General features: G+C 65.4%; 109 protein-coding genes, 1 tRNA gene and 1 other RNA gene (1 of these 111 running past the window's edge). 47 read left to right on the forward strand and 64 right to left on the reverse strand.

The genetic code is table 11. The features are described from left to right. Positions 1–97: 97 nt before the first annotated feature. From trmB to tviB, 3 genes are all read left to right on the forward strand, one after another. The gene (gene trmB, locus EAH75_RS11080) at positions 98–826 is read left to right on the forward strand and encodes a tRNA (guanosine(46)-N7)-methyltransferase TrmB (RefSeq protein WP_140649355.1); all 729 of its coding nucleotides are present in this window, start codon (positions 98–100) and stop codon (positions 824–826) included. A 354-nt stretch (positions 827–1,180) separates the two neighbouring features. After that, positions 1,181–2,998 carry an SLC13 family permease gene (locus tag EAH75_RS11085; protein WP_140649690.1) on the forward strand — a complete coding sequence of 606 codons (1,818 nt, stop codon included), beginning with the start codon at positions 1,181–1,183 and terminating at the stop codon, positions 2,996–2,998. Positions 2,999–3,072: 74 nt separating this feature from the next. Beyond that, positions 3,073–4,356, forward strand: coding sequence for a Vi polysaccharide biosynthesis UDP-N-acetylglucosamine C-6 dehydrogenase TviB (gene tviB, locus EAH75_RS11090; RefSeq protein ID WP_170212212.1), 1,284 nt, complete (start codon positions 3,073–3,075; stop codon positions 4,354–4,356). 6 nt (positions 4,357–4,362) lie between these two features. Here the strand turns inward: tviB and EAH75_RS11095 are convergent, their stop codons facing one another. After that, positions 4,363–4,728 (reverse strand): Rieske (2Fe-2S) protein, encoded by a 366-nt coding sequence (locus tag EAH75_RS11095; protein ID WP_140649353.1) that lies wholly within the window; start codon positions 4,726–4,728, stop codon positions 4,363–4,365. Between the two features lie 77 nt (positions 4,729–4,805). Between EAH75_RS11095 and EAH75_RS11100 the strand changes: the two genes are divergently transcribed. From EAH75_RS11100 to EAH75_RS11110, 3 genes are all read left to right on the forward strand, one after another. Continuing rightward, positions 4,806–5,081: a hypothetical protein gene (locus EAH75_RS11100; protein WP_140649351.1), complete on the forward strand. Its 276-nt coding sequence runs from the start codon at positions 4,806–4,808 to the stop codon at positions 5,079–5,081. Positions 5,082–5,188: 107 nt separating this feature from the next. Continuing rightward, positions 5,189–6,109, forward strand: a complete 921-nt coding sequence (gene yedA, locus EAH75_RS11105; RefSeq protein WP_140649348.1) for a drug/metabolite exporter YedA — start codon at positions 5,189–5,191, stop codon at positions 6,107–6,109. 209 nt (positions 6,110–6,318) lie between these two features. Then, positions 6,319–7,707: a short-chain fatty acid transporter gene (locus tag EAH75_RS11110; RefSeq protein WP_140805876.1), complete on the forward strand. Its 1,389-nt coding sequence runs from the start codon at positions 6,319–6,321 to the stop codon at positions 7,705–7,707. Between the two features lie 43 nt (positions 7,708–7,750). Here the strand turns inward: EAH75_RS11110 and EAH75_RS11115 are convergent, their stop codons facing one another. The 4 genes from EAH75_RS11115 to EAH75_RS11130 all read right to left on the reverse strand — a co-directional run bounded on the left by EAH75_RS11115 (position 7,751) and on the right by EAH75_RS11130 (position 12,204). Then, positions 7,751–9,025: an ABC transporter permease gene (locus tag EAH75_RS11115; RefSeq protein ID WP_140649346.1), complete on the reverse strand. Its 1,275-nt coding sequence runs from the start codon at positions 9,023–9,025 to the stop codon at positions 7,751–7,753. Between the two features lie 11 nt (positions 9,026–9,036). Further along, the gene (locus EAH75_RS11120) at positions 9,037–10,203 is read right to left on the reverse strand and encodes an ABC transporter permease (protein ID WP_140805468.1); all 1,167 of its coding nucleotides are present in this window, start codon (positions 10,201–10,203) and stop codon (positions 9,037–9,039) included. A gap of 10 nt (positions 10,204–10,213) precedes the next feature. Next, entirely contained in the window at positions 10,214–10,900 is a 687-nt protein-coding gene (locus EAH75_RS11125; RefSeq protein ID WP_140649342.1) for an ABC transporter ATP-binding protein, read from the reverse strand. Between the two features lie 62 nt (positions 10,901–10,962). Beyond that, entirely contained in the window at positions 10,963–12,204 is a 1,242-nt protein-coding gene (locus EAH75_RS11130) for an efflux RND transporter periplasmic adaptor subunit (protein WP_240046139.1), read from the reverse strand. A 246-nt stretch (positions 12,205–12,450) separates the two neighbouring features. Here EAH75_RS11130 and EAH75_RS11135 point away from each other — a divergent pair, with 246 nt between their 5' ends. The 4 genes from EAH75_RS11135 (at position 12,451) to EAH75_RS11150 (ending at position 15,791) form a co-directional block, all read left to right on the forward strand. After that, positions 12,451–12,981 carry a hypothetical protein gene (locus EAH75_RS11135; RefSeq protein ID WP_140649338.1) on the forward strand — a complete coding sequence of 177 codons (531 nt, stop codon included), beginning with the start codon at positions 12,451–12,453 and terminating at the stop codon, positions 12,979–12,981. Positions 12,982–13,016: 35 nt separating this feature from the next. Next, positions 13,017–13,703, forward strand: coding sequence for a fumarylacetoacetate hydrolase family protein (locus EAH75_RS11140; RefSeq protein WP_140649682.1), 687 nt, complete (start codon positions 13,017–13,019; stop codon positions 13,701–13,703). Positions 13,704–13,793: 90 nt separating this feature from the next. Then, positions 13,794–14,207 carry a large-conductance mechanosensitive channel protein MscL gene (gene mscL, locus EAH75_RS11145; RefSeq protein WP_140649336.1) on the forward strand — a complete coding sequence of 138 codons (414 nt, stop codon included), beginning with the start codon at positions 13,794–13,796 and terminating at the stop codon, positions 14,205–14,207. 144 nt (positions 14,208–14,351) lie between these two features. Next, positions 14,352–15,791 carry a M20/M25/M40 family metallo-hydrolase gene (locus EAH75_RS11150; protein WP_140649334.1) on the forward strand — a complete coding sequence of 480 codons (1,440 nt, stop codon included), beginning with the start codon at positions 14,352–14,354 and terminating at the stop codon, positions 15,789–15,791. Positions 15,792–15,855: 64 nt separating this feature from the next. On the opposite strand, the gene EAH75_RS11155 is transcribed toward EAH75_RS11150, so the two are convergent. The 4 genes from EAH75_RS11155 to EAH75_RS11170 all read right to left on the reverse strand — a co-directional run bounded on the left by EAH75_RS11155 (position 15,856) and on the right by EAH75_RS11170 (position 21,210). Then, positions 15,856–16,269 carry a hypothetical protein gene (locus EAH75_RS11155; RefSeq protein ID WP_140649332.1) on the reverse strand — a complete coding sequence of 138 codons (414 nt, stop codon included), beginning with the start codon at positions 16,267–16,269 and terminating at the stop codon, positions 15,856–15,858. A 58-nt stretch (positions 16,270–16,327) separates the two neighbouring features. Next, complete coding sequence (locus EAH75_RS11160) at positions 16,328–19,420, reverse strand: efflux RND transporter permease subunit (protein ID WP_140805470.1); 3,093 nt, start codon at positions 19,418–19,420, stop codon at positions 16,328–16,330. 4 nt (positions 19,421–19,424) lie between these two features. Further along, positions 19,425–20,537, reverse strand: a complete 1,113-nt coding sequence (locus EAH75_RS11165; RefSeq protein WP_140649328.1) for an efflux RND transporter periplasmic adaptor subunit — start codon at positions 20,535–20,537, stop codon at positions 19,425–19,427. A 220-nt stretch (positions 20,538–20,757) separates the two neighbouring features. Next, positions 20,758–21,210 carry a MarR family winged helix-turn-helix transcriptional regulator gene (locus EAH75_RS11170; protein WP_140649326.1) on the reverse strand — a complete coding sequence of 151 codons (453 nt, stop codon included), beginning with the start codon at positions 21,208–21,210 and terminating at the stop codon, positions 20,758–20,760. A 67-nt stretch (positions 21,211–21,277) separates the two neighbouring features. Between EAH75_RS11170 and EAH75_RS11175 the strand changes: the two genes are divergently transcribed. After that, positions 21,278–21,799, forward strand: coding sequence for an O-acetyl-ADP-ribose deacetylase (locus tag EAH75_RS11175; RefSeq protein ID WP_140649323.1), 522 nt, complete (start codon positions 21,278–21,280; stop codon positions 21,797–21,799). On the opposite strand, the gene EAH75_RS11180 is transcribed toward EAH75_RS11175, so the two are convergent. From EAH75_RS11180 to EAH75_RS11230, 11 genes are all read right to left on the reverse strand, one after another. Then, positions 21,786–23,471, reverse strand: coding sequence for a BatD family protein (locus tag EAH75_RS11180; protein ID WP_343182732.1), 1,686 nt, complete (start codon positions 23,469–23,471; stop codon positions 21,786–21,788). The two genes, EAH75_RS11175 and EAH75_RS11180, sit on opposite strands and share 14 nt — an antisense overlap. Next, positions 23,468–25,351 (reverse strand): tetratricopeptide repeat protein, encoded by a 1,884-nt coding sequence (locus tag EAH75_RS11185; protein WP_140805472.1) that lies wholly within the window; start codon positions 25,349–25,351, stop codon positions 23,468–23,470. The genes EAH75_RS11180 and EAH75_RS11185 overlap by 4 nt, the downstream gene beginning before the upstream one ends. Then, positions 25,348–26,334 (reverse strand): VWA domain-containing protein, encoded by a 987-nt coding sequence (locus EAH75_RS11190; protein WP_140649319.1) that lies wholly within the window; start codon positions 26,332–26,334, stop codon positions 25,348–25,350. Before EAH75_RS11190 ends, EAH75_RS11185 begins: the two co-directional genes overlap by 4 nt. Further along, the gene (locus tag EAH75_RS11195) at positions 26,327–26,860 is read right to left on the reverse strand and encodes a DUF4381 domain-containing protein (protein WP_140649317.1); all 534 of its coding nucleotides are present in this window, start codon (positions 26,858–26,860) and stop codon (positions 26,327–26,329) included. The genes EAH75_RS11190 and EAH75_RS11195 overlap by 8 nt, the downstream gene beginning before the upstream one ends. Beyond that, entirely contained in the window at positions 26,857–27,792 is a 936-nt protein-coding gene (locus tag EAH75_RS11200; protein WP_140649314.1) for a DUF58 domain-containing protein, read from the reverse strand. The genes EAH75_RS11195 and EAH75_RS11200 overlap by 4 nt, the downstream gene beginning before the upstream one ends. Continuing rightward, on the reverse strand, positions 27,789–28,784 hold the full coding sequence (locus EAH75_RS11205) for an AAA family ATPase (protein WP_140649312.1): 996 nt from the start codon (positions 28,782–28,784) through the stop codon (positions 27,789–27,791). Before EAH75_RS11205 ends, EAH75_RS11200 begins: the two co-directional genes overlap by 4 nt. A gap of 180 nt (positions 28,785–28,964) precedes the next feature. After that, positions 28,965–31,082: a type IV pilus secretin PilQ gene (gene pilQ / locus EAH75_RS11210; protein ID WP_241668933.1), complete on the reverse strand. Its 2,118-nt coding sequence runs from the start codon at positions 31,080–31,082 to the stop codon at positions 28,965–28,967. Between the two features lie 76 nt (positions 31,083–31,158). Continuing rightward, entirely contained in the window at positions 31,159–31,698 is a 540-nt protein-coding gene (locus tag EAH75_RS11215; protein WP_140649307.1) for a pilus assembly protein PilP, read from the reverse strand. Next, entirely contained in the window at positions 31,698–32,348 is a 651-nt protein-coding gene (locus EAH75_RS11220; protein WP_140649304.1) for a type 4a pilus biogenesis protein PilO, read from the reverse strand. Before EAH75_RS11220 ends, EAH75_RS11215 begins: the two co-directional genes overlap by 1 nt. Next, positions 32,345–33,094 (reverse strand): PilN domain-containing protein, encoded by a 750-nt coding sequence (locus EAH75_RS11225; protein ID WP_140805474.1) that lies wholly within the window; start codon positions 33,092–33,094, stop codon positions 32,345–32,347. The genes EAH75_RS11220 and EAH75_RS11225 overlap by 4 nt, the downstream gene beginning before the upstream one ends. Next, positions 33,094–34,152 carry a pilus assembly protein PilM gene (locus EAH75_RS11230; protein ID WP_140649300.1) on the reverse strand — a complete coding sequence of 353 codons (1,059 nt, stop codon included), beginning with the start codon at positions 34,150–34,152 and terminating at the stop codon, positions 33,094–33,096. Before EAH75_RS11230 ends, EAH75_RS11225 begins: the two co-directional genes overlap by 1 nt. A 252-nt stretch (positions 34,153–34,404) precedes the next feature. Here EAH75_RS11230 and EAH75_RS11235 point away from each other — a divergent pair, with 252 nt between their 5' ends. Together EAH75_RS11235 and EAH75_RS11240 are read left to right on the forward strand one after the other, a co-directional pair. Continuing rightward, on the forward strand, positions 34,405–36,930 hold the full coding sequence (locus tag EAH75_RS11235) for a penicillin-binding protein 1A (RefSeq protein ID WP_140805476.1): 2,526 nt from the start codon (positions 34,405–34,407) through the stop codon (positions 36,928–36,930). A 70-nt stretch (positions 36,931–37,000) separates the two neighbouring features. Next, positions 37,001–37,672: a hypothetical protein gene (locus tag EAH75_RS11240; RefSeq protein WP_140649296.1), complete on the forward strand. Its 672-nt coding sequence runs from the start codon at positions 37,001–37,003 to the stop codon at positions 37,670–37,672. Between the two features lie 94 nt (positions 37,673–37,766). Here the strand turns inward: EAH75_RS11240 and EAH75_RS11245 are convergent, their stop codons facing one another. The 7 genes from EAH75_RS11245 to rpoZ form a co-directional block, all read right to left on the reverse strand. Then, complete coding sequence (locus EAH75_RS11245) at positions 37,767–39,062, reverse strand: citrate synthase (RefSeq protein ID WP_140805478.1); 1,296 nt, start codon at positions 39,060–39,062, stop codon at positions 37,767–37,769. Positions 39,063–39,333: 271 nt separating this feature from the next. Beyond that, positions 39,334–39,588, reverse strand: coding sequence for a type B 50S ribosomal protein L31 (locus tag EAH75_RS11250; protein ID WP_113723472.1), 255 nt, complete (start codon positions 39,586–39,588; stop codon positions 39,334–39,336). 97 nt (positions 39,589–39,685) lie between these two features. Continuing rightward, positions 39,686–40,621 (reverse strand): nucleoside hydrolase, encoded by a 936-nt coding sequence (locus EAH75_RS11255; RefSeq protein ID WP_140805480.1) that lies wholly within the window; start codon positions 40,619–40,621, stop codon positions 39,686–39,688. A gap of 135 nt (positions 40,622–40,756) precedes the next feature. Further along, positions 40,757–42,871 (reverse strand): ATP-dependent DNA helicase RecG, encoded by a 2,115-nt coding sequence (recG, locus tag EAH75_RS11260; protein ID WP_140805482.1) that lies wholly within the window; start codon positions 42,869–42,871, stop codon positions 40,757–40,759. A gap of 96 nt (positions 42,872–42,967) precedes the next feature. Further along, positions 42,968–43,351 (reverse strand): RidA family protein, encoded by a 384-nt coding sequence (locus EAH75_RS11265; RefSeq protein WP_140649288.1) that lies wholly within the window; start codon positions 43,349–43,351, stop codon positions 42,968–42,970. Positions 43,352–43,477: 126 nt separating this feature from the next. Next, complete coding sequence (locus EAH75_RS11270; RefSeq protein WP_140649286.1) at positions 43,478–45,646, reverse strand: RelA/SpoT family protein; 2,169 nt, start codon at positions 45,644–45,646, stop codon at positions 43,478–43,480. A gap of 126 nt (positions 45,647–45,772) precedes the next feature. After that, a complete protein-coding gene (gene rpoZ, locus EAH75_RS11275; RefSeq protein ID WP_007509529.1) occupies positions 45,773–46,063 on the reverse strand; it encodes a DNA-directed RNA polymerase subunit omega in 291 nt (96 codons plus the stop codon). A 199-nt stretch (positions 46,064–46,262) separates the two neighbouring features. Here rpoZ and EAH75_RS11280 point away from each other — a divergent pair, with 199 nt between their 5' ends. Further along, positions 46,263–47,093, forward strand: a complete 831-nt coding sequence (locus EAH75_RS11280) for an MlaA family lipoprotein (RefSeq protein ID WP_140649284.1) — start codon at positions 46,263–46,265, stop codon at positions 47,091–47,093. 73 nt (positions 47,094–47,166) lie between these two features. On the opposite strand, the gene EAH75_RS11285 is transcribed toward EAH75_RS11280, so the two are convergent. The 7 genes from EAH75_RS11285 to EAH75_RS11315 form a co-directional block, all read right to left on the reverse strand. Next, positions 47,167–47,475 (reverse strand): STAS domain-containing protein, encoded by a 309-nt coding sequence (locus EAH75_RS11285; RefSeq protein ID WP_140649282.1) that lies wholly within the window; start codon positions 47,473–47,475, stop codon positions 47,167–47,169. Next, complete coding sequence (locus EAH75_RS11290) at positions 47,472–48,146, reverse strand: MlaC/ttg2D family ABC transporter substrate-binding protein (protein ID WP_140805484.1); 675 nt, start codon at positions 48,144–48,146, stop codon at positions 47,472–47,474. The genes EAH75_RS11285 and EAH75_RS11290 overlap by 4 nt, the downstream gene beginning before the upstream one ends. 25 nt (positions 48,147–48,171) lie before the next feature. Further along, positions 48,172–49,044, reverse strand: a complete 873-nt coding sequence (mlaD, locus tag EAH75_RS11295; RefSeq protein ID WP_140805486.1) for an outer membrane lipid asymmetry maintenance protein MlaD — start codon at positions 49,042–49,044, stop codon at positions 48,172–48,174. Positions 49,045–49,108: 64 nt separating this feature from the next. Then, positions 49,109–49,885 (reverse strand): lipid asymmetry maintenance ABC transporter permease subunit MlaE, encoded by a 777-nt coding sequence (gene mlaE / locus EAH75_RS11300; RefSeq protein WP_140805488.1) that lies wholly within the window; start codon positions 49,883–49,885, stop codon positions 49,109–49,111. Then, positions 49,882–50,718, reverse strand: a complete 837-nt coding sequence (locus EAH75_RS11305; RefSeq protein WP_140805490.1) for an ABC transporter ATP-binding protein — start codon at positions 50,716–50,718, stop codon at positions 49,882–49,884. The genes mlaE and EAH75_RS11305 overlap by 4 nt, the downstream gene beginning before the upstream one ends. Positions 50,719–50,797: 79 nt before the next feature. Next, entirely contained in the window at positions 50,798–51,448 is a 651-nt protein-coding gene (gene gmk, locus EAH75_RS11310) for a guanylate kinase (protein ID WP_140805491.1), read from the reverse strand. Next, positions 51,445–52,308 carry a YicC/YloC family endoribonuclease gene (locus EAH75_RS11315; protein ID WP_140649268.1) on the reverse strand — a complete coding sequence of 288 codons (864 nt, stop codon included), beginning with the start codon at positions 52,306–52,308 and terminating at the stop codon, positions 51,445–51,447. Before EAH75_RS11315 ends, gmk begins: the two co-directional genes overlap by 4 nt. Positions 52,309–52,401: 93 nt before the next feature. On the opposite strand from EAH75_RS11315, the gene rph reads away from it, so the two are divergent. The 10 genes from rph to cydX all read left to right on the forward strand — a co-directional run bounded on the left by rph (position 52,402) and on the right by cydX (position 62,430). Beyond that, positions 52,402–53,133 carry a ribonuclease PH gene (gene rph, locus EAH75_RS11320; protein WP_140649265.1) on the forward strand — a complete coding sequence of 244 codons (732 nt, stop codon included), beginning with the start codon at positions 52,402–52,404 and terminating at the stop codon, positions 53,131–53,133. A gap of 5 nt (positions 53,134–53,138) precedes the next feature. Continuing rightward, positions 53,139–53,738 carry an RdgB/HAM1 family non-canonical purine NTP pyrophosphatase gene (gene rdgB, locus EAH75_RS11325; protein WP_140805492.1) on the forward strand — a complete coding sequence of 200 codons (600 nt, stop codon included), beginning with the start codon at positions 53,139–53,141 and terminating at the stop codon, positions 53,736–53,738. Next, positions 53,735–54,901, forward strand: coding sequence for a radical SAM family heme chaperone HemW (gene hemW, locus EAH75_RS11330; protein WP_140805493.1), 1,167 nt, complete (start codon positions 53,735–53,737; stop codon positions 54,899–54,901). The genes rdgB and hemW overlap by 4 nt, the downstream gene beginning before the upstream one ends. A 76-nt stretch (positions 54,902–54,977) precedes the next feature. Then, on the forward strand, positions 54,978–57,254 hold the full coding sequence (locus tag EAH75_RS11335; RefSeq protein ID WP_140649258.1) for a DUF1631 family protein: 2,277 nt from the start codon (positions 54,978–54,980) through the stop codon (positions 57,252–57,254). After that, positions 57,251–57,598 (forward strand): PilZ domain-containing protein, encoded by a 348-nt coding sequence (locus EAH75_RS11340; RefSeq protein ID WP_140649256.1) that lies wholly within the window; start codon positions 57,251–57,253, stop codon positions 57,596–57,598. Before EAH75_RS11335 ends, EAH75_RS11340 begins: the two co-directional genes overlap by 4 nt. A 169-nt stretch (positions 57,599–57,767) precedes the next feature. Further along, positions 57,768–59,084, forward strand: coding sequence for a Xaa-Pro dipeptidase (gene pepQ / locus EAH75_RS11345; protein WP_140805494.1), 1,317 nt, complete (start codon positions 57,768–57,770; stop codon positions 59,082–59,084). A gap of 250 nt (positions 59,085–59,334) precedes the next feature. Then, positions 59,335–59,565, forward strand: a complete 231-nt coding sequence (gene cydP / locus EAH75_RS11350; RefSeq protein ID WP_140805495.1) for a cytochrome oxidase putative small subunit CydP — start codon at positions 59,335–59,337, stop codon at positions 59,563–59,565. Next, complete coding sequence (locus EAH75_RS11355; protein ID WP_140805496.1) at positions 59,562–61,133, forward strand: cytochrome ubiquinol oxidase subunit I; 1,572 nt, start codon at positions 59,562–59,564, stop codon at positions 61,131–61,133. The genes cydP and EAH75_RS11355 overlap by 4 nt, the downstream gene beginning before the upstream one ends. A 10-nt stretch (positions 61,134–61,143) precedes the next feature. Then, complete coding sequence (gene cydB / locus EAH75_RS11360; protein ID WP_140649248.1) at positions 61,144–62,274, forward strand: cytochrome d ubiquinol oxidase subunit II; 1,131 nt, start codon at positions 61,144–61,146, stop codon at positions 62,272–62,274. A gap of 15 nt (positions 62,275–62,289) precedes the next feature. Beyond that, complete coding sequence (gene cydX / locus EAH75_RS11365) at positions 62,290–62,430, forward strand: cytochrome bd-I oxidase subunit CydX (protein ID WP_140649245.1); 141 nt, start codon at positions 62,290–62,292, stop codon at positions 62,428–62,430. Here cydX and EAH75_RS11370 read toward each other — a convergent pair. Together EAH75_RS11370 and EAH75_RS11375 are read right to left on the reverse strand one after the other, a co-directional pair. Continuing rightward, complete coding sequence (locus EAH75_RS11370; protein WP_140805497.1) at positions 62,427–63,770, reverse strand: aminopeptidase P N-terminal domain-containing protein; 1,344 nt, start codon at positions 63,768–63,770, stop codon at positions 62,427–62,429. The genes cydX and EAH75_RS11370 overlap by 4 nt on opposite strands. Continuing rightward, positions 63,767–64,330 (reverse strand): UPF0149 family protein, encoded by a 564-nt coding sequence (locus EAH75_RS11375; protein ID WP_140649241.1) that lies wholly within the window; start codon positions 64,328–64,330, stop codon positions 63,767–63,769. Before EAH75_RS11375 ends, EAH75_RS11370 begins: the two co-directional genes overlap by 4 nt. A 111-nt stretch (positions 64,331–64,441) precedes the next feature. Between EAH75_RS11375 and EAH75_RS11380 the strand changes: the two genes are divergently transcribed. From EAH75_RS11380 to rpiA, 6 genes are all read left to right on the forward strand, one after another. Beyond that, entirely contained in the window at positions 64,442–64,681 is a 240-nt protein-coding gene (locus EAH75_RS11380; protein WP_140649238.1) for a TIGR02449 family protein, read from the forward strand. 8 nt (positions 64,682–64,689) lie between these two features. Next, positions 64,690–64,998: a cell division protein ZapA gene (locus EAH75_RS11385; RefSeq protein WP_140649235.1), complete on the forward strand. Its 309-nt coding sequence runs from the start codon at positions 64,690–64,692 to the stop codon at positions 64,996–64,998. Between the two features lie 86 nt (positions 64,999–65,084). Next, a non-coding RNA gene (ssrS, locus tag EAH75_RS11390) (6S RNA) lies at positions 65,085–65,271 on the forward strand. Positions 65,272–65,336: 65 nt separating this feature from the next. Then, entirely contained in the window at positions 65,337–65,942 is a 606-nt protein-coding gene (locus tag EAH75_RS11395) for a 5-formyltetrahydrofolate cyclo-ligase (RefSeq protein WP_140805498.1), read from the forward strand. Beyond that, positions 65,939–66,406 (forward strand): EVE domain-containing protein, encoded by a 468-nt coding sequence (locus tag EAH75_RS11400; protein ID WP_193557770.1) that lies wholly within the window; start codon positions 65,939–65,941, stop codon positions 66,404–66,406. The genes EAH75_RS11395 and EAH75_RS11400 overlap by 4 nt, the downstream gene beginning before the upstream one ends. 63 nt (positions 66,407–66,469) lie before the next feature. Continuing rightward, positions 66,470–67,111, forward strand: a complete 642-nt coding sequence (gene rpiA, locus EAH75_RS11405) for a ribose-5-phosphate isomerase RpiA (protein ID WP_140649231.1) — start codon at positions 66,470–66,472, stop codon at positions 67,109–67,111. 39 nt (positions 67,112–67,150) lie between these two features. Here rpiA and EAH75_RS11410 read toward each other — a convergent pair whose 3' ends face one another. From EAH75_RS11410 to rplM, 4 genes are all read right to left on the reverse strand, one after another. Next, positions 67,151–69,058: a chloride channel protein gene (locus EAH75_RS11410; protein WP_140805499.1), complete on the reverse strand. Its 1,908-nt coding sequence runs from the start codon at positions 69,056–69,058 to the stop codon at positions 67,151–67,153. Positions 69,059–69,364: 306 nt separating this feature from the next. Next, positions 69,365–69,438, reverse strand: a tRNA-Gln gene (locus EAH75_RS11415). 67 nt (positions 69,439–69,505) lie between these two features. Continuing rightward, a complete protein-coding gene (gene rpsI / locus EAH75_RS11420) occupies positions 69,506–69,898 on the reverse strand; it encodes a 30S ribosomal protein S9 (RefSeq protein WP_140649226.1) in 393 nt (130 codons plus the stop codon). Between the two features lie 9 nt (positions 69,899–69,907). Then, positions 69,908–70,336 (reverse strand): 50S ribosomal protein L13, encoded by a 429-nt coding sequence (rplM, locus tag EAH75_RS11425; protein WP_140649224.1) that lies wholly within the window; start codon positions 70,334–70,336, stop codon positions 69,908–69,910. A gap of 160 nt (positions 70,337–70,496) precedes the next feature. Here rplM and EAH75_RS11430 point away from each other — a divergent pair, with 160 nt between their 5' ends. Both EAH75_RS11430 and coq7 read left to right on the forward strand, forming a co-directional pair. Continuing rightward, positions 70,497–71,687, forward strand: coding sequence for a (Fe-S)-binding protein (locus tag EAH75_RS11430; protein WP_241668934.1), 1,191 nt, complete (start codon positions 70,497–70,499; stop codon positions 71,685–71,687). Between the two features lie 13 nt (positions 71,688–71,700). After that, complete coding sequence (coq7, locus tag EAH75_RS11435) at positions 71,701–72,342, forward strand: 2-polyprenyl-3-methyl-6-methoxy-1,4-benzoquinone monooxygenase (protein ID WP_140805501.1); 642 nt, start codon at positions 71,701–71,703, stop codon at positions 72,340–72,342. A gap of 49 nt (positions 72,343–72,391) precedes the next feature. Here the strand turns inward: coq7 and speD are convergent, their stop codons facing one another. Next, a complete protein-coding gene (gene speD / locus EAH75_RS11440) occupies positions 72,392–73,177 on the reverse strand; it encodes an adenosylmethionine decarboxylase (protein ID WP_140649218.1) in 786 nt (261 codons plus the stop codon). A 291-nt stretch (positions 73,178–73,468) separates the two neighbouring features. Between speD and crp the strand changes: the two genes are divergently transcribed. Both crp and EAH75_RS11450 read left to right on the forward strand, forming a co-directional pair. Continuing rightward, complete coding sequence (crp, locus tag EAH75_RS11445; protein WP_140649678.1) at positions 73,469–74,164, forward strand: cAMP-activated global transcriptional regulator CRP; 696 nt, start codon at positions 73,469–73,471, stop codon at positions 74,162–74,164. A 90-nt stretch (positions 74,165–74,254) separates the two neighbouring features. Next, positions 74,255–74,998 (forward strand): sulfite exporter TauE/SafE family protein, encoded by a 744-nt coding sequence (locus tag EAH75_RS11450; protein ID WP_140805502.1) that lies wholly within the window; start codon positions 74,255–74,257, stop codon positions 74,996–74,998. A 63-nt stretch (positions 74,999–75,061) separates the two neighbouring features. Here the strand turns inward: EAH75_RS11450 and EAH75_RS11455 are convergent, their stop codons facing one another. The 7 genes from EAH75_RS11455 to EAH75_RS11485 form a co-directional block, all read right to left on the reverse strand. After that, positions 75,062–75,769 (reverse strand): haloacid dehalogenase-like hydrolase, encoded by a 708-nt coding sequence (locus EAH75_RS11455; RefSeq protein WP_428993512.1) that lies wholly within the window; start codon positions 75,767–75,769, stop codon positions 75,062–75,064. A gap of 2 nt (positions 75,770–75,771) precedes the next feature. Beyond that, complete coding sequence (gene trpC, locus EAH75_RS11460; protein WP_140649214.1) at positions 75,772–76,566, reverse strand: indole-3-glycerol phosphate synthase TrpC; 795 nt, start codon at positions 76,564–76,566, stop codon at positions 75,772–75,774. Positions 76,567–76,657: 91 nt separating this feature from the next. Beyond that, on the reverse strand, positions 76,658–77,731 hold the full coding sequence (trpD, locus tag EAH75_RS11465) for an anthranilate phosphoribosyltransferase (protein ID WP_140805503.1): 1,074 nt from the start codon (positions 77,729–77,731) through the stop codon (positions 76,658–76,660). After that, positions 77,728–78,324 carry an anthranilate synthase component II gene (locus EAH75_RS11470; protein ID WP_140649212.1) on the reverse strand — a complete coding sequence of 199 codons (597 nt, stop codon included), beginning with the start codon at positions 78,322–78,324 and terminating at the stop codon, positions 77,728–77,730. The genes trpD and EAH75_RS11470 overlap by 4 nt, the downstream gene beginning before the upstream one ends. A gap of 495 nt (positions 78,325–78,819) precedes the next feature. Continuing rightward, entirely contained in the window at positions 78,820–79,695 is an 876-nt protein-coding gene (locus EAH75_RS11475; RefSeq protein ID WP_241668935.1) for a DUF2182 domain-containing protein, read from the reverse strand. 8 nt (positions 79,696–79,703) lie between these two features. Next, a complete protein-coding gene (locus EAH75_RS11480) occupies positions 79,704–80,471 on the reverse strand; it encodes a DUF899 domain-containing protein (RefSeq protein WP_140649210.1) in 768 nt (255 codons plus the stop codon). 20 nt (positions 80,472–80,491) lie between these two features. After that, positions 80,492–81,145, reverse strand: a complete 654-nt coding sequence (locus tag EAH75_RS11485; protein WP_140805505.1) for a glutathione S-transferase family protein — start codon at positions 81,143–81,145, stop codon at positions 80,492–80,494. A gap of 167 nt (positions 81,146–81,312) precedes the next feature. Between EAH75_RS11485 and EAH75_RS11490 the strand changes: the two genes are divergently transcribed. Beyond that, on the forward strand, positions 81,313–82,533 hold the full coding sequence (locus tag EAH75_RS11490) for a helix-turn-helix domain-containing protein (RefSeq protein ID WP_140805506.1): 1,221 nt from the start codon (positions 81,313–81,315) through the stop codon (positions 82,531–82,533). A 9-nt stretch (positions 82,534–82,542) separates the two neighbouring features. Then, a complete protein-coding gene (locus tag EAH75_RS11495) occupies positions 82,543–83,232 on the forward strand; it encodes a PQQ-binding-like beta-propeller repeat protein (protein ID WP_140805508.1) in 690 nt (229 codons plus the stop codon). 43 nt (positions 83,233–83,275) lie between these two features. On the opposite strand, the gene EAH75_RS11500 is transcribed toward EAH75_RS11495, so the two are convergent. The 7 genes from EAH75_RS11500 to EAH75_RS11530 are packed head-to-tail and all read right to left on the reverse strand — an operon-like array spanning position 83,276 to position 91,083. Then, complete coding sequence (locus EAH75_RS11500) at positions 83,276–84,415, reverse strand: NAD(P)/FAD-dependent oxidoreductase (protein WP_140805509.1); 1,140 nt, start codon at positions 84,413–84,415, stop codon at positions 83,276–83,278. Positions 84,416–84,423: 8 nt separating this feature from the next. Continuing rightward, complete coding sequence (locus EAH75_RS11505; protein ID WP_140649199.1) at positions 84,424–85,662, reverse strand: dicarboxylate/amino acid:cation symporter; 1,239 nt, start codon at positions 85,660–85,662, stop codon at positions 84,424–84,426. After that, positions 85,659–86,459 (reverse strand): L,D-transpeptidase family protein, encoded by an 801-nt coding sequence (locus EAH75_RS11510; protein ID WP_241668936.1) that lies wholly within the window; start codon positions 86,457–86,459, stop codon positions 85,659–85,661. Before EAH75_RS11510 ends, EAH75_RS11505 begins: the two co-directional genes overlap by 4 nt. A 24-nt stretch (positions 86,460–86,483) precedes the next feature. Next, positions 86,484–87,341: a MurR/RpiR family transcriptional regulator gene (locus EAH75_RS11515; RefSeq protein WP_140649197.1), complete on the reverse strand. Its 858-nt coding sequence runs from the start codon at positions 87,339–87,341 to the stop codon at positions 86,484–86,486. After that, positions 87,341–88,438, reverse strand: coding sequence for a dipeptide epimerase (locus tag EAH75_RS11520; protein WP_140649195.1), 1,098 nt, complete (start codon positions 88,436–88,438; stop codon positions 87,341–87,343). The genes EAH75_RS11515 and EAH75_RS11520 overlap by 1 nt, the downstream gene beginning before the upstream one ends. Before the next feature lie 57 nt (positions 88,439–88,495). Then, positions 88,496–89,905, reverse strand: a complete 1,410-nt coding sequence (locus EAH75_RS11525) for an SH3 domain-containing protein (RefSeq protein WP_140805511.1) — start codon at positions 89,903–89,905, stop codon at positions 88,496–88,498. Positions 89,906–89,931: 26 nt separating this feature from the next. After that, positions 89,932–91,083, reverse strand: a complete 1,152-nt coding sequence (locus EAH75_RS11530; protein ID WP_140805513.1) for a DUF819 domain-containing protein — start codon at positions 91,081–91,083, stop codon at positions 89,932–89,934. 165 nt (positions 91,084–91,248) lie between these two features. Between EAH75_RS11530 and EAH75_RS11535 the strand changes: the two genes are divergently transcribed. The 8 genes from EAH75_RS11535 to EAH75_RS11570 all read left to right on the forward strand — a co-directional run bounded on the left by EAH75_RS11535 (position 91,249) and on the right by EAH75_RS11570 (position 102,781). Beyond that, complete coding sequence (locus EAH75_RS11535) at positions 91,249–92,781, forward strand: transglutaminase-like domain-containing protein (RefSeq protein WP_140805515.1); 1,533 nt, start codon at positions 91,249–91,251, stop codon at positions 92,779–92,781. Positions 92,782–92,834: 53 nt separating this feature from the next. Beyond that, positions 92,835–95,834: a TonB-dependent receptor gene (locus tag EAH75_RS11540; protein WP_140649188.1), complete on the forward strand. Its 3,000-nt coding sequence runs from the start codon at positions 92,835–92,837 to the stop codon at positions 95,832–95,834. Positions 95,835–95,913: 79 nt separating this feature from the next. After that, positions 95,914–97,215 carry a diaminopimelate decarboxylase gene (gene lysA, locus EAH75_RS11545; protein WP_140805517.1) on the forward strand — a complete coding sequence of 434 codons (1,302 nt, stop codon included), beginning with the start codon at positions 95,914–95,916 and terminating at the stop codon, positions 97,213–97,215. Continuing rightward, positions 97,212–98,441, forward strand: a complete 1,230-nt coding sequence (locus EAH75_RS11550; protein WP_140805519.1) for a dipeptidase — start codon at positions 97,212–97,214, stop codon at positions 98,439–98,441. The genes lysA and EAH75_RS11550 overlap by 4 nt, the downstream gene beginning before the upstream one ends. Further along, positions 98,425–100,002 (forward strand): serine hydrolase domain-containing protein, encoded by a 1,578-nt coding sequence (locus EAH75_RS11555; RefSeq protein WP_140805521.1) that lies wholly within the window; start codon positions 98,425–98,427, stop codon positions 100,000–100,002. The genes EAH75_RS11550 and EAH75_RS11555 overlap by 17 nt, the downstream gene beginning before the upstream one ends. Further along, a complete protein-coding gene (locus EAH75_RS11560) occupies positions 100,002–100,721 on the forward strand; it encodes a M15 family metallopeptidase (RefSeq protein WP_140805523.1) in 720 nt (239 codons plus the stop codon). Before EAH75_RS11555 ends, EAH75_RS11560 begins: the two co-directional genes overlap by 1 nt. 175 nt (positions 100,722–100,896) lie before the next feature. Then, positions 100,897–101,952, forward strand: coding sequence for a serine hydrolase domain-containing protein (locus tag EAH75_RS11565; protein ID WP_140649179.1), 1,056 nt, complete (start codon positions 100,897–100,899; stop codon positions 101,950–101,952). 43 nt (positions 101,953–101,995) lie between these two features. After that, positions 101,996–102,781: an N-acetylmuramoyl-L-alanine amidase gene (locus tag EAH75_RS11570; protein ID WP_428993507.1), complete on the forward strand. Its 786-nt coding sequence runs from the start codon at positions 101,996–101,998 to the stop codon at positions 102,779–102,781. Here the strand turns inward: EAH75_RS11570 and EAH75_RS11575 are convergent. From EAH75_RS11575 to EAH75_RS11615, 9 genes are all read right to left on the reverse strand, one after another. Next, a complete protein-coding gene (locus tag EAH75_RS11575) occupies positions 102,778–103,446 on the reverse strand; it encodes a hypothetical protein (RefSeq protein WP_240046135.1) in 669 nt (222 codons plus the stop codon). The two genes, EAH75_RS11570 and EAH75_RS11575, sit on opposite strands and share 4 nt — an antisense overlap. After that, on the reverse strand, positions 103,443–104,933 hold the full coding sequence (gene trpE / locus EAH75_RS11580) for an anthranilate synthase component I (RefSeq protein WP_428993508.1): 1,491 nt from the start codon (positions 104,931–104,933) through the stop codon (positions 103,443–103,445). The genes EAH75_RS11575 and trpE overlap by 4 nt, the downstream gene beginning before the upstream one ends. 41 nt (positions 104,934–104,974) lie before the next feature. Next, entirely contained in the window at positions 104,975–106,990 is a 2,016-nt protein-coding gene (locus EAH75_RS11585; RefSeq protein WP_140805527.1) for an ATP-binding protein, read from the reverse strand. Between the two features lie 12 nt (positions 106,991–107,002). Further along, entirely contained in the window at positions 107,003–107,581 is a 579-nt protein-coding gene (locus EAH75_RS11590) for a hypothetical protein (protein ID WP_140649664.1), read from the reverse strand. Between the two features lie 14 nt (positions 107,582–107,595). Further along, on the reverse strand, positions 107,596–108,285 hold the full coding sequence (pdsR, locus tag EAH75_RS11595; RefSeq protein WP_140649173.1) for a proteobacterial dedicated sortase system response regulator: 690 nt from the start codon (positions 108,283–108,285) through the stop codon (positions 107,596–107,598). A gap of 118 nt (positions 108,286–108,403) precedes the next feature. Next, a complete protein-coding gene (locus EAH75_RS11600; RefSeq protein ID WP_140649171.1) occupies positions 108,404–109,195 on the reverse strand; it encodes a hypothetical protein in 792 nt (263 codons plus the stop codon). A gap of 857 nt (positions 109,196–110,052) precedes the next feature. Next, positions 110,053–110,721 (reverse strand): ribulose-phosphate 3-epimerase, encoded by a 669-nt coding sequence (rpe, locus tag EAH75_RS11605; RefSeq protein WP_140649169.1) that lies wholly within the window; start codon positions 110,719–110,721, stop codon positions 110,053–110,055. A 150-nt stretch (positions 110,722–110,871) separates the two neighbouring features. Further along, a complete protein-coding gene (djlA, locus tag EAH75_RS11610; protein WP_140649167.1) occupies positions 110,872–111,690 on the reverse strand; it encodes a co-chaperone DjlA in 819 nt (272 codons plus the stop codon). Beyond that, entirely contained in the window at positions 111,687–112,001 is a 315-nt protein-coding gene (locus EAH75_RS11615) for a c-type cytochrome (protein WP_140649165.1), read from the reverse strand. Before EAH75_RS11615 ends, djlA begins: the two co-directional genes overlap by 4 nt. A 129-nt stretch (positions 112,002–112,130) precedes the next feature. On the opposite strand from EAH75_RS11615, the gene EAH75_RS11620 reads away from it, so the two are divergent. The 3 genes in view from EAH75_RS11620 to EAH75_RS11630 are tightly spaced (at most 31 nt apart) and all read left to right on the forward strand, a layout consistent with a single transcriptional unit that may run on beyond the window. Then, entirely contained in the window at positions 112,131–113,027 is an 897-nt protein-coding gene (locus EAH75_RS11620) for a phosphoribosylaminoimidazolesuccinocarboxamide synthase (protein ID WP_140649163.1), read from the forward strand. A gap of 31 nt (positions 113,028–113,058) precedes the next feature. Continuing rightward, the gene (locus EAH75_RS11625; RefSeq protein ID WP_140649160.1) at positions 113,059–113,529 is read left to right on the forward strand and encodes a DUF962 domain-containing protein; all 471 of its coding nucleotides are present in this window, start codon (positions 113,059–113,061) and stop codon (positions 113,527–113,529) included. Continuing rightward, positions 113,526–113,755 carry the 5' portion of a hypothetical protein gene (locus EAH75_RS11630; RefSeq protein ID WP_140649157.1) on the forward strand. 178 nt of this gene lie beyond the right edge of the window, so the window shows 230 of its 408 coding nt (coding positions 1–230); its start codon is at positions 113,526–113,528; its stop codon lies beyond the right edge, outside the window. The genes EAH75_RS11625 and EAH75_RS11630 overlap by 4 nt, the downstream gene beginning before the upstream one ends.

Raw genomic sequence — 113,755 nt, forward strand, 5'->3', positions numbered from 1 at the left:
CAATCCACCGCGACCATCCCCTGCGTGCAGTGGAAAGTCGCGGTGGATTGCAGCTCCTCGCATCGGCACTGTCGATGCCAGCCGCTACAATGCGCGCATGCCCAAGACCGACGCCCCCGACCACGACGACACCGCACCGGAATACATGCGCCGTATCCGCAGCTTCGTGCTGCGCGAGGGTCGCTTGACGCCGGCGCAGCAGCGCGCGTTCGACACGTTGTGGTCGCGCTTCGGCATCGACTTCGTCAGCAGCCCTGGCGGCATGCCGCATGACTTCGCCGCGAACTTCGGTCGTCGGGCGCCGCTGGTGCTGGAGGTCGGTTTCGGCAACGGCGAGGCACTGGCCTGGGCAAGTGAGCACGACCTGGCGCGCGACTTCATCGGCGTCGAAGTGCACGGTCCCGGCGTGGGACGCCTGATGAACACGCTGGCCGCGCGCGATGCCGGCAACGTGCGGCTGTACAAGCACGATGCCGTGGAAGTGCTCGAACACGAAATTGCCCCCGGCTCGCTGGCGGAAGTGCGCATCTGGTTCCCCGATCCGTGGCACAAGAAACGCCACAACAAGCGCCGGCTGATCCAGCCCGCATTTGTCGCCCTGCTGGCGTCGCGCATGGCGCCCAACGGCCTGCTGCATCTGGCCACCGACTGGCAGGCGTACGCCGAGCACATGCTCGAGGTGATGGAGGCCGCACCCGACTGGCGCAACCAGCTCGGCCCCGGCCAGTACGCCGAGAAACCCGAGTGGCGCATCGAGACCCATTTCGAACGGCGCGGGTTGAAGCTGGGTCATGGGGTGTGGGACCTGCTGTACCGCAAGGCTTGAGCGCGTTGATATCCCTTCGCTCCTCTGGGAAAAGGCAACTGGGGAGTGGGTACTCGCGGGATGTCATGCACGCGCGCCTGGAACGAGCCAGTGCAAGTAGAAATACTGCGGCCAGCATGCCGCTCATACCGCCGCTCTCTCCACAGGGAGATGGAGTCAGGGCAAGCTCAAACCTCGCAGTAGTTCACTGCAATAGCGCCGCGGTTCACCAGCCCTTGGGCCGGGCCGCTTATACTCAGACCATCCACCAGGGACGAATCGACGCAGCGTGAAGCTTCCACTGCCCCGCCGTATCCACCATTGCCAGTTGCCCTTGCGGGACGTCAGCTAGTGGGACTCTCGCTCACCCCCGAAATGATCCTGGTACTCGGGCTGGTGGGCTTCACCATGCTGATGCTGGTGCTGGAGTGGATCCGCGCCGACATGGTTGCGCTGCTGGTGGTGGTGGTGATCGGCCTGACCGGGCTGATTCCGTCCGAGCGCGTGTTCAACGGCTTCGCCGGCAACGCGGTGATCGCGATCATCGCGATCATGATCATGGGCGAGGGGCTCGACCGCGCCGGCGTGCTCAACCTCACCGCGCACTTCGTGATGCGCATGGCGCGCGGCATGGAGTCGCGCCTGGGCGTGGTGATCAACCTGGTCGCCAGCCTGTTCAGTGCGGTGATCCCGAGTCAGGCGCTGGCTGCGCTGATGATTCCGGTCAGCAGCCGCCTGTCCGCGCGCACCGGCGTGCCGCTGTCGCGGTTGCTGCTGCCGATGGCGTTCTGCATTCTCACCGCGACCAACACCACGCTGATCGCGAACTCACCGCTGATCGTGCTGAACGATCTGATCGCCAGCGCCAACGTGAACCTGCCGCCGGGCGCGCATACGATCCCGAAGTTCGGACTGTTCAGCGTGACCCCGGTCGGCCTGACGCTGGCGCTGGTGGGCGTGCTGTATTTCTACCTGTTCGGCCGCAAGCTGCTGCCCGGTCACGAGGACGAACGGCTGAAGGTCACGCCCGGCCGCACCGAGAGCTACTTCGCCGAAACCTATGGCATCGGCGGCGAGACCGCCGAGCTCACCGTCACCGCGGAAAGCCCGCTGGTCGGCATGAGCATCGGCGAGGTGGAGCAGCTGCACGACGCGCCGCTGATCCTGGCGATCAAGAGTGGCAGCGATGCGCGCATGGCGCCGCCGGCCGATCACGTGATCTGGGTCGGCTCGATCCTGGGCGTGCTTGGCCCGCGCGAGCAGTTGGCCCAGTTCGCCAACAACCAGTTGTGCCGGCTGTCGCCGCGCATGCGCCAGCTCGGCGAACTGTTCAACCCGACCCGGGCCGGCATTTCCGAAGTGGTGATTCCGCCCAGCTCGCGCTTCATCAAGCAGACCGTGGGCGAGCTGCGCCTGCGCAAGCGCTTCGGCATCTCGGTGCTGGCGGTAACCCGTGGCGAACAGGTATTTCGCGACGATGTACGCGGGGTCAGCCTGCGCGCTGGCGATACCGTGGTACTGCACAGCAACTGGCGTGATCTGGCACTGGCCTCGGAAGACAAGGATCTCGTCGTCGTCACCGACATCCCGAAAGAAGAGCAGCGCCCCGGCAAGATCTGGCAGGCGGTCGGCTTCTTCGTGCTGGCGAAGTGCCTGGCGCTGTTTACCAACCTCGATCTGTCGGTAGCAATGATGACCGGCGCGATCGGCATGCTGCTGTCCGGCGTGCTGAACATGGACGAGGCGTACAAGGCGATCAACTGGAAGACGATCTTCGTGACCGCCTGCCTGATCCCGCTGGGCTGGTCGATGGACGCCACCGGCACCGCCGCATGGATCGCTCAGATCGTGCTGCAGCATCTGGGTGGCGCATCGCCGTGGGTACTGCAAGCGTCCCTGGCCATCCTCACCCTGCTGTTCTCGCAGGTGATGTCCAACGTCGGCGCCACCGTGATGATGGTGCCGATCGCCATCAGCGTCGCCGTCGCCACCGGCGGCAACCCGTCGGCCTACGCGCTGATCGTCGCGGTGTCGTCATCCAACACCTTCCTGCTCAGTTCCGGCCACCCGGCGCTGATGATGGTCACCGGCCCCGGCGGCTACAAGGGCAAGGATTTTCTGCGCGTCGGCGCCCCGCTCACCGTGCTGGTACTGGTGGTGACCCTGATCGCGATCAATCTGATGTTCCATTGAGCCGATACACGATTCGCGCAGGCCTTTAGACTGGCGCCCGCTCCATTCGCGGCAGCAAGTTCCGGAACCGACCCATGCAGAACCCCACGTTGTCCTCCACGAAAATCGCGATCGTCGGCCTCGGCTACGTCGGCCTGCCGCTGGCGGTGGAATTCGGCAGGCACTTCGACACCGTCGGTTTCGACATCCATGCCACCCGCGTCGATGAGCTGCGCGCGGGTCGCGATCACACCATGGAAACGCCGCCCGAAGAACTTGCCGCTGCCAGCCACCTGCGCTTCAGCACCGACATCGGCGACCTCGCCGGCTGCAACGTCTTCATCGTCACCGTGCCCACGCCCGTCGACGAGGCCAACCGGCCCGACCTGAGTCCGCTGGAGAGCGCCAGCACCAGCATCGGCACGGTGCTCAAGCGCGGCGACATCGTGATTTACGAGTCCACGGTGTATCCCGGCACCACCGAGGAAATCTGCGTACCGGTGCTGGAACAGGTTTCCGGGTTGCGCTTCAACCACGACTTCTATTGCGGCTACAGCCCCGAACGCATCAACCCCGGCGACCGCCAGCACCGGCTGCCGACGATCACCAAGATCACCTCTGGCTCCACGCCCGAGGCGGCCGACTTCATCGATGCGCTGTACCGGCGCATCATCACCGCCGGCACCCACAAGGCCTCCAGCATCAAGGTGGCCGAGGCGGCCAAGGTCATCGAGAACACCCAGCGCGACGTCAACATCGCGCTCGTCAACGAGCTGGCGATGATCTTCAACGCGATGGGCATCGACACCCACGACGTGCTGGCCGCCGCCGGCACCAAGTGGAACTTCCTGCCATTCAAGCCGGGCCTGGTCGGTGGTCATTGCATCGGAGTCGATCCGTACTACCTCACGCACAAGGCCACCGTGCTGGGCTATCACCCGGAACTGATCCTCGCCGCACGTCGCATCAACAGCCGCATGGGTCTGTACGTTGCCCACCAGGTGATCCGGCTGATGGCGAACAAGCGCATCCACGTGGTCGGCTCGCGCATCCTCGTGCTGGGCCTTACCTTCAAGGAGGATTGCCCCGATCTGCGCAACACGCGCGTGGTGGAGATCGTGCGCGAACTGCAGGCCGCGCACGCCGAAGTCGACGTCCACGATCCGTGGGCCGATGCCGACGAAGCCACCCATAAGCTCGGCATCACGCCCATTGCGCAGGTCGAGCAAGGCGTCTACGACGCTGTCGTGCTCGCTGTGGCACACGAGAGGTTTACCCAGCTGGGCAGCGAGGCAATCCGCCAGTTCGGCCGCGAGTCCTGCGCCATCTTCGACATCAAGAACATGCTGCAGCGGGATGTCGCCGACGGCCGCCTGTGAGTCGGCTCAGGCATCGTCCGCGAGATGGATCGCACTGCCTTGCACGCGCACCGCCACCGGGCTCAGGTGCTCGCCGCGGCACGGCCCGGCGACGCACAGACCGTCGGTCCGGTTGAAGGTGGCGCCATGCACGGCGCAGATCAGGGTGCCGTTCTTCAGCAGGAACTTGCCGGGCGCATAGTCCAGCCGTCGGCCGGCGTGCGGACAGACGTTGAGGTAGCCATCCACCTGCTCGCCATGCCGCAACAGGATCACGCTCTCCACTCCATCGGCAAGCATTGCGTCGACCGCAGTGGCGCCGCCATCGGGAATCTCGTCCAGCCGGCATAGCGCCTGTTCGTCCAGAGGTTCGACCGGGGTAACTGTATCCATCGGCACTTGCCTCGGGGGCTGGACAGCCCCATGGTTGCGGCGTAAGTCGTTGATTTTACCACACGGATTTTTAACACATGTACTTCTCCATGCTCTCCATGCGTCGTTCCCGTCATCCGCTGGCCCGTGCCCTGTCGCTGCTGCTGGGCGTGGCGCTGATCGGCGTGCTGCTGATATTCGGACTGGTGGTGGCAGGTGTGCTGCTGGTTGGCGGCGGCATCGTGCTGGCCGTGCGTCAGTGGAAGCACAGCCGCGCGCCGGCGGCGTCCGCCGTGCCGAACGCCGCCCATCAGCCGACCGTGCTGGAAGGCGAGTTCGTGGTGATCCAGCAGGGTCGCCCTGTTCCACACTGATCGCAGGATAGCGGCACATCCATCGGTGCGTTCATGACGCGCTCATTCATCGGGACAAGCCAGGCCGCCTTGCGGATAATGCGCAATCCCCCATCTGATCTGCCCCCATGTCCGATATCTCTCCCGTTGCCGCGGCTGCATCGCCGCGCAGCCTGACCGATCCCCGCTTGCTGATTCCGCTGGCGCTGCTCGCGTTGTACGTGATCTGGGGCTCGACCTATTTGGGCATCCGCTATGCGCTGGAAAGCTACCCGCCGTTCCTGCTGGCCGGCGTGCGCTTCCTGTGCGCCGGCGTGGTGTTGTACGGCTTCCTGCGCTGGCGCGGGATGGCCTCGCCGACCCCGCTGCAATGGCGCAATGCCGCCTTCACAGGCTTGCTGTTGCTTGGCTTCGGCAACGGGCTGGTGTGTTTCGCCGAAGAGCGGGTGAGTTCCGGCATCGCCGCCGTGGCGGTGGCCAGCATGCCGCTGTTCGCCGCGCTGTTCTCCGGCATGTACGGCGAGTGGCCGAACCGGCGCGAGAGCATCGGCCTGGCCATCGGCTTTGCCGGCGTGATCGTGCTCAACCTGGGCAGCAGCCTGTCCGGTTCGCGCCTCGGTGCGCTGGCGCTGCTGGTCGCGGCGATGTGCTGGGCCTTCGGCTCGGCATGGAGCCGGCGTCGGGAAATGCCGCCGGGGCCGATGAACACGGCCGCGCAGATGCTCTGCGCCAGCGTCGCCCTGCTGCTGGTCGGCTTTGCCACGGGCGAGCACCTGCCCTCGCATCCCACGATTCGCGCCACGCTGGCGGTGGTCTACCTGGCCGTGTTCGGTTCGATCATTGCGTTCAGCGCGTACCTGTATGTGCTCAAGCACGCCCGTCCTGCGCTGGCGACCAGCTACGCCTACGTGAACCCGCCGGTGGCCGTGCTGTTCGGCGTGTTGCTGGCCGGCGAACATGTCGGCCCATACGATCTCACCGGCATGGCGATCATCCTGTTCGGCGTGGCGGTGATCACGCTGGCGAAGCTGAAGCGGAAAGTTTCATAGCGCTGCTCTTGCCCACAGGGGGACCTCCTACGGTCGTGGGAGCGACTTCAGTCGCGATGTCTTGATCAAGAGCATCGCGGCTGAAGCCCCCCAGAGAGGCGACCCCTCGCCCGGATCGACCTTGGTCGGCTTGCTCGTGCGGCCGGTGGGGCGCGACGATGTCGCGATCACCGGTGGAGAGCAGCATGAACGCATCGCGGGACGGATGGATGGCACGCGCGGCACTGCGCAGCGCGGCATGGTCGGAACGCTGGTTTCCCGATGCCTGGGTCTTTGCCGCGCTCGGCGTGATCATCGTGGCATTGGCCGCACTCGCGTTCGGCGCCACGCCCACGGCAGCGGTGAACGCATTCGGTGACGGCTTCTGGAGCCTGATCCCGTTCACCATGCAGATGGCGTTCGTGGTGATCGGCGGTTACGTGCTGGCGACTGCACCAGTAGTCGCGCGCTTCATCGACGTGCTGGCGCACGCGCCGCGCACGGGCCGCGGCGCGATCGTCTACGTGGCGCTGGTCAGCATGCTGGCATCGCTGCTGAGCTGGGGCTTCTCGCTGGTGTTCGGTGGGTTGCTGGTGCGCGCGCTGGCACGGCGCAGCGACCTGCGCATGGATTACCGCGCTGCCGGTGCTGCGGCCTATCTCGGCCTTGGCGCCATCTGGGCGATGGGGCTGTCGTCATCGGCGGCGCAGTTGCAGGCAAATCCGGCCAGCATGCCGCCGGGCCTGCTGGCGATCACCGGCGTGCTGCCTTTCAGCGAGACGATCTTCCTGTGGCAGTCGTTCGTGCTGACCGCGGTGCTGATCGCGGTGTCGCTGCTGATCTGCTGGACCACCGCGCCGTCGGATGCTCGCGCACGCACCGCGCAGGATTTCGATGTGGGCGAGACCTCGACGCCGGCGCTGCCGCCGCGCACGCGCCCCGGCGAATGGCTGGAATACAGCCCGCTGCTGTCGCTGGCGATCGGCCTGCTGGGCCTGGGCTGGCTCGGCCACGAGTTCGCCAGCAAGCCGGCGATCAGTGCGATCGCCAACCTCAATACCTACAACTTCCTGTTTCTCACGCTGGGCATCCTGCTGCATTGGCGTCCACGCAGCTTCCTCGATGCAGTGAGTCGCGCGGTGCCCAGCACGTCCGGCGTGCTGATCCAGTTTCCGCTGTACGGCGGCATCGCCGCCCTGCTCACGCAAGTACCCGGCAGCGGCGGCGTGACGCTGGCGCACCGGCTGTCGAACCTGTTCGTGCATGTCGCCACCACCGACAGTTTCCCGGCCGTGATGGGCGCGTACTCGGCCGTGCTCGGTTTCTTCGTGCCGTCCGGTGGCGGCAAGTGGCTGGTCGAGGCACCGTACGTGATGCAGGCCGCAAACGACCTGCACGTGCATCTGGGCTGGGCGGTGCAGGTGTACAACGCAGCCGAGGCGTTGCCGAACCTGATCAACCCGTTCTGGATGCTGCCGCTGCTGGGCGTGCTGGGACTGAAGGCGCGCGACGTGGTCGGCTACACCTTCATGCAGCTGGTGGTGCACGTGCCGCTGGTGCTGGGCATGCTGTGGCTGCTCGGGATGACGCTGGATTACGTGCCGCCGGTGATGCCGTAGATGACACGGCGGGAGCGCACGCATGCGCTCCCGCCGATCGACGCTACAGTTCGCGCAACGCCGTGGTCACCGGCAGCCGCGCCGCGCGAACCGCGGGAAACAGCCCGCCGATGAAGCCGATGGTGAGCGCCCACAGCAGTCCGACCCACAGCAGCTGGGCGGAAACCCGCAGCTCGAAGCTGAGCTTGCCAACCGAGCCGGCGGCCAGCGTGGACGCGCTGTAACCGTTGAACACCAGCCACGCCAGCAAGCCACCGATCAGGCCGCCGAGCAGGGCCAGCAGCATGGTTTCCAGCATCACCGCCACCACCACCGGCAGTCCGCGGAAACCGATCGCCCGCAACGTGGCAATCTCGCGCGCCCGTGCCGCGACTGCGGCGAACATGCAGTTGAGCGCGCCGAAGATCGCACCGATCGCCATGATCGAGCCGACCACGATGCCGATGATGGTGAGGAAGCTGCTCATGCCTTCGGACTGCTTGCTGAAATAGTCGAGCGTGGTGCTGACGTCGACCTTCAGTTGCGGATTCGCTTCCAGCGTCGCCTTGAACGCATCGAACGCGGCGGGGTCGGCCAGCTTCACGGTGACCGACGCGCGGCTGCTGCCGCGACGGTAAGTGTCGGCCACCACGCCGGCATCGCCCCACACTTCCGAATCCATCGAGTCGCCGGAGGCGAACACGCCCACCACCGTCCACAGCTGGCTGCCGAGACGGATCTCGTGGCCCGGTTCCAGCCCGGCGAACTGCCGCGCCGCGCCCTTGCCGACGATCAGCTCGCGCATGCCGGGAGTGAACTTGCGGCCGTCGACGATCTTCAGGTTCGGTCGCACCGCCCAGGCCTGATCGCTGACGCCACGCAATTGCACGCTGCCCTCTTCGTCGGGCTGGCCGCCCTTGATCGGCAGGTTCGCGGCCACCACCAGCTCGGGCGAGGCAATCGGCTGGCCCTTCGCGTCCTTGGCGATGCCGGCGGTCTGCGGGATCAAGGTCACGCTGTCATGGTCGAGCACCGACATCACCTCGGAGGCGGACGCACCACGCATCACGATGGCGGTGTCGGCGCTGCCGGTCTTGCTCAGCGTCTCGCGGTAGCCATCGCTCATCGCCAGAAGCGCCACCAGCACCGCCACCACGCCGGCGATGCCGATCACGATCACGGAGGACATGCCAAGCCGCTGCCGCAGCGTGCTGATGCCGACCGCGGTGACCGACACGGCCTGCCGACCCTGGCGGGTGAGCAGCATCCAGATCGCGAGCAGCACCACCGACAGCACCGTGAGTGCAGAGAAAAACAACATCAGGGAATGCAGGAACATGGTCGTTCTCCTCAGCGCCCAGCCAGTGCGTCGACGATGTTCAGACGCATCGCGCGCATGGCAGGCAAAGCACCGACCAGCAGGCCGGCGGCGATCATCAACAGCACACCATGCAGCCAGATACCGGCATCCACCGGCGCCATGGGTATCGCACCACCCATCGCCGAATGCACGCCACCGACCACCAGCATCGCCAGCGCGAGACCCAGCACGCCGCCGAGCAGCAACAGCAGCACCGACTCGGCCAGCACCATCGCCAGCACGCTGCGGCTGGAGAAGCCGATCGTCTTCAGCACCGCCAGTTCGGAGGTGCGCTCGCGCACGGCCTGCATCATCGTGTTGCCCGACAGCAGCAGCAGGGTGAAGAACACCGCGCCCATGATCGAGGTGACGATCAGGCCGATATCGGCCAGCTGCTTCATCCAGCTGGCGGTGGCCGCGGCCTCGGTCTGCGTGCGGGTCTCGTGGTCCGAATTGGCCGAGATGGCATCGATCGCCTTGGCCACCCGATCGGCCTGGTTCACGTCGGTGACGCGCGTGACGTACCAGCCGACCTGGCCGCGGTTGTACGGCGTGGTCTCGTCGAAGTACTTCCAGTTGAGCAGGAACATCTGGTCGTAGAAACCGCCGGACTTCTTGTCCTTCGAGTGCAGGATGCCGACGATGTCGAACGTCCAGTTCTTGCTGCCTTCACGGTTGGGAAAGATCGTCGACTGCATCGGAATCTTGTCGCCCACCTTCCAGTGGAACCGCTGGGCCAGTTTCTCGCCGACCAGCGCGCCCGTTCGGGTGGTGTCGAACGCCTTGCGCTCCGCCGCGCTCACTTCCATCTCCGGGTAGAGATCGAGGTAATTCGGCTCGACCGCGAAGCTGAAGACCTGGTTGTGCGGATCCTGGTAGGCGCCGCCGAACCAGTTGGCGTAGGTGACCATCTTCACGCCGGGCACCTGCGCGATCTGCGCCTCCAGCGATTGCGGCAGGGTCTGGATGAAGGAAAGCCGGGAACCGGTCTGCAGCCGCTCGGCGCCGTTGGCGCTGTTTCCGGCCTGGTCGAAGCCGGTGCGTACCGCATCGAGCATGCCGAACAGCAGGAACGCGGCAATGATCGACACCAGCGTGAGTATTGTGCGGGTCTTGCGCCGGAACAGCGCCGCCCAGATCAGATGAAGGTATTTCATCGTTGTGTCCTCACGCCGTTGCCTGTTCGACCAGGGTGCCCTTGTCCAGATGCAGCGTGTGGCGGGCGTATTCGGCCGCCTTCGGATCATGCGTGACCATCACGATGGTCTTGCCGTGCTCGCGATTGAGCTGCTGCAACAGCCCGAGCACATCCTCCGCGGACTGGCGATCGAGATCGCCGGTCGGCTCGTCGCAGACCAGCAGCGTGGGATCGGAAACGATGGCGCGGGCAATCGCCACGCGCTGCTGCTGGCCGCCGGACAACTCGCTCGGCTTGTGGCTGGCGCGATCGGAAAGGCCGACCAGTTGCAACGCGATGGCCGCATTTTTCCTGCGTTGTGCTGCCGACAGCTTCGTCAGCAGCAGCGGCAGTTCCACGTTGCGCTGGGCCGACAGCATCGGCATCAGGTTGTAGAACTGGAAGATGAAGCCGACATTCGACGCCCGCCACTTCGCCAGTGCACCACCACCGAGCTGGTCGATGCGCTGGCCACCTACGGTGATGCTGCCGGCCGTCGGCGTATCCAGGCCACCAATCAGATTCAGCAAGGTGGTCTTGCCGGAGCCGGACGGCCCCATCAACGCCAGGAAGTCGCCCTGGGCGATCGCCAGGTTGACGTGATGCAGCACCTCGACCTTCTGCTTGCCGCGCTCGTAGGTCTTGGCGAGATTCTGGATATCGATCAGTGTGCCCATGCTGTTTCTCCGAATGCTTCATGGCGGTCGCGGCCGATGCCGCTGCTACAAAAGAATCTTTCTTACGGCGTTGCGGTTTTCATCTGGACGGCCGAACCATCATGCAGATCAGCCGATGGCGAAATCACCACGCTGTCACCCGGCTTCACCGCGGCCGGCAACAGGCGCAGTTCACCGTAGGCCTGCGTCGCCGGATTGACCGTGCGCTGACGCACCTGGCTGCCGTCGATCACGAACACCACGCTGTGGCCTTCACGCTGCACGATTGCCGTCGCCGGCACCAGCACGCCTTGCGGGAGTGGCGCGGTGGCGCTCTGCTTCTCTTCCAGGAACGATACTCGCGCGCCCATGTCGGGCACCACGCGCGCATCCTTCTTTTCAAGCGCCACGCGCACCTTGATCGTCGCCTTGCCGCGATCGGCGGTGGGCACGATGGCGACCACGTGGGCGGGAATCTTCCAGTCGGGATACGCGTCCAGCACGGCCTCGGCCGGCATGCCCGGCTTGACCCGTCCGATGTAGGCCTCGTTGACGTCGACGTCGATCTCCAGCGAATCCATGTCGACGATGGTGCCCACGCCGGTGCGGGTAAAGCCGCCGCCGGCGGACAGCGGCGAGATGATCTCGCCGACCTGGGCATCCTTGGTGGTGACCACGCCGCCGAACGGCGCGCGCACTACGGTGTAGTCGAAATTCACTTTCGCCACGTTGGCCTGGGCGTCGGCGGACTTGGCTTGTTGCAGCTGTGAGCCGAGTTGGGCGCGCAGGCTGTTGACCTGGGTCTGCGCCTGTTCGGCACTCTGTTTCGACACCAGCCCGCGGGCGACCAGCGACTGCAGTCGCGCGGCATCGTGGATGCTCTGCGCCAGCTGTGCCCGGTTCTGTGCCAGCAAGGCATGGGCCGCGTCGGCTTGCGCCTGCGCCGCCGCCAGGTTGGCCTTGTAGCCGCTGTCGTCCAGCCGCGCCAACACCTGACCCTGCTTGACGTGATCGCCCTCCTCGATCAGCACCGCAGTCAGCGTGCCGGTGATCTGCGCCGATACCGTGGCCTGCCGCCGCGCGGTGACATAACCGGTCGCCTGCAGCACTGCGCCGGCTTCGCTGCTGGAAGTCGGCGCAACGGCGGTCGCCGTCTGCACCGCCACCGCACGATGGCCAAGCAGCATCCAGCCAGCCACACCGAGCAGCGCCAGCACCACGATCACCCCTCCCGCGATCCAGGGCCAGCGGACCGGACCACCGCCGTGATCCTCGCGCTGGTGGCGCTCGATGCGCAGTTCCTTCAACAGTTCGGCGTTGTCCACTCGTGTTCCCCGCCCGGCATGCCGGCTTCTCGATAGGTGCAAGATTGACGGATCGGCCGCAGCGCGATCAGGGTTATGCATCAGCCATCGTCGATGACAAGTGTCATCCGGACCGCTTTTCTGTACCTCTCGCGGCGCCGCGCAGAGAGTAACCTTCCGCGTACCGCAGTGACCACCTCGGCTTGGATCGGGTATGGCTGTCGTCACGGCCCTGCTCGGACAACGCCCGTCTTCAGAGGAATGCCGATGTTCCAACTACCTCGTTTTGCCCTGTTCGCGATCATCGTCGGCAGCACCTTCGCGGGCCTGCCGCACAAGGCGGTCGCTGCGACTCGACCTGCCTCCTGCCAGGCGCCGGTCCACCGCCAGTTCGATTTCTGGATCGGCGACTGGGACACCTTCGACATCGGTGCATTGAACAAGCCCCCGGTGGCGCGCAATCACGTCGACGCGATCCTGGGCGGCTGCGTGTTGCGCGAGGTCTACGAACAATCCGATGGACTGGTTGGACAGAGCTTCACCATCTACGACACCGACCGCCATCTGTGGCACCAGAGCTGGGTCACCAACCGCGGCCAGCTGCTGGTGCTGGAAGGTGCGCAGGAAGGCGGGCGCATCGTGCTGAACGGCGTCGATCACGGCGACGAGGGCGCCAAGATCCGGGTCAGCTGGGAGCCGCAGGCCAACGGCGTGCACGAGATCGCCAGCAAGTCGCACGATGGCGGCCGCAGCTGGCAGCCACTGTTCGACATCCTGTTCCGCCCGCATCGGAGCTGAGCGCGGACATGCCGGGCTTTGCTACGCTTGCCGGCATGACCTATGCCATCGCACCGCCTGTCTTGCCCAGCCTGCCGATCATCGGCAGCGACCTGCGTTTCCCGATCCGCCGGGTGTTCTGCATCGGCCGCAACTACGCCGAGCATGCCCGCGAGATGGGCGCCAGCGTGGACACGGCCGCACCGATGTTCTTCTGCAAGCCGGCCGATGCTGTCGTCAGCGACGGCGCCGACGTGCCGTACCCGCAAGCTACCAGCGACCTGCACCATGAAGTGGAGATGGTGGTGGCGCTGGGCGCCGGTGGCCACGATCTCACACCGGAGCAGGGCGCCGCGCTGGTCTGGGGCTACGGCGTGGGGCTGGACCTTACCCGGCGCGATCTGCAGGCACAGGCCAAGGCCAAGGGACATCCGTGGGACGTGGCCAAGGGATTCGACCATTCCGCGCCGGTCTCCGCGTTGCGTCCGGCCAGCGAGGTGACTCTGACCGCAGACAGCGTGCTGCGACTGAGCGTCAACAGCGAGCTGCGCCAGCAGACCACGCTGGGCGAAATGGTGCACGGCGTGCCGCAGATCATTGCGGCGCTGTCCACGCTGTTCGAGCTGAAAGCCGGCGACCTGATCTTCACCGGCACGCCGGCCGGAGTGGCCGCCCTGCAGCGCGGGGACCGCTTTCACGCCGAGCTGGTCGGCGTTGCCGAACTGGATGGCCACATCGCCTGAGTTGCTGCGAGGCGCTGCGGTGGCTCCCTCTGTGCGGCCGCGCGGCCACGCGGTACAGTCATCCGGCCCAACTGAAGGAGTACCAGCAGCATGAGCATGCTCAGCGAATTCAAGGCCTTCGCGATGCGCGGCAATGTCATCGATCTGGCTGTCGGTGTCGTCATCGGTGGCGCGTTCGGCAAGATCGTCACCTCGCTGGTCGACCAGATCATCATGCCGCCGATCGGCTGGCTCACCGGCGGCATCGACTTCAGCGAACTGAAGTGGGTGCTGCGGCCGGCCGACAGCACCAATCCGGCCCACAAGATCGCGGAAGTGGCGATCCAGTACGGCGCCTTCATCAACACGCTGATCCAGTTCATCATCATCGCGTTCGCGATCTTCATGGTGATCAAGGGGATCAACCGGCTCAGCCGCAAGCAGGAAGAAGCGCCCGCCGCACCGCCGGCCGACGTGGCCCTGCTGACCGAGATTCGTGACCTGCTGAAGAACAGGCAGCCCTGATCGGACGGGAAACGGGGAACGGAAAGAGCCCAAGCCTTCCGCGCTGGCCAGCTGCGTTCCCTGTTTTCTGCCATTCGTGACTTCTGGCCTAAGCGCTCTCTCGTAGCCGCGCCATAATCGAGGCTTCCCCCGTGGAGTCTCCCGATGCGCCGTCTTCCGCTCACCCTGCTCGCTGCCAGCCTGCTACTGGCCACTGGCATCGCCAGTGCCGCCACTCCTACCACGATTCCCGCAACAGCCGTAAAGACGGCTGAACGATTGCGCGACAAGGCGATGCACGACGATACCGGCTACCGCATCGTCGAATCGCTGACCACCGAAGTCGGCCCGCGCATGGCCGGCAGCGATGCCGATCAACGCGCCCGCGACTGGGCGGTGGCGAAATTCAAGGCGCTCGGCTACGACAAGGTCTACACCGAGGCGGTGACCTACCCGCTGTGGGAGCGCCGCAGCGAGCATGCGGCCATCGTCGGTCCGTTTGCGCAGCCGCTGGTGCTGAGCGCGCTGGGCTATTCGCCGGGCACGCCGAAGGGCGGGCTTACCGCGCAGGTGGTGAAGTTCGACAGCCTGGACGCGCTCAAGGCCGCCGATCCGGCCAGTGTGAAAGGCAAGATCGTCTACATCGGCTACCGCATGCAGCGCGCGAAGGACGGCCATGACTATGGCATGGGCTCGGCCGTGCGCACGGCCGGCCCGCCGATCGCCGCCGCCAAGGGTGCGGCGGGTTATCTGCTGCGCTCCGCCGGCACCGACGCGCACGATCGCATCGCTCACACCGGGGTCACCGGCTTCCGCGATCCGGCCAAGGCGATCCCCGCCGCGGCACTGTCCAACCTCGACGCCGACCAACTCGAGCGGGTGCTGGCCTATGGCAAGCCGGTCACCCTGAAACTGGATCTGGACTGCGGCGTGGTCGGCGAATACACCGGCGCCAACGTGATCGGCGAGATCACCGGCCGCAAGCATCCCGACCAGGTGGTGGCGATCGGCGGTCACCTGGATTCATGGGATCCGGGCACCGGCGCGATCGACGACGGCGCCGGCGTGGCGATCGCGATGGCGGCTGGCAAGCTGATCCGCGACCTGCCACAGCGGCCCGACCGCACGATCCGGGTGATCGCGTTCGCCAACGAGGAGATGGGCTTGTGGGGCGGTCGCGCCTACGCCGACAAGCACGCCGGCGAGGTGGCGAAGTTTCAGCTCGGCACCGAATCGGATTTCGGCGCCGGCCCGGTCTGGCGCATGAGCGCCAGCGTCAAGCCCGAAGCGCGCAAGGCGATCGCGCAGATCGCCAAGGTGCTGGCACCGATCGGCGTGACGTATGACGCCAAGAAGCCCGGTGGCGGCGGTTCGGATCTGTCGCAGATGCACGGCAAGGGCATGGCCGCGTTGTCGCTGACCCAGGACGGCACGCATTACTTCGACTGGCACCACACCGCTAACGACACGCTGGACAAGATCGACCCGAAGGAACTGGCGCAGAACGTGGCGGTATATGCCGCGTTCTCGTACATGGCCGCCCAGGCGGACGGCGATTTCGGTTCGGCGCCCGGCGCGTTCGCAAACGATGGTGCCGGCGAGTAACGCTTTCCCACCCTCGAAATGAAGAAGGCGGCCGAATGGCCGCCTTCTTCATTTCGAGGCAGCCTCAACGCGCGTAGTACTGCCCCGATGCCACCAGTGGTTCGGGGATGCAGAACATTTTCGGCAGCACGGTGATCGCCACCGGTACCAGCACGCGCTTCTCGATGCCGCCGACACTGGCGCAACTGGTGTCCGCCGGCAGGCGGTAATGGATGATGCGCACGGTGTAGTTCGGACAGACATCCGAACACGGGAACTCGGCAACCACCGGCACGCCGCGGTAGCGGCCCAGTTCGACCGTGGTGTTCATCAGCGCCGCCTTGTCCCATGGCTTGCCGGCGTAGGTCTGCAGCGCTGCCGCGTCCATCTGTGCAGGTGCGGTGGGTGCGGTTGCAGGTGCAGTCGCGCAGGCAGTGGCGCCGATGGCCACGCCCACGACAGCCATGAGGACGCTCATGATCGATGTCAGCTTGCGCATGTCCGCTCCTTCGATGATGAAGGAGCCAGCCTAGCCGCCTCACGTTGAACACCGCAAGCTACTGCACCGGCACCGTCTTGCCGGCGCGGTCAAAACGCTGCTGCAGCTGATCCATGTAAATGTAGATCACCGGCGTCAGATACAGCGTGAGGATCTGCGAGAAGATCAGCCCGCCAACCACCGCCAGGCCGAGCGAACGGCGCACTTCCGCACCGGCACCGATGCTCAGCGCGATCGGCAATGTGCCGGCCATCGCCGCCATGCTGGTCATCATGATTGGACGGAAACGCACGCGGCAGGCTTCGAAGATCGCCTGTGCCGGCGGCATGCCTTCCTCGCGCTGACGCTCCAGCGCAAAGTCGATCAGCATGATCGCGTTCTTCTTGACGATGCCGATCAGCATCACGATGCCGACGAACGCGAACAGATCCAGCGAGGCGTGGAAGATCACCAGGGTCAGCAGCGCGCCGACCGCCGCCGCCGGCAGACCGGAAAGGATCGTCAGCGGGTGGATGAAACTCTCGTACAGGATGCCCAGCACCAGGTAGATCACGAACACCGCCAGCAACAACAACATGCCCATGCCCTGCATGGATTGCTGGAACGCCTGCGCGGTGCCCTGCACGCTGCCGCTGATCGTCGCCGGCAGGCCTGCCGTGTCCATCGCATGGTTGATGCTGGTCACCGCGTCGCTCAACGATACCCCCGGCGCCAGGTTGAACGACACCGTGACCGCCGGCAGCTGGCCCTGGTGGTTCACCGTCAGCGCCTGCGGCTCGCGGCTGAAGCTGGCCACCGCGCTCAGCGGCACCGGCGTACCGTTGCTTGAGGTGACGTACAACTGCGACAGCACCGCCGGGTCGTTCTGCAATGCGCGCTCGACCTGCAGGATCACCCAATACTGGGTCGACGAACCGTAGATGGTGGAGATCTGGTTTTCGCCGAAGCCGATGCCCAGCGCGGTCTGCACCTGCGCCATGGTGAGGCCGAGCGGTGCCAGCTTGTCCCGGTCGACCTTGACCACGATCGAGGGGCTGTTGAGATCCAGATCGTTGGTGACGTCCTCGAACCCCGGCAGCGCGGCGAACGCGCGCGTCACCCTGCCGCTCCAGTCGTACAGCGCGGGAATATCGATGGACTGCAGCGTGTATTGATATTGCGCCTTGGACTGGCGGCCACCGATCTGGATCGCCGGCGAGTTCTGGATATAGGCGCGGATGCCGGCGACCTTGGCCAGCTTCGGCCGCAGCTCCTTGATGATGCCGTCCGCGTCAAGCTTGCGTTGGCTGGTCGGTTTCAGCATCAGCAGGATCGAGCCGTTGTTGACCGTGCTGCGTGAGCCGCCTGCGCCGATGCTGGACATGTAGCCGGCGATGTTGGGATCCTTCGCCACGATGTCGACCAGCTTCTGCTGCTGCACCACCATGCCGTCGAAGGAGATATCCTCCGGCCCTTCCGTGTTGACGTGCAGCGTGCCGTTGTCGCCGGCGGGAATGAAATCCTTCGGTACCACGTAGAACAGCAGTGCGGTGGCCAGCAGGCTCAGGCCGAACGAAGCCAGCACCAGGCGCGGCCGATCCATGCACCAGCGCAGGCTGCTGGCGTAACCGCGCTGCACGGCGCCGAAGCCGCGATCGAAACCGCCAACCAGCCAATTTTTCTTCTCATGATCGTGGGCCTTGACGAAGCGGCTGCACAGCATCGGCGTCAGCGTGATCGCCACCACGCCGGAGATCAGGATCGCCACGCTGATCACCACGGCGAACTCGTGGAACAGCCGGCCGACGATGCCGCCCATGAACATCACCGGGATGAACACCGCGATCAGCGACAGCGTCATCGAGAAGATGGTGAAACCGATCTCGCCGGCGCCCTTCAAGGCCGCCTCGTACGGCGGCACGCCCGCCTCCATGTGGCGCACGATGTTTTCCAGCATCACGATCGCATCGTCGACCACGAAGCCGACCGCCAGCGTCAGCGCCAGCAGCGAGAGGTTGTCGAGACTGTAGCCGAGCGCATACATCACACCGAACGTACCCAGCATCGAGATCGGCAACGCCACCGCCGGAATCAGCGTGGCGGAAAGGTTGCCGAGGAACAGGTAGATCACGAACACCACCAGCGCGCCGGCCAGCAGCAGGGTGAACTGCACGTCGTCGACCGAGGCGCGGATCGACTGCGACCGGTCATACAGCGTTTCCAGCTTCACCGACGGCGGCAACCCGGCGCGGAAGCTCGGCAACACGGCCTTGATCCGGTCCACCGTGGCCACCGTGTTCGCTCCCGGCTGGCGCTGGATCGCCAGCACGATGGCGCGCGTGCCGCTGTACCAGCTGGCCTTCTGGTCGTCCTGCACGCTGTCGCGCGCCACGCCGATATCGCCCACGTGCACGGGCGCACCGTTGCGGTACGCCACCACCACGTCGTTGTACGCCGCCGCCCGCTGCAGCTGACCGTCACTGCGTATCGGCAACTGCTGACGCGTGCCATACAACGAACCGGTGGACTGGTTGACGTTGGCGTCGGCAATCGCGTTCTGCACCTGGTCGATGCCAATGCCGCTGGCGGCCAGCCGGTCCGGATCCACACTGATGCGCACCGCGTATTTCTGCGAGCCGTACACGCTCACCTGCGCCACGCCATCGACCATCGACAGCTGCTGCGCCAGTTCAGTCTCCGCGTATTCGTCGACCCTGGTCAACGGCAGCGTGGACGAACTCATCGCCAGGTACAGGATCGCCGCGTCAGCCGGATTGACCTTGCGGAACGTGGGCGGCGTGGTCATCTCCTTCGGCAGCTGGCGCAGCGCCGAGGAAATCGCCGACTGCACATCCTGCGCCGCCGCGTCGATGTTGCGATCCAGCTCGAAAGTCAGCGTGATCGAGGTGGAGCCGAGCGCGCTGGTCGAGCTCATCGCGCTGATCCCGGCGATGGTCGACAGCTTGCCTTCCAGCGGTGTCGCCACCGCCGATGCCATCGTCTCCGGTGACGCACCCGGCAGGCTGGCACTGATGCTGATGGTCGGGAAATCGACGTTCGGCAGTTCGTTCACCGGCAGCTGCGGATAGGCGACGATGCCGAACACCAGCAACGCCGTCATCAGCAGCGTGGTCATCACCGGGCGACGGATGCACAGCTCCGGGATATTCATCGGCTCAGCCCTGCTTGACGATGGCTGCGCTGCCGTCCACCAGCAGCATCTGGCCCTCGGTCACCACCTGCTCGCCGGGCTTCAGACCCTTGTCGATCACGGTGCGACCGGCTGTGCTCGGTCCGGTCGTCACTGGGCGCTGCTGCACCTTGCCGTTGGCGCCCAGCACGAACACGAAGCTACCATCGGTCGAGCTCTGCAGCGCATGCACCGGCACGCTCACCACATTGACGAGCCGCGTGGTCGGCAACGTCACCTGCACGAACTGGCCTGGCGTGAGGCGATGATCGGCATTGTCGAACCGCGCCTTCAGCACGATGGTGCCGGTGCTGGCGTCGACCGCGTTGTCGATGAACTCGAGCGCGCCGCTCAGCGGTGCCGCGTGATCGCCGGAGATCGTCACCTGCACGCTGAGCACACCCTGTTGCTGCGCGGCACGCACCGCGGGCAGGCTGTCTTCGGGAATATTGAACGCCACCCGCATTGGCTCGACCTGGTTGAGCACCACGATGTCGGTGCTGTCGGCGCTGATCTGCGCGCCAGGCCACACCAGCGGCGCGCCGGTGACGCCATCGAACGGGGCAACTATCTGCGCGTAATCAAGCTGCGTCTGCGCCAGCTCCTGCGCAGCCTGATCGCTCTGCAAGGCAGCCCTGGCCACCGCAAGGTTCGCCTTGTACAGGTCGTAGTCCGATTTGGAGACGAAGCCCTTGGTCAGCATGTCGGCATAACGCTGCTGATCGGCCTGTGCCTTCTGCAACTGCGCCTGGTCGCGTGCCACGCTGCCGCGCGCCTGATCAAGCTGCGCCCTCAACAGGCGCGGGTCGATCTGCGCCAGCACACTGCCCTTGCGCACCAGCGTGCCGGGTTTGAACGACAACGATTCAAGCTGGCCGGAGACTCGCGCGCGCAATGTCACCGTTGACCATGCCTCGGCCCGGCCGACCAGCTTCAGCGAAAGTTCGACGTCGCCCAGGGTGGCGCTGGCTACTTCGACCGGGACCGGTGCAGCTGCCTTGGACACCGCTGCCTCGCCGCCGGCACGGCGACCGAAGTGCAGGGCCAGAGCAACCGCCAGCAGGACGGCCACGACAAGGACGATCTTTTTCCAGGACATGCGTAGGGGATTCTCGATCGTCGCGCCGCGCCTGGCGGCAGCTGGTGGGTTCCTGCGCGGCTGGGGAACCGCCATGCCGATGACAGTGCATCAAGCTGATTACAACGCGGATACCGGAATCAGGTTGACCCGTCCACGGAGCGCTCTCGCCACTATGCCGCTAATGCCGGTCCTGATGACCACGACCAACGGCACTGGTCAGATGTGCGTGGCGCGAAACTCAGGGCGTGCCGTCGTCCTGTTCAAGCGCGAGCAGGTTGTCCTTGATCCGGCTGATCACCGCCATCGCCTGCTGCAGTTCGTCGTGATCGATGCCGCGCGTGGCGTCCTTGCGCAGGTCGCGCGCGATGATCTCCATGTCACCCACGATCACTCGCGCCTGCTCGGTGGTGTGCAACCGCCATGCACGGCGATCCTTCGGGTCTGGTCGGCGCTCGACGAACCCCGCCGCCTGCAACCGGTCGATTACCCGGCCCACCGCGATCGGTTCCATTTCCAGAAACTCGGCCAGCTCGGTTTGCCGCAAGCCTTCGCGGTGGTACAACACCTTGGTCGCGCGCCATTGCGCGCGGGTCAACCCGAATTTCACCGCGCGCCGGTCGAAGTGCTTGCGGAACAGCAAGGTCACATCGCTGAGCAGGTAGCCGAAGGAAATGTCTTCCGTTTTCGCCATGACCCGTTGCCACCTCATCGCAGCTGAATGCCTGCCCGAAGCATAAGGCGCCACTCTTCGCGAAGCCATGCCCTTGAAGATCATCGCTGCCGACATCACCACCCTGCACGTGGACGCGATCGTCAACGCGGCCAACCCAAGCCTGCTCGGTGGCGGCGGCGTGGATGGCGCCATCCATCGTGCAGCCGGGCCTGGTCTGCTGGACGCTTGCCGGGCGCTCCCCGAATCCGCACCCGACGTGCGCTGCCCGACCGGTGACGCGCGCATCACTCCCGGCTTTGCGCTACCCGCACGATACGTGATCCACACGGTGGGACCGGTCTGGCACAGCGGCATGGCAGGCGAAGCGCGGCTGCTGGCATGTTGTTATCGCAACACGCTGCGCCTGCTGCGCGAGCAGCGACTGCGCACGATCGCGTTTCCGGCGATCAGCTGCGGTGTCTACGGCTATCCCGCGGCCCAGGCGGCTGCCGTGGCTATTGCCACGCTGCGCGACGAACTTGCCGGCGATGATTCCACCGAAGTGATCCTTTGCTGTTTCAGCGATGACATGCGTGCGATTTTCCAGCACGCACTCAATGCAGCTTGAACGGATACAGCGGCGGCAGCGCCGAGGCTTCGTCACCGGCATCGGCGGCGCGCCAGACGAAACCGCGTTTGAACGCCGCCACCAGCCCCGTGCCGTCGCCGGCCATTGGCGCACCACCGTAACACCGGCGTTGCAAGGCGGCGATCGCTTCACGCTGCGCCGCATCGTCCAGCGCCGCCGCCAGCTCGCCCAGATGCTGGATCGCCGGCCGTTCCGCGCGCGCCCATTTCAACAGGCTGTGCGCCAGTGCCATCGCGTCGTTACCGCGCGCGGCGGCGAGGAAACTCAGCTGGCATTGCCGTGGGGATATGGTCGCGGTCACCTGCACCGTCGTCGACGGTACGCGTCGACGACGCCGCCACCACCACACCAGCACACTGAGCAGCCACAGGCCGACACTGCCCAGCGCGATCCAGCGCCATGGCGTGCCTGATGGCGGTGCGTTGCTGGCTGGGGCCGCGTTGCCGGTGGATGCGGTATCTGGGATGGACGTCTGGACGGCCGCAGCCCCGACAGCAGGCAGCACGGTCACGTCGTGCGCCGGAATCTGCGCCACTTCCACGCGATCGGTCAGCACGTTCCACCATTTCAGGGTGGTCGCCGGGATGGTCAGCGTGCCGGCTCGCTCGGGCACGATCGCAAAGGTCTGCTGCCGACGGCCGACCAGCCACTGCCCATCCTGGCGCGTGCCGGTAACCGGTTTGTCCGGATATGTCTTGGCGCCGTCCAGCGGCGGCAGGCTCAGTGCAGGCAGGGACTCGAACGCCAGGCCCGTCGCCTGCAGTGTCATGGTTAGATTCAAAGGTTGTCCGACGCGCACCTGATCCTGTGCACCCGGCCAGCCGTCCATGTCCAGGCTCAGTTGACGCGCCGGCAGCCACGCGCTCTTGCCCCAGTCAGCAGGTGTCGCCTGCACGTCAATCGACACGGCTGGCGCGCTGGCCGCAACCGGCGTGCTGGAACCGAAGAAGCTGTTGGGGTCGTTCGGATCGATCGCCTCGCCCTGGAAATCCGCGGCGGGAATCTCGATGCGTCCGGCGCGCTGCGGGATCAACGCATAGCGCCGCTCCAGCACGTGATAGGTCCGCCCGCCCCGCTCGGCGTCGTAGTTCAGGTCGTCACCCATCCGGCTCACTTCCACCCCATCGAGTTGGGGCGCACTCAGCGCACCGTTGCTGATGCTGGTGGCGTAGTAGAGCCGTACCACGTAACTCAGTTGCTGGCCGACGTAGCCGCGCTGCGGGTCCACCTGCGCTTCCATGAAGACGTTCTGGTTGGTGGCCGCCGCCGCAGTCGGATCCGGCGCGCTCACCTGCAACTGAAGCGGTTGCGTCAGGCCACCCGCTACGCCCAGTGGGGGAATCTGCAGTGTGCCGACATGCTTCGGACGCAGCGCCACGCCAAACGTCAGGGTCGACGTGGCCGCGCCGTTGACGACGCTGAGGCTGCTGTTCTGCGAGGTACCGAGAATGCTGAAGTCCTGGCTCAACGCGCTCAGGTCCGGCATGGCCATGCCGCCGCCCGCATTCTGCACGCGCAGGTTGAGAGTCACCGTTTCACCCAGCTGCACGCTGTTGCGGTCCAGCGTCGCCTGTACGTCGGTTGCCTGCGCCAGGGCTGGAGCCATCAGCAACAGCAGCCACCATCCGATGATCAGTCGTCGAACCGTCACGGTTGTTCATCCTCGCTCGGCGCGCCGCCGTGGCGCTGTTGATATTCCAGCTCGAACTTGCGCCGCAACAGTGCGCCCGGATCATCCGGCACCCGCTGCAGTGCATGCTGCAGATCCGCCGGCAGTTTCGCCTGCGGGTCGTCCTTCGCCAGCGCGCCAAGCTGATGCGTCTTCGGCTTGTCCGCAGAGTTGGCCAACGCCTGATCCATCTGCTGTTTCAGCGCCTGCTGCGCCTGTTCCGCCTTCGCCTTCTGCTCGGCCTGTGGCTGCGCGTTCTGTGGCGGGGACTGATCGCCGGCCTGCTGCTTGCCGGAACGATCCTGCCCTGACGGACTCTGCTCGGACTGATCCTGCGGTTTGCCATCCTGACCGGGCTGTTCGGACGGCTTGGCGCCATCCTGTGCGGACTGTTGATCCTTTGAATCCGACTTGCCGCTCTTGCCCGGATCACCGGCCGAGGATTGTCCCTGGCTGCCGTTGTGGCCCTCATGTTTCTTCTGATCGGATGGCTGCTGCCGCTGCTGGCTCAGCCAGTCTTCGACCGCCTTGCGATTGGCCTTGGCGTCGGCGTTGTTCGGATCGAGTTTCAGCGCACGATCGTAAGCCGCGATCGCCTGCTGGTACTCGCCTTGCTCGGCCAGCGTGTTGCCGAGGTTGTACGTCGCATCGCCACCAGGCGCCTGCTGCAACGCCTGCTTCGCGGCGGCATAGTCGCCCGCGCGATAGGCTGCTGCGCCACGCCAGGCCGGGTCGCGCGCCAGCTGTTGCGCCTGCTTCGCGCGGCCTTCGCGCAAGGCCTGTGCAGCCTGCTGATCGGGTCGTTGCCACAGGTCATGCCATGTCGTCGCCTGGGCCGGGGTCGGCAACAGCGGCAGCATGACCAGCGGCATCAACAGCAGCCAGCCGCGACGAAATGCCAGTGCAACGATCAACAGCAGCGGAAGCAGCAGCCACGGGCCGCGATCCTGCCATTCATCGCCCACCTGCCCGCCGGCCACCGCTGCGGGTGCAACGCGAAGTTGCGTATGCAGCGTGTCGATATCCCGGTGATCCGCTGTCATCGCCACATAGCGGCCACCGCCAGCGGAAGCGAGCGCAGCGAGTGCCGCATCATCGCGGCGGGCCAGCGCGATGCCGCCTTGTGCATCGCGCAGAAAGCCGCCCTCGGGCAGCGGCACGGGGCCGCCCTGCGGCGTGCCCACGCCCAGTACCGATATCTGCACGCCGGCGGCGTTGGCGCTGCGTGCAGCCGCGTCGGCGGGCGCATCGGCATGGTCGGTGATCAGCACCAGCGAGCCGCCGCTGGCCTTGGCATCGTGGATCAAGGCCACGCCACGTTCGATCGCCAGCGCGGCGTTGTCCCCATCGACCGGCATGGTGTCGGGCGCCAGCGCGTCAAGCAGGTCGTCGAGGCTGCCCGCATCAGAGGTCAGCGGCGCCACCACGAATGTTTCGCCGGCATAAGCGATCAGTGCATTGAGCCCGTCACGATTGCTGGCCAGGAGATCGCGCGCCTTGTAGCGCGCGCGATCGAGCCGGCTCGGCGCCACGTCGCGCGCCAGCATGTGCCGAGAGAGCGAAATCGCCACCACCTGCGCCGCGCGACTTGCGTACAACGGCTGGTTGATCCGACTCCAGCTCGGGCCAGCCAGCGCCAGCGCGCACAGCGTCCAGCCCAGCGCAAACAGCCACACCGGCAGTTGGCGATTGCCCGCACGACCGCGCAACAGGTGCGGCAACAACTGCGCATCGACCAGCCGCGACAGCTCCAGCATCGCCGCATGGCGACGCGCGCCCAGCCAGTACAGCCATGGCAACGGCGCGAGTGCGAGCAGCCACCACGGCCGCAGGAAATGAAACTGCTGCAGCATCTCGCTCATGCGGGTCGCTCCGGCGCACGGGCAAGGTGACGCGGTGCGATCACCAGCAACAGCAGCACCATCGCTGCCAGCAGCGGCCAACGGAACAACTCATGCCGCGGGCGCAGAGTCGGACCGGTTTGCGGCATCGGCTCCAGCGCATCGATCGCGCGGTAGGCATCGGCCAGTTCACCGCTGTCGGTGGCGCGAAAAAAGCGCCCGCCGGTCTGTGTGGCGATGCTTCTCAACATGTCGGCATCCAAATCCGCCGAAGGATTTACCAGCTGACTGCCGAAGAATCCCGGTATGCGCATCCGCGTGGCGCCGATGCCGATGGTGTAGATGCGCACACCGGCCGCCTTGGCTGCGCGCGCCGCCTCGCGTGGCGCGATGCTGCCGGCGTTGTTGACGCCGTCGGTGAGCAGAACCAGCACTCGTGCCTGCTCGGGCAGTGTCGCCAGGCGCTTCACCGCCACCGCAATCGCATCGCCGATCGCCGTCTCGGTTCCTGCCAGACCCACGGCCGCGCCCTGCAACTGCGCGCGCACCGCGGACAAATCGTAGGTCAACGGTGTCACCAGGAACGCCTGGCTGCCGAACAGGATCAGCCCCATTTCGTCGCCGCTGCGACGAGCGATGAAATCACCGGCAATCGCTTCCACCGCGCCGAAACGGCTGACCGACTGGCCAGCCAGCTGCATGTCGTCGGTGCGCATGCTGCCGGACAAATCCACCGCCAGCATCAGTGCACGGCCGCTGCGCTGCTGCGCTTGCGGTGGCCCGACCCATTGCGGCCGCGCCGCTGCCGCAAGCAGGCACAGCCAGGCCAATGTCAGCAACCACGGCACGATGCCGTGCGTGGCGTTGCCTCTCGCCGTGGCCAATTGCAGACCTGGCTGCGGCAGATGCAGGGCCTGCTCCGGCGCAGCCGGACGCAGCCAGCGGCGCAGCAGCCACGGCAGCGGCAAAAGCACGATGACCCAAGGCCAGGCGAACTCAGGCATCGGTGCGCACCACGGTTGTCCGCTTCCACGTCGCCGGCTTCAGGGCCCATCGCAACCACTGCCGCACGGCCGCGACGGCAGCCGCGTGGTCGAATGAAACAGGCGGACGATAGATCTGCTGATCCAGGGCCAGCAGGATATCCAGTGTGGCTGCATCGACCGGCATCCGCGCCAGAGTTTGTCGCCATGCGTCGCCGCGCTGTTTCGTGGCCAGCGCGTCATGTCGGCGCGCCACCCGACGCAGCAACTGATGCAATCCGCTCGCCAGCGCGACCGAATCGCCGTCCCGCCGACACCGCAACTCGAGTTGATCAAGTTCGAGCAACACCTGCTGCCGCTGATGCTGTGCGCGGCGATACCGCCGCCACCGCCATGTACCGACCAGCAGCGCCAGCAGCATCAATGCCGCGAGCATCCACCAGCCCGGCGCCGGCGGCCACCATGCCGGATCGCGCGGGAGGTGGATATCGCGCAGGCTGGGACCGGACGGCGGCGCGGCGGCGGGCTGGACAGCAGACTGCATCATCGGCCGGGCCTCGCGCCGCCGAACAGAGCGGTGACGGCATCGAGCGGATCGATGGCCGTATCGATACTGTTGCAGCGCAGACCCAGCGACTTCGCCAGTTCACCGAGCCGCGCCGGGCCGGCGCCCAGCGCGCTCTGGAACTCACTCCGCTGGCGCTCGGACTGCAGCAGTACTTCGCTGCGCTCGCCAGCATGTTCCAGCGGATAGCGCCCCGGCGGCGCCAGCGACAGCTCCAGTGCATCGGCCACCACCAGCACGCTGACCCCGGCGTGACGGGTCAGATCGAGCAGACGCTGACGGGCCGGCGTGTCGCAACTGAAACCATCACTGATCAGCAATACGCGACTGGCACCGTGCAGCACACGGCTGGCACGGGTCAGCGCATCGGACAGCGGCTCGACCTTGCCGGATGTGGCCTGTGCGTCCCATGCGGCCAGGGCACCGCAGACCGCGAGCGCACCGCGCGATCCTGCTTGCGGACGCAGCAGCTGCTCGGCGTGGCCGAACGCCATCACTCCGACCCGTTCGCCGGCGCGCACCGCGTACCATGCAGCTACGGCTGCCGAACGCGCCGCCTGCACCGACTTGAACCGCACCCGCGTACCGAATCGCATGCTTGCGTGGGTATCCAGCAGGATCAGCAGGCAGCCTTCGCGATCCTCCTGAAACAATTTGGTATGCAGTTTCCCGCTGCGTGCGGTGAGACGCCAGTCGAGCCGGCGCACGTCATCGCCAGCCTGATAGATGCGCGACTCGGCGTAGTCCATGCCGCGGCCGTATAGACGGCTGGACTGCTGGCCGCTGCGCGCAGCACGGCTAAGCAGAGGCGCTGCGCGCGTGCGGGCAATCCGCTCCCGCAACGCAATCAGTTCGGCCAGCGAAACCTGGCTGCAGCCATCGCCATCCGTTCGATGTGGCAGAGCGACACTCACGGCAGCGGCACGAGATCCAGCAGACGATCGATCACCCGATCCGGCCGTACGCCCTCGGCTTCTGCCTCGTAGCTGAGCAGTACCCGATGACGCAGCACTTCATGGGCGATCTCGTGCACGTCCTCGGGCAACACGTAATCGCGCCCAGCCAGCCACGCTTTCGCGCGCGAGCAGCGATCCAGCGCGATGGTGGCGCGCGGACTGCCGCCCCACGCGATCCAGCGCTTCAGCTCCGCGCCATAGCGACCGGCATCGCGGGTGGCCAGCACCAGCTGGGTCAGATACTCCTCCAGCGCCGGCGCCATGTGCACCGCCATCGCCGCATCGCGCGCGGCGAACACATCCGCCTGGCTCAACAGTGCTGGCGACGTGGCTACCGGATGCGCGCGGCGACTGGCCTGCTCACGGGCCAGCTTGAGGATGGCCAGTTCGGCCACCGCGTCCGGATATCCAATCGTCACATGCATCAGGAAGCGGTCCAGTTGGGCTTCCGGCAGGGTGAACGTGCCTTCCTGCTCGATCGGATTCTGTGTCGCCATCACCATGAACAGCTCGGGCAGCTGCCATGTACTGCGGCCCACCGTGATCTGCTGCTCGGCCATCGCCTCCAGCAGTGCCGACTGCACCTTGGCCGGCGCGCGATTGATCTCGTCGGCCAGCACGATGTTGTGGAACAGCGGACCGCGCTCGAATTCGAAACTGCCGGACTGCGGGCGAAACACATCGGTACCGGTAAGGTCCGCCGGCAACAGGTCGGGAGTGAACTGCACCCGATGGAAATCCGCCTCGATACGTGCCGCCAGCGCCTTCACCGCCGTGGTCTTCGCCAACCCGGGCGCACCCTCCACCAGCAGGTGACCGTCGGCCAGCAAGGCCACCAGCAGGCAGTCGATCAGATGGGGCTGGCCGATGATGCAGCGTTGCAGGTCGTCGCGCAGTTGCGCAAAGGAGCGCTGCAGGCTGCTCAACGATGGGGTTTCTGGCATATCCATGATCGGTTCCGTTCTCGACGTGGCGCAAGCCGCTCTCAGCCGCGCGATGACGCGCTGACGAATCAGGCAGCGTGCTACAGACCATAAACGGCGCCGGAAGTTTAATCCGGCATGTATGCCGTGCGAACTGAAAAAAAAGAGGCGGCCGAAGCCGCCTCTTTCATTGCTGCATTGAGAACCTTACTGCAACGTGTCGCTGAGGATGCGTGGCGTCACGAAGATCAGCAGCTCGGCCTTGGTGTTCACACGCGACGTATTGCGGAACAGCATGCCGATGCCGGGGATGTCGCCCAGGCCGGGCACCTTGGAGATCGTGTTGGCCTTGTTGACCTCATAGATACCGCCGAGCACCACGGTCTGTCCGTTGTCCACCAGTACCGAGGTATTGATCTCGCGGGTGTCGATGGTCGGGATCTTGCCGCTACCCGGAGCATCCACGTAACCGGCCAGCGCGTCTTTCTTGACGTTGATCATCAGGTAGACACGGTTGTCGGCGGTAATCGTCGGGGTCACCTTCAGCTCCAGCACGGCGTCCTTGAACTGCACCGTGGCGGTGCCCGTACCAGCACTGGAACCGCTGTTCTGGAACGTGACGTAGCCGATTTCCTGACCCTGGCGGATGACTGCCTCCTGCTGGTTGGCGGTAATCACACGCGGACTGGAGATCACTTCGCCCCGGCCTTCAGTCTGCGCGGCGGAGAGTTCCAGATCGATCGCGTAGTTCGCGCCGAGGATGGCCAGACCGAAGCTTCCGGTCGGAGTACTCGCCGGCAAACTCACATTGAGACCACCGCCAGCGGTGCCATTGCCCAGGTCGTGACCACCAACGGTAATGAGATTGTGGTTGCCATCGTTATTCTGGGTGTAGTGCTTGCCCGAGATGCCAAACTTGGCACCCAGTTCGCGGGTGAAGTCATCCGTGGCGACCACGATGCGCGACTCGATCAGCACCTGCTGCACCGGCTTGTCCAGCACTGCGATCAGATCACGCAGTTGCTTGATCTTTTCCGGCGTGTCGTTGAGGAGCAGGGTATTGGTTCGCTCATCGAACGAGACGCTGCCACGTGGCGAGAGGAAGCCGCGCTGGGTGTTGGCGCCGCCACCGCCACCGCCACCGCCCTGCATGCTGCCGCTGGTCAGCAGCTTGGCGATGTCCGCCGCCTTGCCATAGCTGATCGGCACGTAGTCGGTGACCAGCTCGGCGGTGTCCAGCGCCTTCAGCTTGGCATCGGCCAGGTCCTGCTCGTACTTGGCCAGTTCCGCCTGCGGGGCAACCCACACCACGTTGCCATTGCGACGCATGTCGAGACTCTTGGCGCGCAGGATCACATCCAGTGCCTGATCCCACGGCACGTTGACCAGGCGCAGCGTGACACTGCCACCGACGCTATCCGATGCAACCAGATTGAGGCCGGAGATGTCAGCAATCAGCTGCAGTGCCGAGCGCACCGGGATGTCCTGGAAATTGAAGGTGACGCGCTTGCCGTTGTAGCTCGGCTCCTTGCCCAGCTTGGCCAGCTTGTCATCCTTGGCATCGGCTTTCTTCGGCGCCACCTCCACCACGTACTGGTCCGCAGTCTGGTAAGCCGAGGTATCGACATTACCCTTGACGGCAATTTCCACGCGGGCACCACCGCCGGCACCGGAGCGGGTGACGATGGACTGTACCGGTGTGGCGAAGTCCAGTGTGTCCAGACGCTGGGCAAGGTTGGCCGGTAGGTTGGCATGATCGATGGTGACCAGCACCTTGTCACCCTGACGGGTCATCTCGGCATTCGCACCGCTGCCGCTAAAGCTGATCAACACGCGGCCTTCGCCATTCGGACCGCGGCGAAAATCGATGTTGGAGATCGCTGGGCCACTCGATGACGACGGCAATGCCTTGGTCGGGTCGATGGTGGAGGCGGTGGTCACGGACTGATCCGTGCTGCCGTTGTTGACGGTAAGCACCAGGCTGTGTCCCTCGACCCGCGTGCGATAGCTCGACTCGCGCATCAACTCGATGACCACCCGGGTACGACCGCCGGCTGCCACCGCGGACACCCCGGAAGTCGAGCCCTTGCCGATGTCCAGGTGGCGCGCGGCCGCATTGTCGGTGTCGGCAAAGTCGACCGCAATGCGTGGCGGATTGCCCGTGGTGAATATTTTTGGCTGCGGTACCGGGCCACTGCCGAAGTCCATGTGCAGCTCGACGCTGCCACCAGGCAGCGCGTCATAGCTGATGTTCTTCAGCGTGGTGGTTGCTGCCATCGCAGTGCTGGCCCAGGTGGCGCCGGCGATCAGCAGGCCCAACAACATGTAACGGCTCGCATGGCGCATGACACGGCCCCGGACGGATTGGATTTGGTTGGTCATTGCATCAGCCCCTGTCTACCTATTTCGCGTCGAGCGCGATGCTGGCCGGACGTTCCATCCAGCCACCATTACCGTTGGATACCAGCTCGACCAAGTCGATATGGTCTTCGCTGATCGCCGTGATGTGCCCGTAGTTCTGACCCATGTATTCGTTGGCATGGACGCGATGGATCACACCACCCGGATCCTTGATCAACACTTCCATGTTCGCTCCGACTCCAACCGTGCCGACCATCTTGAGGCTGTCCAGCGCGAACATCTCCAGTGGCTGCTTGGCGCGATTGGCGTCCGGCCGTGGGCCGCTGGTGGCGGCATTGGTCTGCAGCTCGGCCGTACTTGGGCTGAACGGATCGCGCCGGTCCTGATCGTCGTACTTGAACGTCTCGAACGTCTTGATCACCGGCAGCGGCTGGATCGGTGCGCCCTTCTTGGCTTTCTCCTGCGCTACCCAGCCGCGCAGGTCGGACATGCCGCGTGTGCAGCCGCCGAGTACCAGCACAGTGCCAAGCATTAGCAGGAGCCGTGCCGCATGCGTGGATTTGATGGCGAACTTGTTCATCATTTCGCACCCCCCGCCTTTTTGTTGCTTGCGGCGGCGCTCTCTTCGTCATCCAGATAGCGGTAGGTCTTCACCGTGCCCTGCAGGACGAGTTGACCACCTGAGGCACCGCCCTTGCCCGGTGCTTTCGGAGTCAACGAGACATCATGCAAGGTGAGGATCACCACCCGTGGCAGCGAGGCCACACCGCTGATGAAGGTACCGAACTGGTGATAGGTACCGCTCATACGCAGCGTGATCGGCCTCTCCGCGTAGAAATCCTTCGGGGTTTCCGGGCCGGGCTGGAACAGGTCGCTCTCCAGGCCTGCCGACTGCGCGGTCTGCGAGATATCGATCAGCAGCTCGGGCATTTCGGTCTTGCTGGGCAGCTGGCGCAGCAGCTGGCGCAGCATGTCCTGCATCTCGTCGAGCTGCTGTTGCAGCGCTTCCAGGTTGACAGACTTGGCTTGTTTGGTCGCGAACTCCTGCTTGAGTTGATCTTCCTTGCCGGCCAGCGTCTGCAGGCTGTCCTGCTGGTCGCCGACGAAGAAATACCAGCCGATCAACAGGACGAAGGCACACAGCAGCACGGTGAAGAACATCTTGACCGATTGCGGCCAGCCACCGACGTTGTTGCGGTCGAGGTTGCGGATGTCGTCGAGGAACTTCATGGCTTGGTCCCTCCCGTGGCAGCCGCGGCATCCGCCGGCTTGGGTCCAGCAGCGGCCGCCGTGGCGGCAACGGCAGGCTTGGCCGGCGTCGACGTGATCGCTTTCGCAGCCGCACCGAGCGCTACCGAGACGGCTGCAGGAGCAGCACTGGAGCTGGCCTCCGCCGGCTGCGACGGGGTTTTCCCGGGCTCAGTCTCGTCGGTCTTGGGGCGACTCAGCGTCACATCCAGGCCGAACGCATACGGCATGCGGGTGGCGTCATGGGTATTTTCGGTCTTGCGCAGATCGGCATGACCCATCCACGGCGAGCTTTCGACATTGCGCATGTATTCGGCGACGCTGGCGTTGGACTGCGCCACGCCATCGAGCGACATGGACTGGCCACTCTGTTTCAGCCCGCTAAGGCGCGCACTGGAAGGAATCGTCTTCACCAGTTCGTCGAACAGATGCACCATCTGGGAACGGTCCGCCTGCAGTTGCTCGATGATCTGCTTGCGTGCCAGCAGATGCTCACGCACCTTTTCCAGATCCTTGATCTTTGCGATGCGCACGTCGAGCTGCTTGATCTCGGTTTGCAGATACGCGTTGCGCTCGTTCTGGTTGTCGATGCGCTGGTCCATCCAGAATATCCATAACAGCAGCACGCCCAGCGCCACCACGAAGGCGGCGACGAGCTGCATGTAGAACTCGCGTTCACGCTGCTTGCGCCGCTCGGCGCGCCACGGAAGTAGATTGACATGTGCCATCAGTCGAAGCTCCTCAAGGCGAGGCCGACCGCGATCATCAGCGCGGGGGCGTCCTGTGCCAGCGACTGAGCCTGCACGCGTGGCGACAGTGACATGCGCGCCAGCGGATTGGCGACGATGCAGGACACCCCGAGTTGCTCTTCCAGCATCGGGCCAAGCCCCTCGATCGAGGCACAGCCACCGGCCAGCACCACCTGATCGACCTTGCTGTATTCACTGCCTGCAAAGAAGAACTGCAGCAATCGGCTGATCTGCTGGATCAACGATTCCTTGAACGGCTCCAGCGCCTCGGTCTCATACGATTCGGGCAAGCCGCCCTTGCGCTTGGCGCGTCCGGCTTCCTCATAGGAGAGCCCGAAGCGGCGCATGATCTCATCGGTCAGCTGCTTGCCGCCGAAGACCTGCTCGCGCGAGTAGATCGTGCGCTGGTTGCGCAGCACCGACAGCGTGGTCATGGTGGCACCGATGTCGACCACCGCCACCAGCGCGTCCCGGCCCACGTTGAGCTGGTCGGCAACCATCGCGAAGGCGTTCTCCATCGCGAACGCCTCGACGTCGATCACGCCGGCAGTGAGCCCGCCCAGATCGAGCGCAGCCACCCGCATGTCGACGTTCTCGGTACGCGAGGCGGCCAGCAGGACGTTGTTCATGTCGGGGTTGTCGCGTACCGGACCGAGTACCTCGTAGTCGAGGCTGACTTCATCGATCGGATAGGGAATGTACTGGTTGGCTTCGACCTGGATCTGACCCTCCAGATCATCGTCGGACAGGTCACTGGTCATCGGGATGATGCGGGTGATTACCGCCGACCCGGCCACCGCTGCGGACGCGTGCTTCAGCTTGGAGCCCGAGCGGGCCAGCGCTCGACGAATCGCGTCGCCCACCGCCTCGACCTCGACGATGTTCTTTTCGACCACGGCATTGGGCGGCAGCGGCTCGACCGCGTAATGCTCCACGCGATAGCGACCGCCCACTTGACTTAACTGCAGCAGCTTGACGGCAGTCGAACTGATGTCGACACCAATCAGCGCCGGCTTCTTGGGTGTAAAGAGCCCCACGGTGTTTCCCCCTTGCCGCTGACGCCCGTAGCCAGAGTCCTGGCGAGGTGCGCAGTGGCATTAAATCGAAAAATTAACGCAATGGCAACGGCCTACGGCAACTTTCTCAAGTAATTGACGTGATGCCCACCACATTTGCAGGATCCCCCTCGCTGGCGCAACCCTTGCTTTGGCGGACCACGCCTCATGCCGCAAATACTGCTACATCTATACTCTGCCATGTTTTGACTCAGGTCTCGCTATCTCCACACCATGCTAATTTTCAAACGTTTGCTGCGCTGGGCTTTGCTCCTGGCTTTTTCCGGTTTGCTTCTGGCAGTTATTGCGGTTGGCGTGGCGTACTGGCTGATAGCTCCGAGACTGCCATCGGTGGCCGACCTCAAGGATTACCACATGCAGGTGCCGCTGCGCGTACTCAGCGCGGACGGCAAGCTGATTGCCAGTTTCGGCGAAACCCGGCGCATTCCGGTTGACATCGAAAACGTGCCTGATCGACTCAAGCACGCGGTGCTGTCGGCCGAAGACGCGGACTTCTATCACCATCCCGGCGTGGACTGGCGTGGCATTGCACGCGCCGGCTGGCACGTCATCGTGACAGGCGGCGACAAGGGTTCCGGTGGCTCGACCATCACCCAGCAGGTCGCCCGCAACTTCTTCCTGAGCCCGGAAAAGCTCTATTCGCGCAAGCTCACCGAAATCTTCATTGCCCTGCGCATCGAGCATGAACTGAGCAAGGATCAGATCCTCGAGCTGTATCTCAACAAGATGTTCCTGGGTCACCGCTCGTACGGCGTGGGCGCCGCGACGGAGTATTACTACGGGAAGACGCTGGATCAGTTGACCGTGGCCGAATGCGCGCTGATCGCCTCGACCTTCCAGCTGCCATCGGCGGTCAATCCGATCAACAATCCCAAGCGTGCGATCGCCAGGCGCAACTGGGTGCTGGGCGAGATGCTCCGGCATGACTACATCACCAAGCCGGTCTACGAGCAGGCGATTGCCGAGCCTAATCACGCCTACCCGCATGAGCAGCCGATCGAGGTGGATGCGCCTTACCTGGCGGAAATGGTGCGCCGGCAGGTGCTGGACCGGTTCGGCAACGATGCGCTCACAAATGGCTATGTGGTTCGGACGACATTGCAGAGCAATCGCCAGCAGACGGCCGTGGAGGCCCTGCGCAATGGCCTGATCGCCTACGACCACCGACACGGCTGGCGCGGAGCCGAAGCCCACCAGGACCTGCCCGCCAGCGCCGGTGAGGCGGAATACGACGCCCTGCTCTCCAGCTATACCGGTGTCTCGGGGCTGCAACCGGGCCTGGTGACGGCCAGCGATGCGAAGCAGGCAACGGTCTATCTGCCCACCCATGAGAACGTGATTCTCGATCTTGCCGCCATGAGCTGGGCGCGCCCGCATATCAATGACGATCGCGTTGGCGCCGCGCCGGTGAGTGTCGACAGCGTGCTCAAGCGCGGCGACATCATCCGGCTTGCGCGCGACGACAAGGGCGAGTGGCAGCTTGCGCAGATTCCTGCCGCCCAGGCGGCGTTGACCTCGATCAATCCGGAGGACGGCTCGATCCAGGCACTGGTCGGCGGTTTCAATTTCGTGCGCAGCAAATTCAATCGCGCGGTGACGGCGGCGCGCCAGCCTGGTTCAAGCTTCAAGCCCTACCTGTATTCGGGCGCATTCGATCGCGGCTTCACCCCATCGTCGATCATCAACGACGCACCGCTGGCCCTGCCCGATCCGTCGAAGCCGAACGGTATCTGGACGCCATCCAACGACGACGACAAGTTCGCCGGTCCGATGCGCTTGCGCGAAGCGCTGGTGCAGTCGAAGAACCTGGTTTCGGTGCGCCTGCTCGATGCGATCGGCGTGCGCTACATGCGCGAGTACGCCACCCGGTTCGGCTTTTCGCTCGATGCGATTCCGGCCAACCTGTCGATGGCGCTGGGTACCGCGTCGGTGTCGCCGATGAGTATGGCTCGCGGCTATGCCGTGTTCGCCAATGGCGGCTATCTGGTCACGCCGTACTTCATCCATGAGATCGACGACCGCGACGGCAAGCCGCTATACGTGGCCAACCCCGCACGCGCCTGCCGCAGCTGTCAGGAGCGCCTGCTCGATACGCGCCCGCCCGGACCGCCGCCAGCCGACATGAATCCGACCCCCGCCAACAACCTGGCCAGCACCGACGGCACACCCGCGGAGTCGAGCAGCGTCGATGGTGTCGGTGAGGCCGTTCTGCCCGCCGACGTACATGGCGATAACGCGCATCCGCCGGTGCTCGCACCGCAGGTCATCGAGGTCCGCAACGACTACCTCACCACTTCGTTGATGAAGGACGTGATCTTGCGCGGTACCGGCTCGGCCGCGCGCGCGCTGGACCGGGCGGACCTGGCCGGCAAGACCGGCTCCACCAACGATCATCGCGATGCCTGGTTCGTCGGGTTCAACGGCGACCTGTCCACCGCGGTGTGGGTCGGCTTCGACGACTACTCATCGCTGGGCCACGGCGAGTTCGGCGCCAAGGCGGCGCTGCCGATTTGGATGGATTACATGGGCAGCGCGCTGAAGGATCAACCGCTGAGCACGTTGCCGATGCCACCGGGAATCAGTACGGTATTGATCAATCGCCAGAACGGGCTCCCCACTTCCGCGGACGATCCGAATGGCATGAACGAGATGTTCAAGGTGGAAGACATCGATCGCCTGCGCAACCAGGCCGCCCAGCAGAAGGACCAGGATCAACAGCACGCCTACGACATCTTCTGAACCACCGGGCAGTTCGAGACCATGCCGGTTTCGTCCCTGCTGCCATTTGCCGATTGACGAGGAGTGAGCCATGTCCCGAGGCGAACACCACCGAATCCACGCACATGACCGGCTGCAGCGCAATCGTCTGCGCATCGCCCAGGAAGCAGCCCGCCTGATGAGCGAGCACGGCATCCGCGATTTTCATCACGCCAAGTTGAAGGCGGCCGAACGGCTGGGCATCCTCGAAACGCAGGCGTTGCCGCGCAACCTGGAGATTGAGCAGGCATTGCGCGAACACCAGCGCCTGTTCCTCGCCGACAGTCAGCCGCAACTGTTGCGACAGCGGCGCGAAGCCGCGGTCGAAGCCATGCGTTTCCTTGCCGCGTTCGAGCCGCGACTGGTCGGCGCCGTACTAGAGGGCACCGCTGATGCGCACTCGGCGGTTTGCCTGCACGTATTCAGCGATGACCCCGAAGCGGTCGGCTTGTATCTGCGCGAACACGGCGTGCCGATCGAGACGCAGACCCGACGGCTGCGCAACAGTCGCGATGACCAGCCCGAATACCCGGTGCTCCTGTTTGCCGCCGACGACCTTCCGTTCGATCTCACCGTGCTGCCGCGCGATGCGCTACGCCAGGCTCCGCTGGATCGAACCGATGATCGACCGATGCGCCGCGCCGCACTAGCCCAGGTGGAAATGCTGCTGGGCGAAGACTCCGACCACGGTTTCGAGCAACGATTGACCGCCGTATTGCGCTGAGCCGGCTTGGCGCTGCCGCAAACACAAACGCCCCGGTCAAGGCAGGGGCGTTTGCTGTCTGGTTCGCTGGCACTCGATCAACGAAAACCGCCGATCACCGCCTGGCTGTCGGCATGTAGTCGCGCACATCGGAGCCGGTGTAGATCTGGCGTGGACGACCGATTCGCGATCCGGGTGTTTCGTGCTGCTCGATCCAGTGCGCGATCCAGCCGGCAGTGCGCGCGATGGCGAACATCACGGTGAACATCTCGGTGGGAATGCCCAGCGCCTTGTAGATGATGCCCGAGTAGAAGTCGACGTTCGGATACAGCTTGCGCTCGACGAAGTAGTCGTCCTTCAGTGCCGCCTCTTCCAGCTTCATCGCCACATCCAGCAGCGGGTCGTTGACGCCCAGCTCGGCCAACACCTTGTGGCACATCTCGCGAATGATCTTCGCGCGCGGGTCGAAGTTCTTGTACACGCGGTGACCGAAGCCCATCAGGCGGAAGCTGTCGTTCTTGTCCTTGGCGCGCAGGATCGCCGATTCGACGTTGTCCGGTGTGCCGATCTCTTCCAGCTGCTTGAGCACCGCCTCGTTGGCGCCGCCATGCGCCGGACCCCACAGCGCGGTGATGCCCGCTGCGATCGACGCGTACGGATTGGCACCGGTCGAACCGACCAGGCGCACCGTGGAGGTGGACGCATTCTGTTCGTGGTCGGCATGCAGGATGAACAGCAGGTCCAGTGCTTTGGCGGCCACCGGGTTCATCTGCAACGGCTCGCTCGGCACTTCGAACATCATATGCAGGAAGCGATCGACGTATTCCAGGTTGTTGCGCGGATAACGCAGCGGCCAGCCCACCGAGTAGCGGTAGCAGGCGGCGGCGATCGTCGGCATCTTGGCGATCAGGCGGATCGCGGCGAGCTTGCGATCGGCCGGGTCGTCCACGCTCAGGTCGTCGTGGTAGAACGCCGACAGCGAGGCAACCGCTGCAGCGAGCATCGCCATCGGATGCGCGTCATGATGGAAGCCCTGGAAGAAATTCTTCAGCGACTCGTGCAGCATCGTGTGATGCGAGACGTCGTGCTCGAACGCGGCGAACTCAGCCGGCTTCGGCAGCTCGCCGTTCAGCAGCAGATACGCCACTTCGAGAAAGCTGGAATTCGTCGCCAGCTGCTCGATCGGGTAACCGCGATACAGCAGCACGCCCTGATCGCCATCGATATAGGTGATCGCGCTCTTGGTGCTGGCGGTGCTGCCATAGCCGGGATCGTAGGTGAAGTGGCCGGTGTCCTTGTACAGCGTGCCGATGTCGATGCACGCCGGGCCGAGCGTGCCGCTGATCAGTGGCAGTTCACTGCTGCGGTTGCTCGACTCATCCAGCAGCTTGACGATCTTGGGATCAGACACGGAAACCTCCTTCATGTGGGTCACCACCGGCAGCAACCGCAATGACGGTGCCGTCCGGCGAGGGAATGCTGGCATCGCATGCCGGGGAAAGCATGCGACGCAATGGACGTCATGGCGCCAGCTCACCGACCATTATCGCACAAGGCCCCGCCTGCATTCGATGGCGAATGGTCGAAGCCCAGACACGAAAAAACACGGGGCAAGCCTGCGCTCGCCCCGTGTCCGGAATCGGATCTGTTTGACCATCGCGATGCGATGGTCGCTTCCGTCATTACTCTTTGACGGAACCCGCATAGCGGCGACGGAACTTGTCGACGCGGCCGCCGACATCCAGCGACTTCTGCTTGCCGGTGTAGAACGGGTGCGAATGGCTGGAGATATCCACCTTGATCAGCGGGTACTCACTGCCGTCTTCCCACTTGATGGTTTCCTTGCTGGACATGGTCGACTTGGTCAGGAACGCGAAGTCGGACGACAGGTCCTGGAACACCACCGGGTTGTAGTTCGGATGGATATCAGGCTTCATGACAGGCTCTAAAGCGGTGGTGAAAAGAGCGGCATTGTAACGAGGAAGCGGCCAACCACGCAAGTCCGGGGCCAACTTGACTCCGGAGCGGCTCGGGTCAGTCTGGTGCGCCCAAGGCACGCCGCACCATCGCAGCGAAGCGGGCCTGATCCACTTCCAGCACGATATTCGCCTGGGCCGGCTGACCCAGCCGCGCGACCCAGTCGACCACGGTGGCACCGCGGGTCAGGCGACCATCCAGCTCCACCGCGACGGCGCGGATCTCGCTGCGGGTGACGATGCCCGGATCAAGCGCCACCGCCATCGCCAGCGCATCGGCAGCGATCACCCCGCTGCGATCGTGCTTCGCGTTGTAACCACGCGCCGCGCCCACGATCTGCCCGAAGAAATCGGCACGCTGATCGCCGGCCGCCAGCCAGCCATCGAACTCGGCATCACCGAATGCGTGCCGCAAGGTGGCTTCCCAGTCGACCAGGTCGAACGAGGGAAACGCTTCGAACACCACATGCGCCGCCTCGGGATCGAAGCCGATATTGAATTCGGCAGGCACCTTGCCGGTATTGCCATGCCCGGTCACCGCGCCGCCCATCACCACCAGCCGAGCCACCCGCAGTGGCAGCGTCGGGTCCAGCCGCAAGGCCAGGGCCAGGTTGGTCAGCGGCCCCAGTGCCACCAGGATCAATTCGCCCGGCCGCTCGCGAGTCAGGCGCAGCAACGCCAGCGCGGCCGGTTCGTCGGAGAGCGCCGCGACCGGCTCGGGGAAGCCGATATCGCCGAAGCCGTCCTGCCCGTGCACAAAGGCGGCGTCCTCTTCCGGCGCACGCACCAGCGGCATGGCGCAACCGGCAAACACCGGCGTGTCGCCGCCGAGCAGATCGACCAGCGTGCGCGCATTGCGCACGGTGTGGCCGAGGCCGACATTGCCGGCCGCGATGCTCAGGCCGGCGATGTCGGCATGCGCATGGGCCATCATTATCGCCAGCGCGTCGTCGACGCCCGGGTCGGTATCAATCAGCAGTTGCGGTCTGGTCATGGTGCGTTGTCGTGGGTTAGCTGGTCAGTGTATTCGATGGGAATGGATGAGCGGGAACGTGGATCCGCGAGCGGATTTGACGCCACGCTTCGCGGCTCTGCCATTCCTGGCTTTCCGCTTCTGACACCTCGCAGCTCATGCATGCACGTAACGTGCGGCACCGCCGATCCAGCGCTCGATGAGCTGTTCGGTCTGTCGCGGATACTCCGCCAACATGTGCTCGCCGACCTGTTGCACCGCCGGCAACAGGTGCGCGTCGCGGGTCAGGTCGGCGATGCGGAAGCTGAGCTGACCAGTCTGGCGGGTGCCCAGCACTTCGCCCGGTCCGCGCAACTCCAGGTCCTTCTCGGCGATGCGGAAGCCATCGCTGGTGTCGCGCATCACCTGCAGCCGCTCGCGCGCCAACTGGCCCAACGGCGGCTGATACAGCAGCACGCAATTGGACGCCACCGCGCCGCGCCCCACCCGACCGCGCAACTGGTGCAGCTGGGCCAGGCCCAAACGCTCGCTGTTCTCGATCACCATCAGGCTCGCGTTCGGCACGTCCACGCCGACTTCGATCACGGTAGTGGCGACCAGCACCGCCAGCTCACCGGCCTTGAACGCATCCATCACCGCTTGCTTCTCCTTCGGCTTCATGCGGCCGTGAATCAGGCCGACCTTGAAGCCGGTCAGCGCGGCGGACAGTTCGCCGTGTGCCACTTCGGCGGCCTGCGCGCGCAGCTGCTCGGATTCCTCGATCAGCGTGCACACCCAGTACACCTGCCGGCCCTCCGCACAGGCGGCGTGGATGCGCGCGATCACCTCGATCCGTCGCGCATTCGAGATCGCGATGGTCTGCACCGGCGTGCGGCCGGGCGGCAGCTCGTCGATCGACGACACGTCCAGATCGGCATAAGCGCTCATCGCCAGCGTGCGCGGGATCGGCGTGGCTGTCAGCACCAGTTGGTGCGGCACCAGCTCGCCCTCCTTGCCTTTGTCGCGCAGCGCCAGGCGCTGCTGCACGCCGAAGCGGTGCTGTTCGTCGACGATAACCAGGCCTAGCCGCGCGAACGTCACGCCCTCCTGCATCAACGCGTGCGTGCCGATCACCACTGGCGCGCCGGCAGCGACGCGCTCCAATGCCAGCTTGCGTGGCTTGCCGGTCACCTTGCCGGCCAGCCACTCAACCTCGATGCCGAGCGGCCGCAGCCAGTGCCGGAAATTGTGCAGGTGCTGTTCGGCCAGCAGCTCGGTCGGTGCCATCAGTGCAATCTGCTGACCCGACTCCACTGCCATCAGCGCCGCCAGCGCCGCGACTACCGTCTTGCCGCTGCCGACATCGCCCTGCACCAGCCGCAGCATCGGCCGCGGCCGGCCCAGGTCCCGGGCAATTTCCGTGCTGACGCGGTGCTGCGCCGCGGTGAGCTGGAACGGCAGTCCGGCGAGCAGTTGCCGGCGCAACTCGCCGTCGCCACCCAGCCTGGGCGCATGCCGGCTGCGCACGGCGGCACGCATGCGCTTCAGGCTCAGGTGCTGGGTCAGCAATTCCTCGAATGCCAGCCGCTGTTGCGCCGGATGCTGGCCCAGCGTCAGCTGGCCGAGATGGGCGTCCGGCGGCGGTCGATGCACATACAGCAGCGCCTCTCGCAGGGAGGTGAGCCCGTACTCGGCGCACAGTCCGGGCGGGATCAGTTCCAGTTGCTCCGCCGGTGGCAGCAGCGCCAGCGCCTTGCCGATCACGCCAGCCAGCCGCTTCGGGCCCAGGCCCTCGGTGGTCGGGTACACCGGGCTCAGCAACTCGTCGACGGTGGCTGACTCGTCCCCGCTCAGGCGCTGGTAGTTGGGATGCACCATCTCCAGGCCCTGTGCGCCGTGGCGCACTTCGCCGTAGCAGAGCAGTCGCGTGCCCGGCAACAATTGTTCGGCCTGCGCGCGGTTGAAATGGAAGAAGCGCAACAGCAAAGTCTGACCGCCGGCATCACCGATCGCCACCTTCAGCTGCGGACGGTAGCGAAACCCACGCTCGACCGCCTCGACCACACCTTCGACCTGCGCCCGCTCACCCACGCGCAGATTGGCGATCGCGGTGACCCGGGTCTTGTCCTCGTAGCGCAGGGGCAGGTGGAACCACAGGTCCTGCACCCGCTCCAGCCCAAGCCGGACCAGCGACGCGACCAGCGCCGGGCCAACGCCAGCCAGCGCACCGACCGGCGTGATGCCGGGGTCGGTGCCGATGACGGGAGCAGGACGGGCGATGCGGGTAGCCATGACCTGCAAGCCTAACCGAGCACCACCTGCTGCCGTAAGCCAGCCACCGACGCGAGTTGTCGGCGCTGGCCGCGGCCTGGAATCAGGCCATCCTCATCACGCCAGCACCATCACCGCATCGACCTCGACCTGTGCAGCCTTAGGCAGGGCGGACACTTCGATGGTGGAGCGCGCCGGATACGGCTGCAGGAAATACTCGGCCATCACGGCGTTGACCGCGGCAAAGTTCGCCAGATCGGTGACGTAGATGCCGACACGGACGATCTGCGCCAGCGAACCGCCGGCCGCCTGCGCCACCGCGGCGAGGTTGTCGAATACACGTCGCGTTTGCGCGGCAATGTCACCGTCGACCAGCGCGCCAGTGGCCGGATCCAGCGGAATCTGGCCGGAGAAATACACGGTGCTGCCCGCGCGCACAGCCTGCGAATACGGGCCGATCGCAGCCGGAGCCTGATCGGTGGAGATGATGGAGAGGGACATCGGCGAAACCTCGCGTGATCGAAAACGCGAGTGTATGACGGGAAGCACGGGACGACGAACAAGTGGCAACAGCGTCGCTTCATGTTCCCGGGTTTGCATCCTCGCTACGCGGCCCTCGTCCCTGCCCTACAGCGGATACCGATACGCTCCGCTGACCACGCCGGTGCGGCGCACGCGACGAATCACGTCAGCCAGGTGCTTGCGGTTCTTCACTTCCATCGCGAAGAGCAAGGTCGCGGCGGCAGCATCGCGTTCCACATACTCCACGTTCTCGATGTTGGAGTCGGCGGCAGCGATCGCGGCGGCCACCGTGGCCAGCACGCCGGGGCGATTGATCACTTCGATGCGCAATTCAGCGCGGTAGTCACCCTGCACGTCGCGATCCCATTCGATCGCCACGGATCGCTCGGGCGACTTGCGCAGCTCGACCACGTTCGGGCATTCCTCGCGATGCACCACGATGCCCTTGCCGGATGACAGGTAACCAATGATGTCGTCGCCGGGCAGTGGATGACAGCAGTTGGCGAAGCTGAGCACGCCGCGTTCGGCCCCGGTGATGCGGATCTTCTCGGACGCCTGCGGCGACGCCTGCGGAGCCTTGCCGCTACGCTTGCCGCGTGAGGCGAGCAACTGGCTGGCGACCATGTCGGGCATGCGATTGCCCAACGCGATGTCGGACAGCAGCTCCTCCAGCCGCTTGAGCTTGGAGGCTTCGAGGAAGCGATCCAGCACCGCCGCCGGAATGGCGTCCAGGCTGCTGCCCTGCGCGTCGAGTGCGCGATCGAGCATGCGGTGGCCGAAGTCGACCGCGTCCTCGTGCTGCAGATGTTTCAGGTATTGCCGGATCGCGGTACGTGCCTTGCCGGTGACCACCACCTCAAGCCACGCCGGATTCGGCACCGCCGACGGCGCGGTGATGATTTCTACCAGTTGCCCCGACTCCAGCCGGGTGCGCAGCGGCAGCAGCTTCTTGTCGACCCGCGCGGCCACGGCGTGATCGCCCACATCGGTATGCACCGCGTAGGCGAAGTCCAGCGCAGTCGCATTGCGTGGCAGCGAAAGAATGTGGCCACGCGGAGTGAACAGGTAGACCTCGTCGGGGAACAGGTCGATCTTGACGTTTTCGATGAATTCCGCGGACGAAACGGTATGCGCCGAACTGTCCGCCAACGACGACAGCCACTCGCGCGCGCGCGCCTGCGCACTGTTGGCCGGGCCACTTTCGGTCTTGTACGCCCAGTGCGCGGCAACGCCGCTCTCGGCCACTGACTCCATCTCGGCGGTGCGGATCTGAACCTCGATCGGCGCCCCGAATGGCCCCAGCAGCACGGTGTGCAGCGACTGGTAACCGTTCGCCTTGGGGATCGCGATGAAATCCTTGAAGCGCTTGTCCACCGGCTTGTACAGCGCATGCACCACGCCCAGCGCCATATAGCAGCTCATCGCGCTGTCGACGACCACGCGAAAGCCGTAGACGTCCATCAGCTGGGCAAAACTCTTGTGCTCGCCGCGCATCTTCGAATAGATGCTCCACGGCGACTTGATCCGGCCCACCACGCGACTCTGCAGGTGATCGGCGCTGAGCCGCGTCGACAAGGCCGCTTCGATCTTGCCCATCGCCTCGCGACGGTTGCCGATGGCGGCACGGATGCGTTCGCTGATCACGCGGTAGCGATCCGGATAAAGCGCGCGGAAGCCCAGATCCTGCAGCTCGGCCTTGAACTTGTTCATGCCCAAGCGCTGCGCGATCGGGGCGAAGATTTCCAGCGTTTCGCGCGCAATACGGCGGCGCGAGTCGGAGTCCTTGGCACCCAGCGTGCGCATGTTGTGCAGGCGATCGGCCAGCTTGATCAGGATGACCCGGATGTCGCGCGCCATCGCCAGCAGCATCTTGCGGAAACTTTCCGCATCGGCCTCCTGGCGGCTGCCGAAACGCATCTTGTCCAGCTTGGTGACGCCGTCGACCAGTTCGGCCACGACGTCGCCGAACTCGGCGGCCAGCGCTTCACGACTGAGCTCGGTGTCTTCCAGGGTGTCGTGCAGGATCGCCGCGATGATTGTCTCGGCGTCCAGCCCCAGTTCGGCGAGGATGCCGGCAACAGCCACCGGGTGGGTGATGTACGGCTCACCGCTCTTGCGCTCCTGCCCGGCATGCGCCTGCGCGCCGATCTGGAACGCGCGCAGCACGCGCTCGACCTGTGCGTTGGACAGGTAGGCGATGCGCTCTTTCAATGCCAGCACGTAAGGTGGCAACGCGGACAGGTCGACCGAAGCGGGATGGGCAGCCGCAGTCATCGGTACTGGCGCCAGCTCAGGCGCGCATCTCGCGACAGGAAAAACCAACGGCTGCCGGGCGCGCGCATCCCATCACACCGGACCTGCCGGTGTGGCGGACGCGCGTTCTACAGCAGCCGCCATCCATCAGTCGTCGCCGCCCTTGGACAGGTCGTCGTCAACTTCCGCTGCGGCCCACTCCAGCGCTTCACGCTCGGCGCGCTCGCGCTCGGCCTTGTCGATCTGGTCGATCGTGGCCTGATCGATGCGGCGGGCGGCAATCTCGCGCAGGGCCAGCACGGTCGGCTTGTCGTGGTCGGGATTGACGGCCGGTTCGGCGCCCTTTTCCAGCTGGCGTGCGCGCTTGGTTGCCATCAGCACCAGCTCGAAACGGTTGTCGACCACCTCGAGGCAGTCTTCAACGGTAATACGTGCCATGCGAAATCCTCAAAGAATAAATGACTTATACGGTCGGACAGTGTAGCCAGCGGGTGCTTTGCTGGCAATGCGGGTGGCGCGTATCATGGCGGGCTGGCCACGGAACGGCGCGTCTCTGCGAAAGCACACCGAAAGCCGTGCACGATATAAAACCAGACAGTACACTTATGCTGTCTCCCAGACGCGAATCCCCGCACCAATGCCCTCTCCGCATCGATTCACCTCTTTGAACCGCTGGTTGCCCGTGCTTGCGATAGCGTTGCTGGCCGGCTGCACGATTGCCAAGCCGCGCACCGACGATCCGCTGGAGAAGTACAACCGCGGCGCGTACAAATTCAACGATGCGCTGGATAAGGCGGTGATCCGTCCGGTTGCGCTGGGTTACCGCAAGGTCACCAACCCGCCCGTGCGCCGCTCATTCAGCGACTTCTTCACCAATATCCGCATGCCGGTCACAGTGGCCAATGATCTGCTGCAGGCACGCCCGAAGCAGGCGCTGCAGAGTACCGGCCGGTTCCTGGTCAACCTGACTCTGGGCATCGGCGGATTCTTCGACCCGGCCAGTCAGCTCGGGTTGCCGCTGGAAGACAACGATTTCGGCATCACCCTGGCGCGCTGGGGCGCTCCGGAAGGCGACTACCTAATGTTGCCATTCCTGGGGCCGAGTACCGCCCGCGACATCTGGCAGCGGCCGGTCGACAGTTACTTCTTCGACCCATTGACCCTGTTTGCCAACAATCACCACTACAACGGCCTGCAGTACGTGCCGCAGATAATGTATCTGGTCACTATCCGATCGCGCGCCATCGACGCGGAGAACTTCCTGCAGTCCGCCTATGATCCTTATGTATTCATTCGCGATGCGTATCGGCAGCAGCGTTTGTACAAGATCTACGACGGCAACCCACCGGTTGAGATCATCCAGCAGATGCAGGGGCTGGACGAGCAGAATTTCGACCCTGAGCAACTGCTGGATCAACAGCATCAGTGGGAAATCAAGCATCCGGACCAGGCAACCCAGAAGCCGTAGACAAGATTTGTACTTATGAAATGAAGAAAGGGCCTCGCGGCCCCTTCTTCATTTCTTCCGGCGGGACACCAGTTCAGACCATCAGTCGATCGACTTCACAGACCTGCGCCAGCACCCGCATACCCGCCGGCATGTTGATGACCTGCAGAGTCTGCCCGCACCGGTCAGCCTCGGCCGCGACGGCAAGTACACAGGCGAGACCGGCGCTGTCGCTGTGACGGACACCGACCAGATCGAGCTGGCCCACCGCGCCACCGGCCAGAGCTGCCTGGATCGTCTGCAGCGCCGCTGCCGCGGTGTCGAAGCTCAACACGCCACTTACACCCAGCGTGCCCGGCGTGCCGGTATCCAGCTGGAAACCGCGACCGGTCGAGCTCGTCACGGTTTGTCCTTGTTGTCTTTGGCCATCGTCGCCAGCGCCTTCTCGCCCTGGGTCTCGAGGTTGGTGATCAACTGCTCGATGCCCACCTTGCGAATCTCGGCATCCACCTGGTTGCGGTAGTTGGTCACGTAGGAAATGCCCTCGATGATTACGTCGTAGGCCTTCCAGTCGCCACTGCGACCCTTGCGGAACGCGTAGTCGATCGACACCAGCTTGCCGTCGTCCAGCACCACCTGCGTGCGCACCACGGTGCGCTTGTCGTTGAGATCGCCGTTGAACGGCAGCACCTTGACCCGACCGCGCGTGTAGTTGAGCAGGCCTTCGGCATAACGATGGGTGATCGAGTTGTAGAACGCCTTGGCGAAGCGCTCGCGCTGCGCCGGCGTGGCCTCGCGGGCATGCTGGCCAAGCACCAGGATCGAGGCGTAGTCGAGGTCGAAATGCGGCAGAAACACCTCGTCGATGACGCTGATGAGTTTTTCCTGATTGTGCTTGAGCTCATCGCGATGCCCCTCGATCGCCGTGGCCAGCTGATCGGCAATGCTTTGCACGACCTGGACCGGCGTCTGCAGGGCCTGGGCCGAAGCGGCGGCAGGTGCGTCCTGGGCGAACACCGGAGCGGCGGCGATGCCGATGGCGATGGCGGTGGCAAAGGCCAGATTGCGCAACATGGGTAACTCCTTGAACGATACCGGCTCAGTGCTTGCCGGCGGGGGTGTCGGATTTGCCGTCGCCGGCATCCTTCTTGTCGGTGGAAGAACCGTTGACCAGGAACTTGCCGATCAGATCCTCCAGTTGCATCGCCGACTGGGTCAGGATCATCTCGTCACCGTCCTTGAGCATGTCAGGCGAGCCGCCGGGCTGGATCGCAACATACTGGGTGCCGATCAAACCGCTGGTGAACACCGCGGCGGCCGAATCGTCGGGAATCGTGTTGTAGCGCTTGTCGATCGCCAGCACGACCTGGGCATTCAACTTGACCGGATCGGCATGTACCGACTGCACGCTGCCGATCACCACGCCGGCCATCTTCACCGGCGCGCCGACCGAGAGCGAGCCGACATTGGTGAAGTCCGCCTTCACCGCATAGCTGCCGCCGACATTGTCCACCACGTTGCCGGCGCCGAAGAATTTGCCAAGCATCTCTTCCAGCGGCTCGGTCGACTTGGTTCGCGCCAGCGCGCCGCCGGCTGCCACGACCTGCTTGGCGCTGCCGTACTGGATACCCACGTACTGGTCGCCGAGCAGGCCACTGGTGAAGATCGTCGCCACCGAGTCCTGCGGAATCTTGTTGTAACTCTTGTCGATAGACAGCTTCACGTCAGCCACTTCGCGGCCTGGCGCCAAGGTGATCGACTGGACCTGACCGACCCGCACGCCAGCGATCTTCACCGGTGCACGTTCTTTCAGCTGGCCGATGTTGGTGAACTGGGTATCGAGGGTATAGCTGTCGCCCTGATGCACGTTAGCCACCGAACTGGTCTGGGTCGCCAGGTAGGCCAGCGCGGCAAAACCGAGCACGATGAACAGGCCGGTGCCGACGGCATAGGAACTTCTCGGTTGGCTCACGGCACGATCCTCGTTGAACAATGGGAAATAACGGTAATGGTCATGGCGACAGTCACATCAGCACTCACATGAGAAACGCGGTAAGCACAAAGTCCAGCGCCAGGATCGCGATCGACGAAGCGACCACGGTGCGCGTGGTGGCGTAGGCCACGCCTTCGCTGGTCGGCGGCGTGGTGAAGCCCTGGAACACCGCGATCAACGACACCACGGCACCGAACGCCAGGCTCTTCAGCAGCACGCCGTTGACGATGTCGGTACGCACGTCCACTTGCGCGGTCATGTTCGACCAGAACGTGCCGTTGTCGATGCCCAGCCAGGTGACGCCGACCAGGTGGCCACCGAATACCGCCATCGCGCAGAACACGCAGCACAGCAGCGGCATCGCGATCAGCCCAGCCAGGAAGCGCGGGGTGCCGACGTAGGCGATCGGATCGACGGCCATCATCTCCATCGCGGAAATCTGGTCGGTGGCGCGCATCAGGCCGATCTCGGCGGTGATCGCGGTGCCGGCGCGGCCGGCAAACAGCAAGGCCGTCACCACCGGCCCCAGTTCGCGGTACACCGACAGCGCCACCACCATGCCACTGGCCGAGGTGCCGCCGAAGATCGACAGCACGTGGTACAGCTGCAGCATCAGCACCATGCCGACGAACAGGCCGCAGACCATGATGATGGTCAGGCTCATCGCGCCGACGAACCATAACTGGCGGATCGTCTCGCGCACGTAGCGGAAGCTGCGCGGAATCGCCGCCAGCAAGGTCAGCAGGAACAAGCCGCAGTTGCCGATCTGGGTCAGCGACTGGGTCACCACGTTGTTGCCTTGCGGCGTGTGCTGGTTCATCGCTTCGCCTCGGCAAAACCCAGCTCGGTGGCGTAGTCGCCCGCCGGGTAGCGGAACGGTATCGGGCCATCCGCCTCGCCGCCGAAGAACTGACGGGTCCACGCTGAACCATCGCTGGCGATGGTCCTGGGATCACCCTGCGCCACCACCTTGCCGTTGGACAGCAGCATCACGTGGTCGGCGATCTGCTCCACCGCGGCCAGCTCGTGCGACACCAGCACGCTGGTGATGCCGAGCGTGCGATTGAGCGTGAGGATCAGCTTCAGCACCTGGTTCAGCGCTACCGGATCGAGCCCCACGAAAGGTTCGTCGTAGAGGATCAGCATCGGATCGAACACGATCGCGCGCGCCAGCGCGACCCGTCGCGCCATGCCGCCGGACAGCTCGTTCGGCATCAGCCGGGCGGCGCCGCGCAGGCCCACCGCCTGCAATTTCATCAGCACCAGATTGCGGATCAGCACCTCCGGCAGCCGGGTGTGCTGGCGCAGCGGAAACGCCACATTCTCGAACACGTCGAAATCGGTCAGCAGGGCCGAATTCTGGAACAGGTAACCCACCCCCTCGCGCATCTTGTACAGCTGTTCGCGCGACATGCCGGCCACGTTTTCGCCGTTGACCAGGATGCTGCCGGCGTCGGCGTGCATCTGGCCGGTGATGTGCTTGAGCAGGGTGGTCTTGCCGGTGCCGCTGGGACCCATGATCGACGTGATCTTGCCGCGCGGGATGTCCATATCCAGCGCGTCGAAGATGACCTTGCCGTTGAGTACCGTGGTCAGGCCACGGATCCGCACCAGGGTGGCATCGTCAGGCGTGGCGCGAACGGAGTCGGTCATGGGCGGCACAGGGATCGGGGAAGCGGACAAGGTAGCGGAAGCGCCGCGCGAAGACCATGCGCGGCGCGAATCGGGCGGTTCAGGTGTCGGCAGCCAGCAACTCGGCAATCAATGCCTCATGCCGCCGCCCCTGCAGCGCGCTGCGCAGGCGTACCGCGCGCACGATCGCCTGCAGGTCGGCCAACGCCTGGTCGAACACGTCGTTGACCAGGATATAGTCGAACTCATGGGCATGGGCGATCTCGCCGCGCGAATTGCGCAGGCGGCGCTCGATCACTTCGATACTGTCCGAGCCGCGTCCGCGCAGGCGTCTCTCAAGCTCGGCCCGCGACGGCGGCAGGATGAACACGCTGACGCAATCGGGCTTGCTGCGGCGGATCTGCTCGGCGCCCTGCCAGTCGATCTCCAGCAGCACATCGCGCCCCTGTGCCAGCAACTCCTGCACGGAAGTGCGCGAGGTGCCATAAAGGTTGCCGTGCACCTCGGCATGTTCGAGGAAGACGCCCTCCGCAATCTCGCGCTCGAACTCGCCGCGTTCAACGAAGTAGTAGTGCCGCCCGTACATCTCGCCGGTGCGCGGCGGTCGCGTGGTGTGCGACACCGAAAGCGAGATTCCGCTCTCGCGCTCGAGCAGCGCGTTGACCAGGGTGGACTTGCCGGCACCGGACGGTGCGGCAACCACGAACAAGGTGCCTTCGAGCGGCCTGCCGGAGACATCGATGGCGCTCATTCGATGTTCTGCACCTGTTCGCGCATCTGTTCGATCAACACCTTCAGTTCGACCGCCGCATTGGTGCTGCGCGCATCGACCGATTTGGAGCCCAGCGTGTTCGCCTCGCGGTTGAACTCCTGCATCAGGAAATCCAGCCGGCGGCCGACCGGTTCCTCGAGCCCCAGCACGCGGCGCGTCTCGCCGATGTGCGTGCTGAGCCGATCGAGTTCCTCGTCGACGTCGGTGCGGGTGATCTGCAGCACCAGTTCCTGCTCCAGCCGACCGGGTTCCACCGGTTGCTTCAGGTCGGCCAGCCGCGTTTCCAGCCGGGTGCGCAAGGCGGCGCGGATCTGCGGCATCCAGCCGCGGACCTCGTTGACCACGCGTTCGATGCCGTCCAGCTTGTCGCGCAGGATCTCGCCCAGCTTTTCGCCCTCGCGTTCGCGGGTGGCGGTGAGCGCATCCAGCGCGCGGTCGAGCACGTCGAACAGTGCCGCCTGCTGCGTTTCCGGATCGATCTCGGCCTGCTGCATCACCCCGGGGAAGCGCAGCAACTCGGTGAACTGCACCTGCAAGCCGGGGAACAGCGCGGTCACGTCGAGATTGAGTTCCGACAGACGCGACAGCAACGCGCCGTTGATCTGCAGCGATTCGCTGCGCGCATCGCCGCCACGCAGCCGCACGGTAAGGTCGAGCTTGCCGCGCGACAACTTCGCCGCAACACGCTCGCGCAGCTGCGACTCGAAACCACGCAGTTCGTCGGGCAGGCGCGGGCTCAACTCCAGATAGCGGTGGTTGACCGTACGCAGCTCGCAACTGAGCGTGCCGGCGGGGCCGGTGGTTTCGGCACTGGCGTATGCCGTCATGCTGCGGATCATCTGTGCGCCATCCGGACGTGGGGAAAGGGTGCAATGGTAAACTCTCCGGTCCCGCCTTGCCCAATCCGGCCAAGCGAAGTCAGGAATCACCCCATGAACCCCGTCACCCGCCCCAGCGGCCGCGCCAGCGACCAGCTGCGCACGGTCACCATCGAACGCCACTACACCCGCCACGCCGAAGGTTCGGTGCTGGTGAGCTTCGGCGACACCCGCGTGCTGTGCACCGCCAGCATCGAGGACCGCGCGCCGGCCTGGTTGCGCGGCAAGGGCGAGGGCTGGATCACCGCCGAATACGGCATGCTGCCGCGCGCCACGAATACCCGCATGCAGCGCGAGGCCGCACGCGGCGGCCAAGGCGGCCGCACGATGGAAATCCAGCGCCTGATCGGTCGTTCCCTGCGTGCCTGCGTCAACCGCCAGGCGCTGGGCGAACGCGTGATCACGCTGGACTGCGACGTGCTGCAGGCCGACGGCGGCACCCGCACCGCGGCGATCACCGGCGCCTACGTGGCGCTGGTCGACGCGGTGAACCTGCTGATGAAGCGCGAGAACCTCAAGCGCAACCCGATCGTCGGTGCCATCGCCGCGGTATCGGTCGGCATCTACCAGGGCACGCCGGTGCTCGACCTCGACTACGCCGAAGACGCGAACTGCGACACCGACATGAATGTCGTGATGAACGACGGCGGCGGTTTCATCGAGGTGCAGGGCACCGCCGAGGGTCACGCGTTCCGTCGCGACGAGATGGACGCGCTACTGGCGCTGGCCGAGAAAGGCATCGGCGAACTGGTCGCGGCGCAACGCGCGGCGCTGGCGCAGGGCTGAGCCCGATGCCGCGCATCGTCTTGGCCAGCAGCAATCCCGGCAAGCTCAGGGAGTTCGGTGCGCTGCTGGCCGACAGCGGCCTCGAAGTCGTGCCGCAGGCCAGCCTGGGCATCACCGACGCCGAGGAAACCGGCCTGACCTTCGTCGAGAACGCCCTGCTCAAGGCGCGCCACGCCGCGCAAGCCAGCAGCCTGCCCGCGCTGGCGGACGATTCGGGCCTGTGCGTGGAGCATCTTCAGGGCGCGCCAGGACTGTATTCGGCGCGCTACAGCGGTGGCCATGGCGATGCCGCGGCGAACAACGCCAAGCTGCTGCGTGAACTGGATGGCGTACCGATGGAACAACGCAGCGCGTTCTTCATCTGCGTGCTGGTGCTGCTGCAGCACGCCCACGATCCGGCACCGCTGATCGCCGAGGCACGCTGGCATGGCCGCATCCTCACCGAAGGCCGCGGCAGTGGCGGCTTCGGCTACAACCCGGTGTTCCTGCCCGAAGGTCATGACCAGAGCGTCGCCGAAATGGACGACGCACTGAAGAACCGGCTCAGCCATCGCGGCCAGGCCCTCGCGCTGCTGCACGATCGGCTGCGCGAACTGCACCCGTGAGTCTGCTCGCGCCACCGTTGTCGCTGTACATCCACATGCCGTGGTGCGTGAAGAAGTGCCCGTACTGCGACTTCAATTCGCACGGGCTGCGCAGCGAACCGCCGCCGTACGCCGATTATATCGACCACCTGCTGGCCGATCTGGATGCCGACCGCGTCGATTTCGCTGCGGCACTCGAAGGCCGGCCAGTCAGCAGCATCTTCTTCGGCGGTGGCACGCCGAGCCTGTTTTCGCCCGAGTTGATCGACCGCCTGCTCGACGGCGTGCGTGCGCGCGTGCCACTGGCCGATGACGCCGAGATCACCCTGGAGACCAACCCCGGCACGGTCGAGCACGGTCGCTTCGACGGTTACTTGGCGGCCGGCGTCAACCGCATTTCCTTCGGCGTGCAGAGCTTCGACGACGACAAACTGCGCCGACTCGGTCGCATCCATTCCACCGCTGAGGCGGAAGCGGCGGTGAAGTCGGCGCAGGATGCCGGCTACACCAACATCAACCTGGATCTGATGTACGCGCTGCCGCAGCAGACCCTGGATGGCGCGCTGGCCGACGTGGAGCGCGCGGTCGCGCTGGCACCCACGCACATCTCACACTATCAACTGACGCTGGAGCCGAACACCGCGTTCGCCGCCAACCCGCCGCCGCTGCCGGACGACGACCATGCCTGGGCGATGCAGGAAGCCTGCGAGGCGCGTCTCGCCGCCGCCGGCTACGGCCAGTACGAAATCTCCGCCTATGCGCAGCCCGGCCGGCGCTGCGTACACAACCTCAACTACTGGCAGTTCGGCGACTACCTCGGCATTGGCGCCGGCGCGCACGGCAAGCTCAGCGACGCGGCCAGCGGCCAGGTGCACCGGCGCTGGAAAACCCGCGGTCCGCGCGCCTACATGGAAGCGGCCGGCGGCACGGCGCGCGTGGGCGGCGACAGCGTGGTGGGTACCGCCGAACTCCCATTCGAGTACATGCTGAACGCGTTGCGCCTGGTCGACGGCGTACCGATGGCCGAATTCGCCGAGCGCACGGGCCTGCCACCCGAAAGCATCGCGGCGGCATTGGCCGATGCCCGCCAGCGCGGCTGGCTGCATGGCGATCCGCAGCGGCTGCATACCACCGCGCTGGGTCAGCGATTCCTCAACGATGTGATCACCAGTTTTCTGGACTGAATCCCACGGCTGACGATGGCATAGCCGCGGCATCCGGCATAGACTTGCCGCTCCGGGGGAATAACAGGTTTTTTGCATGGATGTCGGACAGGATCGACGTCGTTCGCTCGCGCCGCTTCAGGGCTCCCGGCCCGGCAGCGTGCGCTGGCCTGCGCGCACGCAACGGTTGCTCGAGACCAGCTACGCGTTATGCGTGGAGGCGCTGCACGAACCGCTGCAGCGTTGCCTGAGCGAGTTCGAGCGGCAGCTTTTTGTGCTGGCCGAACAGGCCCGTCGATCGAGCGAACAGCAGGAGTGCTTCGCCAGTCGGCAACGCGTGCTGCAGGACCGAACCACATTCGAACAGCGCTTCATGGAGCACCTGGGCGCCGCCATCAACGAGGTCGACACCGCCGCCAGCAAACCCGCCGCCGACGCGGCCGACGTGAAGCCATGGCAATCGCTGGAGCTGCTGGACACGGTCGAGCAGGAGTTGTCGATGGCGCTGGAGCAACTGGGCGCCCGTGGCGAAGTGCGCCACAGCAGCGTGTTGTACGAACTGGGCTACCGGATGGCCGTGCTGGTCGGCGCACCACCGCTGGAAGGCCAGGCATTGCCGCTGGGGCCGCATGCGCTGGGGCAGGTATGTCATCAGGCCAGCGCCGAACTGGAGCTGCCGCTGAAACATCAGCTGCTGCTGCTGCAGCACTTCGATCAATCGGTGATCCAGTCGCTGGCGCCGCTGTACGCCACCATCAATGCGCAATGGCAGGCCGACGGCATCCTGCCCCAGCTGCGCAGCATCCCGATTCCACGGCGCATCAGCAAACGTGCACAGCCGGCCGCCAGCGAAGCCGCTACAGCCAGCGAGCCGGCGCATGTCGCCGTCAACCCCGGCGCGCAGCAAGGCAGTGGCGGCGGTGGGTCGATCGAGGTACTGGAATCCCTGCGCGACCTGCTGGCGCAGCAGCGCGCCAGTCAGGGCGGCGGCGGCCAGTCGACTGGTCGCGCCGCCAGCGAGGATGAACTGCAATTCGCCCTGGGTGCGCTGCAGCAGCATCTGGCCCAGGTTACCGACCATGCCAGCCGCGAACTGCGCAGCGCCGCACGGCTGCGCGAGGAATTGCTGGCCCAGCTCAACATCGGCAAACCGGCGGACGCTCCACGCACCCAGCTCAGCGGCGAACAAGGCGACACGGTGGAACTGGTCGCCAGGCTGTTCGAGCAGGTCGGCCAACAACTGCAGCACGGCGGCAATGCCCATGGCCTGCTCAGCGATCTGCAACTGCCGGTGCTGCGCATGGCGGTGGCCGACCACAGCTTCTTCGAGAAGCGCGAACACCCGGCGCGCCGACTGCTCGACACGGTGACCGCCGCGGCCAACGACTGGCTCGACGGCAGCGACGACGAGAGCAACCGGCCGCTGGCGACCAAGCTCGAACAACTGGTCAGCCGCGCCAACCAAGAGGCCCCCAGCGCCGGCCTCTACACCACGTTGCTGGCCGACATCGAACATCACCTCGCCCTGCTCACGCGCAAGGCGCAATCGGCCGAACGGCGCCATGTGGAAGCGGCGCAGGGGCGCGAGCGGCTGGACCAGGCGCGCCACCGCGCTGGCGAGCTTATGGCCGAGCGCTTTGCGCAATCGCCCCCGCGCGGACTGCTGCGCGCCCTGCTCGATCGCGCCTGGTCCGACGTACTGGCGCTGACCCTGCTGCGGCACGGCGAGGACAGTGAGCCGTTCCGCTCCCAGTTGGCGATCACCGACCAGCTGCTCGGCCGCCTGCCGGTGGACGACCGGTTGCAACTGCAGGTGGAAGTGGAGTCCGGCCTGCAGCAGATCGGCATGCATGCCGAGGAAGCCGTGCAGGTGGCGCAGCGGCTGCTCGGCGCGGGCACGCCCGACCCCGCCGTGGAGCTGCCCAGTGCCACCGACCTGGCCTTGCGCCTGAAACAGCATCAGCGGCTGGGCGAGCACCAGTCCGCCCAGCACGAGCCGGCAGCGGTTCATCCGGCGCAGGTGCAGACGCCGGAACCCAGCCCGCGCGAGCGGCGCATCGAACAACACCTGCGCGAGGTTCCGTTCGGCAGCTGGTTCGAATTCATCGACCCGACCACCGGGCAGATCGCCCGACGCAAGCTGGCCTGGTATTCGCCGATGTCCGGGCGCTGCCTGATGGTCAGCCGGCGTGGCCAGCGTGGCGAGGAAATGACCCTGGCCCAGCTGGCTCATGAGGTGGCCAGCGGCCGCGTATGTGAAGTGCCGGCCCAGCCCGAGAGTCTGCTCGATCGCGCCTGGCGCAGCCTCACCGGCAGCCTGCGCCAGTCGACTGAGGCACGACGCCCCACCCCACCGGAGGCCGCGCGCCGATGAGCAACCCCAACCAGCGCCGCGCCGAACGCAAGCGTGCCAGCGTCAACGCCATCGTGACCGATGCGATCAGCGGCGAGCCGATCGGACACCTGGGCAACCTGTCCAGCACCGGCATGCTGCTGATCATCGCGCAGGCACCGCGCAGCGAGGCGATCTACCAGGTCAGCATGACCCTGCCCGGCTCGGGTCGGCTGCTGACCCAGACGCAGCCGATCGAGGTCGGCATCCAGGAGCAATGGCATGAAGCGGCCGCCAGCTCGGGACAGATCTGGGCCGGTTACCGGATCGTGGCGATCACCGACGCCGACGCCGCCCGGCTGGATAGCTGGCTGAGTCAGGCCTGAGGTCTCGCGCTGGCAGTAGCGGCACCTGCGCGTCATCATGGGCGCCTGCTCCCCTTTCCTTTCCATCACGGGCTGTTCCGGCCCTGTGCGCAAGCGGCGCTCGACACGGCCCGTTGTCACGACGCGCGCAGACGGTCCGGCAGCAGGGCAGCCCGCCGTCGGAGTCTCCATGCACGACCAACTCGCCTCGCTGTACCCGCAACATCTGGCCATCGTGCGCGAGCGCGCCGACCTGGCGCTCGCCCTCGGCGGTTTCGATCATCTGCTGATCGCCGCCGGCACGCCGCTGCGCAAGTTTCTGGACGACCAGGATTACCCGTTCGCGGTGAGCCCGCACTTCAAGCACTGGCTGCCGCTGACCGACGTGCCGGGCAGCTGGATCGCCTACACCCCGGGCCACAAGCCGAAGCTGATCTTCCTGCAGCCGCGCGACTACTGGCATGTGGTGCCGCAGGCGCCCCACGGTTACTGGGTCGAACACTTCGACATTGTGATCGTGCGCAACGCCGCCGACGCGCTGGCGCAGCTGCCCGCCGGCAAGCGCTCTGTGATCGCTGCCGCCTGCCCTGCAATGGATAGCGTCGAGGCGAACAACCCGCCGGTCGTGCTCGACTACCTGCACTGGCACCGCAGCTACAAGACGCCGTATGAACTGGCGCTGATGCGCGAAGCCAGCCGCATCGGCACGCGCGCGCACCGCGTCGCCGAAGCCGCGTTCCGTGCCGGCGAAAGCGAGTTCGGCATCCACATGGCCTACCTCGCCGCCGCGCGCCAGATCGATGCCGAGCTGCCGTATGCCAGCATCGTCGCGCTGAATGAACATAGTGCGGTGTTGCACTACACGAACTTCGACCGCACCCCGCCGGCACACAACCGCTCGTTCCTGATCGATGCCGGCGCCAGCGCCAGCGGCTACGCCAGCGACATCACCCGCACCTACGCCGCGGCTGATGCCGGTGAATTCCAGGCGCTGATCGACAGCGTCGACGCCGCCCAGCAAGGGTTTGTCGCCAAGGTGCGCACCGGGCAGAGCTATCCGGAACTGCACATCCACGCCCATCACGTGCTGGCCGGCGTACTGCGCGAACACGGCTTCATCCGCATGAGCGCGGCAAGTGCGGTCGAGTCGGGCGTGAGCAGCGCGTTTTTTCCGCACGGCCTCGGCCATCCGATCGGCCTGCAGGTCCACGACGTGGCCGGTTTCCAGCAGAGCGAACGCGGCGGCAGCATCGCGCGCCCGGAAGGTCATCCCTATCTGCGCATGACCCGCGTGCTGGAGCCGGGCATGGTGGTGACGATCGAGCCGGGCCTGTACTTCATCGACATGCTGCTGGCCGAACTGCGCGACGGGCCGTTCGCCGGCGACATCGACTGGGCGAAGGTCGATCGCTTCCGCCAGTACGGCGGCATCCGCATCGAGGACGACGTGGTGTGCACTGATGGCGCACCGGAAAACCTCACGCGGGACGCGTTCGCGCTGGTCTGAGCCGAGCCGCATCGGTTCTTCGCTTTTTGTCGCTCCAGAGCGAAGAGCTTTCGCCTTCCTTGCGGAGGGCGAGTCACTTTCTCTCGGGCAAGCGAGAGAAAGTGACTCGGTCGCCAATGAGGATCTAACGCTCTGCTCTTCAGCCATCAAACCGAGCTGAGCCAGCGGGACGCCGCTGCGACATTCCTCCACACCGTGACGACGTCCGCGCGGCGTATGCTGGCAGGCAGGTAATGCACGGACTCGTCGCATGTCCCGTTCCGCGGTCTCCAACGCTCCGCCCGAAAGCTTCAGCGCTCCGCAGCGGCCGTTGCGGCGGTTGACGCTTGAGCTGTTCGGCGTCATCGCGCTGAAAATCGCGGTGCTGATGCTGATCTGGTGGGCGGTGTTCGCGCCGCAGCCAAAACCCGACGTCAGCCCCGCGGCCATCGCGCAGCGGCTTGCTCCCTCGCCCCCCACGCCGCCGGAAGCTCATCCATGATCATCATCGACACCGATGTCGTCACGCTGTCACGCCTGCAGTTCGCGCTGACTGCGCTGTACCACTTCCTGTTCGTGCCGCTGACGCTGGGACTGGTGTGGATGCTGGCGATCATGGAGAGTGTCTACGTGATGACCGGGCGCGAGGTATGGAAGCGCATGGTGCAGTTCTGGGGCGTGCTGTTCGGCATCAACTTCGCGATGGGCGTGGCCACCGGCGTCACCATGGAGTTCCAGTTCGGCATGAACTGGGCTTACTATTCGCACTACGTCGGCGACATCTTCGGCGCGCCGCTGGCGATCGAGGGGTTGATGGCGTTCTTCCTCGAAGCGACCCTGGTCGGCGTGTTCTTCATGGGCTGGGATCGCATCTCGCGGATCAAGCACCTGCTGGTGACCTGGTTCCTGGCGCTGGGCACCAGCCTGTCGGCGCTGTGGATCCTGGTGGCGAACGCGTGGATGCAGAACCCGGTCGGCGCCGCGTTCAACCCGGCGACGATGCGCATGGAGGTGACCTCGTTCTCCGCGGTGCTGTTCAACCCGGTGGCGCAGGACAAGTTCGTGCATACGGTGAGCGCCGGCTATGTACTGGGTTCGATGTTCGTGTTGTCGATCAGCGCGTGGTACCTGCTGCGCGGGCGCAACGTGGATTTCGCCAAGCGCTCGATGACGGTGGCGGCCAGTTTCGGCCTCGCGGCGGCGCTGTCGGTGGTGGTGCTGGGCGATGAGTCCGGCTACAGCGTGTCGCTGAACCAGAAGATGAAGATGGCGGCGATCGAGGCGATGTGGCACACCGAGCCGGCGCCGGCTTCGTTCACCCTGTTCGGCATCCCGGACGTGCAGCAGCGCACCACCCACGTCGCGGTGAAGATTCCCTGGGTGATGGGCCTGATCGGCACCCGTTCGCTCGACGAAACGATGCCCGGCATCGCGGAACTGGTGGACGCCGCCAAGGGCCGAATCGGCAACGGCATCCAGGCCTACGACGCGATGCTGATGCTGCGCCAGGACAAGGACAACGCGCAGGCCAAGGCCACGCTGGCCGCGCACGACCAGGATCTGGGTTACGCCTTGTTGCTGAAGAAATACGTCGACGATCCGCGCCAGGCGACGCCGGCGGATATCCAGCAAGCCGCCGACAGCACCATCCCGAACGTGCCGGTGTTGTTCTGGGCGTTCCGCATCATGGTCGGCTGCGGTTTCTATTTCATTGCGCTGTTTGCGTTCTCGTTCTGGAAGGCCAGCAGGCGCCAGCTGGACAGCCAGCGCTGGTATCTGCACCTCGCGTTGTGGAGCCTGCCGCTGCCGTGGGTGGCGATCGAGCTGGGCTGGATCGTGGCCGAATACGGCCGCCAACCATGGGCGATCGAGGGCGTCCTGCCGACCGCGCTCGGCGTGTCGTCGGTCAGCGCCGGCCAGGTACTGACTTCGCTCGGCGGCTTCGTGTTCTTCTACACCGCGCTGGCAATCGTCGACGTGTTTCTGATGCTGAAGTTCGTGCGCAAGGGGCCGGACGGATTGGGCATCTGGTCGCCGGCGATTGCCGCCATGCCATCCGGCCAGCACTGAGGACATCGCCATGTTCGACTACACCACGCTGCGGGTGATCTGGTGGGCCTTGCTCGGCACGTTGCTGATCGGCTTCGCGATCATGGACGGCTTCGACTTCGGCGTCGCCGGTCTGCTCAAGGTGCTGGGCCGTGACAACGAGGAACGCAAGGTGCTGCTGGAAGGCATCGAGCCGACCTGGGAGGGCAACCAGGTGTGGTTCATCCTGGCCGGCGGCGCCACCTTCGCGGCGTGGCCAATGCTCTACGCAGTGTCGTTCTCCGGCATGTACATGGCGATCGCGCTGGTGTTGCTGGCGTTGATCCTGCGCCCGGTCGGTTTCAACTTTCGCGGCAAGATCCACGACCCACGCTGGGCTTCGCTGTGGGATTGGGTGCTGACTGGCTCCGGTGTGGTGGTGATGCTGGTGTCGGGTGTGGCATTCGGCAACCTGTTTCTCGGCCTGCCGTTCCAGTTCGACGACGACCTGCGCATGAGCTGGCACGGTGGCTTCTTCGAGCTGCTGCATCCGTTCGCGCTGCTGTGCGGGCTGGTGTCGCTGAGCATGCTGCTGGCGCACGGCGCGTGCTGGGCCGCGTTGAAAGCCGATCACGTGATCGCGGCGCGTGCGGTGAGGATCGCGCGCTGGATGACGCTGGTCTTTGCGGCACTGTATGTGTTGGCCGGCGTGTGGCTGGCCTACGGCATTCCCGGTTATGCCGTGGTCGGCCCGGTGGTCACCGACGGCGCCTCCAATCCGCTGTACAAGCAGGTCGCCCCGGGTGGCAGCTGGTTTGCCGGCTACATGCAGTACCCGTGGTTCTGGAGCGCGCCGCTGCTGGCACTGGTTTCGGCCGTCGGCGTGCAGGCGCTGATCGGTCGGCGCAGCGTGGCCGGCTTCATCGCCAGCAGCCTGATGGTCGGCAGCACGATCGCGTCGGCCGGTTTCGCGCTGTTTCCGTTCCTGCTGCCGTCCAGCCTCGATCCGCATTCCAGCCTCACCGTGTGGGACGCCTCATCCAGTCGCGGCACGTTGCAGCTGATGTTGCTGGTCAGCCTGGTGCTGCTGCCAATCGTCATTCTCTATACCAGCTGGGTCTATCGCGTGATGCGTGGGCGGGTCACGCTGGAGCAGGTGCGCAAGGCGCACGGCGGCTATTGAAAGGAGCGCGAACTGATGTGGTATTTCTCATGGATCCTCGGTCTCGGCCTGGCCTGCGCCTTCGCCATCCTCAATGCGATGTGGTACGAGGTGCATGCCACCGATACGGCGAATCGTCTACGTGAAGATTCACAGCTGCCGGACGAGTTGGGCTAACGCGCGGCCAGCAGCGCCTCGATCGCCTCCGCGTCTTTCGGCATCGCCGCGGTGAGTACCTCGCTGCCGTCACGAGTCACCGCCACGTCGTCCTCGATGCGGATGCCGATACCGCGCCAGCGCTCGGCCACCGTGCGATCGTCCGGCGCCACGTACAGGCCCGGTTCCACCGTCAGCACCATGTCCGGCTCCAGCAGGCGCGATTCGCCGCCGACGCGGTAATCGCCCACGTCGTGCACGTCCAGCCCCAGCCAGTGACCGGTCTTGGCCGGGAAGAAGCGCTGGTAGCTGCCGTCGGCAATCGCCGCATCCGCATCGCCCTTGAGCAGGCCAAGCTCGCACAGCCCTTCTGTCAGCACGCGCACCGCCGCCGTATGCGCGGCACTGAACGGCCGGCCGGGCCGTACTTCGTCGATGGCCGCCAGCTGTGCGGCCAGCACCACTTCGTACAGCGCGCGCTGCTCGCGGCTGTAGCGACCGTTCAACGGAAACGTGCGGCTGATGTCGGACGCATAGCAGTCCAGCTCGGCACCCGCGTCGATCAACAGCAGGTCGCCCTCGCGCAGCGACGCGCGATGGCTCTGATAATGCATCACGCAGGCATTCGCGCCGCCGGCGATGATCGGCGCGAATGCCGGCACCGCACCGCGGCTGCGCATCACGCGCAGAAGCTCGGCTTCAACTTCGTACTCCAGGCGACCCGGCATGGCGACGTGCATGGCGGCCAGATGCGCCTCGACCGCGATCGCGGCCGAGGCGCGTATCAGCTTCAGCTCGGCGCGCGACTTGTACAGCCGCAAGTCGTGCAACAGATGGCCGAGCGCCACGAATTCCTTGGGCACCATGCCGCCGCCGCGCAACTGGCGCAATTTGCGCATCCAGCCCAGCAGTTGCGCATCGAACTCCGGTTCGCGGCCGAAATGGCAGTACACGCGAGCGCGCCCCTCGATCATGCCGGGCAGGATGTCGTCGATGTCCTCGATCGGAAATGCATCGTCCATGCCGTAGCCGGCCACCGCCTGCTCGGTGCCGATCGACGGGCCATGCCAGCGTGCGCGCGCCGGATCGTATTCACGACAGAACAGCACCACCTCGCCATGCTTGCGACCGGGCAGCAACGCCAGCACCGCATCGGCTTCGGGGAAGCCCGCCAGATAGTGGAAGTCCGAGTCCTGCCGGTACGGCCATGCCGCATCCGCGTTGCGCATGCGCTCAGGCGCAGACGCAACCAGCAGCACGCCGTCTTCGCCGGCCATCTGCATCAGCTGGCGGCGGCGACGCGCGAACTCGTCCCTGGTGATCGCCAGCGCGGCCAGGTTCGATACGCTACTGGGGATCAATGCAAGGTGCCGCTGGCGGATGGATCGTGCGCGGTGCATTCGGTATGCAGCAGCATGGCGGCGACCCGCACAAACTCCTGCACCTCGATCAAGGCGTCCTCATCCTCGGCTTCGTTGCCGAAATCGAACGACGAGGCCGCCACCGTGCCGAGGTCGCGCAGGATTTCCTGTGCCTCCTCGGACAGCTGCGCATGCGCCGCGGTACCGGCGAGGCCGAAGCCGCCCAAGAATCCGCGGCACCAGTCGACCATCGCGTCGGCGCGCTCGGTCAACGGGCGGTCGTCGGCGGGCAGCGACGGCTCGAACCCCAGCTCCGGATCGGCCAGCTCGGTTTCGCACTGCCTGGCCAGACGCTGCAGCAACGCCTGATCGTCCGGCGAGGGATCGGTGGCCTCGCCGTCCAGTTGCAGCGCGCCCAGCACCGAGGTGCCACGCAACGAACCTCCGCCGGCCAGATAACCACACAGCGAGCCGTGCAATTCGCTGGCTTCGGTGCCCAACCGCAGGCGCATGATCAGCGCGTCGATATCGTCATGGCCCACAAGCTCGGTAGCCGTCATGGCGCTGCTCCTTCAAGGAATGACTGCCAGTTTAATGCAGCCACCGGGCCGGCCACGCACCCCTGCCCGAGACCGGCTGATTTCCGCCAGCGTCCTGTTATAGTTTCGTGCATGAGTACGCCCGATCACGTTCATTCCGACCCTGTCCATCAGGAGCTGGTCGCCTTGGGTCAGCAGCTGGACCGGCTGCTCGATACCGTGCGCCGGCTCACCGAGGAAAACCGCAGCCTGCGCCACAGCCAGGAGCAGTTGTCCGGCGAGCGCGCGGGTTTGCTGGCACGCAACGAGCAGGCACGTGGCCGCGTCGAAGCGATGATCCAGCGACTGAAATCGCTTGAAAGCAACGGTTGATAGAGCCCATGTCCAGCAGTGAACCGGTCGCGCTGCGACTGATCGACCGCGAATTCCTGATCGCCTGCGCACCGGAAGAGCGCGATGGCCTGCTTGAAGCGGCCGGCTTTCTCGACCGCAAGATGCGCGAACTGCGCGCCAATGCCAAGGCGCCCAGCTTCGAACGGCTGGCGGTGCTGACCGCGATCAGCGTCACCCATGAATTCCTCACCCTGCGCAAGCAGCACGACGCCCAGGAACAACGCCTCAGCGATGGCCTGGCCACGCTGCGAAGCAAGTTGGATGCCGCGCTCGAGAGCGATCCGCTGAAGCGTTGAAAGCAGCCGCGTCGCGCCGTTCGATGAACCCGAACTGTCATTCGCCAGTGGCACATTGGCGAGCAAGCGCCTAAAATCGGCCTCGGCGTTTTCTGCGATGTGCGCCAGCACACTCTTACATTTGCCTTGTTCCTAAATACGGCCCCGGGTCGGCTTCACATCGGTTGTTGTGCATGTCCGCCACGTGCGGAAAGCCTTGAGACCATGTAGCTCTCCCACCTGATCCATCTTGGATCAAGGTCGTTTGGTGGGCAGCGGCATCGCGGTTGACGCCACTTCTACCCGCCCCGTTCGTCCCGCGATGAACGGGGCGACTTTTCGATGGAGACGCTCGAAACGTGGACGCCACCGCCCAACGACACGAGCTTCGCCAGCGCCTGGCCGACCAGCGCCGTGCCCTCACCCCGCCCGAACGCATGAGCGCCGCGCAAGGCTTGCGTCGCAGCCTTGAGCAATTGCCCGAATACCTCACCGATGCGCGCGTGGCCGGCTACTGGGCCAGCCACGGCGAGCTGCCGCTGAACCTGGTGATCCCGCCGCTGGCCGCACGCGGCCAGCAGTTCCTGCTGCCCGTGATCGGCAAGGGCAAGCATCTGCGTTTCGCGCCATGGCAATCCGGTGACGAGGTGCAGCCGAACCGTTACGGCATCCCCGAGCCGGTCGGGCCCGGCGAGCTGTTCGAGCCGTTCCAGCTCGACCTGGTGTTCGTGCCACTGCTCGGCTTCGACCGCCGCGGCAACCGACTCGGCCACGGTGGCGGCTACTACGATCGCAGCTTCGCCTTCCTCAACGAGCAGGTACGCCCGACCGAACCGCTGCTGGTCGGCATCGCCTACGATTTCCAGGAACTGGAAATCGTGAATGAGGAATCCTGGGATGTTGCGCTTGATTTCATCGCCACCGATCGCGAGCTGATCGATTGCCACCTGGAGCCGACTGCATGACCGAACGTCCCATCCGACACTGGCTGATGAAATCCGAGCCCGAGGCATTCTCGATCGACGATCTCAAGCGCAAGCGCACCGAAGCCTGGGACGGCGTACGCAACTACCAGGCGCGCAACTTCATGCGCGACGGCATGCGGCCCGGCGACAAGGTGTTCTTCTATCACTCCAACTGCGCCGAGCCCGGCATCGTCGGCATCGCCGAGGTCGCCTCCGACGCTTACCCCGATCCCAGCCAGTTCGATGCCAAGAGCAAGTATTTCGATCCCGCCAGCAAGCGCGAGGAACCGCGCTGGATGCTGGTCGACGTGAAGTTCGTGAAGAAGCTCAAGCGCACGATCACGCTGGACGAACTCAAGGGTCACGACGCGCTGGATGAAATGCAGCTGCTGCGCAAAGGCAACCGGCTGTCGGTGATGCCGGTAGCTGCCACCGAATGGCGCTACATCCTCACGCTCGAATGATGCGAGTCAGCTCCATGCTGTGTCCATCCACTGTCCAGACCACCTCTTCCCGGAACCGATGCCATGAGCAACGCCAACGAAAAACGCCAGGCCGGTGAGGCCGCGATCCGCTATGTGGAGGACGGCGCCATCGTCGGTGTCGGTACCGGCTCCACCGTGGCGTTCTTCATCGACGCGCTGGCCGATCTGAAGGATCGCATCCAGGGCGCGGTGTCCAGCTCGGAACAGTCCACCGCGCAACTGAAGCGGCTCGGCATTCCGGTGCTCGACCTCAACAGCGCCGGCCCGCTGACAATCTATATCGACGGCGCCGACGAGTGCGACCCGTACAAGCGCCTGATCAAGGGCGGCGGCGCAGCGCTGACGCGCGAAAAGATCGTCGCCGCGGCCAGCGAGAAATTCGTCTGCATCATCGACTCCAGCAAGCGGGTCGACCTGCTCGGCAAGTTTCCGGTACCGATCGAGGTGATCCCGATGGCGCGCAGCCTGATCGGTCGCGAGATCGTCAAGCGCGGCGGCCAGCCGGTGTGGCGCGATGGCGTGGTCACCGACAACGGTAACTGGATCATTGATGTGCATGGCTGGCAGATCGTCGACCCGGCCGCACTGGAAAGCGAGCTCAATCAACTGCCCGGCATCGTCACGGTCGGCCTGTTCGCGCGACGACCCGCCGACGTGGTGCTGATCGGCGATCGCGAGATGTGATGGCGCTGGTGTCAGCCAGCGCCGACACCTTACCTATATTCAGCCGCCGCTCGGCTTGACCGGACGTTTCACCACACGTCCCTTGCGGAAATGCAGATAGCGCCCGGACTGGCGTGCCTCCTGCAGACGCTGCCCATGCGCGGTGAGAATATCGCCGCGGGTGAGGATGCCGACCAGCATGTGCGGTGCCTCGTCACCCACCACGATCAGGCGACCGACGTTCTGCGCCACCATGTGGTCGGCCGCTTCGCGCAAGGAATGGCTTTCCTTCACCACGATCGGCTCGCGCAGTACCAGCTCACCCAGCGACAGCGTGTAATGCCATTGCGGATCCAGCAGGGTGCGACGGGTCAGCACACCACGCACGTGGCCTGCTTCGTCGATCACCGGGTAGCCCTGATGCTGCATGTCGGGCAGACCTTCGTTGAACCAGCGGCGCACTTCGGCCAGCGTCTGTGTGGTACGCAAGGTCACCACCTCGTGCGTGCAGGCGTCGCGTACCACCACCTGATCCAGGTAATCGGCGGCGTATTCGGCCGGCACGCGCACGCCACGGCGAGCAATCTTCTCGGTCATGATGGTGTTGCGCATCATCAGTGCGGAAATCAGGTACGCCGCCGTGCAGCCGCCGAGCAAGGGCAACAGCCCGGCTGGCTGGCCGGTGGTTTCGAACGCAAACACCACGGCCGTCAGCAACGCACGCGCGGAGCCGGCGAAGATCGCCGCCATGCCGACCAGCGCCGCGATGCGCGGATCGATGCCTAACTGCGGCACCAGCGCCGCGATGCCCAGGCCGAGCAGCGCACCCAGCGCACCGCCGATGGTAAACAACGGCGCCAGCGTACCGCCGGACGTACCGCTGCCCAACGCGATCGACCACGACAGGAATTTCATCACGCACAGGAACGCCAGCGCCTGCATGGTGAGCTGACCGGACACGATGTTCTCGATGTTGGTATAGCCCACGCCCAGCGTCAGCGGCGCGAAATAGCCGACCACACCCACCGCGACGCCACCGATCGCCGGCCACCACATCCAGTGAATCGGCAGCTTCTCGAACACATCCTCGATGCCGTAGACGAGACGTGTCACGCCCACGCTGATCAGGCCAAGCACGGCACCGATGCCGACGTACGAAAGCAGCGCCATCAGGCCCGGTGTGGCCAGCGCCGGCATTGCGAACACCGGTGCCGAACCCACCATCGCGTAACGCACGCCAGTCGCCGCCACCGTCGCCAGCGCCACCGGAATCAGCGAGCGCGGGCGCAGCTCGAACAGCAGCAGTTCGATCGCCAGCACCACCGCAGCGACCGGCGAGCCGAATACCGCCGCCATGCCTGCCGCCGCACCGGCCGCCAGCAACACCTTGCGCTCGGCACCGGTGACATGCAGCAGCTGGCCGACGAACGAACCGAGTGCGCCGCCGGTGGCGATGATCGGGCCCTCCGCGCCGAACGGACCACCGGTGCCAATCGCGATCGCCGAGGAAATCGGCTTCAGGAAGGTGATCCTCGGTGGGATCTTCGACTCGTTGAGCAACACCTGCTCCATCGCTTCCGGAATGCCGTGGCCGCGGATCGCACGCGAACCCCAGCGCGCCATCACACCGACGATCAGGCCACCGATTACAGGCACCGCGATCACCCACAGTCCCAGGTGGTTATCGGCCGGCGAGCTGAATGCCGTCGACACCCGACCATAGAACGCCAGGTTCGTCACCAGTCCGATCAATGCGGTGAGGATCCGTGCGATGAAAGCCGCCGCAACGCCCAGCAATATCGCCACCGCCGTGATGCGCAACACCCGACGATCCACCAGGGTCGAGCGTCGTGGCATGCGGGTGGCGTCGAGGGTCACGCCAAGCGACGGCGACAGGGGCAAGGCGTCGGTGCTGCCTTCGAGGCGCACGTTGGCATGCCCGGCAGCGTTTTCTGTTTCGGGGGTCATCGGTTTGCCGCAGGGTAAAGGCGGAAATTTTACGCTGCTGGGTGGAGGAACCGAAGAGGCAGGTTTTTGCGAATGGTGGTTTGGGCTTGGCTTTTGGGAGAAAGGCAAATGCCGCTACTGGACGCAATGAATATCGCGGGTACTGGGAGACTAGGATTGTTTGGCCCATTCCTGGGCCAAACTCCGCTTCGCGGAGCCAGCCTGCGGCTGTCCAATTTTGTTCCAGACAAAATTGTCGAATGTGGTTTGCCTCCTGTTTCCGCAGATCAAAATAAAAAACCCGCCACGAGGGCGGGTTTTTTATTTTGGCTGGGAGACTAGGATTCGAACCTAGATAGACAGCGTCAGAGGCTGTCGTCCTACCGTTAGACGATCTCCCAAAAATAGCTGGAACGATGCGCTCTGACCGTTGGTGCATCGAACCACAACGCAAATCCCGTAGAGGAGTTAGCGCTTGGAGAACTGTGTTGCGCGACGGGCCTTGTGCAGACCGACCTTCTTGCGCTCGACTTCGCGGGCGTCGCGGGTCACGAAACCGGCCTTGCGCAGCGGGGACTTCAAGGTTTCATCATATTCGATCAGCGCGCGGGCGATGCCCAGGCGGATCGCGCCGGCCTGACCGGTGATGCCACCGCCGGCGACCGTGACCATGATGTCGAACTTGCTGATGTTGTCGGTCAATTCGAGCGGCTGGCGCACGATCATGCAAGAGGTCTCGCGGCCGAAAAACGCCTCAAGCGACTTGCCATTGACCACGATCTCGCCCTTGCCCTTGCGCAGGAACACGCGGGCGGCGGAGGTTTTGCGGCGGCCAGTGCCGTAATTCTGCTGGATCGTCATGATGGTTCCTTAGAGTTCCAGCGCCTGCGGCTGCTGTGCGGTATGCGGATGCTCGGCACCGCCGTAGACCTTGAGCTTGCGGTACATCTCGCGGCCCAGCGGATTCTTCGGCAGCATGCCCTTGACGGCAATCTCGATCACGCGCTCCGGATAGGTCGCCAGCAGATCCTTCAGACTGGTGGTCTTCAGGTTGCCGATGTAGCCGGTAAAGCGGTGGTACTTCTTGTCGTCCAGCTTGGCACCGGTGACATGCACCTTCTGCGCATTGATCACCACGATATAATCGCCGGTGTCGCAATGCGGGGTGTATTCCGGCTTGTGCTTGCCGCGCAGACGACGGGCGATCTCGGTCGACAGGCGACCGAGCGTCTTGTTCGTGGCATCGACCACGAACCAGTCGCGCTTGACGTTGTCTGCATTGGCGCTAAACGTTTTCATTTCAGAATACCTGTTCTGCCGCCGTGAGGCGGTACGCGTAATCGGTGGATCAAAGGCGCGAGATGATAGCGGAGCCGTCATCCATGGCGCAAGCCCACCGACCGGCGGGCTGTGAGTTGGCAATGATAGCATGATGAGCATGCCGCTTGAAAAGTCCCCCATGCCCGCGCCTGCCGGCCGCATTGCCGAACTGGCCGATCAATGCGTGCAATGCGGGTTGTGCCTGCCGGTTTGCCCCACCTATGCGCTGGATCGAAACGAGGCGGAGTCGCCGCGCGGCCGTATCGCCATCGCTTCCGCCCTTGCCCGAGGGCTGGTCGACCCCACTTCCGGGCTGCGCGAACACCTGGATCACTGCCTGGGCTGCCTGAACTGCGAAACGGTTTGCCCGGCCAACGTGCAATACGGTGAATTGCTGATCGAGACCCGTGCCCTGCTCGGGCCACCGGCGCGACGGCCGCGCCTGCTGCTGGACCTGCTCAAGCGACCGACATTACTGCGCGTAGTGCGCCAGCTCGGTCGCTGGATCGCCCTGCCGCGCTGGAAGAACGAGCTGGCGCGACGATTCTCAACCCATTCGCCGTGGCGTGCTGCCCTGCTCAACCTGCCGGCTGCAGCGCCGACCGTGCGCGTTCAGGCTCGGCAGCAGCCATCGGGCAACCGCCCCCAACTGGCCCTGTTTCCCGGCTGCGTGGCCAGCATCGACGATGCGCAAGCGCAGCAGGCGGCAATCACCCTGCTGCAGGCGGTGGGTTTTCACGTCAGCGTGCTGCCGGCGTTCTGCTGCGGAGCGATGGACCTGCATGCGGGTGCAGCCGATGCCGCTGAACAGGCCGCGCAACATGTGCGCCGGGCCTGGGCCGCGAGCGGGGCGACCCGGTTGCTTTCGGTGACGCCCGGCTGCCTCGGCACGCTGCGTCGTGCGTTGCCCGGCGTGAGTGTCCTCGATCCCGTGGAACTGCTGGCCGAGCATGCCGCGACCCTGAGTTTCCGCCCGTTGCTGCAAAAGGTGGCGCTGCATCTGCCATGTACGCAGATCAACGTGGCGCGCACCGATGCCGCCCTGCTGCAATTGCTGCGTCGCATACCCGGGCTCGATGTGTCGACGTTGCCGCGGCCACCGTACTGCTGCGGCGCGGCCGGCAGCCATCTGCTGGAATTTCCTGAACGCGCTGCGCAACTGCGTGACGATACGCTGCGGAAAGCCGCCACGCTGGAACCGCGGCGGTTGTTGTCGTCCAATATCGGTTGTCGCCTGCACCTGGACGCCGGCATCGAGCAGCAGGGCTTGTCCTGGCCAAGCCAGCACCCGCTAACCCTGCTGGCTCAACAACTGGAACATAGCCATTGAAACAGGAACACCCATGAACATCCGCACGCTGAGCCCGCTCGACCGCCTGCTGGCCGGTTGCGAACGCGCGCTGGAAGCGATCGCCGGTTCGCCGCAGGCGCACCGTCCCTCACCCGCCGCCGGCATCGTCGAAGCGGAGCTGGATGAAGCCGAGCGCCGGCATGCCGCCGGTCTGATGCGAATCAACCATACCGGCGAGGTCTGCGCGCAGGCGCTGTATTTCGGCCAGGCCGCACTGGCGCGCGCCGCCGACAACCGCGAGCACCTGCTGCACGCTGCCGCCGAGGAAACCGATCACCTGGCCTGGTGTGCGCAACGCCTGCAGCAGCTGGACAGCCGCCCCAGTCTGCTCAATCCGCTGTGGTACGCGGGCAGCTATGCGATCGGCGCAGCCGCCGCACTGGCCGGCGATCCGGTCAGCCTCGGCTTCGTGGTCGAGACCGAGCGCCAGGTGGAAACCCATCTGGCCGAACACCTGGAAAAATTGCCTGCCCAGGACGAACGCTCGCGCGTGGTGCTGAAGCAGATGCAGATCGACGAGATCCGCCACGCACAGGCGGCACAGCAACGTGGTGGCGTCGAACTGCCGTTCCCGTTGCCGCAGCTGATGCACGTCAGCTCGATGGTGATGAAAGCGGTGGCGTATCGCGTGTAGGACCAATAACTGTTGCCATGAAAAAACCCGCCTCTCGGCGGGTTTTTCGTCACATCAGGTTGCGTCCGTGGAACAGTTCCTCGATCTCGCGGCGCAGCAGCTGCTCGATGCGCTGACGCTCCTTGAACGAGAGGTCGTCGGCGTGTGCCTCAAACAGGTAAGTATCGAGATCGAAGTCCTTGATGTGCATCTTCGTGTGGAACATGTTTTCCTGGTACACGTTGACGTCGAACATCTCGTACTTCTGGCGGATGTGCTTGGCCAGGTAATCCTGCACCGAATTGATCTTGTGGTCGATGAAGTGCTTCTTGCCCTTCACGTCGCGGGTGAAGCCGCGCACGCGGTAGTCGGCGATGACGATGTCCGACTCGAAGCTGTCGATCAGGTAGTTCAACGCCTTCAGCGGCGAGATCACGCCGCAGGTGGCCACGTCGATGTCCGCGCGGAACGTCGCGATACCGTTGTGCGGATGCGTTTCCGGGTAGGTATGGACGGTGATGTGACTCTTGTCCATATGCGCGACGACGGCACCGGAAATGGTGTCGCGGCCGAGCTTCTCGACCACCGGCTCTTCGGAGATCAGCATGGTCACCGAGGCGCCCTGCGGATCGTAGTCCTGGCGCGCGATGTTGAGGATGTTCGCGCCGATGATCTCCGCCACGTCGGTGAGGATCTGGGTCAGGCGGTCGGCGTCGTACTGCTCATCGATGTACTCGATGTAGCGACGACGCTGGTCCTCGGACACCGCATAGCAGATGTCGTAGATGTTGAAGCTCAGTGCCTTGGTCAGGTTGTTGAAACCCTGCAGGCGCAGACGGGGAAGCGGTTTGACCACGGGCGGCTCTCCATGACCGGACTTCGGTCAGCAGTAGAGGCGGGTTAGCGACAAGGGTCCCCGCGATATAGTGTGGAGCACAGGCGACAGCCTGCACGACCCTTGTGAACGGCATGCGGCAAACTTGCCGGATCCGAAAGACCGCGAAGTATGCGGGAAAAAGAAAAGAAATTGAACCTGCGGCAAGCCGCTCAGGTTTGCCATAATGCCAAGCTTGCAAGGGTGAATACGGACACGCATGCCGCATTTGCGGTGGCGGTCACCGTAGCCAGCCATCTGTCGGGGGTAATCGTGGCGCAACTCAAATACCAGCTTCAACAAGCTTTCGAACGCTCGCAGGCCCCGCTCAACTTTGCGCCGGATCCGGCCACGATGGAGCGCTTCCTCGGGATGTGCCATCGCCGGCGCTACCCGGGCAAGACCGCGATCATCCGCCCCGGCGACCCGGCCAACACGCTCTATTACGTGATTGACGGCTCGCTGGCGGTATGCACCGAGGACGAGCAGGGTCGCGAGCTGATCCTCGCCTATATCAGCCGTGGGCAGTTCATCGGCGAAATGGGTCTGTTCGTGGAGCAGGCGCAGCGCGAGTCGATGGTGCGCACGCGCACCCCGTGCGAGATGGCCGAGATCAGCTACGAGCGGCTGTTCCAGCTGATGGAAGGCCCGCTGCGCGAGGAGTGTCCGAAGATCCTGTTCGCGATCGGCTCGCAACTCACCAACCGTCTGCTGCGCACTTCGCGCCAGGTCAGCCGGATGGCGTTCATGGACGTCACCAACCGCATCTCGCGCACCCTGCTCGACCTGTGCCAGGAACCGGATTCGATGACCCATCCGGACGGCACCCAGATCCGCATCTCGCGCCAGGAAGTGAGCCGCATCGTCGGTTGCTCACGCGAGATGGTCGGTCGCGTGCTCAAGCAGCTGGAGGAACAGCGGATGATCGATGTCTCCGGCAAGACCATCGTGGTGCGCGGCACACGCTGAGAGCGGGGTTCCGCCCGGCCGGTCGACTGAACCGGTTTTTTACGAAAGTTGGCGGAGGATGAATCCTCGTCATCGGTTGCGAGGCCGCGCTTGGACTACGAGCAGTTTCTCATATTCGCCGGCGTGGGCCTGCTGGCTCAGCTCGTCGACGGCGCGCTCGGCATGGCTTACGGCCTGGTCTCCAATTCGATCCTGCTGGCGCTGGGCCTGCCGCCCGCGCTGGCCAGCGCCACGGTGCACACCGCCGAAGTGTTCACCACCGGCGTCTCCGGCGCATCCCATGCGTGGTTCGGCAATGTGCGCTGGAAACTGTTCTGGCAGCTGGCCATTCCCGGCGCGATCGGCGGCATTCTGGGTGCAACCTTCCTGGCCAACGTGCCGGGCGAGGCGATCCGGCCGTTCGTCAACGCCTACCTGCTGATCCTCGGCGTCATGGTGTTGCTGCGCGCGTTCGGCAAGCGCCTGATCCGCCATCAGGTGCAGCACAGTGGCGTGCTGGGGTTTTTCGCCGGCCTGCTCGACGCGATCGGTGGTGGTGGCTGGGGGCCGTTGGCCACCAGCACACTGATCGCCCGCGGCGGCGGCGTACGCAGCACGATCGGCTCGGTCAACGCGGCCGAATTCGTGGTGACGGTATGTATTTCGACCACCCTGGTCTGGCATATCGGCATCGGTCACTGGTCGATCGTGCTCGGCCTGCTCACCGGCGGGGTGATCGCCGCGCCGTTCGCCGCGTGGCTGGTACGGCATCTGCCCGAGCGCACCGTGATGGCGGCGGTCGGCAGCCTGATCGTGCTGATCAGCCTGGGTCAGTTGGTGCGGACCCTGCCGTAGATCCGCTCGGCGCCATCGCCGCGACCTGCCGCAGCACGCCGGGTACGCAGCAGCACGACGGCATCAGAACCATTCGACGCGGGTGACCGCCCGCCCCAGCGCCTTCTCGATCTTCTTGCACAGCGTGGGCGTGCCGTTGACCAGCACCGCTTCGGTCGCCACTTTCAGCATGGGTGCGTCGTACATCGAATCGCCATATGCCACCTGCCAGGCGGTGATTCCGTGCTGCGCCAGCAACTGCACCTTGCGCCTGCCCACGTTGTGCCGCAGCAACCGCATGCCGAGCCAACCGGGGCGCAGTTGCGAGGCCAGTATTTCCAGATTCGCCAGCCCGAGCTGCTGCAGGACGCGGCTGACCAGGGTGTACTCGCAGCCGGTCACCACGATCACCCGGTCGCCTTGTGCCTGATGCCGACGCAGTGCCTGCAGGCCATCGCGACAGAATTGCCGCGGCCGGCGCGCCAGCGTGTCGGCGAACACGCCCGCGACAGCCTGGTAACGTCGCTCGCCCAGCCCGAGCAGGGCAATGCGCACCAGCACGCGCACCGGCAATCGCCGCGAGAACGGCAGCTGCACCAGCAACAACGGTGCGCTCAACAAGGCCAGCAGCGGGCGCCAGAACGAATGCATGTAACGCTCGCGCATGAACAGATAGAACGAATCGCCGTGAATCAGCACGCCGTCGAAATCGAACAGCACCACCCGCGGCAACGCCACACCCGCCTCGGCCGTGTCGACCGGCCGCACCGGTGCCGCATCCTTCAGCAGGATGGTCACGGCGTACCGAACAACCGCCGCAGTTCGCTGCCGGGATCCTCGGCACGCATGAACGCCTCGCCGACCAGAAACGCCTGGATGCCGCCCTCGCGCAGGCGCGCCACGTCCTCCGGCGTGTGGATACCCGACTCGGCCACCAGCACGCGGTCGTACTCGATCAGTTCCTGCAGCGCCAGCGAGGTTTCCAGTGAGGTCTCGAAGCTGCGCAGGTTGCGGTTGTTGACGCCGATCAACGGCACCGGCAGCGCCAGCGCACGCTCCATCTCTTCCTCGTCGTGCACTTCGCACAACACGTCCAGGTCAAGTTCGGCGGCGAGCAGCGACAGCTGCAGCAGTACGTCGTCGTCCAGCGCGGCGACGATCAGCAGGATGCAGTCGGCGCCGATCGCGCGGGCCTCGTACACCTGATACGGATCGATGATGAAATCCTTGCGCAGCAGCGGCAGCGAACACGCCGCACGGGCCTGCTGCAGGAACGCCTCGCTGCCCTGGAAAAAATCGCTGTCGGTCAGCACCGACAGGCAGGCAGCGCCAGCGGCTTCGTAACTCTCCGCGATCGCGGCCGGATCGAAGTTCGTGCGGATCACGCCCTTGCTCGGGCTGGCCTTTTTCACCTCGGCGATCACCGCCGGCAGGCCGGCCGCGATCTTCGCCTCGATCGCGGCGGCAAAGCCGCGGGTATCTGGCAGCTGTGCGATGCGTGCGATCAGTTCGGCCAGCGGCAGCTTGGCCTGGCGCTCGGCAATCTCTTCCGCCTTGCGGGCAAGAATGCGATTGAGGATGTCGGTCATGGCATCTCGCTAGTCTGTATGGGGACGCATTCCGTGCGCGGGGTGTTCCGATCCTGCCACTTCGCCGACCTGTGCGCACCCGGCCGCGCACTTAGTCCCGCGCGGCAAGTCGCCGCGTGGCCGTCACGAAGGCCTGCATTTTCGCATGCGCGGCACCGCTGGCAATCGTGACACGGGCGAGCTCGATGCCATCGTCGACGGCGTCGACCACATCGGCCGCATACAGCGCCGCGCCCGCATTCAGGCAGACGATGTCGTGCGGGACGCCGCGGCGCCCTTCCAGCGCGTCCAGCAACATGGCCCTGGATTCGTCCGCGTTTTCCACCCGCAGGTTGCGGCTGGACGCCATTGCCAGGCCGAAATCCTCAGGTTCGATTTCGTATTCGTGCACCACGCCATGGCGCAGCTCGCCGACCAGCGTCGCTGCGCCCAGCGAAATCTCGTCCATCCCGTCACGTCCCCACACCACCATCGCGTGCCTGGCACCGAGCGCCTGCAGCACGCGTACCTGGATGCCGACCAGATCCGGGTGGAACACGCCCATCAGGATGTTCGGCGCATCGGCCGGATTGGTCAGCGGGCCGAGGATGTTGAACAGCGTGCGCACACCCATTTCCTTGCGCACGGGCGCGACCACCTTCATCGCCGGATGATGATTCGGCGCAAACATGAAACCGATGTCGGTCTCGACCATGCATTGGGCCACCTGCGCCGGGCTCAGGTCGATGGACGCCCCCAGCGCCTCCAGCACATCGGCACTGCCCGACTTCGACGACACGCTGCGGCCGCCGTGCTTGGCCACTCGCGCGCCCGCCGCCGCCGCAACGAACATGGCGGCGGTGGAAATGTTGAAACTCGACGCGCCATCGCCGCCGGTGCCCACGATATCCAGGAAATGCGGATGCGCGGGCGCCTCGACCTTGGCCGACAACTCGCGCATCACGCGCGCCGCACCGGTGATCTCGCCCACGGTTTCCTTTTTCACGCGCAGGCCGGTGATGATCGCCGCGGTCATCAGCGGGCTCACCTCGCCACGCATGATCTGGCGCATCAGCGCAATCATCTCGTCGTGGAAGATCTCGCGATGCTCGATCGTGCGCTGCAGGGCTTCCTGCGGCGTGATCGTGATCTCGCGCGCGACCTTGTTGCTCACATCCGCGCTCATGCGGCCAGCCGCAGCGGCAGGCCGAGGAAATTGCGCAGCAGGTCGTGACCATGCTGGGTCAGGATCGACTCGGGATGAAATTGCACACCTTCCACGGGAAGTGTCTTGTGGCGCAGACCCATGATCTCGTCGATCGAGCCGTCCGGATTTTCCGTCCATGCGGTGACTTCCAGGCAATCGGGCAGCGAGGACTGCTCCACCACCAGCGAGTGGTAGCGCGTCGCCTCGAACGGATCCGGCAGCCCGGCAAACACACCTTGGCCGCGATGGCGCACCGGCGAGGTCTTGCCATGCATGATCTGCTTGGCGCGGATCACCTTGCCGCCAAACACCTGGCCGATCGCCTGATGACCTAGGCACACGCCGAACACCGGAATCTCGCCGGCCAGCTCGCGCAGCACATCCAGCGACACGCCCGAATCATCCGGCGTGCCAGGCCCCGGCGAGATCATGATATGCGACGGCCTGAGCGCGCGGATGCCGACGACGTCCAGCGCATCGTTGCGCACCACCTTCACCGTTTGTCCCAATTCGCCCAGGTACTGCACGAGGTTGAAGGTGAAGCTGTCGTAGTTGTCGATCATCAGGAGCATGCGCTGACCCAATCTCTTTGCTTCAGAAGGAACTCGTGGGGAGCTTACTGTTTTGATACCCGCACGGGTACCCGCTTTCCGCGGGACGGGCTCCGGCAAGTACCGGCTTGCAAGGATAGCCGAGGCATGGGAGTGCGGGACCATCACGCGATCGCTGAAAGCGCCAAGGGCGAATGCGGAAACCGTTGACGATGAGGGCGCTGTCGCGACAGTCATTGTCTGGTCGCGGCCAACAGCGAGCTGCGGCGTGGTGCGGCGGCATGTCCTATCTGGCAGGGCCCGGGCCGCGCGTCATCCCTGATGCGCCGCCGCGCTTGCGCGTGACGCGCGGCCATGCCCGGCTTTTGCAACCTGGTCTGAGGGATTTGGCTGGATGTTCGGGACGAAAGTCACCCTCGGCAGGCGACTGCCGCGCCGGGATTTGCCTCGCAGAGCGGCGCGGATGGTTCCAGGCTCGCACGGCAGGCCAAGTGAAGGCACACCATCCGGGATGCGTCAGCCAAGCCCGGCTGCTCGCGCGATCAGGAACAAGCCTGCCCCGACGGCGATGGCTCCGGTGGCTCGCGCGACGCGCTCGCGGGCCGGGGCGAGACGCTCGACCGTGATGGCTGCCGTCACGACCGCCATCGCGCGCAGGTCCATGACCCCGATGACGAGGAGGATCGCCGTCATGCCGGCGCAGCAACGGCTGCAGTGGAGGCCGAGCTGCAGGCCGTATCGCCAGGCCGCGCCGGCGTCCGCCGGCAACGAGCAGCCGCGCCCCGGCGCCACCCGGCAGCAGGCAAGTTGACGTGCCTTCCACGCGCTGAACTGGAGCGCGCCGGCACTCAGCACGACCGCGCCGACCATGCTCGGAACGGCGCGTGCCAGCGCCGGCAGCTGCATCTCGACTGCTGCCAGCGCAACACCCAGCGGAAACACCGCCATCCCGAACACGACCCACACGGAGAAGTACCCCACGCCCACCAGCGCAGTGAGCCGGCCCAGGCGCGTCCCGCCTGTCCCGCCGACAAGCTGGCGGTAGCGCCACAGCATCGGCACGAGAGATGGCAGCATCATCGCCACCATCATCGCGATCCACATGCCAAGGAACGACGCGGCGACGCCGGGCCACGTCTGTCCGCACATCCGCATCCACGCCATCGACATCGCCCAGCCGCCGGGCATCGGCAGCGCGCCCATCGCCGACATGGATATGCAGCCGACGATCGTCGCCGCCACGCTGATGCTGAAGAGCAGCATGGCGACGACAAAGAATACCGACGCACAGGACGTACCCGTGCCGCGGGTGCCTGGATGCGCAGGCATAGTCTGCCCGGAGTCCATGCCTCGCGAGACCTCCCGTCTTGCGGGTGCGGCGGCCACATCCATGGCCTGGCTCAGCGCCTGTCGTACTCGTCGTGACGGCGCCACCAGACGCCTGTCTCGTTGCGTCCCCTGGGTGCGCGGTCGAGCCACGGGTACATGCCCCAGATGCCGTCCACCCCGCGCGCATAGCCGGAATAGGTGTGGTAGACGACACCGTCCTCGAGCACGAACGCGCTGATGCCAGGCCTGTCACGGGTGTAGGTGAGTGCGTCGGTTCCGCAGGTGGCCGCGAACTGAGCGACGGGCTCGGGGATCGACGATGTCGCATCCATGGCGTGGCCGCCGCGCTCGTAGTTGTATTCGATGCTCCCTTCGCGCTGCTGCTCCTCGCTGAACGAGACGTTGAAATCGAAGTTGAAGTCGCCGCCGGCCGAGGACGCCCAGGGAAACGTCCATCCCATCCGTCGCTGATACGCCTGCAGCTTTGCCAGCGGCGCCCGCGACACGGCCGAAAACGCGACATCGTGGTTTTCCAGGTGAACAACGATGCCGTTGAAACCGTCCGCGATCGACGAGCAGGACGGACAACCGGCGGTGTAGTCGGGCCCGAACATGAAGTGATAAACGAGCAGCTGCGAGCGCCCTCGGAACAGGTCCTCCAGCGAGGCGCTTCCCGCGTCAGTCTCGAATCGATACTTCTTGTCGATCCGCACCCACGGCAGTTCCTGCCGCTGCCGCGCCACCTCATCGCTGCGCCGCGTAAGCTCTTTCTCGGCATGAAGCAGCTCAAGCCGCGCTGCCAGCCACTCTTCGCGTGTTCCGGTCTTGTCGTTGGTCATCGCTTCTCTCCTTCTCGAACTCAGGCTGCGATCGGTGCGTTGCGCGCGTAGTCAGCCATCTGGCTGCGCAAGGCAGTCTGGAATGCCGGCCGCGCCTCGCAACGCTTGACGTAGGCATCGAGCAGCGGAAATCCGGCCACCAGATCCGTATGCCGGATGAATCTCAGCACGGTAGTCATCAGGATGTCGGCCGCCGTGAAACGACCCAGCAGATAATCGCGACCGTCGAGCCAATCGGAAAGCGCGGCCAATCGAGCCTTCACTTCGTCAACCACCCCGGCACGTCGCAGTTTTGTCCATGCTTCGCCAGGGTGCAGCTGATCCATCACCAAGAGATTCCAAAGCGGCGGCTCGACGGTATTGAGCGCGGCGAACATCCAGGTAAGCGTTTCGATGCGCTGGCCGGGAGGCATGAGCGCTTCGCAATGTTCGGCAACGGTATAGACGATGGCGCCCGATTCGATCAGGGTTCCGTCACCGGATTCGAGAACGGGCACCATCCCGAAAGGATGTTTGCGCCGATAGGCATCGGAGCTTCGCTCCTCGATGTCGATCCAGCGGCTTTCGTAGGCAAGCCCGGCCTCTTCGAGCGCCCAGCGCACGCGCAGATCGCGCACCAGCCCCTGGGCAAAAGGCGGCACCCAGCTGAAGCCCCACACAGCGATGTTTTCCATGTCGTTTCTCCTCGGATTCACGTCTTGTCGGTGCCGGTTGTCTCCGGCGCGTTGGTTGGTGATCGTGAGATAGACTGCGGCCGGGCCATCGAACGGTGGGAGTGACAAGTGTGGCGCGATTGAAATGGGCTTGATTCAACAGGGCTCGCTGAAATGAGCTCACTCGCATGGACTCCCTGATCACGGCCGCGGCTCGTGCGCTCGCAGCGGGCGATCCGCTTGGCGCGTTGAAGCGCGTCGCGCTGCGCGAGGATGCGCCTGCGCTCGCACTGCGCGGCATCGCGATGGCCCAGCTCGGCGATTTCGCACGGGCAAAAACGCTGCTGCGCCGCGCCGTGCGCGCCTTCGGCCCGCACGAATCGATGGCCCGCGCGCGCTGCGCCGTTGCCGAGGCCGAGATTGCGCTCGTCTCGCGCGACCTCGGCGAGCCCACCAAAGCGCTCGATGCCGCGCGAGCCACACTGGAAGCGCACGGCGATCGCGCGAACGCCGCGCATGCGCGCTATCTGCAGGCCCGACGCCTGTTGCTGATCGGACACCTCGATGACGCCGAACGCACGCTCGCCGAACTCGACCCTGCCGTGTTGCCACCCGCATCGCGGGCCTCCTGCGAGCTGGTCGTCGCGGGCATCGCGATACGCCGCCTGCGCACGGCGGCGGCGCGCGCCGCACTGGTTCGAGCCGAACAGGCGGCGCGCCAGGCCGGCATTCCGGCACTGACGGCGGAAGTCCAAAACGCTTTCCGCGTGCTGGAGCTGCCCGCCGCGCGCCTGATCACGCGCGGCGATGAGCGACTCCTTCAGCTCGACGAGGTCGAGGCCTTGCTGACCTCCCCTGCGCTCGTCGTGGACGCATGCCGCCATGTCGTGCGCGATGCGCGCTCGCTGATCTCGCTGGAGCGGCGCCCGGTGTTGTTCACGCTGGCACGGACCCTGGCCGAAGCGTGGCCGGGCGATGTGCCGAGGGCCACGTTGATCGCGCAGGCTTTCCGCGCCAGGCATGCCGACGAATCGCATCGCGCGCGCTTGCGGGTCGAGCTCGGGCGCCTTCGCACGCTGCTTCGCTCGGTAGCCGGCATCAGCGCGACCAAGCACGGCTTCGCGCTGGCACCGCACCACGTGGGCGAAGTCGTCGTGCTGGCCCGTCCCGTCGACGGCGCGCATGCGGCGGTGCTTGCCCTGCTCGCCGACGGTGAAGCGTGGTCGAGCTCGGCCCTGGCGCTGGCACTCGGCACCAGCCAGCGCAGCGTGCAACGGGCACTCGATGCGCTGGCGGCTGCAAACAAGGTGGACTCGTTCGGTCGCGGCCGGGCGCGCCGCTGGATGACCCCACCCGTACCGGGATTCCCGACAAGCTTGTTACTCCCGGCGCCCTTTCCCGGCGACTAAAATGGATGCATGAAACGATCAAGCGCCGAAATCATCAGCGAGTACGGTCCCTTTCCGGGTGTCGACAGCGTGGGCGGCGTCACCTATGACGGTGAGCGCGTCTGGTTTGCCGCCGGCGACACGCTGGCCGCGTTCGATCCGGCCAGTGGGGAAGCCTCGCGCACGATCGATGTGGCCGCGCATGCGGGTACGGCCTTCGATGGACGGCACCTGTTCCAGATCGCCGAGAACCGCATCCAGAAGATCGACCCGAACACCGGCCGCGTGCTCGCCACCATCCCGGCGCCGGGCGCGGGTGCCGACTCCGGACTCGCATGGGCCGAGGGCACGCTCTGGGTCGGGCAATACCGCGACCGCAAGATCCATCAGGTCGATCCCGAAACAGGGGCGATTCTTCGCACCATCGCGTGCGACCGTTTCGTCACCGGCGTCACCTGGGTCGACGGCGAGCTCTGGCACGGCACCTGGGAAGGTGACGAAAGCGATTTGAGGCGAGTCGATCCTCGAACAGGAGAGGTCCTGGAGGTACTTGAGATGCCACCTGGCGTTGGCGTATCGGGGCTCGAGTCCGATGGCGGCGAGCAGTTCTTCTGCGGCGGCGGAAACAGCGGCAAGGTGAGAACCGTCCGCCGGACCAGGCGGGTCCCCGCGGGGGCCAGCGACTCCGCGGGCGCCTCCGTCACCGTCACGAGCAAGTAGTCGGAGCGGCCCGCGCGGACGCAGGCGGCCGCAGGCGGCCGCTTTATCGCCGCAGCCGCGCAGGGTCCAGCATGGTTGCCGAGAGGCCGGCGTCCGCTAGATGACCCGGCAGCGGCCGGCCGAGCGCCAGGTTGGCGCAGGCTTCGCCCATCGCGGCACTGGTCTGGATGCCGTAGCCGCCCTGCGCGGCGACCCAGAAGAAACCCGGGCCATCCGGTGCGAAGCCGCCGACTAGGTCGCCATCGGCAACGAACGAGCGCAGACCGGCCCAGCTGCGGCGCGGGCGGCGGATCTCCAGCGTGGTCGCTTCCTCGATCCGGTGGATGCCCAGCGCGATGTCATAGTCCTCCGGCTGCACGTCGTGCGGCTCGACCGGATCGGCGTTCGCACACGTGCCCAGCAACAGGCCGGCATCGGGTTTGAAGTAGAAGCTCTCGTCGAAGCTGGTGATGAACGGCCAGTGCGCGGTGGCGAGATTTTCCGGCGGATCGAACAGGAACACGGAGCGCCGCTTCGGCACGATGCCGATCGGCGCCACGCCGGCCAGCGCCGCGACCTGATCGACCCAGGCACCGGCCGCATTGAGCAGCAGTGGCGCACGAAATGCCTGTTCGCCGTCGTCCACCTGCCAGCCACCCGCGCCGCGACTGATCGCGCGGATGCCGACGTTCAGGCGCAGCTCGCCGCCGCGCGCACGCAATCCGCGCAGGAAACCCTGGTGCAGTTCGTTGACGTCGATATCGGCCGCGCCGGGTTCGTGCAGGCCGATCCGCGCCGACTCGGGGCGCAGCACCGGCACCGCTGCAAGCAGACGGGCCGCATCATGCAGTTCGATGTCGCGGGTGAACGGCACGATCGCCTCGTACAGCGCCAGCACATTGTCGGACTGTGCCGCATTGCCGATGATCGTGGCGCCGCGCGGCGTGAGAATGGGATGGGCCGCGAAACCCGCTGGCGGCTGCATCAGGAACGGTCGCGTGGCACGGGTCAGTGCGCGCACCTGCGGCGAGCCGTAGGTCTCGCTGAACAACGCCGCCGAACGGCCGGTCGAGTGCATGCCCGCAAAGGTCTCGCGCTCCAGCATCAGCACGCGCGCATGCGGCGCCATGAAATACGCGACCGATGCGCCGCCGATGCCGGCGCCGATCACGATCGCATCGAAATCCCGAACGTCGGAACTCATGTCGAAACTCATGCGGTATCGCGCCTCGATTGTCGGGTGACCAGGCTGGTGGCGGTGAGGTCGGCAGTGACGTTGCCGAGCGTGGCGAGTGCATCGGGGATGGTGTCCACCGCCAGCATCAGGCCCAGCGGACTCAGCGGCAGGCCCATCGCCTGCGCCACCGGAAGATTGGTGGCGATGAAGGTGACCTGGCCCGGCAGGCCGACCGAACCCAGGCTGATCACCACCGCCAGCATCGCGCCGGCGAGCAGTTGCGCGGTGCTGAGGTCGATGCCGTAGGCCCAGGCGATGAACACCGCCGAGGTGACGTACTGCACCGGGCTGGTCAGGCGGAACAGGCTCACCGCCATCGGCAGCACCAGTGCGGTGACCTGCTGCGGATAGCCGAGCCGGCGATCCGCGCTTTCCAGCATGGCCGGCAGCGAGGCCAGCGACGACTGCGTGCTGATCGCCACCACCTGAGCGGGAACCAGTGCGGCGGCGAAGCGGCGCAGCCGCTCGCCACCGAAGATCACCGCCACCGGCAGCATCATCACGGTGACCGCCAGGTACAGCAAACATTCCACCAGCACGTACACGCCGAGTGCGCTGAGCATGCCCAGTCCCGAGCGCGCGCATACCGACAGGATCAGCGCGAACACGCCCAGCGGCGCGGCCCACAACACCCAGCGCACGATCACGATCATCGCGTCGCTGATCGCCTGGAAGAACTCCAGCAGCATCGCGCGCCGCACTGGCGCGATGCGCGTCAATGCGAAACCGAGGAATAGCGCAAACACCACCAGCGGCAGCATCGCGCTCTGCGCCGCGGCCATGATCGCGTTGTTCGGCACGATCGCGGTGAGCGCATCGACCCAGCTGACCGGCGCCGCCTGTGCGGCCGATGGAAGCGCAGCGTGACCGAGCGCCGCGATCAGCGCCGGATTGTGCGGAAACAGTGCGAATACCAGTGGTGCAGCCAGCGCCGCGAACACCGCGCCGCCGGTCAGCACCACGATGAACACCACGATCGCGCGCCGCGCGATGCGGCCCGAGGCCGCCGCGTCGGTGGCGGTGTTCACGCCCACCACCACCAGCGCCAGCACCAGCGGTACCACGGTCATCTGCAGCGCGTTCAACCACAGCTTGCCGATCGGCTGCGCCACGTTGGCGACCTGCAGCGCCAGCGCCGGATTCCAGCCGACCAGCAGCAGGCCGATCACCGCGCCAGCGGCGAGGCCAGTGAGCACGCGCGCGGTCGCACTCACGGCGTGTCACCCGTCGCGGCGATCGCCGGCAACTGCCAGTCCGTGCGCAGCCGCTCGTATTCGTGCTGCGGCAGCAGGATGAAGATCGGCTGGTCTTCCGGCCGCAGCCACGCCAGCAACGACTGCATCACCGGCGGCGTCATCGCGGTGCAACCCGCGGTCGAATCCGTCGGCGATTTCCACAGGTGCGCGAAGATGCAACTTCCCGCCAGTGGTTTCGCCTGCGGATTCTGTTCGATCACGAAACCCATGCGGTAGCGCTGGTCGCCATGGGCATGCAGGTCGCGCCGCATCGGCTCGGTGGAACCCTTCACCGCGTCGGCGCCGACCACGTTCGCATCGACGATGCGGTTGTAGTGCGCCGCGCCGCTGACGTCGACGCAGTACTCGGTGGCGTTGAGCGCGAGATACGGCATCGCCGTGTCGACACTGACGGCATAGCCGAAGCTGTCGCCAATGCGGAACACGCCGGCCGGGCTGCGGTTGTCGCCTTCGCGCTTGACCGGCCCGCCGGTTTGCGGCGCGTTCAAGCCCAGCCCCCAGCCGGCACCAGTCTTGCCGATGGTCACCGGTGCCGCCACGCCGGCCGCGACCCAGCCATGCGCGCCGCGCGTATACGTGCGCAGCGTGCCGTGATCGGTGCCCCAGTCGGCGATGGTGACCAGCACCAGCTGGCGCGATGACTGCCAGCGGCTGGCCTTAGCCGGCTTCAGATCATGCGCAGCGCAACCGGCCACGAGCGTCAGCGCCAGCACGAAGCACGCAGCGCACGAACGGGTGTAACGTCGAAAAATCATGCGCACCTGCCTGCAAAGGATGGGTTACGGCTCCAGCATCAGCTGGATACGGTCGAGATTGGCCAGCAGCTGCGCGTGGCGGTCGTCGTGCCCTTCGCACAGCAGCACGAACACGCTATCGAGCAGATGCTGCAGCGCCGACTGGTACAACAGCGGTTGGATGTACGGTTGCTCGTCGTGCGCGGACACCACCAGCGCGATGTCGGCCAGCGTGCGCAACGGGTTGGCGGTGTGCCGCGTCACCGTGATCACCTGGCCGCGGCGCTCGCGGAAATAGCGGCTGATCTTGCACAGCGCCGGATGGTTGCCGTGCTCGGAAAACACCAGCAGCACGTCGCCGGCACTCGCCGCGGAAACATTGGCGGTCATCCGCGCGGTGTCGAAGTTGTGCACGGTGAGGATGCCCAGCAAGGACAGCTTCAGCGCGAAGCCACGTGCGTAGATGTCGTCCTCGCCCAGACCGATGATGAATACCTTGCCGGCGCGACCGGCCTGCTCGATCGCGTCCGCCACTGCATGAATGGTCTGCGGCGGGTTGATCAACCGGGTCGCCTCTTCGGCCTCGGATTTACGTCGCCACAGGTTGCCGGCGAGCGAGGCATCGGACACGCCGTCGGCGGATGCCGTCAGCTGCGGCGTATCGCCGTTGTCGGCACGGGCAATCGCCTCGCCGACCGAATACTTGAGATCCGGATAACCCTTGAAACCCAGCTTCTGGGTGAACTTGACCACGCTGGACTGACTGATGCCCAGCGCGTTGGCCAGCTGTTGCGAGGAGTAATCGCGCAGCAGCTGCGCGTTCTCCAGGATGAAGTCGGCGATGCGCCGCTCCACCGCCGACATCTGGTCGCGTTCCGAACGGATTTTGACCAGCGCGGACATCAAGCTTCGATCCTCTCCAGTCCGCGGATCTCGCGGATACCCAGACCGGGCGCATCCGTCACCGAGATTTCCGATTCGTTGAAGATTACCCCACCGTCGACCGGATTGAACTGGCACAGCGAGGGTCCGTCCAGGTCGATCTTGGTGATCACGTTCGACTTGGCCACCGCCACATGCACCGCCGCGGCCACGCTGATGCTGGTCTCCAGCATGCAGCCGATCATGCACTCGACGCCGTGCATCGCCGCGATATCGGCGATGCGGATCGCGTTGGAGATGCCGCCGGTCTTCATCAGCTTGATGTTGATGATGTCGGCCGCGCGCAGGCGGATCAGCTCGATCACCTCCATCGGGCCGAACACGCTCTCGTCGGCCATTACCGGCGTATGCACGCGCTCGGTGACGTAACGCATGCCGGCCAGGTCGCGCGCCTTTACCGGCTGCTCGATCAGCTCCAGCTTGATGCCGGCGTCCTCCAGCGTCTGCAGCGCGTACACCGCCTGCTTCGCGGTCCAGCCCTGGTTCGCGTCCAGCCGCAGCAAGGCGCGACCTTCCACGGCGGCATAGATCGCCTTGACCCGCTCGATGTCGACGCCGATGTCCTTGCCGACCTTGATCTTCAGCGATTCGAAACCGCGCTCCACCGCGGAGACCGAATCGGCCACCATCTTGTCGATGTAGTCGACGCTGATGGTGATGTCGGTGGTGATCACCGGGTCGCCGCCGCCGAGCAGTTTGTACAGCGGCGCGTTGTAGAGCTGGCCCCACAGGTCGTAGATCGCGATCTCCACCGCCGCCTTGGCGCTGGTGTTCTTCTCCATCGCACTCTGGATCAGCTGGGTGATGTGGTTGAGGTCGGCGATCTCCTGGCCGATCAGGCGCGGCGAGATGTAGTGGCGGATCGCGGCGATGATCGAGCCGTGCGTGTCGCCGGTGATCACCGCGGTGGCCGGTGCCTCGCCGTAGCCGACGTGACCGGAGTCGGTATGCACCATCACCACGATGTCTTCGACTGTATTGACCGTGCGCAGCGCGGTCTTGAACGGGGTCTTCAGCGGTACCCGCAGCATGCCGAACTGGATGTCGGTGATTTTCATGGCAAAGCCTTCATGGAATCCGTGTCCCTGTTTCTTCTTGGAGCGATCTGCGGCGGCTCAGTGGCGAATGCGCACGATGCTGGTCATGCGGTCGACGAACGTCTGGTGATCATTGAACTGCATCGGCAACAGCGGCGTGACCGACACCGCGTTGAGCTTGATGCGGCGCATGCTGCCGTCGGCCTGGCGATAGGTCATGCCGCCGACGTCGTGGATCACGTACGGCTGGCCGTCGCGCTGACCGATCACCATCATCACGTGGCCGGGGATGTAGACCAGGTCGCCAACCTGCAGCTCGTGCGCCGCCTTGATGCGCGCCTCGCGGCTGTCCTTGTCGGTGAACGCGCGGTGCTCCAGCGCCGGGCTGATCGCCTGCTTGCTGGTGTTGCGCGGCATCTGCACGCCCATGCTGCGGTAGACATCGGAGACGAAACCGCTGCAGTCGCGGCCGTCGTACGCATGGCCCCAGCCGTAGCGTTCGCCGAGGAACTTGAACGCCTGGCCGATGATGTTGGCCGGCGTCAGCGGCAGGTAGTCGCCGGCGGTGTCGGTGTTCTTCTGCAGCAGCGCCGGGCTGAACTGCAGTTTGCCGTCGGCGCCGCGCAGCGGCAGCTGCAATGTATACGCGGCATACGGCGTCTGCCCGTTGACCGGCTGGTCCGCGGGCAGATCGGTCTGCAACGGCACGCGCGTACTCATGTCGAGCTGCAGTTGCGAGACGCCCGGCACCTCGCGCGCGAACACGGTGCGCTCGGTGGCGCCGGTAATCACCCGATACGGCGTCTTGTCGGCATAGCCGAAGACCTGTGCGGCGCTGCCTTCGGCCACGTTCTCCTTCTCGGTCCACGCGGCATAGCGCGGGCTCACCACGAACAGCCAATGTCCGTCGCGGCTGGCATGCACGATCGCCACCGGCACGCCGGGAAACTCGGCGGTTTCCTGGAAGCGGTCGATATCGGTGTCACCCTTTGAACTGAAGACACGCAAGTTGGTGGGAAAGCTGCGGAACGACGCGCGCCGTACCATCAGGCCGTAACGCGTGTCCTGCTGCGCTGGAATGTCGGACAGCGCGAGGTTGTCGACCAGCGCATCCAGCGTGGCGGCGGCCACTGACTTGCCGTCGACGTCATACAGCTGCCGCGTGGGCCGTTCCGACAGCTCATTGATCCAGCCGGCTACCTGCTCGCGCGTCAACGTCTTCGGCAACGCACGCAGGTCGTGCATCGACGGATCGGTCTTCAGCAGCGTCGCGTTCTCCGCCTCGATCTGCGCACGGGTGAGGATCACCCGATCCGGCTGCTTCTGCAGACCAATCCAGTACGCCGGCGTGAGTTGCGCATCGCCCACGCCCATCACGCCCGACGGCGGGATCGCACTAGTGGAGATGTTGTCGCGCGCGTGCAGCGGCGCCACGACAAGGCCGAGGACGAACAGCGTGGCTAGTGGAAGCGGAAGCGGAAGTCGCATGATCTTGCTCCTGAAATAAGGCCCGCTCACTGGCCGGCCAGCGCTGACATCACGGTAGCCACCAGCAGGCCGAAACCTGTGCCGAGGATATAGCCCAGCAAGGCCAGCAGGACCCCGACCGGCACCAGCGCGCGCGAATAGCTCGCGGCCAGCACGGGCGTGGCGGCGACGCCACCGATCTGCGCCAGCGACGAGATGCCGCAAAGGTAGAGGTCGAAACGGAACAGCTTGGCGAAGCCGATCAGCAGCACCGCGTGAATGGCGATGATGGTGACGCCGCACAGCAGATACAGCGGCGCCGCGGCGATGCCATGGAAGTTGCTCTGCGAGGCAAGTACCGCGACCACGCTGATCAGCATCGCGCTGGAAATCGTGCCGGCGCCCGGAAACCGTGCCAGTGGCGTGTGCGCCACCACCAGTCCCGCGGCCGTGGCCAGCAGGATCGTCCATGTGGTGCCGCTGACCATGCTGGAAACCGGCAGCCAGCCCGACAGCCAACCCGACAGCGCGGCCACCGCCAGCGCCATGCCCAGCCACAGCAACACGCTGTCGTAGGTGGTCGGCCCGCTGGCCGGCGTCTCGGCCACCTCCATGTCGCCGCTGGATTTGGCTCCGGTCCAGCGGTTGAACGCCGGCGCCAGTCGCGCCACCGAGAACAGCACCACCACCCACATCGAGTAGCACAACGCATCGGTAAGCAGCGACATCGCCAGGTGCTGATCGGACATTCCGATCGCCTGCTTCACCGCGATCATGTTGGCGGTGCCACCCATCCAGCTGCCGGATAGCGCGGCCAGTGGCTGCCAGTCGTTGCCCGGCAGCCAGTGCCGGTACAGCAGGAAAGTAGCGATGAAGGCGATGAACAGGGCGATCGCAGCACAGGTGAATACGCCCAGCACGCGCGGTCCCAACCGCCAGATCGCGCGCAGGTCGCAGTTGATCATCAGCAGGAACAGCAGCGCCGGCACCATATGTGCGGTGAGCATCGACTGCGCCGCGCGGATCTCGTCATTGACCTGCCACAGGCCCGACACCGCCAGTGCGGTGACGAACAAGTAGGTGAACACGATCGGCGGCAACACCGAGAACACCCGCCAGCCGAAGCGCCGCTCCATTGCGGGGAACAATCCCGCCGCCAACAACATCACGGCCAGATAAGGCCAGACCGTATGGATCATTGCGTTCCCTTGTGGGTGGTTCGCGAGCAGGCGCAAACCCGTTGAGTTTCGTTGCCTAGGAATAGCTGATTCTTTACAAGTTCAATTGAAGCATAAATTATTGACCGGCATTTGCAAGCGTGTTACACAACGGTTTCAGGGGAATCAAATCGGGGACGTTGGTCGATGGATACGTTGTTACCTGTCGCAAAGGAAGTACGCCGCCGCGGCCATGGCCTGCGCATCACCTCGTGCCTGCTCGCCCTGCTGCTCGCCCTGCTGCTCGCCGCTCCGTTGGCGATGGCGACCGGTGCTGACAAACCTGTCGACGCCATCATCGCCCAAATCGACGCCGGCCACTTCAAGGCGGCCGACGCGGCGATCAGCGACGCGCTGGCCGCATCAAAGCTGTCCGCCGATACGAAAACCTCGCTCACGTTCCAACGCGAACGCATGCGCCGCATTCTGCTCGACTTCACCCTGAGCGCCGATGACGTGAAGGCACGCGTGCGCAAGGAGATCCCCGACCTGACCGAGGCCGAGTTCGCGAAATGGAATGCAGCCGGCCTGTTCGAACACCAGGTCATCGACGGCAAGACGCTGTACTTCAAGCGCTCGCCGGGCAACCTGTTCCGGCTCAGCCCGGAGGCCGTGGCACGCCGCGCGGTGCAGACACCGCCCGGTGACGGGCCGATGGAGACACTGAACGACCGTCAGCGCGCGATCTACCACGCCGCGCTGACCGAACAGCGCAGCAGCGTGCTGCCGCGACGCCTGCGCATGACCCAGATCCTCACCGTCGATGCCGATGCGGTGCCCGCCGGCGAGACCGTGCGCGCGTGGATCCCGTATCCGCAGGCGGTGCCGGGCCAGCAGGAAGACATCCGCTACGTCGCCAGCGAACCGGTCACGCACGAGATCGCGCCCGAATCGGCGAAGCAGCGCACCGTGTATCTGGAAAAGCCTGCCGTGGCCGGCCAGAAGACCGAGTTTTCGGTGACCTACGAACTGACCCTGCTGGCGCAGTACCACGCGATCGACCCAGCCAAGGTCACGGCAGAGAAAATCACGCCGGAGTTGGCCCCGTTCGTGGCCGAACGCGCACCGCATATCGTGTTCACCGACGCCATGCGCAAGTTCTCGCACGACGCGGTCGGCGACGAGAAGAACCCCTACCGCATCGCGCAGAAACTGTTCGCCGCGGTCGACAAGATTCCGTGGGCCGGCGCGCGCGAGTACTCCACCATTTCCAACATCAGCGACTACGCACTACACGCCGGCCACGCCGACTGCGGCCAGCAGACCCTGCTGCTGATGACCCTGCTGCGCCTCAACGGCATCCCCACGCGCTGGCAGTCGGGCATGGTGTATTCCGACGACGGCAGCGACTACAGCAACATCCACGACTGGGGCTACTTGTACCTGGCGCCGTACGGCTGGGTGCCGATGGACGTCACCACCGGCCGGCTGCACCTGGCCGCGTCGGACGACAAGGCGCTGGAGTGGTTCTACCTCGGCGGCCTCGACAACTATCGCATCGCGTTCAACAACGACTTCGGCCAGCCGTTCGTACCGGCGAAGCGGCATTTCCGTTCCGACGACGTGGATTCACAGCGCGGCGAGGCCGAGTGGAAAGGCGGCAACCTCTACTTCGACCAGACCGGCTACGACTTCAAGTGGCAGATCCTGCCATCGACGCACGGACGCAACAGCAAGTAACCAGAAACTTTTCATAACACGGCATCGACGGCGTCGATGGGGGAGATCGGGAGATGAGCAGTACTCGGACATTGCGCAGGAAGGTAATCTGCATCGCGCTGGGCCTTGGCCTTGCATCGCTGGGCGCGCCAATGGCATTCGCCGGCAACAATGACGGCTCGGTGGTGGGCCATGCCCAACCCGGTGCGGTGATCACCGTCGTGAGTCCGGCGACGGGGCTTACCCGCACCATCACCGCCGACCAGCGCGGCAATTACCGCTTCCCGTTCCTGCCGGTGGGTGAATACACGCTCAGCGCCAGCAAGGATGGCCAGCCGCTGGGCCAGCCACGCACGGTGACCGTCAGCCTGGGCAACGCCACCACGCTGGACTTGGGCGCCAGCTCCAACGCGACCGAACTGTCGGCCATCCAGGTCACCGGCAATGGCTTGCCGGTGATCGACGTGACCTCGACCGAATCGGCCACCAATGTCTCCCGCGCCGAACTGGTACGCCTGCCGGTCGACCAGAACGTCACCTCGGTCGCGCTGCTGGCCCCGGGCGTGGTCAAGGGCAATGCGAGCTTTGGCGGCATTTCCTTCGGCGGCTCGTCGATCGCCGAGAACGCGTTCTACGTCAACGGCCTCAACGTCACCGATTTCTACAACCGCAACGGCTTCTCCGAAGCCCCGTTCGCCTTCTACGACCAGTTCCAGGTCAAGACCGGCGGCTACTCGGTCGAGTTCGGCCGCACCACCGGCGGCGTGGTCAACGCGGTGGCACGTTCGGGCACCAACGAATTCAAGGGCGGCATGGAAGTCACCCTGGAGCCGGGCAACTGGCATTCGCGCGCCGATGACCAGTACGACGCCAACGGCAATCGCTACCTCACGGCCAGCCACGACCAGGCCTCGCTGGTGAAGACGAACGTCTGGGCCTCCGGCCCGATCGTCAAGGACAAGCTGTTCATCTTCGCCATGTACGAAGCCCGCGGCAGCACCCCGCGCAACACCAACAACGCCGGCACCACGCTGACCGCCAACAATTCGGATACCGGTTTCTGGGGCACCACGATCGACTGGAACATCACCGACAGCAACGTGCTGCAGCTGATGGCGTTTTCCGACAAGAACAAGAACACCGGCGACGTCTACAGCTACAACTACGACACCAACACCATCGGCACACGGACCAACAAGGTCTTCAGCGATACCGGCGGCAAGGACTGGGCACTGACCTGGACCAGCTACCTCACCAATGACCTGTCGATGAAGCTGATGTACGGCCGCAACGAGCGCGAGGCATTCACCCGCTCGCAGCTGGACATCGGCTGCAACTACGTCTCGGCGAACAACGCGTTCCTGCAGATCCACGACCCGGGCGTGCAGCTAGGCTGCACCAGCAGCTCGACCGTGTACGAGCGCAATGACGTGCGCAAGCAGGCGCGTGCCGATTTCGAGTGGACGCTGGGCGACCACCTGCTGCGTTTCGGCTACGACCACGAGAACGACACGTCCGACTACAGCCGCCACTACGCCGGGCCGGGCGCGTTCTACTACAACCTTTACGCGGCCGATCCCGGCGACACCATTTCCAATGGCGGCGTGATGCCGGCGGGCTACGACGCCTACGTGCGCGCGCGCCGCTACGAGATCGCCGGCACATTCACGACCAAGAACGCCGCGTACTACATCGAGGACAGCTGGAAGGTGACGCCCAACCTGGTGCTCAATGCCGGCGTGCGCAACGACAGCTTCGACAACCAGGATGCCGCGGGCAAGAGCTACATCAAGATGAGCCGTCAGATCGCGCCGCGACTGGGCTTCTCTTGGGATGTCGCCGGCGACGGCAGCACCAAGGTATTCGGCAACCTCGGCCGCTACTTCCTGCCGGTGGCCAACGTGATCAACATCAAGCAGGCCGGCGGCCTGCTCGACGAACGCACCTACTATGCCTTCGATGGCTGGGACTACCAGACCCTCAACGGTGTGCAGTACGCGATCCCGAAACTGGGGCCGCAGATCGGCGCGGTGGACACATCGCAAGGCGACGGCACCGTGGGCGACCTGCGCTCCGAAGTCGACAAGAACATGGATCCGGTCTACCAGGACGAGGCGATTCTCGGCTTCCAGCAGATGATCAATTCGCAGTGGTCCTGGGGCGTGAGCGGCACCTACCGGCGCCTGCACAACGCGATTGACGACATGGAGATCAGCGCCACCTCGCAGTGCGGCGAGAACGGCTACATCGGCTGGGTGATGGCCAATCCGGGCAAGAAAGTCACCGTATGGGGCGACACCAACTGCGACGGCACCGCCGATGGCTACCTCACCGTGGATACCTCCAAGGAAGGCTGGGCGATGTATGACGCCGACGGCAAATACCTGGGCCAGCGCGGCTGGGTGAAGCCCAAGCGCACCTATGCCGCCCTCGAGCTGCAGCTGAACCGGGCGTGGGACGAGAAGTGGTCGATGAACGCCTCGTACACGATGTCGTGGAACCGCGGCAACGCGGAGGGCCCGGTCAATTCGGATACCGATTTCGATGACACCGGCCGCACCGAGAACTTCGACGATCCGTGGGTGAACCTGGGCGGAGACGGCTACCTGCCGAACGACCGGCGCCACCAGTTCAAGCTGCGCGGCACCTATGCGCTCACCCCGCACTGGCAGCTCGGCGCCGACATGAGCGCCGCATCGGGCGGCCCGATCACCGGCTTCGGCGTGGGCAACCCCTACGATGCCACCAACTATCACAGCTATTTCGTCTGCGTGCAGAACTGCGATTCGCCGGTTTCCGAGGATCGCGTCTACGCGCGTTCGCCGCGCGGCAAGTACGGCCGCCTGCCGTGGACGTTCACCCTCAACACCGGCATCAGCTACATCCAGCCGTTCGATGGTGGCGAGTTCCGCATCAAGCTGGCCGTCTACAACCTGCTCAACCAGAAGCGCACCACGGCGGTGGATCAGGATCTGCAGACATCCATCTCCAATTCCACCAGCGAAACGTTCCGCCAGCCGCTGGGCTTCCAGTCGCCACGCTTCACCCAGCTGACCATGTCCGTCAACTTCTGATCGACCTCCCCGATCGCGGCCCGCCCCCTGGCGGGCCGCTCTTTTTTCAGTCACCGCATCGACAGCCGGCACCTGACCCATGTTCACGCAGACAAGCCGCCCGGCGGTACAGGAGCCCGTCCGCAATGCGGATGGCGAGAGCCTTGCTTTCGACGGGGTCGACCTTGAACAACTGGCACAACGCATACCCACCCCTTTCCATGCCTATTCGGCGAGCGCGATCCGGCAACGCATCGGCAGCCTGCAAGCTGCGCTGAGTGGTCTCGATGCCACGATCTGCTTCGCGGTAAAAGCCAACCCGAACCTCGCCATCCTGCAGCTGATGGCCAACGCCGGCGTCGGCGCCGACATCGTGTCGGTCGGCGAAATGCGCCGCAGCCTGCACGCCGGCATGCCGCCGGAGCGCATCGTTTTCTCCGGCGTGGGCAAGAGCGCGGATGAAATCGCCGGCGCACTGACGGTCGGCATCCATCGGTTCAACGTCGAATCGCACGACGAACTGCTCACCCTGCAGCACCTGGCCGAAGCACAAGGCGTGACGGCGCGCGCCGCCGTGCGCATCAACCCCGATGTCGACGCGCACACCCACGCCAAGATCTCCACCGGCAAGTCGGAGAACAAGTTCGGCGTGAGCATCGACGAGGCGCGCCGCTGGTTCGCCGAGCGCCGCCGGCTGTCGCATGTGCAGCTCGATGGCCTGCACGTGCACATCGGCTCGCAGATCCTCACGCTGGAACCGTTCCGGCTGGCGCTGCAGCGGGTGGCCGAGTTCTGGCGCGAACTCGAACAGGATGGCCACCCGATCACCAGCATCGACGTCGGCGGCGGGCTCGGCGTGTGCTACCGCGCCGGCGTGGATCAGCCGGTGGCCGCCGCCGATTACGTGAATGTGATCCGCGAGGCGTTAGCCGACTACCGCGGCAAGCTGCTGCTCGAACCGGGCCGCTATCTGGTTGCCGAGGCCGGCGTGCTGCTGACCCGGGTGATCCGCGTGAAGCCGGGCATCGAGCGGCAGTTCCTGGTGCTGGATGCGGCGATGAACGATCTGCAGCGGCCCAGCCTGTACGACGCCTGGCACGACATCGTGCCGGTATCGAACGCATCGCGGCCGTTGACCACCTACGACATCGTGGGCCCGGTGTGCGAAACCGGCGACACCTTTGCGCGCGGACGCGAACTGCCCGAGTGCGCCGCCGGCGACCTGTTGCTGATCAAGGCGACCGGCGCGTACGGTACGTCGATGGCCTCCACCTACAACTCGCGGCCGCTGGCGGCCGAGGTACTGTTGAACCAGGGCCGTTATGCGCTGGTGCGTCGCCGCCAGCACTTCGAGGAAATGATTGCCGGCGAACAGCCGGCGCGCCATTGGGAAACCGCATGATCACCATGACCCGTCTCGCCACCCTCACCGCGCTGGCGCTGTGCGCGGTGCTGCCCGCCCACGCCGCGCAGCAAGCGGCGCCGCAGGATCCGCCGATCACCATCGACACCCACGTCGACATCCCCTTCAACTACATGCGCGAACCGCGCTTCGACGCGGGCAAGCCCACGCCGCTGCTGGTCGACCTGGGCAAGATGGAACGCGGTGGCCTCAACGCGGCGTTCTTCGTGATCTGGGTGCCGCAGCACAAGCTCGATGCGGCCGGCTACGCCAAGGCGGTGGATCAGGCCGAGCAGAAGTACGACGCGATCGGCCGCATGCTGATGCAGTATCCCGACCGTATCCGCCTGGCCACCACGCCGGAGCAGCTGCTGGCCAACCACAAGGCCGGTCTGCTGTCGGCGACGATCGAGATCGAGAACGCCTACTCGCTCGGCCACGACATCCATCGTCTCGACGCCGCGTACGATCGCGGTGCGCGCTCGGTCGGTCTGGTACACGTCGGCAACAACGACCTGTGCACCAGCTCGCTGCCCGACACGGAGCATGGCGAGCCGGCGATGAACAGCGCCGGAGACAAGGGCATGAGCGAGTTCGGCCGCGCCGTGGTGAAGCGGGCCAACCAGCTCGGCATGCTGGTCGACATCTCGCACGCCTCCGACGCCTGCGTGCGCGATGCGCTCAAGCTGTCCACAGCGCCGATCTACGCCACGCACTCCGGCGCCCGCGCCGTGCTCGATCATCCACGCAATCTGCCCGATGACCTGCTGCGCGCGATCGCCGCGAAGGGCGGCGTGATCGATGCGGTGGCGTACAAGGAATTCCTGAAGAACGATCCGGGTCGCGAAGCGGCCGAAAAGGCCTTGCAGGCCGCCGTGGCAAAACAGGCCGGCGACAAGAAATACGACAGCGACAAGCACGACTACCTGCCGGCGATGGACAAGGGCATGGCCGAGATCCAGAAGAAGTACCCGCTAGCCACGCTGGACGACTACATGGACCAGATCCAGCACATGGTGAAGGTCGCCGGCATCGACCACGTCGGCATCGCTTCGGATTTTGACGGCGGCGGCGGCATCACCGGCTGGGCCAATGCCGGCGAGACGCGCAACGTCACCGCCGCCATGCGCAAGCGTGGCTTCAGTGACGCCGACATCGCCAAGCTGTGGGGCGGCAACCTGCTGCGCGTGTGGCGCGAGGTGGAACGCGATGCCGATCATCATTAAGCCGCGCCTGCTGCTCGCCGCGGTGCTCGGGCTGGGCTGCACGCTGGCGCATGCCGCCACACCGACGCCAGCGGAAGGCCGCACTTACGACAAGATCGTCGACGACACCATCGCGCGCTATCACCTGCCCGGCATCGCCGTGGGCGTGATCGAGAATGGCCAGATCGTCTACCTGCGTACCGCCGGCGAGACGGTGGCCGGCTCGGGACAGAAGATCACGCCGCAGACGCTGTTCAAGATCGCCTCCAACAGCAAGGCGATGACCACCGCGTTGCTTGGGCGTCTCGTCGATGCCGGCAAGCTGCACTGGGACGACCCGGTGACGAAGTACCTGCCGCAGTTCCGCATGCACGATCCGTGGGTCACCGCGAACATGCGCGTGGCCGACCTGCTCACCCATTCCAGCGGCCTGCCCGAAGGTGGCGGCGACCTGATGCTGTGGCCGGAACCGAACGCGTTCACCCGCGCCGACATCATCCACGGCCTGGCCTATATCAAGCCCGGCTACAGCTTCCGCTCGCAATACCAGTACGACAACCTGCTCTATGTGGTGGCCGGCGAAGTGGCGGCCGCCGCCGGTGGTGCGTCGTACGAAACGCTGATGCATCGCGAGGTGTTCGAACCGCTCGGGCTTTCGCGCTGCCAGGTCGGCGCGTGGAATCGCGATGCGGTCGGCAATGTGGCGCAGCCGCATCGCCAGGACCACGGCCGCAACGTGGCGATCGACGAGGACGCCGCGCTGATCCCGGCAATCACTTCCGCACCCGCCGGCGGCATCCGCTGCGACCTCGACGACATGCTCAGCTGGGCGCGCAACTGGCTGGTGCCCACGCCGGCACAGCTGGCGTGGCTGTCGCCGGCGCAACGGCAGATCCTGCAGGCGCCGCACATGCTGATCCCGGTGTCCACGCAACGCCGCGCGTGGGACAACGCGCACGCGATGGCCTACGGCTACGGCTGGCGCATGGCCGACGTCGATGGCGAATGGAACGTGTGGCATACCGGCACGTTGAACGGCATGTACTCGATGCTGTCGCTGCTGCCGGATCGGCGCAGCGGCTTCGTGTTCATGATCAACGGCGAGGCGGATGACGCCCGTACCGTGCTCGGCGAAGTGCTGACCAAGCATTTCACCGCGCCGGGTGATACGCACGACGTGAACTGGTACGCAGACGCTCTGGATCGTGCGGCAAAACAGCACGCGGCAACCTCGTCCATGCCGGATACGTCGACGCAACGCCCGGTCGCCCCGGGCGAAGTGGCGACGTGGACCGGCATCTACCGCGATCCGTGGTTCGGCAATATCTCGCTGTGCCCGCGCGACGGCAAGGTGCACTTCGCGGCGATGAAGTCGCCGAAGCTGGCCGGCACGGTGATGCGCATTGGCAAGCGCCATCTGGTGCACTGGGACGACTCCGCCGACCTGGATGCGTGGCTGGATTTCCATGCCGCCCACGACAGCCAGCCGATCACGCTGCGCATGGCCAAACTCGATCCAAAGGGTGACTTCAGCTCCGACTACGAGGATCTCGACTTCCAGCGCGTCGGCGGTTGCCGCTGATGCCCCGGCCGCTCGCTGCCATCGCGCTGCTCGTCGCCATCGGCTCGCCACTCGGCAGTCGCGCCGAGCAGTCACCTTCCCTCTCGCCGGCGAAGACCGCCGCCGCAGCGAATCTGGTCGATATCCGCACGCTGGTGCCGGACATCGCCGAGGACATCAAGTACGCCGGCCGCGACAACTTCGTGGGCGCGCCCATCGACGGCTATCGCGCACCGAAATGCTTCCTGCTGCGCACGGTTGCCGAGGCACTGGCCCGCGCCGAACACGACCTGCGCGCGCAGCACCTGCGCCTGAAGATCTGGGACTGCTACCGCCCCGCCCGCGCCGTGGCAGATTTCGTGCGCTGGGCGCACGACCTCGGCGATCAGCGCACGAAGGCGCAGCACTACCCGATGCTGGACAAGTCGAAGCTGCTGGGCGACTACATCGCGCCGGTCTCCGGCCACAGCCGCGGCGGCACCGTCGACCTCACCCTGGAGCGCTGCGCGGCCGACGGCACGCGCTGCGAACCATTGGAAATGGGCACCGACTTCGACTACTTCGGCGTGCGCGCGAATACCGACACGCCCGGCCTCACCCCGCAGCAACGCGAGAACCGCGCGCTGCTGCGCAGCGCGATGGAGCGCGGCGGCTTCCACAACTATCCGCTCGAATGGTGGCACTACACCTTCGCGCCGGAACCCACGCCGCACACGATCTACGACGTGCCGGTGGAATAGCACAGCTTTTCCCTCTCCCGCCGGCGCCCCTTAGGGAGTCCCCTTGCGGGTGAGAGAGTTCCCGCAGGGCGGGAGAGGGTTCGGGCGAAGCGCAACACCACGCTTCGCCCGAACCCTCTCCCCAACCCCTCTCCCGAAGGGAGCGGGGCTCAAGCTTCACGCACGGAGACTTATCATGCGACTGGCCTTGCTCTTTATTTCGCTGTTGCTTGCCACCTTTACTGCCCAAGCGGCAACATCCGACGCGATTCGGGCCACCGATCGCCTGATGCAGAACTACGACGGCAATGTTCCCGGCGCCTCGCTGCTGGTGCTCAAGGACGGCAAGCCGCTGATCCGTCGCGGCTACGGCCTGGCGAACCTTGAACAGCACGAGCAGGCTTCACCGGCCACCAACTATCGGCTGGCCTCGGTGACCAAGCAGTTCACCGCGGCGGCGATCCTGCTGCTGGCCGAGGACGGCAAGCTGAAGCTGGACGATTCGATCCGCCGCTGGCTCCCGTCGCTGCCGGCGACCACCGGCAAGGTGACCCTGCGCCAGCTGCTCAGCCACACCGGTGGCCTGATCGACTACGAAGACCTGATGCCGGCCGACACCACCGAGCAACTCAACGACAACGACGTGCTGCGCATGTTGTCGGCCACGCCGAAGAGCTACTTCGCGCCGGGCACCGCGTACCGCTACAGCAACTCCGGCTACGTGCTGCTTGGGCTGGTGGTGGAGCGGGCCTCGGGCGAGAGCCTGCCCGCGTTCCTGCAGCAGCGCATCTTCCAGCCGCTGCATATGGATCACACGCTGTTGTATGTGCATGGCGGCCCCGAGGTCAGCCATCGCGCCTATGGCTACAGCGAGGAGAACGGCGCGTGGAAACGCACGGATCAGGATCTGACGAGCGCCACCCGCGGCGACGGCGGCATCTATTCGTCGATCGACGACCTGGCTAAGTGGGACGCCGCGCTGTACGACGATCGCCTGCTCAGCGACGCCTCGCGCAAGCTTGCCTTCAGCCCGCACGCGAAAGTCACCGGCGAGCCTTATGAAGCCAGCTACGGTTTCGGCTGGCGCATCACCGGCGATACGCTGTGGCATTCGGGCGAAAGCATCGGCTTCCGCAACGTGATCGTGCGCTGGCCGAAACAACACCTCACGGTGATCCTGCTCAGCAACCGCAACGGTCCGGAGCCGTACCAGACCGCGCTGAAGATCGCGGAGCAGTTCGGCGCGCACTGACAACCGCAGCCGCAGCATGAGCACAGCCATTTTCCGGAGTTCGATGATGCGACGTTTTTCCACCGTTTGTTCTGCATGGCGCCAGGCGATCCTGCTCGTCACCGTGCTCCTTCTCGCCGCCTGCGCCCACGCGCCACCGCACAATCCGCTGGCGACGTGGGTGAAGTCGCCCAACCAGGACGTCCGCCGGCCGGTGCTGATCGTGGTGCATTACACCGATCAGCATTCGGCGCAGCAAAGTCTGGATACTTTGCGCACCGCCAACAGCGGCGGCCCGGTAAGCGCGAACTACCTGATCGGCAGCGATGGCCACATCTACCAGCTGGTGTCGGACGAACGCCGCGCGTGGCACGCGGGACCAGGCCACTGGGGCACGATCACCGACGTCAACTCCGCCTCGATCGGCATCGAGCTCGACAACGACGGCCACTCGCCATTCACGCAGCCGCAGATCGACAACCTGCTGCGTCTGCTGGCCGACCTCACCACGCGATTGCACATACCGCGCACGCAGATCGTCGGCCATCAGGATTTCGCACCATCGCGCAAACCCGATCCCGGTCCGCTGTTTCCGTGGAAGCAGCTAGCCGATGCCGGCTTCGGACTATGGCCGCAGGGAACGCTGATCGATCCGCCGGCCGGCTTCGATCCGTGGATGGCGATGGGTCTGGTCGGCTATCCACTGGAAGATCGGCCGGCCGCCGTGAGGGCGTTCCATAACCACTTTCGCGGCATCGACGGCGACACGCTCGACGCGGAAGATCTGCGCATCCTCTACAACCTGGCGCAGCAGATCGAATCCGGCAGCAACACGCGAACCGCTGGCTAGAACGCCAGTACCTGATCCGTATACGTCTCGACCAGTGCACTGAACGGTCGACCATCGCCGGCGAACAGCAACGCGCGATGCTGCAGCACAAAGTGCGGTATCACCAGCGCCCCTGAAGTCGGCCGTGTCTGCGCACGATGCAACTCCCAGCCGGCCGGCAGCGGCGACCACAGCAAGTCGGCACTCAAGGTCTTGCGGCGAAAATGCAGCGGCTGCACCACCTTGCCGAACGGCACGTCGCTGTTGTCGAGCTGATGATTCATCGCGGCAGTCAATCGGTTCGGCAGATACCAGTTGTCCGCCTCGGACAGCACGTGATCGCCACACTTCAGCTGCACGTGCCGGTACTTCACCGGCTCGCTCGCATTGATCGCCAGCTGCGTGCGCAACTCGGGTGGCAACGGCTTGTCGTCACCACGCACCTGCTGCGCCATGACGCGCGCCGGCGACGCCATGTGGTGCGCGCCACACCAGTGTTCCAGCGTCAGCGTCGCGCTGTCGTGGCTGAGCAGGTCGGCGTTGAGGGTTTGCAGCAAGGCCAGGGCCTGGCTGCGCGCAAGCGGTGTGTCCGGCCACTTCGGCGCGGCCGCGTCGCGCGCAATGGCGGCGTCGCAGCCGATCATCGACAGCAGCGCGAACAGGCACACCCATCGGGAAGGTTTCAAAGCCCCTTCGCCGCCTGCGCCACTGCACGGAACAGCGCGCGACCCTTGTTCATCGTCTCCTCCCACTCGGCCGCTGGATCGGAGTCGTAAACGATGCCGGCGCCGGCCTGCACGTGCAGGCGACCGCCGTGGATCACCGCGGTGCGGATCGCGATGGCGGTGTCGGCATCGCCCCACCAGCCGATCCAGCCGATCGCGCCGCCGTAGATGTTGCGCTTGTGCGGCTCCAGCTCCTGGATGATTTCCAGTGCGCGGATTTTCGGCGCGCCGCTGAGCGTACCGGCCGGGAACGTGGCTTTCAGCACGTCCATGTAGCTGAGCCCCGCGCGCGCGGTACCTTGCACCTGCGAGACGATGTGCATCACGTGCGAATAGCGCTCGATCGCGAATGACTCGCTCACCTCGACACTGCCGACCTCGCTGATCCGGCCGACGTCGTTGCGACCCAGATCAATCAGCATCACGTGCTCGGCACGCTCCTTCGGATCGGCCAGCAACTCGGCTTCCAGCGCCTGGTCCTCCTCCTCGGTGGCGCCGCGCTTGCGCGTGCCGGCCAGCGGACGCACCACCACCTTGCCATCCCGCAGACGCGCAAGGGTCTCCGGCGATGAGCCGACGATCTGCGTGTCGCCCAGATCGACGAAGTACATATACGGCGAAGGGTTCATGGCACGCAGCGCGCGGTAAACATCAACCGGCCTTGCGTTGAAACCGACGCTGAGCCGCTGCGACGGCACCACCTGGAAAATGTCGCCGGCGCGGATGTATTCCTTCGCGCGTTCGACCATCGCCTCGAATTCTTCTTTCGTGAACGAGGATTTGAAGTCGCTCTCGTCCAGCGCGATCGATTGGGTGAGCTGCGGATACGACGCACCACCCTGACGCAGCCGGTAAACCAGCGCATCGAGCCGGCGCTGCGCCGCGGCGTAGGCTTGCGGCTGCGCCGGATCGGCATGCACGATCAGGTACAGCCGGCCCTTGAGGTTGTCGAATACCGCCACTTCCTCGGCCAGCATCAGCAGCACGTCGGGCGTGCCCAGCTCGTCGGCGCGATCCCACTGCGCCAGCCGCGGTTCGATGTAGCCGATCGTCTCGAAACCGAAGTAGCCGACCAGCCCGCCACTGAACGCGGGCAGCTGCGGCAACCGCGGCACGTCGTACTGCTGGCGCAGCTTCTCGATTTCGCCGAGCGGATCGTCGAGATGACGGCGCTCGGTGACTTCGCCGGAGTCTTCCACTTCCAGCTCATGCCCGCGCAGGCGATACACCCGCTTCGCCGGCAGGCCGATGATCGAATAGCGTCCCCAGGTGGCACCACCCTCGACCGATTCGAACAAAAAGGTGTACGGGCCATCGGCCAGTTTCAGGTACACCGACAGCGGCGTGTCGAGGTCGGAAAACACCTCGCGCACCAGCGGAATGCGCGTATGTCCCTGGGCAACCAGCGCGTCGAATTCGTCTCGGGAGATCACGTGGGAGGTCCGCATGGCCAAACTGAGGAAGCGGCCATTGTAGGCGAAGCGCGGGTTCAGCCACTCAACCGCTGGCGCGGCATGCCGCGCAGGCGCAGCGAGAACGCCACGCCGCTGCCGTCGTCGAGGTTGCGCGCGCTGGCGATGCCACCGTGGCGCTCGGCGACGAGGCGTACCACGTACAGGCCCAGGCCCAGGTGCGGCGCATCGCCGGGGGTGGCCTTGTCGCGCAGGCTGACCAGCGAGTCGAACAAGCGGCCCTGCATCGCTTCTGGCAGCAGCGGGCCCTGGTTCGCCAGCTCGATCTCGGCGCCATCTGTTGCGGCACTCAGGCTCAGGCGCAGCCAGCCATGTTCGGGCGTGAACGACAGCGCATTGTCGAGCAGCTTGTCCAGTGCCTGCGCGATCAGCTCGGGTGCGCAATGCAGGCGCAACGGTGTATCGGGCAACACGCAGTCGAGTCGGCGCGTGCCGATCAAGGCGCGATAAGCGTCGGCGCAGCCGCGCACCACGTCGCGCAGGTCGACATCCTCGGGTTCCGCCGCGGTGATCGAGCGCTCCATCCGGCTCGACTCGCTCATCGCGCGCACCAGCGCACCAAGCCGCGCCACACCGTCGCGGGCACGGGCCAGATACGGCTGCGCCTCGGCCGGCAATGCCGCGTGTTCGAGGTTGTCCAGCGACGACTTCACGATCGCCAGCGGCGTATTGAGTTCGTGCGAGAGTTTCGAGGCCAGCGTGCGCAGGTAGTCGGTGTAGCCATCGACCACCTCGAACAGCCGCTCGAAGCTGCGTGCGAGGTCACCGATCTCGTCCGGCGCATCGGTCATCGGGAAGCGGCCTTGCTCGAACAAGCCGTCCAGACGTCCATCGTTGAGCTGGGCACGCTCGGCCGCGTTGCGCAGGCGGCCCAGCCGCAGGCTGAGCCGGGTGGCGAACGCCAGCAGGATGCCGCCGGCCACCAGCAGCACGCCGAAGCTGGTCAGCAGCAGGCCGAACAGTGCTCGATTGGCCAGCAGCGGCACCGTGCGGCTGGCCTGCTCCAGCAACAGCACGCCATCGACCTTGCCCGCGCGTTCGAGCGGCACCGCGGCAGCGAGTACCACGCTGCCGCGTTCCTCCCCACTGCGCCACACGGCAACCGGTTTGCCGGCGCCTGCCTGACTGACCTCCGGGGTATCCAGCCGCGGCACATCCTGTGACCACGGGCTTGCATCCTCCAGCCGGGTCGCCAGCAGCGAGCGATAGACCAGCGAGGCGAACCAGCCTGGCTGGCCGTCGGCGCCGGGCGCGCTGTTGAGACGGCCGGTGCGCGCCAGCAGCCAGCCTTGCGGCGCCAGCACGCGCGCCTGCACGCGGTCGGGCACGAGCTGCGCCAGCTCGCCGGAAAGCTTGTCCGAATAGCTCAGCAAGCCCCGCGTATCGGAAGCCATCCGGTCGCCGCCGGCCGCCGCGTCATAGACTCCCACGCCGAGTACGCGCAGGTGCAGGCTGCGTGGTAGCCGCAGCTCGACCTGATAGCCGCTGCCGTCCTCCTGCCATTGCGCAGCGAGCAGGTCGGGCAGGCCGTCGACCGTCGGGTCGAGCGGTTGTGCGACGAGCGGCCCGGGCGCCGCGCTGGTCAGAAGGTAGCGCCGTTGTCCGGTCGCATTGCCCAGGGTCAGGATCAGGTGATCGGCGGCCAGTGCATTCGCATCATCGGCATCGGCGCGAGTGCGCTGGATGTCGCGCACAACGGCGTACAGATACAGCCCGTCGCCGTCCTCCGTCAGTAGCAGCTTGCCGTGCTGACCCAGCGACTGACTCCACGGTGTCAACGGCGCCCAGTCGTCGCCGTAACCGTCCACGGTGATCGGCCCCGGCGCCGGTTGCACGTACCAGCTCCGACCGGATGCCGGCGGCACCGCGCCGGTCACCACCAGGCTGCGCGCCACCGCTCCCGCCGACGCCAGCAATGCCTGCGCCTGGCCATCGCGCAACAACGCCTCCATCTGGCGCACGTACAACCAGCCCGCGATCGGCAGGGCCAGCGTGCACAGGGCGACCAGCAGGAGTTTGCGGCGCAGGCTCATCGAGGGTGACGATCAGCTGCCGTGCGCGGGCGGTACTGTTGCGGAGTCACGCGTCCAGCGCGTGGCCACCACGACCTGCATGAAGTCGTCCAGCAGTGCGTGCCGTGACGAATCGGCATCGTCGAAGGCCATCGACCAGCTCAACCGGATGCCGCTGGCCTCGCCCGGATCGCAGAACACGACCACGTCGTCGACATGATCGCTGCCCTGATAGACGGTCGCCTCGCACGGCATGGCGCGCTGACGCACCGCAAAGCCGGAAACCTTGCCGGCCGGGTCGTGCTGCAGGTAACGCTTGCGATCGGCCTGCACCTCCGCCGCCAGCGTGGGCAGCTTGCGCGCCGATACGTTGAGCACCATCACCCGCTGCGGATTGCCGCTCCATTCGCCCTGGTAGAGCACCGCGTCGACGCCGATCGCGCGTGCATACGTGCAACAGTCACGCGTCCAGCCGGCGGGTGTGTCGACGGCGATCGTCCATGCCGGCGTGGCGCCATCGCGGGCGCCGTGCGCCAGCACGTTGTCTGCCGGCACGCCGGCTTGCACCCATGCGGGAAGCAGGCACGCCAGAACCAGCCACGCGCGTCGCATCACCACATGTCGTGTCACGGCCGCCACCGATAGCCGACCCCGTGCACGGTCTCGATGGCATCGAACTCCGGCGCCACTGCGATGAACTTCTTGCGGATGCGCTTGATGTGCGAGGTGATGGTGGCGTCGTCCACGACCAGCTCCGCCTCGCGCATCAGCTGGTCGCGATTCTTCACGTGGCCGGGGAAACGAATGAGGGTGTGCACCATCCAGAATTCGGTGACGGTAAGCGGAACCTCTTCACCATTCCAGCTGATCCGCATGCGCTCGGATTCCAGCTTCAGCGGACCGTGCTCGATCACTGTCTCGCTGGATGCGGGCGCCTTCAGCGACTCGATCCGGCGGAACAGCGCGGCGATGCGCGCGGCCAGCTGGTGCAGGCTGGTGTCCTTGCTGAGGTAATCGTCGGCGCCCAGGCGCAGGCCGGAGATCACGTCGAAGTCCGAATCGCGCGCGGTGAGGAAGATCAGCGGCAACGTCGCGGATTTCGCACGCAGTTCGCGGCACAGGTCGAAGCCGCCCTCCGGTTCGTCGCCGAGGCCGATGTCGATGATGACCAGCTCCGGCAGGCGCATCGCGAATGCACTGGACGCTTCCCGGCGCGAACCGTAACCACGTGCGTCGTAGCCGAAGCGGTTCAGCGCCTCCACGTAGTTGGCACGGATCAACGGTTCGTCTTCGACGATGGCAATGCTGCGGCCCATGGCGCGCTCCCTGTTGGATGCACGCAGCGTGCTATGCGAACCGGCCCGACGCAAGCCGCGCAACGCGAATGCCCGCGTTTCGCCCCGTGCGGGGCCGCTACAACGCCCCAGCACCCCTCTAGTTGGGAGAAGAAGGCACGATCTTCATTGGCCCCACCATCACGTGGCCCGACCAGCCGTCAAACAGTTGTTCCGCGTAGACGTCCAATTTCTTTGCCACAAAATCTACCGGCTGAGCGTATGAGCACAATGTGTCATCGTTGCGGGGCCGGGCCGACACAACCTGATTGGAGCTCAATCCCGAAATGCAGACCCGAGCGCCATACGCGGCGTTACTCACCAGCGCATCACGTTCATGTTTGAAGCGCAGCTCCGCCCGGCGTGCAGCGCGTGCGTCTCCATAGGTCGGCAGCATGGATCGCCACAACTCTTGCGCCCGCGCCTGCTCCTGCGTCGTTGCCCCCTTCCAGGCCGAACTGAATATCGCGGCATAGGTAGGATCCCGGCGCTCCGATGCCAAGCCCATCCACGCGAGTCCAAGCGGCCGATCGAGCGGCTCGACGTCACCCTTGAAATAGCCCATGCCGAGCAGAAACTGCGCCGACTTGTTGCCCCAGCTGGCGGCAATCCGCAGCATTTCCCTGCTGCGCGCATTGTTTCCCTTGGCCATGTCGCGAACGCCAACACAGTAGTAGTAGCTGCCAGGCAGGAAACGTTCCAGCCCGCGCGGGCAATACACCGTCGCCAAATCCTCGACGCTCCGGTCGATCTTGAACTCGGGAGCGGCTACCCCGGCTACGACTGCCTGTCCCACAGACACCTTCTGCTGGCCGGCAAAGCTGCTTGGGCTGACCGCACCCAACGCCATCACAAGACCAAGCACCGACGTGTTCCATCCAGGAAAATTCATAAGAAACTCCTTCTTCTGCTGGCATTGACTTCGAGTCTACGCGTCTCGTCATTTCCCCGTCACTAGGTCCGCCGGGGAAATTGCCGCCACAAAATCGGCCGATACCGCCTTCTTCGCGCCCGATCCCGGACAGCATCGCCGCCGCGTATTCCGGTTCAATGGCTCCACGTACCCGCTGGAGCAGCCAAATGCGCAAACCCGACCCAGCCAACATTGACCCTAACGCCGAACTGCGCAGCTTCGAACCCTTGCGGGTGACGCTGGCGCTGGGCGCCCTGGTGCTTGGCCTGCTGCTCGGCATTCATTGAGGCGAACCTCATGTGCAAGTCAACTTTCAGCCCATTGCCGTTTGACTGGTTTGCCGTGGAAAGTATCCGTGCGCACGGTGCGAAGGGAATCGCACCGTGTGTGGTGCGTGCGGAAACCGATTCCGACTGGCAGCCGGTCTGATTCACCGAATTCCGTCCGACATGGTGGTTACTTTCCCCTCCTTCGCGAGGGGATTTTTTCTATCGAACCGCACGGGGCCACCGATCATGCCCGTTCATAATTTTGCCGGGAACCAAACCCGACCGACCCGGTCAGAACTTGTGATTGGTACCGTTCCATTGCCGTGGAACGTGTCGATGCGGCTGCTGACCCCTCCCTTGGCAGCGGTCGCGTCGGCACACCAATCAATGGTGTTCCCTCTCACGTCCTGACGACGTTTATCCCGGCGCAGCCGTTCACTGCGCCGGGATTTTTATGCGCGGATGCTTTTTGTGAAATCGCTAACGGCCGCGGCTCGGCCTCGGCCTTGCGCAGCGCCCCCGGGGAATCCTCAGCCGATCCCTTTGCGCGCATGGCGACGGAAATCCTCAGCCGATCGCCTTGCGCATGGCGGCGATCTCGGCGCGGTAGTCCTTCGCGTGGAAGATCGCCGAGCCGGCGACGAAGGTGTCGGCACCGGCCGCAGCAATCGCGCCGATGTTTTCCGCGGTGACACCGCCGTCGACTTCGAGCCGGATCGCGCGGCCACTGGCATCAATACGCTGGCGCGCCTCACGCAATTTTTCCAGCGTGCCGGGAATGAATTTCTGTCCACCGAAACCCGGATTGACCGACATGATCAGGATCAGGTCGAGCTTGTCCATCACGTAGTCGAGATAGTCCAGCGGCGTGGCGGGATTGAACACCAAACCGGCCTGGCAGCCCGATTCCTTGATCAGCCCCAGGGTGCGATCGACATGCTCGCTTGCTTCCGGATGGAAACTGATCAGGCTGGCGCCGGCCCTGGCGAAATCCGGCACGATGCGGTCGACCGGCTTGACCATCAGATGCACATCGATCGGCGCCGCGATGCCGTACTTGCGCAGCGACTGCAGCACCATCGGACCGATCGTGAGATTCGGCACGTAGTGGTTGTCCATCACGTCGAAATGCACCCAGTCGGCACCAGCCGCCAGCACGGCGGCGGTGTCCTCGCCCAGCCGCGCGAAATCGGCGGCGAGGATGGAAGGGGCGATGATCGGGGTTTGCCTGGTCATGATTTTTCTCGAAGCAGGAACTTGCCAAATCGGCACCGGGATGTGCCGACGCGACGAGTGCGTGGGCACTTGTCGCGACAAGCTGTCGCCGCTTTGCCGGGGCAGCTTGTTTGCAAACCGCGGCAGGATGCCCGGTTTTGCAATATTAGGTTACTTGAAGCCGCGCATTTCCTTGATCCGGTCATACGCGGCATTGATCTCGCTGGCGCGCGACTCGGCACGCTTGCGCATGTCTTCGGGCAGGTCGCCGAGGCGATCTGGGTGATGTTCGGAAATCAGCTTGCGATAGGCGCGCTTCACCGCACGGTCGTCGACGTTGCGGTCGATACCGAGCACGGCATACGGATCCGGCCCCTGCGGCGTGCGCTGCGGCGGCACATAACCGCCGCCGGTGGCGTAACCCTGGCCATGCCCGTAGGCGCGCTGGCCGCCGGCACCGGCGTTCCACGCATAACCCTTCATCGCCATCAGCGCCATCAGCTCCATGTCGCTGACGCGCAGCGCGAACGCAAGCTGGCGCAGGATCGACATCTTCTCCGGCGGCGGGTTGCCCTCGGCCAGCACGGTTTCGATCACCACGTCGAGCACCGGAAAGGCATGGTCGCGACGCAGGCCTACCCAGTTGCGCAGCGCAGTGATGGTCTGGGTGACGTCGAACTCCGGCTGCTTGCCGGCGTTGAAACTGACCACCGCCTGCTTGCGCAGCTCGGCATCCAGCTTCATGCGAGTCATCAGGCGCTCGGCAATCGCGATCTCCTGCTCCGACACGCGGCCGTCGGATTTCGCCACCGCGCCGAGCAGGGTGAACAGCGGGCCGACAAAGCCGCCGGCTTCCGGCGTGGCGTTCTTGCGCTGGCTGTAGCGCATGTTGTCGAAGATGAAACCGATCACCGCGCCGGTGATGGCACCGGGTAGGTGGCCGATGATCAACCCGAAAAACGCGAACCACAGCGTGTAGGTGAAGCTCATGGCTGTACCTGCGGCTGCGGCGACTGCGCGCTGTACCAGCGCGCCAGCGCATCGAGTTCGGCAGCACTGACCGGGCCGAGCGCAGCGCGCATCACCGGGATGTTGCGGCGGCCGTCGCGGTACTGTTTCAGCGCATCGCGCAGGTAATCCAGCTGCTGCCCGGCCAGGTTCGGCACGCCGGGCATGCTGGCGTGGCCGGTGGCACCGTGACAGGCTGCACACAGGCCCAGCCGGGTCGGCTGCACCGGGGTTTGCGCGCATATCGGGAGGGCGGCGACCAGGCACAGCGCCGCGATCAGTAGGTTTCGCATCGGCAACACATGGGGATGAAGGCGAACAATTCTAGCAGTGCCCGCCGATCGGGCCGGCAATGCGGCTTTCCGGCATTCCAGCCGCAGCGGCTAGAATAGGCGCCTTCCCCGCCTGCGGAAACTTAGAAAGTGCCCACCACCCTGCTGCAATCGAACCTGCCCGACCTGCAACTGGTCCACCGCGGCAAGGTGCGCGACGTCTACGCGCTGGACGGCGACCGGCTGCTGATGGTCGCCACCGACCGGCTCTCTGCATTCGACGTGGTGCTGCCGAACCCGATCCCCGGCAAGGGCGAGATGCTCACCCAGATTTCCAATTTCTGGTTCAACAAGACCGCACACCTGCTGCCGAACCACCTGCTCGACGTGCCGCTGGCCGACGTGCTGCCGCCGGGCGCCGACCTGGCGCTGTACGAGAAGCGCGCGGTGGTAACACGTCGACTGAAGCCGGTGCCGGTCGAGGCGATCGCCCGCGGCTATCTGACTGGCTCCGGCTGGAAGGATTACCGCGCCACGGGTTCGTTGTGCGGCATCGCGCTGCCGGCCGGACTGCAGCAGGCGCAACAACTGCCGACGCCGATCTTCACCCCGTCGACCAAGGCTGCCGTGGGCGACCACGACGAGAACGTCAGCTATGACGTGGTGGTCAACGCCGTTGGCGCCGAACTGGCTGGCAAGGTTCGCGACGCCACCCTGGCGATCTACCAGTGGGCCGCCGCCTATGCGGCCGAGCGCGGCATCATCATCGCCGACACCAAGTTCGAGTTCGGCACCGACGCCAGCGGCACGCTGTACGTGATGGACGAGATGCTGACGCCGGATTCCTCGCGCTTCTGGCCCGCCGAGGAGTACCGCGTGGGCATCAGCCCACCCAGCTACGACAAGCAGTTCGTGCGCGACTATCTCGAGATGCAAAACTGGAACAAGACCGCGCCCGGTCCGGTGATCCCGGACGAGGTGATCGCACGCACCGCCGCCAAGTATGCCGAGGCATTGCAACGCCTGGCCGGCATCCAACTCAGCTGAATTCAACGCTTGATCCATCGGGGGAATGCCCATGCGCACCATGCAGGATTGGCTCGACAGTTACAGCGGCGACCACCAGAACCCGACCAACCGGCTGTTCCACTGGTTCTGCGTGCCGCCGATCGTGTGGTCGGTGATCGCGCTGCTATGGGCGATCCCGGTACCGGCGTCATTGTTCCGTCCCGGCACGGTGGCCGTGGCCGTGATGGTGCTGGCGTTCTACTGGTACTGGAAACACTCGCACCGGCTGGCGCTCGCGCTGCTGATCGCGTTCGCACTGCTGGGGCTGCTCACCAACCTGCTGTACTACCGGCTCGGCGCCGCCTCACTCTGTTATCTGGCGATCGGCGTGTTCGTGGTCGCCTGGATCGGCCAGTTCATCGGCCACCAGTTCGAAGGGCGGCGTCCCAGTTTCCTCACCGATCTGTCGTATCTGTTGATCGGCCCGGCCTGGCTGATGGCCAAGCTGCTGCGCGGACTGGGGTTCAAGCAAGTCACATGACCACTTTGCTTACCGTGATCAGCAGCCTGCTCTGGTGGGTGCTGTACAGCAGCATCGCAGCACTGGTGTTCGCCCTGATCGGCTGGTCGGTGCTGCGCTGGACCGAACGCTGCGCCGTGGTGTTCAACCGCATCTACTTCGCCTGCCTGCTGTGGACCATGGTCGGCATGCTGCTGGTCGTCGGCGTGGCCGCATACGAAGGCCACCTGCATCCACCCTATGCGGC

It is taken from the genome of Rhodanobacter glycinis, assembly GCF_006438785.1.
Lineage (GTDB): Bacteria > Pseudomonadota > Gammaproteobacteria > Xanthomonadales > Rhodanobacteraceae > Rhodanobacter > Rhodanobacter glycinis_A.

Bases quoted from the DNA above. Each gene is read 5' to 3' on its own strand.
- EAH75_RS11615 (WP_140649165.1), bottom strand. From the start codon at position 112,001: ATGCGAAACCTACTGATCGCGGCGCTGTGCCTGGTCGCCGCCCTCCCG.
- EAH75_RS11570 (WP_428993507.1), top strand. From the start codon at position 101,996: ATGATGCGACGTTTTTCCACCGTTTGTTCTGCATGGCGCCAGGCGATC.
- EAH75_RS11530 (WP_140805513.1), bottom strand. From the start codon at position 91,083: ATGATCCATACGGTCTGGCCTTATCTGGCCGTGATGTTGTTGGCGGCG.
- EAH75_RS11475 (WP_241668935.1), bottom strand. From the start codon at position 79,695: ATGGATGTGGCCGCCGCACCCGCAAGACGGGAGGTCTCGCGAGGCATG.
- EAH75_RS11165 (WP_140649328.1), bottom strand. From the start codon at position 20,537: ATGTCCTGGAAAAAGATCGTCCTTGTCGTGGCCGTCCTGCTGGCGGTT.
- EAH75_RS11550 (WP_140805519.1), top strand. From the start codon at position 97,212: ATGATCACCATGACCCGTCTCGCCACCCTCACCGCGCTGGCGCTGTGC.
- cydP (WP_140805495.1), top strand. From the start codon at position 59,335: ATGTCCCGTTCCGCGGTCTCCAACGCTCCGCCCGAAAGCTTCAGCGCT.
- EAH75_RS11115 (WP_140649346.1), bottom strand. From the start codon at position 9,025: ATGTTCCTGCATTCCCTGATGTTGTTTTTCTCTGCACTCACGGTGCTG.
- EAH75_RS11185 (WP_140805472.1), bottom strand. From the start codon at position 25,351: ATGAGCGAGATGCTGCAGCAGTTTCATTTCCTGCGGCCGTGGTGGCTG.
- EAH75_RS11150 (WP_140649334.1), top strand. From the start codon at position 14,352: ATGCGCCGTCTTCCGCTCACCCTGCTCGCTGCCAGCCTGCTACTGGCC.
- rdgB (WP_140805492.1), top strand. From the start codon at position 53,139: ATGCCGCGCATCGTCTTGGCCAGCAGCAATCCCGGCAAGCTCAGGGAG.
- EAH75_RS11270 (WP_140649286.1), bottom strand. From the start codon at position 45,646: ATGACTGCGGCTGCCCATCCCGCTTCGGTCGACCTGTCCGCGTTGCCA.
- lysA (WP_140805517.1), top strand. From the start codon at position 95,914: ATGTTCACGCAGACAAGCCGCCCGGCGGTACAGGAGCCCGTCCGCAAT.
- EAH75_RS11430 (WP_241668934.1), top strand. From the start codon at position 70,497: ATGCCCGCGCCTGCCGGCCGCATTGCCGAACTGGCCGATCAATGCGTG.
- EAH75_RS11525 (WP_140805511.1), bottom strand. From the start codon at position 89,905: ATGCGACTTCCGCTTCCGCTTCCACTAGCCACGCTGTTCGTCCTCGGC.
- EAH75_RS11565 (WP_140649179.1), top strand. From the start codon at position 100,897: ATGCGACTGGCCTTGCTCTTTATTTCGCTGTTGCTTGCCACCTTTACT.
- EAH75_RS11625 (WP_140649160.1), top strand. From the start codon at position 113,059: ATGCGCACCATGCAGGATTGGCTCGACAGTTACAGCGGCGACCACCAG.
- EAH75_RS11205 (WP_140649312.1), bottom strand. From the start codon at position 28,784: ATGGATATGCCAGAAACCCCATCGTTGAGCAGCCTGCAGCGCTCCTTT.
- EAH75_RS11590 (WP_140649664.1), bottom strand. From the start codon at position 107,581: ATGCGACGCGCGTGGCTGGTTCTGGCGTGCCTGCTTCCCGCATGGGTG.
- EAH75_RS11220 (WP_140649304.1), bottom strand. From the start codon at position 32,348: ATGAAGTTCCTCGACGACATCCGCAACCTCGACCGCAACAACGTCGGT.
- EAH75_RS11125 (WP_140649342.1), bottom strand. From the start codon at position 10,900: ATGGGCACACTGATCGATATCCAGAATCTCGCCAAGACCTACGAGCGC.
- EAH75_RS11340 (WP_140649256.1), top strand. From the start codon at position 57,251: ATGAGCAACCCCAACCAGCGCCGCGCCGAACGCAAGCGTGCCAGCGTC.
- EAH75_RS11170 (WP_140649326.1), bottom strand. From the start codon at position 21,210: ATGGCGAAAACGGAAGACATTTCCTTCGGCTACCTGCTCAGCGATGTG.
- EAH75_RS11095 (WP_140649353.1), bottom strand. From the start codon at position 4,728: ATGGATACAGTTACCCCGGTCGAACCTCTGGACGAACAGGCGCTATGC.
- tviB (WP_170212212.1), top strand. From the start codon at position 3,073: ATGCAGAACCCCACGTTGTCCTCCACGAAAATCGCGATCGTCGGCCTC.
- EAH75_RS11100 (WP_140649351.1), top strand. From the start codon at position 4,806: ATGTACTTCTCCATGCTCTCCATGCGTCGTTCCCGTCATCCGCTGGCC.
- coq7 (WP_140805501.1), top strand. From the start codon at position 71,701: ATGAACATCCGCACGCTGAGCCCGCTCGACCGCCTGCTGGCCGGTTGC.
- EAH75_RS11280 (WP_140649284.1), top strand. From the start codon at position 46,263: ATGCCCTCTCCGCATCGATTCACCTCTTTGAACCGCTGGTTGCCCGTG.
- EAH75_RS11335 (WP_140649258.1), top strand. From the start codon at position 54,978: ATGGATGTCGGACAGGATCGACGTCGTTCGCTCGCGCCGCTTCAGGGC.
- EAH75_RS11120 (WP_140805468.1), bottom strand. From the start codon at position 10,203: ATGAAATACCTTCATCTGATCTGGGCGGCGCTGTTCCGGCGCAAGACC.
- EAH75_RS11495 (WP_140805508.1), top strand. From the start codon at position 82,543: ATGAAACGATCAAGCGCCGAAATCATCAGCGAGTACGGTCCCTTTCCG.
- EAH75_RS11190 (WP_140649319.1), bottom strand. From the start codon at position 26,334: ATGCCTGAGTTCGCCTGGCCTTGGGTCATCGTGCTTTTGCCGCTGCCG.
- pdsR (WP_140649173.1), bottom strand. From the start codon at position 108,285: ATGGGCCGCAGCATTGCCATCGTCGAAGACGAACCGTTGATCCGTGCC.
- EAH75_RS11470 (WP_140649212.1), bottom strand. From the start codon at position 78,324: ATGCTCCTGATGATCGACAACTACGACAGCTTCACCTTCAACCTCGTG.
- EAH75_RS11520 (WP_140649195.1), bottom strand. From the start codon at position 88,438: ATGAAAATCACCGACATCCAGTTCGGCATGCTGCGGGTACCGCTGAAG.
- trpE (WP_428993508.1), bottom strand. From the start codon at position 104,933: ATGCGGACCTCCCACGTGATCTCCCGAGACGAATTCGACGCGCTGGTT.
- EAH75_RS11235 (WP_140805476.1), top strand. From the start codon at position 34,405: ATGCTAATTTTCAAACGTTTGCTGCGCTGGGCTTTGCTCCTGGCTTTT.
- pilQ (WP_241668933.1), bottom strand. From the start codon at position 31,082: ATGTTGTTGGGCCTGCTGATCGCCGGCGCCACCTGGGCCAGCACTGCG.
- yedA (WP_140649348.1), top strand. From the start codon at position 5,189: ATGTCCGATATCTCTCCCGTTGCCGCGGCTGCATCGCCGCGCAGCCTG.
- gmk (WP_140805491.1), bottom strand. From the start codon at position 51,448: ATGAGCGCCATCGATGTCTCCGGCAGGCCGCTCGAAGGCACCTTGTTC.
- EAH75_RS11290 (WP_140805484.1), bottom strand. From the start codon at position 48,146: ATGTTGCGCAATCTGGCCTTTGCCACCGCCATCGCCATCGGCATCGCC.
- EAH75_RS11085 (WP_140649690.1), top strand. From the start codon at position 1,181: ATGATCCTGGTACTCGGGCTGGTGGGCTTCACCATGCTGATGCTGGTG.
- EAH75_RS11155 (WP_140649332.1), bottom strand. From the start codon at position 16,269: ATGCGCAAGCTGACATCGATCATGAGCGTCCTCATGGCTGTCGTGGGC.
- trpD (WP_140805503.1), bottom strand. From the start codon at position 77,731: ATGAGCGCGGATGTGAGCAACAAGGTCGCGCGCGAGATCACGATCACG.
- EAH75_RS11585 (WP_140805527.1), bottom strand. From the start codon at position 106,990: ATGAGCCTGCGCCGCAAACTCCTGCTGGTCGCCCTGTGCACGCTGGCC.
- EAH75_RS11215 (WP_140649307.1), bottom strand. From the start codon at position 31,698: ATGAACAAGTTCGCCATCAAATCCACGCATGCGGCACGGCTCCTGCTA.
- EAH75_RS11305 (WP_140805490.1), bottom strand. From the start codon at position 50,718: ATGACCGACTCCGTTCGCGCCACGCCTGACGATGCCACCCTGGTGCGG.
- EAH75_RS11135 (WP_140649338.1), top strand. From the start codon at position 12,451: ATGTTCCAACTACCTCGTTTTGCCCTGTTCGCGATCATCGTCGGCAGC.
- EAH75_RS11195 (WP_140649317.1), bottom strand. From the start codon at position 26,860: ATGATGCAGTCTGCTGTCCAGCCCGCCGCCGCGCCGCCGTCCGGTCCC.
- mscL (WP_140649336.1), top strand. From the start codon at position 13,794: ATGAGCATGCTCAGCGAATTCAAGGCCTTCGCGATGCGCGGCAATGTC.
- EAH75_RS11255 (WP_140805480.1), bottom strand. From the start codon at position 40,621: ATGACCAGACCGCAACTGCTGATTGATACCGACCCGGGCGTCGACGAC.
- cydB (WP_140649248.1), top strand. From the start codon at position 61,144: ATGTTCGACTACACCACGCTGCGGGTGATCTGGTGGGCCTTGCTCGGC.
- EAH75_RS11485 (WP_140805505.1), bottom strand. From the start codon at position 81,145: ATGGAAAACATCGCTGTGTGGGGCTTCAGCTGGGTGCCGCCTTTTGCC.
- EAH75_RS11560 (WP_140805523.1), top strand. From the start codon at position 100,002: ATGCCCCGGCCGCTCGCTGCCATCGCGCTGCTCGTCGCCATCGGCTCG.
- cydX (WP_140649245.1), top strand. From the start codon at position 62,290: ATGTGGTATTTCTCATGGATCCTCGGTCTCGGCCTGGCCTGCGCCTTC.
- rplM (WP_140649224.1), bottom strand. From the start codon at position 70,336: ATGAAAACGTTTAGCGCCAATGCAGACAACGTCAAGCGCGACTGGTTC.
- mlaE (WP_140805488.1), bottom strand. From the start codon at position 49,885: ATGAACCAGCACACGCCGCAAGGCAACAACGTGGTGACCCAGTCGCTG.
- EAH75_RS11265 (WP_140649288.1), bottom strand. From the start codon at position 43,351: ATGTCCCTCTCCATCATCTCCACCGATCAGGCTCCGGCTGCGATCGGC.
- recG (WP_140805482.1), bottom strand. From the start codon at position 42,871: ATGGCTACCCGCATCGCCCGTCCTGCTCCCGTCATCGGCACCGACCCC.
- EAH75_RS11500 (WP_140805509.1), bottom strand. From the start codon at position 84,415: ATGAGTTCCGACGTTCGGGATTTCGATGCGATCGTGATCGGCGCCGGC.
- EAH75_RS11380 (WP_140649238.1), top strand. From the start codon at position 64,442: ATGAGTACGCCCGATCACGTTCATTCCGACCCTGTCCATCAGGAGCTG.
- EAH75_RS11140 (WP_140649682.1), top strand. From the start codon at position 13,017: ATGACCTATGCCATCGCACCGCCTGTCTTGCCCAGCCTGCCGATCATC.
- EAH75_RS11515 (WP_140649197.1), bottom strand. From the start codon at position 87,341: ATGTCCGCGCTGGTCAAAATCCGTTCGGAACGCGACCAGATGTCGGCG.
- EAH75_RS11315 (WP_140649268.1), bottom strand. From the start codon at position 52,308: ATGATCCGCAGCATGACGGCATACGCCAGTGCCGAAACCACCGGCCCC.
- rpsI (WP_140649226.1), bottom strand. From the start codon at position 69,898: ATGACGATCCAGCAGAATTACGGCACTGGCCGCCGCAAAACCTCCGCC.
- pepQ (WP_140805494.1), top strand. From the start codon at position 57,768: ATGCACGACCAACTCGCCTCGCTGTACCCGCAACATCTGGCCATCGTG.
- trpC (WP_140649214.1), bottom strand. From the start codon at position 76,566: ATGACCGACATCCTCAATCGCATTCTTGCCCGCAAGGCGGAAGAGATT.
- EAH75_RS11555 (WP_140805521.1), top strand. From the start codon at position 98,425: ATGCCGATCATCATTAAGCCGCGCCTGCTGCTCGCCGCGGTGCTCGGG.
- EAH75_RS11600 (WP_140649171.1), bottom strand. From the start codon at position 109,195: ATGAATTTTCCTGGATGGAACACGTCGGTGCTTGGTCTTGTGATGGCG.
- EAH75_RS11240 (WP_140649296.1), top strand. From the start codon at position 37,001: ATGTCCCGAGGCGAACACCACCGAATCCACGCACATGACCGGCTGCAG.
- EAH75_RS11225 (WP_140805474.1), bottom strand. From the start codon at position 33,094: ATGGCACATGTCAATCTACTTCCGTGGCGCGCCGAGCGGCGCAAGCAG.
- EAH75_RS11480 (WP_140649210.1), bottom strand. From the start codon at position 80,471: ATGACCAACGACAAGACCGGAACACGCGAAGAGTGGCTGGCAGCGCGG.
- rpiA (WP_140649231.1), top strand. From the start codon at position 66,470: ATGAGCAACGCCAACGAAAAACGCCAGGCCGGTGAGGCCGCGATCCGC.
- EAH75_RS11175 (WP_140649323.1), top strand. From the start codon at position 21,278: ATGCCCTTGAAGATCATCGCTGCCGACATCACCACCCTGCACGTGGAC.
- EAH75_RS11375 (WP_140649241.1), bottom strand. From the start codon at position 64,330: ATGACGGCTACCGAGCTTGTGGGCCATGACGATATCGACGCGCTGATC.
- EAH75_RS11355 (WP_140805496.1), top strand. From the start codon at position 59,562: ATGATCATCATCGACACCGATGTCGTCACGCTGTCACGCCTGCAGTTC.
- EAH75_RS11110 (WP_140805876.1), top strand. From the start codon at position 6,319: ATGGCACGCGCGGCACTGCGCAGCGCGGCATGGTCGGAACGCTGGTTT.
- EAH75_RS11160 (WP_140805470.1), bottom strand. From the start codon at position 19,420: ATGAATATCCCGGAGCTGTGCATCCGTCGCCCGGTGATGACCACGCTG.
- EAH75_RS11510 (WP_241668936.1), bottom strand. From the start codon at position 86,459: ATGATTTTTCGACGTTACACCCGTTCGTGCGCTGCGTGCTTCGTGCTG.
- EAH75_RS11250 (WP_113723472.1), bottom strand. From the start codon at position 39,588: ATGAAGCCTGATATCCATCCGAACTACAACCCGGTGGTGTTCCAGGAC.
- EAH75_RS11400 (WP_193557770.1), top strand. From the start codon at position 65,939: ATGACCGAACGTCCCATCCGACACTGGCTGATGAAATCCGAGCCCGAG.
- EAH75_RS11540 (WP_140649188.1), top strand. From the start codon at position 92,835: ATGAGCAGTACTCGGACATTGCGCAGGAAGGTAATCTGCATCGCGCTG.
- rpoZ (WP_007509529.1), bottom strand. From the start codon at position 46,063: ATGGCACGTATTACCGTTGAAGACTGCCTCGAGGTGGTCGACAACCGT.
- EAH75_RS11535 (WP_140805515.1), top strand. From the start codon at position 91,249: ATGGATACGTTGTTACCTGTCGCAAAGGAAGTACGCCGCCGCGGCCAT.
- EAH75_RS11490 (WP_140805506.1), top strand. From the start codon at position 81,313: ATGGACTCCCTGATCACGGCCGCGGCTCGTGCGCTCGCAGCGGGCGAT.
- rph (WP_140649265.1), top strand. From the start codon at position 52,402: ATGAACCCCGTCACCCGCCCCAGCGGCCGCGCCAGCGACCAGCTGCGC.
- EAH75_RS11410 (WP_140805499.1), bottom strand. From the start codon at position 69,058: ATGACCCCCGAAACAGAAAACGCTGCCGGGCATGCCAACGTGCGCCTC.
- trmB (WP_140649355.1), top strand. From the start codon at position 98: ATGCCCAAGACCGACGCCCCCGACCACGACGACACCGCACCGGAATAC.
- djlA (WP_140649167.1), bottom strand. From the start codon at position 111,690: ATGAGCTTCACCTACACGCTGTGGTTCGCGTTTTTCGGGTTGATCATC.
- EAH75_RS11385 (WP_140649235.1), top strand. From the start codon at position 64,690: ATGTCCAGCAGTGAACCGGTCGCGCTGCGACTGATCGACCGCGAATTC.
- rpe (WP_140649169.1), bottom strand. From the start codon at position 110,721: ATGACCAGGCAAACCCCGATCATCGCCCCTTCCATCCTCGCCGCCGAT.